The sequence below is a fragment of the Paenibacillus sp. FSL R7-0273 genome (assembly GCF_000758625.1).
Classification (GTDB): domain Bacteria; phylum Bacillota; class Bacilli; order Paenibacillales; family Paenibacillaceae; genus Paenibacillus_AQ.
The window spans coordinates 6,825,515-6,940,857 of sequence record NZ_CP009283.1 but is presented as its reverse complement, the minus strand read 5'-3'; the positions used below and the strand labels follow the sequence as shown (position 1 = coordinate 6,940,857).

General features: G+C 54.5%; 100 protein-coding genes and 1 riboswitch (2 of these 101 running past the window's edge). Of the genes, 86 read left to right on the top strand and 14 right to left on the bottom strand.

Features of this window, described 5'->3' with window-relative positions; translation table 11 throughout:
• Together R70723_RS29845 and R70723_RS29840 are read left to right on the top strand one after the other, a co-directional pair.
• Nucleotides 1-142 carry the final stretch of a hypothetical protein gene (locus R70723_RS29845; protein WP_039877725.1) on the top strand. 1,502 nt of this gene lie to the left of the window's left edge, so the window shows 142 of its 1,644 coding nt (coding positions 1,503-1,644); its start codon lies off the left edge, out of view; it ends in the stop codon at nucleotides 140-142.
• 251 nt (nucleotides 143-393) lie between these two features.
• Nucleotides 394-2,412, top strand: coding sequence for a putative bifunctional diguanylate cyclase/phosphodiesterase (locus R70723_RS29840; protein WP_039877724.1), 2,019 nt, complete (start codon nucleotides 394-396; stop codon nucleotides 2,410-2,412).
• A gap of 644 nt (nucleotides 2,413-3,056) precedes the next feature.
• Here R70723_RS29840 and R70723_RS29835 read toward each other — a convergent pair.
• Entirely contained in the window at nucleotides 3,057-4,751 is a 1,695-nt protein-coding gene (locus R70723_RS29835) for a methyl-accepting chemotaxis protein (protein ID WP_039877723.1), read from the bottom strand.
• 362 nt (nucleotides 4,752-5,113) lie between these two features.
• On the opposite strand from R70723_RS29835, the gene R70723_RS29830 reads away from it, so the two are divergent.
• Complete coding sequence (locus R70723_RS29830) at nucleotides 5,114-5,545, top strand: MarR family winged helix-turn-helix transcriptional regulator (protein ID WP_081957527.1); 432 nt, start codon at nucleotides 5,114-5,116, stop codon at nucleotides 5,543-5,545.
• Nucleotides 5,546-5,636: 91 nt separating this feature from the next.
• Here the strand turns inward: R70723_RS29830 and R70723_RS29825 are convergent, their stop codons facing one another.
• Nucleotides 5,637-7,508, bottom strand: a complete 1,872-nt coding sequence (locus tag R70723_RS29825; protein WP_039879456.1) for an LTA synthase family protein — start codon at nucleotides 7,506-7,508, stop codon at nucleotides 5,637-5,639.
• A 282-nt stretch (nucleotides 7,509-7,790) separates the two neighbouring features.
• Here R70723_RS29825 and R70723_RS29820 point away from each other — a divergent pair, with 282 nt between their 5' ends.
• Nucleotides 7,791-10,100: an ATP-dependent DNA helicase gene (locus R70723_RS29820; protein ID WP_039877722.1), complete on the top strand. Its 2,310-nt coding sequence runs from the start codon at nucleotides 7,791-7,793 to the stop codon at nucleotides 10,098-10,100.
• Nucleotides 10,101-10,423: 323 nt separating this feature from the next.
• Nucleotides 10,424-11,392: a Gfo/Idh/MocA family protein gene (locus R70723_RS29815; protein WP_039877721.1), complete on the top strand. Its 969-nt coding sequence runs from the start codon at nucleotides 10,424-10,426 to the stop codon at nucleotides 11,390-11,392.
• Between the two features lie 87 nt (nucleotides 11,393-11,479).
• Here R70723_RS29815 and R70723_RS29810 read toward each other — a convergent pair whose 3' ends face one another.
• Both R70723_RS29810 and R70723_RS29805 read right to left on the bottom strand, forming a co-directional pair.
• A complete protein-coding gene (locus R70723_RS29810) occupies nucleotides 11,480-12,163 on the bottom strand; it encodes a CidB/LrgB family autolysis modulator (RefSeq protein WP_081957526.1) in 684 nt (227 codons plus the stop codon).
• The gene (locus R70723_RS29805; RefSeq protein WP_039877720.1) at nucleotides 12,160-12,531 is read right to left on the bottom strand and encodes a CidA/LrgA family protein; all 372 of its coding nucleotides are present in this window, start codon (nucleotides 12,529-12,531) and stop codon (nucleotides 12,160-12,162) included. Before R70723_RS29805 ends, R70723_RS29810 begins: the two co-directional genes overlap by 4 nt.
• 110 nt (nucleotides 12,532-12,641) lie before the next feature.
• Here R70723_RS29805 and cidR point away from each other — a divergent pair, with 110 nt between their 5' ends.
• From cidR to R70723_RS29770, 7 genes are all read left to right on the top strand, one after another.
• Nucleotides 12,642-13,562 (top strand): cidABC operon transcriptional activator CidR, encoded by a 921-nt coding sequence (gene cidR, locus R70723_RS29800; RefSeq protein ID WP_179088047.1) that lies wholly within the window; start codon nucleotides 12,642-12,644, stop codon nucleotides 13,560-13,562.
• 112 nt (nucleotides 13,563-13,674) lie between these two features.
• Entirely contained in the window at nucleotides 13,675-13,956 is a 282-nt protein-coding gene (locus R70723_RS29795; protein ID WP_039877719.1) for an aspartyl-phosphate phosphatase Spo0E family protein, read from the top strand.
• A gap of 145 nt (nucleotides 13,957-14,101) precedes the next feature.
• Nucleotides 14,102-15,514 (top strand): hypothetical protein, encoded by a 1,413-nt coding sequence (locus R70723_RS29790; protein WP_047171266.1) that lies wholly within the window; start codon nucleotides 14,102-14,104, stop codon nucleotides 15,512-15,514.
• A gap of 253 nt (nucleotides 15,515-15,767) precedes the next feature.
• Nucleotides 15,768-16,220 carry a MarR family winged helix-turn-helix transcriptional regulator gene (locus R70723_RS29785; protein WP_047171265.1) on the top strand — a complete coding sequence of 151 codons (453 nt, stop codon included), beginning with the start codon at nucleotides 15,768-15,770 and terminating at the stop codon, nucleotides 16,218-16,220.
• Nucleotides 16,213-17,973, top strand: coding sequence for an ABC transporter ATP-binding protein (locus tag R70723_RS29780; protein WP_039877715.1), 1,761 nt, complete (start codon nucleotides 16,213-16,215; stop codon nucleotides 17,971-17,973). The genes R70723_RS29785 and R70723_RS29780 overlap by 8 nt, the downstream gene beginning before the upstream one ends.
• On the top strand, nucleotides 17,970-19,868 hold the full coding sequence (locus tag R70723_RS29775) for an ABC transporter ATP-binding protein (protein WP_039877713.1): 1,899 nt from the start codon (nucleotides 17,970-17,972) through the stop codon (nucleotides 19,866-19,868). Before R70723_RS29780 ends, R70723_RS29775 begins: the two co-directional genes overlap by 4 nt.
• A 210-nt stretch (nucleotides 19,869-20,078) precedes the next feature.
• A complete protein-coding gene (locus tag R70723_RS29770) occupies nucleotides 20,079-22,301 on the top strand; it encodes an MMPL family transporter (protein WP_039877711.1) in 2,223 nt (740 codons plus the stop codon).
• A gap of 104 nt (nucleotides 22,302-22,405) precedes the next feature.
• Here R70723_RS29770 and R70723_RS29765 read toward each other — a convergent pair whose 3' ends face one another.
• Nucleotides 22,406-23,971 (bottom strand): FAD-dependent oxidoreductase, encoded by a 1,566-nt coding sequence (locus R70723_RS29765; protein WP_039877709.1) that lies wholly within the window; start codon nucleotides 23,969-23,971, stop codon nucleotides 22,406-22,408.
• A 148-nt stretch (nucleotides 23,972-24,119) separates the two neighbouring features.
• On the opposite strand from R70723_RS29765, the gene R70723_RS29760 reads away from it, so the two are divergent.
• The 21 genes from R70723_RS29760 to R70723_RS29660 all read left to right on the top strand — a co-directional run bounded on the left by R70723_RS29760 (nucleotide 24,120) and on the right by R70723_RS29660 (nucleotide 49,212).
• Nucleotides 24,120-25,493 (top strand): spore germination protein, encoded by a 1,374-nt coding sequence (locus R70723_RS29760; protein ID WP_039877707.1) that lies wholly within the window; start codon nucleotides 24,120-24,122, stop codon nucleotides 25,491-25,493.
• Nucleotides 25,493-26,596 carry a GerAB/ArcD/ProY family transporter gene (locus tag R70723_RS29755; RefSeq protein WP_039877706.1) on the top strand — a complete coding sequence of 368 codons (1,104 nt, stop codon included), beginning with the start codon at nucleotides 25,493-25,495 and terminating at the stop codon, nucleotides 26,594-26,596. Before R70723_RS29760 ends, R70723_RS29755 begins: the two co-directional genes overlap by 1 nt.
• A complete protein-coding gene (locus R70723_RS29750) occupies nucleotides 26,593-27,687 on the top strand; it encodes a Ger(x)C family spore germination protein (RefSeq protein ID WP_039877705.1) in 1,095 nt (364 codons plus the stop codon). Before R70723_RS29755 ends, R70723_RS29750 begins: the two co-directional genes overlap by 4 nt.
• A 77-nt stretch (nucleotides 27,688-27,764) precedes the next feature.
• Entirely contained in the window at nucleotides 27,765-28,160 is a 396-nt protein-coding gene (locus R70723_RS29745) for a Fur family transcriptional regulator (protein ID WP_039877703.1), read from the top strand.
• Between the two features lie 240 nt (nucleotides 28,161-28,400).
• Nucleotides 28,401-30,389 (top strand): methyl-accepting chemotaxis protein, encoded by a 1,989-nt coding sequence (locus tag R70723_RS29740; protein WP_039877702.1) that lies wholly within the window; start codon nucleotides 28,401-28,403, stop codon nucleotides 30,387-30,389.
• Between the two features lie 96 nt (nucleotides 30,390-30,485).
• Nucleotides 30,486-31,298 carry a uroporphyrinogen-III synthase gene (locus tag R70723_RS29735; protein WP_039877701.1) on the top strand — a complete coding sequence of 271 codons (813 nt, stop codon included), beginning with the start codon at nucleotides 30,486-30,488 and terminating at the stop codon, nucleotides 31,296-31,298.
• Nucleotides 31,299-31,476: 178 nt separating this feature from the next.
• Nucleotides 31,477-32,109: a ThuA domain-containing protein gene (locus R70723_RS29730; RefSeq protein WP_039877700.1), complete on the top strand. Its 633-nt coding sequence runs from the start codon at nucleotides 31,477-31,479 to the stop codon at nucleotides 32,107-32,109.
• 106 nt (nucleotides 32,110-32,215) lie between these two features.
• Nucleotides 32,216-32,602, top strand: coding sequence for a phasin family protein (locus R70723_RS29725; RefSeq protein WP_144027075.1), 387 nt, complete (start codon nucleotides 32,216-32,218; stop codon nucleotides 32,600-32,602).
• A complete protein-coding gene (locus R70723_RS29720; protein WP_039877698.1) occupies nucleotides 32,603-34,279 on the top strand; it encodes an ABC1 kinase family protein in 1,677 nt (558 codons plus the stop codon).
• Nucleotides 34,280-34,746: 467 nt separating this feature from the next.
• The gene (locus R70723_RS31750; protein WP_052421515.1) at nucleotides 34,747-36,678 is read left to right on the top strand and encodes a DEAD/DEAH box helicase; all 1,932 of its coding nucleotides are present in this window, start codon (nucleotides 34,747-34,749) and stop codon (nucleotides 36,676-36,678) included.
• 65 nt (nucleotides 36,679-36,743) lie between these two features.
• On the top strand, nucleotides 36,744-36,992 hold the full coding sequence (locus tag R70723_RS33655) for a hypothetical protein (protein WP_156123857.1): 249 nt from the start codon (nucleotides 36,744-36,746) through the stop codon (nucleotides 36,990-36,992).
• Nucleotides 36,993-37,362: 370 nt separating this feature from the next.
• Nucleotides 37,363-38,328: a M15 family metallopeptidase gene (locus R70723_RS29705; RefSeq protein WP_039877694.1), complete on the top strand. Its 966-nt coding sequence runs from the start codon at nucleotides 37,363-37,365 to the stop codon at nucleotides 38,326-38,328.
• A gap of 102 nt (nucleotides 38,329-38,430) precedes the next feature.
• Complete coding sequence (locus R70723_RS29700) at nucleotides 38,431-38,769, top strand: DUF3243 domain-containing protein (protein ID WP_039877691.1); 339 nt, start codon at nucleotides 38,431-38,433, stop codon at nucleotides 38,767-38,769.
• Between the two features lie 190 nt (nucleotides 38,770-38,959).
• Nucleotides 38,960-39,436 (top strand): glutathione peroxidase, encoded by a 477-nt coding sequence (locus R70723_RS29695; protein ID WP_039877688.1) that lies wholly within the window; start codon nucleotides 38,960-38,962, stop codon nucleotides 39,434-39,436.
• 248 nt (nucleotides 39,437-39,684) lie between these two features.
• Complete coding sequence (locus tag R70723_RS29690) at nucleotides 39,685-41,319, top strand: formate--tetrahydrofolate ligase (RefSeq protein ID WP_039879448.1); 1,635 nt, start codon at nucleotides 39,685-39,687, stop codon at nucleotides 41,317-41,319.
• Nucleotides 41,320-41,696: 377 nt separating this feature from the next.
• A complete protein-coding gene (locus R70723_RS29685; protein ID WP_039877687.1) occupies nucleotides 41,697-43,061 on the top strand; it encodes an FAD-dependent oxidoreductase in 1,365 nt (454 codons plus the stop codon).
• A gap of 272 nt (nucleotides 43,062-43,333) precedes the next feature.
• Nucleotides 43,334-44,164 (top strand): formate/nitrite transporter family protein, encoded by an 831-nt coding sequence (locus R70723_RS29680; RefSeq protein ID WP_039877686.1) that lies wholly within the window; start codon nucleotides 43,334-43,336, stop codon nucleotides 44,162-44,164.
• A gap of 381 nt (nucleotides 44,165-44,545) precedes the next feature.
• The gene (locus R70723_RS29675) at nucleotides 44,546-46,639 is read left to right on the top strand and encodes a molybdopterin-containing oxidoreductase family protein (RefSeq protein ID WP_039877685.1); all 2,094 of its coding nucleotides are present in this window, start codon (nucleotides 44,546-44,548) and stop codon (nucleotides 46,637-46,639) included.
• A 142-nt stretch (nucleotides 46,640-46,781) separates the two neighbouring features.
• Nucleotides 46,782-47,996 (top strand): MFS transporter, encoded by a 1,215-nt coding sequence (locus tag R70723_RS29670; RefSeq protein ID WP_039877684.1) that lies wholly within the window; start codon nucleotides 46,782-46,784, stop codon nucleotides 47,994-47,996.
• A gap of 66 nt (nucleotides 47,997-48,062) precedes the next feature.
• The gene (locus tag R70723_RS29665) at nucleotides 48,063-48,593 is read left to right on the top strand and encodes a GNAT family N-acetyltransferase (protein WP_039877683.1); all 531 of its coding nucleotides are present in this window, start codon (nucleotides 48,063-48,065) and stop codon (nucleotides 48,591-48,593) included.
• Nucleotides 48,574-49,212, top strand: a complete 639-nt coding sequence (locus tag R70723_RS29660; protein WP_081957524.1) for an MOSC domain-containing protein — start codon at nucleotides 48,574-48,576, stop codon at nucleotides 49,210-49,212. Before R70723_RS29665 ends, R70723_RS29660 begins: the two co-directional genes overlap by 20 nt.
• A gap of 263 nt (nucleotides 49,213-49,475) precedes the next feature.
• On the opposite strand, the gene R70723_RS29655 is transcribed toward R70723_RS29660, so the two are convergent.
• Nucleotides 49,476-50,024: a GNAT family N-acetyltransferase gene (locus tag R70723_RS29655; protein ID WP_039877682.1), complete on the bottom strand. Its 549-nt coding sequence runs from the start codon at nucleotides 50,022-50,024 to the stop codon at nucleotides 49,476-49,478.
• A 39-nt stretch (nucleotides 50,025-50,063) separates the two neighbouring features.
• On the bottom strand, nucleotides 50,064-50,309 hold the full coding sequence (locus R70723_RS29650; protein WP_039877681.1) for a DUF2164 domain-containing protein: 246 nt from the start codon (nucleotides 50,307-50,309) through the stop codon (nucleotides 50,064-50,066).
• Between the two features lie 197 nt (nucleotides 50,310-50,506).
• Here R70723_RS29650 and R70723_RS29645 point away from each other — a divergent pair, with 197 nt between their 5' ends.
• A complete protein-coding gene (locus R70723_RS29645) occupies nucleotides 50,507-52,216 on the top strand; it encodes a glutamine--tRNA ligase/YqeY domain fusion protein (protein ID WP_076418395.1) in 1,710 nt (569 codons plus the stop codon).
• A gap of 678 nt (nucleotides 52,217-52,894) precedes the next feature.
• Here R70723_RS29645 and R70723_RS29640 read toward each other — a convergent pair.
• Together R70723_RS29640 and R70723_RS29635 are read right to left on the bottom strand one after the other, a co-directional pair.
• Nucleotides 52,895-53,575 carry a hypothetical protein gene (locus R70723_RS29640; protein ID WP_039877679.1) on the bottom strand — a complete coding sequence of 227 codons (681 nt, stop codon included), beginning with the start codon at nucleotides 53,573-53,575 and terminating at the stop codon, nucleotides 52,895-52,897.
• A 141-nt stretch (nucleotides 53,576-53,716) separates the two neighbouring features.
• The gene (locus tag R70723_RS29635; protein ID WP_305954257.1) at nucleotides 53,717-54,952 is read right to left on the bottom strand and encodes an MFS transporter; all 1,236 of its coding nucleotides are present in this window, start codon (nucleotides 54,950-54,952) and stop codon (nucleotides 53,717-53,719) included.
• Nucleotides 54,953-55,234: 282 nt separating this feature from the next.
• On the opposite strand from R70723_RS29635, the gene mobA reads away from it, so the two are divergent.
• From mobA to R70723_RS29615, 4 genes are all read left to right on the top strand, one after another.
• On the top strand, nucleotides 55,235-55,876 hold the full coding sequence (gene mobA / locus R70723_RS29630) for a molybdenum cofactor guanylyltransferase (protein WP_052421514.1): 642 nt from the start codon (nucleotides 55,235-55,237) through the stop codon (nucleotides 55,874-55,876).
• Between the two features lie 98 nt (nucleotides 55,877-55,974).
• Nucleotides 55,975-57,852, top strand: a complete 1,878-nt coding sequence (locus tag R70723_RS29625; protein WP_039877677.1) for an ABC transporter ATP-binding protein — start codon at nucleotides 55,975-55,977, stop codon at nucleotides 57,850-57,852.
• Nucleotides 57,782-58,459, top strand: a complete 678-nt coding sequence (locus tag R70723_RS29620; protein ID WP_039877676.1) for a response regulator transcription factor — start codon at nucleotides 57,782-57,784, stop codon at nucleotides 58,457-58,459. Before R70723_RS29625 ends, R70723_RS29620 begins: the two co-directional genes overlap by 71 nt.
• Complete coding sequence (locus tag R70723_RS29615; RefSeq protein ID WP_039877675.1) at nucleotides 58,460-59,524, top strand: sensor histidine kinase; 1,065 nt, start codon at nucleotides 58,460-58,462, stop codon at nucleotides 59,522-59,524.
• Between the two features lie 113 nt (nucleotides 59,525-59,637).
• On the opposite strand, the gene R70723_RS29610 is transcribed toward R70723_RS29615, so the two are convergent.
• Nucleotides 59,638-61,209, bottom strand: coding sequence for an aminotransferase-like domain-containing protein (locus tag R70723_RS29610; protein ID WP_081957522.1), 1,572 nt, complete (start codon nucleotides 61,207-61,209; stop codon nucleotides 59,638-59,640).
• A gap of 205 nt (nucleotides 61,210-61,414) precedes the next feature.
• Here R70723_RS29610 and R70723_RS29605 point away from each other — a divergent pair, with 205 nt between their 5' ends.
• A complete protein-coding gene (locus tag R70723_RS29605) occupies nucleotides 61,415-62,032 on the top strand; it encodes a LysE/ArgO family amino acid transporter (RefSeq protein WP_039877674.1) in 618 nt (205 codons plus the stop codon).
• A 54-nt stretch (nucleotides 62,033-62,086) separates the two neighbouring features.
• Here R70723_RS29605 and moaA read toward each other — a convergent pair whose 3' ends face one another.
• Nucleotides 62,087-63,088 carry a GTP 3',8-cyclase MoaA gene (moaA, locus tag R70723_RS29600; RefSeq protein WP_039877673.1) on the bottom strand — a complete coding sequence of 334 codons (1,002 nt, stop codon included), beginning with the start codon at nucleotides 63,086-63,088 and terminating at the stop codon, nucleotides 62,087-62,089.
• Between the two features lie 319 nt (nucleotides 63,089-63,407).
• On the opposite strand from moaA, the gene R70723_RS29595 reads away from it, so the two are divergent.
• Complete coding sequence (locus R70723_RS29595; RefSeq protein WP_039877671.1) at nucleotides 63,408-64,106, top strand: TorD/DmsD family molecular chaperone; 699 nt, start codon at nucleotides 63,408-63,410, stop codon at nucleotides 64,104-64,106.
• 162 nt (nucleotides 64,107-64,268) lie between these two features.
• Here R70723_RS29595 and R70723_RS29590 read toward each other — a convergent pair whose 3' ends face one another.
• Entirely contained in the window at nucleotides 64,269-67,412 is a 3,144-nt protein-coding gene (locus R70723_RS29590; RefSeq protein WP_039877669.1) for an efflux RND transporter permease subunit, read from the bottom strand.
• A gap of 3 nt (nucleotides 67,413-67,415) precedes the next feature.
• Nucleotides 67,416-68,348, bottom strand: a complete 933-nt coding sequence (locus tag R70723_RS29585) for a TetR/AcrR family transcriptional regulator (protein ID WP_047171261.1) — start codon at nucleotides 68,346-68,348, stop codon at nucleotides 67,416-67,418.
• Nucleotides 68,349-68,509: 161 nt separating this feature from the next.
• Here R70723_RS29585 and cls point away from each other — a divergent pair, with 161 nt between their 5' ends.
• Nucleotides 68,510-70,018, top strand: a complete 1,509-nt coding sequence (gene cls / locus R70723_RS29580) for a cardiolipin synthase (RefSeq protein WP_039877668.1) — start codon at nucleotides 68,510-68,512, stop codon at nucleotides 70,016-70,018.
• A 109-nt stretch (nucleotides 70,019-70,127) separates the two neighbouring features.
• Here the strand turns inward: cls and R70723_RS29575 are convergent, their stop codons facing one another.
• Nucleotides 70,128-71,654, bottom strand: a complete 1,527-nt coding sequence (locus R70723_RS29575) for a phospholipase D family protein (RefSeq protein WP_081957521.1) — start codon at nucleotides 71,652-71,654, stop codon at nucleotides 70,128-70,130.
• A gap of 269 nt (nucleotides 71,655-71,923) precedes the next feature.
• Here R70723_RS29575 and R70723_RS29570 point away from each other — a divergent pair, with 269 nt between their 5' ends.
• From R70723_RS29570 to R70723_RS29345, 45 genes are all read left to right on the top strand, one after another.
• Nucleotides 71,924-72,835 (top strand): MerR family transcriptional regulator, encoded by a 912-nt coding sequence (locus R70723_RS29570; protein WP_039877665.1) that lies wholly within the window; start codon nucleotides 71,924-71,926, stop codon nucleotides 72,833-72,835.
• Nucleotides 72,836-73,112: 277 nt separating this feature from the next.
• Complete coding sequence (locus R70723_RS29565; protein WP_039877663.1) at nucleotides 73,113-74,660, top strand: phytoene desaturase family protein; 1,548 nt, start codon at nucleotides 73,113-73,115, stop codon at nucleotides 74,658-74,660.
• Nucleotides 74,657-76,171 carry a phytoene desaturase family protein gene (locus R70723_RS29560; protein WP_039877662.1) on the top strand — a complete coding sequence of 505 codons (1,515 nt, stop codon included), beginning with the start codon at nucleotides 74,657-74,659 and terminating at the stop codon, nucleotides 76,169-76,171. The genes R70723_RS29565 and R70723_RS29560 overlap by 4 nt, the downstream gene beginning before the upstream one ends.
• On the top strand, nucleotides 76,168-77,046 hold the full coding sequence (locus R70723_RS29555; RefSeq protein WP_039877661.1) for a phytoene/squalene synthase family protein: 879 nt from the start codon (nucleotides 76,168-76,170) through the stop codon (nucleotides 77,044-77,046). The genes R70723_RS29560 and R70723_RS29555 overlap by 4 nt, the downstream gene beginning before the upstream one ends.
• Complete coding sequence (locus tag R70723_RS29550) at nucleotides 77,047-77,832, top strand: carotenoid biosynthesis protein (protein ID WP_039877659.1); 786 nt, start codon at nucleotides 77,047-77,049, stop codon at nucleotides 77,830-77,832.
• A complete protein-coding gene (locus R70723_RS29545) occupies nucleotides 77,801-78,535 on the top strand; it encodes a lysophospholipid acyltransferase family protein (RefSeq protein ID WP_039877658.1) in 735 nt (244 codons plus the stop codon). Before R70723_RS29550 ends, R70723_RS29545 begins: the two co-directional genes overlap by 32 nt.
• Nucleotides 78,532-79,749 carry a glycosyltransferase family 2 protein gene (locus tag R70723_RS29540; RefSeq protein WP_039877657.1) on the top strand — a complete coding sequence of 406 codons (1,218 nt, stop codon included), beginning with the start codon at nucleotides 78,532-78,534 and terminating at the stop codon, nucleotides 79,747-79,749. Before R70723_RS29545 ends, R70723_RS29540 begins: the two co-directional genes overlap by 4 nt.
• Entirely contained in the window at nucleotides 79,725-81,221 is a 1,497-nt protein-coding gene (locus tag R70723_RS29535) for a phytoene desaturase family protein (RefSeq protein WP_039877656.1), read from the top strand. The genes R70723_RS29540 and R70723_RS29535 overlap by 25 nt, the downstream gene beginning before the upstream one ends.
• Nucleotides 81,222-81,350: 129 nt before the next feature.
• Nucleotides 81,351-82,475: a type 2 isopentenyl-diphosphate Delta-isomerase gene (gene fni, locus R70723_RS29530; protein WP_081957520.1), complete on the top strand. Its 1,125-nt coding sequence runs from the start codon at nucleotides 81,351-81,353 to the stop codon at nucleotides 82,473-82,475.
• 33 nt (nucleotides 82,476-82,508) lie between these two features.
• A complete protein-coding gene (locus tag R70723_RS29525; protein WP_039877655.1) occupies nucleotides 82,509-82,979 on the top strand; it encodes a GNAT family N-acetyltransferase in 471 nt (156 codons plus the stop codon).
• A gap of 433 nt (nucleotides 82,980-83,412) precedes the next feature.
• Nucleotides 83,413-84,657, top strand: coding sequence for a S41 family peptidase (locus R70723_RS29520; protein WP_039877653.1), 1,245 nt, complete (start codon nucleotides 83,413-83,415; stop codon nucleotides 84,655-84,657).
• 232 nt (nucleotides 84,658-84,889) lie between these two features.
• Nucleotides 84,890-85,990 carry a redox-regulated ATPase YchF gene (gene ychF, locus R70723_RS29515; RefSeq protein WP_039877652.1) on the top strand — a complete coding sequence of 367 codons (1,101 nt, stop codon included), beginning with the start codon at nucleotides 84,890-84,892 and terminating at the stop codon, nucleotides 85,988-85,990.
• 291 nt (nucleotides 85,991-86,281) lie between these two features.
• Nucleotides 86,282-87,349, top strand: coding sequence for a peptide chain release factor 1 (gene prfA, locus R70723_RS29510; RefSeq protein WP_039879432.1), 1,068 nt, complete (start codon nucleotides 86,282-86,284; stop codon nucleotides 87,347-87,349).
• A gap of 25 nt (nucleotides 87,350-87,374) precedes the next feature.
• Nucleotides 87,375-88,274, top strand: a complete 900-nt coding sequence (gene prmC, locus R70723_RS29505; protein WP_144027078.1) for a peptide chain release factor N(5)-glutamine methyltransferase — start codon at nucleotides 87,375-87,377, stop codon at nucleotides 88,272-88,274.
• Nucleotides 88,275-88,519: 245 nt separating this feature from the next.
• Nucleotides 88,520-89,704, top strand: a complete 1,185-nt coding sequence (locus R70723_RS29495) for an FtsW/RodA/SpoVE family cell cycle protein (RefSeq protein WP_039877648.1) — start codon at nucleotides 88,520-88,522, stop codon at nucleotides 89,702-89,704.
• Nucleotides 89,705-89,923: 219 nt separating this feature from the next.
• Nucleotides 89,924-91,093: an FtsW/RodA/SpoVE family cell cycle protein gene (locus tag R70723_RS29490; protein WP_039877647.1), complete on the top strand. Its 1,170-nt coding sequence runs from the start codon at nucleotides 89,924-89,926 to the stop codon at nucleotides 91,091-91,093.
• Nucleotides 91,094-91,221: 128 nt separating this feature from the next.
• Complete coding sequence (gene spoIIR / locus R70723_RS29485; protein ID WP_039877644.1) at nucleotides 91,222-91,965, top strand: stage II sporulation protein R; 744 nt, start codon at nucleotides 91,222-91,224, stop codon at nucleotides 91,963-91,965.
• A gap of 222 nt (nucleotides 91,966-92,187) precedes the next feature.
• Nucleotides 92,188-92,754, top strand: a complete 567-nt coding sequence (locus R70723_RS29480; RefSeq protein ID WP_039877641.1) for a manganese efflux pump MntP — start codon at nucleotides 92,188-92,190, stop codon at nucleotides 92,752-92,754.
• Between the two features lie 51 nt (nucleotides 92,755-92,805).
• Complete coding sequence (locus tag R70723_RS29475; RefSeq protein ID WP_039877636.1) at nucleotides 92,806-93,393, top strand: low molecular weight protein arginine phosphatase; 588 nt, start codon at nucleotides 92,806-92,808, stop codon at nucleotides 93,391-93,393.
• Between the two features lie 50 nt (nucleotides 93,394-93,443).
• A riboswitch (ZMP/ZTP riboswitch) is annotated at nucleotides 93,444-93,526 on the top strand.
• Between the two features lie 74 nt (nucleotides 93,527-93,600).
• On the top strand, nucleotides 93,601-94,254 hold the full coding sequence (locus tag R70723_RS29470; RefSeq protein WP_081957519.1) for a TIGR01440 family protein: 654 nt from the start codon (nucleotides 93,601-93,603) through the stop codon (nucleotides 94,252-94,254).
• 86 nt (nucleotides 94,255-94,340) lie between these two features.
• The gene (glyA, locus tag R70723_RS29465; RefSeq protein ID WP_039877634.1) at nucleotides 94,341-95,591 is read left to right on the top strand and encodes a serine hydroxymethyltransferase; all 1,251 of its coding nucleotides are present in this window, start codon (nucleotides 94,341-94,343) and stop codon (nucleotides 95,589-95,591) included.
• A 33-nt stretch (nucleotides 95,592-95,624) separates the two neighbouring features.
• The gene (locus tag R70723_RS29460; RefSeq protein WP_144027073.1) at nucleotides 95,625-95,969 is read left to right on the top strand and encodes a hypothetical protein; all 345 of its coding nucleotides are present in this window, start codon (nucleotides 95,625-95,627) and stop codon (nucleotides 95,967-95,969) included.
• A gap of 62 nt (nucleotides 95,970-96,031) precedes the next feature.
• On the top strand, nucleotides 96,032-96,661 hold the full coding sequence (gene upp, locus R70723_RS29455; protein ID WP_039877631.1) for a uracil phosphoribosyltransferase: 630 nt from the start codon (nucleotides 96,032-96,034) through the stop codon (nucleotides 96,659-96,661).
• Between the two features lie 66 nt (nucleotides 96,662-96,727).
• Entirely contained in the window at nucleotides 96,728-97,897 is a 1,170-nt protein-coding gene (gene wecB, locus R70723_RS29450) for a non-hydrolyzing UDP-N-acetylglucosamine 2-epimerase (protein ID WP_039877629.1), read from the top strand.
• A 171-nt stretch (nucleotides 97,898-98,068) separates the two neighbouring features.
• The gene (locus R70723_RS29445; RefSeq protein WP_039877628.1) at nucleotides 98,069-98,302 is read left to right on the top strand and encodes a hypothetical protein; all 234 of its coding nucleotides are present in this window, start codon (nucleotides 98,069-98,071) and stop codon (nucleotides 98,300-98,302) included.
• Nucleotides 98,295-98,672, top strand: coding sequence for an ATP synthase subunit I (locus tag R70723_RS29440; protein ID WP_039877626.1), 378 nt, complete (start codon nucleotides 98,295-98,297; stop codon nucleotides 98,670-98,672). The genes R70723_RS29445 and R70723_RS29440 overlap by 8 nt, the downstream gene beginning before the upstream one ends.
• A 26-nt stretch (nucleotides 98,673-98,698) precedes the next feature.
• Nucleotides 98,699-99,466 (top strand): F0F1 ATP synthase subunit A, encoded by a 768-nt coding sequence (gene atpB, locus R70723_RS29435; protein ID WP_039877625.1) that lies wholly within the window; start codon nucleotides 98,699-98,701, stop codon nucleotides 99,464-99,466.
• Between the two features lie 106 nt (nucleotides 99,467-99,572).
• Complete coding sequence (gene atpE / locus R70723_RS29430) at nucleotides 99,573-99,785, top strand: F0F1 ATP synthase subunit C (protein ID WP_039877624.1); 213 nt, start codon at nucleotides 99,573-99,575, stop codon at nucleotides 99,783-99,785.
• A 97-nt stretch (nucleotides 99,786-99,882) separates the two neighbouring features.
• Nucleotides 99,883-100,371, top strand: coding sequence for a F0F1 ATP synthase subunit B (gene atpF / locus R70723_RS29425; protein ID WP_039877621.1), 489 nt, complete (start codon nucleotides 99,883-99,885; stop codon nucleotides 100,369-100,371).
• The gene (locus R70723_RS29420; RefSeq protein WP_039877620.1) at nucleotides 100,368-100,919 is read left to right on the top strand and encodes a F0F1 ATP synthase subunit delta; all 552 of its coding nucleotides are present in this window, start codon (nucleotides 100,368-100,370) and stop codon (nucleotides 100,917-100,919) included. The genes atpF and R70723_RS29420 overlap by 4 nt, the downstream gene beginning before the upstream one ends.
• 11 nt (nucleotides 100,920-100,930) lie before the next feature.
• Nucleotides 100,931-102,442, top strand: a complete 1,512-nt coding sequence (gene atpA / locus R70723_RS29415) for a F0F1 ATP synthase subunit alpha (RefSeq protein WP_039877619.1) — start codon at nucleotides 100,931-100,933, stop codon at nucleotides 102,440-102,442.
• Nucleotides 102,443-102,638: 196 nt separating this feature from the next.
• Nucleotides 102,639-103,508, top strand: a complete 870-nt coding sequence (gene atpG / locus R70723_RS29410; protein ID WP_039877618.1) for an ATP synthase F1 subunit gamma — start codon at nucleotides 102,639-102,641, stop codon at nucleotides 103,506-103,508.
• 85 nt (nucleotides 103,509-103,593) lie between these two features.
• The gene (gene atpD / locus R70723_RS29405) at nucleotides 103,594-104,991 is read left to right on the top strand and encodes a F0F1 ATP synthase subunit beta (protein WP_039877617.1); all 1,398 of its coding nucleotides are present in this window, start codon (nucleotides 103,594-103,596) and stop codon (nucleotides 104,989-104,991) included.
• 104 nt (nucleotides 104,992-105,095) lie between these two features.
• Nucleotides 105,096-105,512, top strand: coding sequence for a F0F1 ATP synthase subunit epsilon (locus R70723_RS29400; protein ID WP_039877616.1), 417 nt, complete (start codon nucleotides 105,096-105,098; stop codon nucleotides 105,510-105,512).
• A gap of 191 nt (nucleotides 105,513-105,703) precedes the next feature.
• Complete coding sequence (locus tag R70723_RS29395; RefSeq protein ID WP_179088044.1) at nucleotides 105,704-105,961, top strand: DUF1146 family protein; 258 nt, start codon at nucleotides 105,704-105,706, stop codon at nucleotides 105,959-105,961.
• A 199-nt stretch (nucleotides 105,962-106,160) separates the two neighbouring features.
• Nucleotides 106,161-107,513: a UDP-N-acetylglucosamine 1-carboxyvinyltransferase gene (gene murA / locus R70723_RS29390; RefSeq protein ID WP_039877615.1), complete on the top strand. Its 1,353-nt coding sequence runs from the start codon at nucleotides 106,161-106,163 to the stop codon at nucleotides 107,511-107,513.
• A 192-nt stretch (nucleotides 107,514-107,705) separates the two neighbouring features.
• Nucleotides 107,706-108,857: a stage II sporulation protein D gene (gene spoIID, locus R70723_RS29385; protein ID WP_039877614.1), complete on the top strand. Its 1,152-nt coding sequence runs from the start codon at nucleotides 107,706-107,708 to the stop codon at nucleotides 108,855-108,857.
• 60 nt (nucleotides 108,858-108,917) lie between these two features.
• Complete coding sequence (locus R70723_RS29380; protein ID WP_039877612.1) at nucleotides 108,918-109,658, top strand: stage II sporulation protein SpoIIQ; 741 nt, start codon at nucleotides 108,918-108,920, stop codon at nucleotides 109,656-109,658.
• 262 nt (nucleotides 109,659-109,920) lie between these two features.
• Nucleotides 109,921-110,208, top strand: coding sequence for a sporulation transcriptional regulator SpoIIID (gene spoIIID / locus R70723_RS29375; RefSeq protein WP_019915029.1), 288 nt, complete (start codon nucleotides 109,921-109,923; stop codon nucleotides 110,206-110,208).
• Between the two features lie 185 nt (nucleotides 110,209-110,393).
• Complete coding sequence (mreB, locus tag R70723_RS29370; RefSeq protein ID WP_039877610.1) at nucleotides 110,394-111,392, top strand: rod shape-determining protein MreB; 999 nt, start codon at nucleotides 110,394-110,396, stop codon at nucleotides 111,390-111,392.
• 49 nt (nucleotides 111,393-111,441) lie between these two features.
• On the top strand, nucleotides 111,442-112,317 hold the full coding sequence (locus tag R70723_RS29365) for a flagellar hook-basal body protein (RefSeq protein WP_039877608.1): 876 nt from the start codon (nucleotides 111,442-111,444) through the stop codon (nucleotides 112,315-112,317).
• 41 nt (nucleotides 112,318-112,358) lie between these two features.
• Complete coding sequence (locus R70723_RS29360; RefSeq protein WP_039877606.1) at nucleotides 112,359-113,180, top strand: flagellar hook-basal body protein; 822 nt, start codon at nucleotides 112,359-112,361, stop codon at nucleotides 113,178-113,180.
• 8 nt (nucleotides 113,181-113,188) lie between these two features.
• Nucleotides 113,189-113,419: a DNA-directed RNA polymerase subunit beta gene (locus tag R70723_RS29355; protein ID WP_039877604.1), complete on the top strand. Its 231-nt coding sequence runs from the start codon at nucleotides 113,189-113,191 to the stop codon at nucleotides 113,417-113,419.
• A gap of 359 nt (nucleotides 113,420-113,778) precedes the next feature.
• Nucleotides 113,779-114,201 carry a 3-hydroxyacyl-ACP dehydratase FabZ gene (gene fabZ / locus R70723_RS29350; protein WP_039877602.1) on the top strand — a complete coding sequence of 141 codons (423 nt, stop codon included), beginning with the start codon at nucleotides 113,779-113,781 and terminating at the stop codon, nucleotides 114,199-114,201.
• Nucleotides 114,202-114,249: 48 nt separating this feature from the next.
• A protein-coding gene (locus R70723_RS29345) for a phospho-sugar mutase (RefSeq protein WP_039877600.1) crosses the window boundary here: on the top strand, nucleotides 114,250-115,343 show its 5' portion. The gene runs 622 nt beyond the window's last position; 1,094 of the gene's 1,716 nt are visible here — the first part of the coding sequence; the start codon lies at nucleotides 114,250-114,252; the stop codon falls past the right edge of the window.

Genomic DNA, 115,343 nt, shown 5'->3' with positions numbered 1-115,343 from the left:
TATCCTGATGGGCTTTGCGGGGCTCCATTATGTAGTCAGTCTGATTCCTTATGGAATTTACATCTATGTTCCAGTTCTGGTAACGGTCAATTGGGTAGTCTGGCATAATTCGTTTCCCCGGGCAGAACGCCGGAAGGTGTAAATACCAGCTGTCCGCGCCGGCGCCGGCGGACAAATATGGACATTTTTTGCCGTCATCGAAAAAAGGGTACAAGTTCCAGGATTTACTTAGACAGCATAGCAAATACAAGGTAGAATACAGCTAAAGTTATTTCTCATAGCATTCTATAATCTTTATACACTCTTCCATTTATCTGATATTCGTAATTAGATTTTTGTACTTGAGAATGAGCTGCAGCGATAATGATAATATAACCGGTGAAGAGGTCAACTATGGATCAAATGGGAACCCACTATAATACTTGGATTGTTTTACTATCTTTTGCGGTTGCTGTCACAGCGGCTTACTCCGCACTTAACCTGATTTCACAGGTTCCCCAGTCCACCGGCAGAATTCGCCGCCTGTGGCTTATGTCAGCCGCCTGTGTGCTCGGCAGCGGAATGTGGGCGATGCATTTTGTCGGCATGATGGCCAGCCATTTCCCGTTTGAGGTCGGTTACCGTCCGGGCAGGGCGGTGTTATCCCTGTTAATCAGTATGCTGAGCAGCTTAGCGGCCCTATGGTTAGCCGCAGTGCCGCGCCAGAGGATGTGGCGGCTTATTCTGAGCGGGGGTATTCTCGGTACAGGAATTTCTGCCTTACATTATATCGGCATCTCTTCCATGGAGCTGGAGGGCCGCATGCATTTTGAACCTCTTGCCCAGGGAATCTCCATTCTGATCGCCCTGCTGGCCTCCTATATCGGTATCTTCCTGTTTCGCAGATTCCGGGAGCAGGAGTATTTCAGCAAGCGCTGGAAATTCAGTTCAGCATTATTTATCGGGTTTGCAGTTACTGGTATGCACTACATAAGCCTCAGAACAAGCCATATTCAGTATGACAGCCTGCTCGGTACTAGGCCTGTCGTGATGGAGACCGACGTGATACTGCTTACCGGAGTATCGCTTGTCACCCTGTTTATGCTGGCGATTTCCGGCGGGGCCGTGTTCCTGGACCGGCATGTGCTGGAGCGCATGGCTTATCATGATCCGCTGACAGAGCTGCCGAACCGCCATGGCCTGGAGCGTTATTTTAAGGATGAATTTTTCGGCTTAAATTCTGGTGCTGTATTCTTCGTAGACCTGGACCGCTTCAAATCAATCAATGATACGCTCGGCCACGATATTGGTGACCTGCTGCTGCAGGAGGTTGCTGACCGGCTGCGGGAATGCGTAGGCTCCAAAGGCAGGGTGTTCCGGCTTGGCGGGGACGAATTCCTGATTGCCCTGCCGGATTCCAGTATGGAGAATGCCCGGGAAGAGGCTCAGCATATTCTGCAGGAGCTTAAGAAATCGTACAATATTGAAGGCAATGAGCTGTATGTGACGGCCAGTGTAGGGATCAGCATGAGTCCGGTGCACGGGACGGACCGATCGGCACTGATGAAGGCTGCGGATACGGCGCTGTATACCTCCAAAGACTCCGGCAAGAACAAATTCAGCGTGTTTGACCAGGAGATGAACCGGTATCAGCTGCGCCGCATGTCGCTGGAGAAGGATCTGCGCAAGGCGCTGGCCGAATCCGAATTTATGGTCGTTTACCAGCCTAAATGGGATTCCCTGATGAATGTCACGGTAGGCCTCGAGGCGCTGCTGCGCTGGAAGCATCCTGAGCACGGCATCATCTCCCCGGCGGAGTTCATTCCGATTGCTGAAGAGACTGGCCTGATTGTTCCGATTACCTACTGGATGCTGCATGATGTCTGTGCCCAGAATATGCGCTGGCATCAGGACCAGATTGCGAACGTGCCTGTGTCCATTAATATGTCGGCCCGGATGTTCGAGAACGGCAGCCTGTATGAGGTGGTTGAAGAGGCGCTGTTAAGCTCAGGGCTGGAGGCGCATTTCCTGGAGCTGGAGATTACCGAATCGATTGCCATGAACAACATGGAGGAGACGGTGGCCCAGCTCTCCAAGCTCCGCGATATCGGAGTGCGCGTATCCCTGGATGATTTCGGAACCGGCTTCTCCTCACTGGGGAACCTGGATGAAATTCCGGTAAATACACTGAAGATCGACCAGGTCTTTATCCGCAAAAGCAAAATGCATTCCAAAAAGGCTATTATCAGCAATATCATCGCCATCGCCAGCAACCTTAACATGGAGGTAGTTGCCGAGGGTGTCGAAACACCGGAGCAGATTGAGCTGCTGCAGTCACTGGGCTGCCGTGTTATGCAGGGCTTCTACTATGGACGTCCAATGCCGGTTAATGAGCTTGGCCAGTGGTTTATTGAGAATACGGCTACGGCATAGACCGTTTGTGGTTGCGCGGCGATCTGCTTGAAGAGCGGGTTGCCGCGTAATTTTTTTGCTGAAAAGTATGTTTAAGTACATACTCCGCTTGCTATATGCATAGTCTGCTTTTTTTCCTGCGTTAGCGGAAAGCGTGCTGATGATTCACCGGTACTGCGATCCATCCAAATTTAGTTGGATTTTCGTCAGCTAATTCTTCCTTTACTCCCGCTGCCTGCGAATTAGTTGGAAAAGTGTTACTTAATTTTGCCGAAACAGCTCCAGAGCGATAAATGAGCCGAAAAAGATGACCTTTTTCCGTCTAATCACTGTGTAAGCGGGAAAAGATCGGATATAAGTAACAATAATCCAACTAAATATATTAAAGCCTCAGGTTTGCAAAAAGGGAGTGTGGCGGAAGGCGGGAGTGGTGCTTCAAAAAGCGTCAACGTCTGCAGAATCTCCTCTCACATCATCTAAAAGCAACCAAAAAAGCAGCCAAGTCCGTTTTTAGGACTTGCTGCTTTTTTCTATCCCCTCTTTAAAGGGGGATTCTTTATAGATGGACGTTGAGGCGGAAGCGGCCGGAAGTCCAAACATTCCCCGCAGCCGCGGCCTTGCCTCAACCCCCCTCCCGCCAGCATTGAAATTCCCTTTAACAAATCCTATATTTTAAAGTTCTCAACAAGTACCTGCAGCTTCTCCGCAAGCGAAGAAAGGAATGCTGCAGAGGCCTCGACCTCCTCCATAGCAGCCAGCTGCTCCTCGGAGGAGGCGGAGAGCATCTCTGCGCCTTCCGCGGTCTGGTTGGAGACGGAGACAATGCTCTGGATCGCGGCTACGAGATCCTCGGAGATCAGCGCCAGATCACGGACAGTCTCGGAGATCTGCTGGCTCTGGGAGGACATGTCCGAGACAGAGGCTTCAATCTCGGAGAAGGACTTGCCGGCAGCTGTAATCATAGCCTTGCCCTCTGTCATTTCCTCGGTCGAGCGTTGCATCGTCTCTCCGGCCTTGTCCATCTGATTGACTATGAGAGTGACCAGTCCGCCGATCTGGGCGGCTGATTTGGCTGAGCGCTCGGCCAGCTTACGTACGGAGCCGGCTACCACGGCAAAGCCCCGTCCTTCTTCCCCGGCACGTGCTGCTTCAATCGCAGCATTAAGGGACAGAAGATTGGTTTCTTCGGCAATGCTGGCAATCGTGCCGACAATATTCTCAATTTCCTTGGAATGGCTGCCCAGCGTCTCGATAATGCCGGACAAGTCGCTGATGCTGTCGCTGACAATCTGCATCTGTGAGGTGGTGGAGTCCATCGATTCACGCCCGCTGCGCGCTTTGAGGGCATTGCCGGCGGCTGTGTTCATGGCACTGTCGGCATTGCTGGCGATCTCGGTGATGAACCGTGACATTTCCTGCACGGACCGGTAGCTGCCTTCGAGATTGCGCAGCTGGGTATTGGCCCCGTCAGCAAGATCAATGGTCACATTGACGCTGTGTTCTCCCGCACGGTTCGTCTCCTGCGCACTGGCGGACAGCTCCTGTGAAGAAGAGGCAACCAGCATGGAGGTATCATTAACCTGGGTGATGAGATTGCGCAGGCTGGTGGTCATTTCGTTGAAATCCCGGGCCAGTGTACCGATTTCATCCTTGCTTTTGAACAGGATCGGCTCCTGGGTAAGATCGCCCCTGGCAACAGTGTTGACTGAGCCGGAGAGCCGGGTCAGCGGTCTTGTTGTACGGCGGATGAATAGGTATGCGGCAAGAATAGCGATAGCAAGAATAGATGCACCGATGATGAAGGGCTGGAGGATAATATCCTGTGTCCGTTCCTGAACGAGAACGCCGTCGAAATTGATAGCCATAAGGGCAACAACCGGTTTGGTGGGATCATGATCCTGATAGATAGGCCCATATCCAGTCTTGAGCGAGGTACCTTGATAGGTATAAACCTTGGAGTATGTAGAATGCTTCATGGTGGTGATCATATGTTTATCTTCCTCTGCAAAATAAAACGGGTCCCCGGCCTTGTAGCCTCTTTCCTTGAGGTTGGCGTCAGCCGCGAGGATTGTACCGTCGAGGGAGAGGATAAAAGCTTCTTTGAAAATCGGCTTATGGTCATTGATCCAGCCGATACGCTCTTCTATTGCAGCGAGCTTGCTGGTATCTCCTGCAGCAAGTGCCGAAATGTCTGCAGGAACGACGAGTCCGGTTGTTATATTGGCGCAGCCTACCAATTCAATACCCGCAGCTTCATCCAATTGCTTGTACGCGGCACGGTATCCGAAGAACCCGATGGATGATCCGACAAGAAGTAATACGATGAGCATCATCCAAGTTAATTTTGTTGCCAATTTCATTGTTTGCACCACCAGCCCTGACTCTATAAAGTTAAGTGATATTTGTTATCACTGCTACGATTATAGCGCAACAATGTTCGCACAGCATCAGCAGGAAATATAGTATTTTTGTGTCGGAAAATCTCGGTTTTTTACATATTTTCAGCTCAATCTGTTATTAATGCTTGTCAGGCGGAGCAAATCAGCTGTAACGGCTTCAGGGCCGGATAAAAGGGATAGGGAATTACCGGCTTCTGCCGTTATAAGTTGCAGGATTAACTGCCTTTGCAATGACTATAATCATGTCGCAATGATAAAAACATTGTATCCGTGCTGCTGATAATGGTAGTCTTGAAGCAGGACAAACGGAGTGGAGTGAAGAGATGGCGCAAAAAATCGATCCGTTGATAGAAGCCCTGGGATTATCGATGTGGAGAGTTCAGCGTAAAATAACATCGCAGATGTCTTTGCATAAGGAAATCGGCCTTACGGTGCCGCAATTTCATCTGTTGCATATCATTGCCCGTGAGAAAAAATCCCGGGTAATCCAGCTGGCGGACCAGCTCGATGTGAAGTCAAGCGCGGTAACCGTAATGCTGGACCGTCTGGAGCTGCTTGGCCTTACTGCCCGCGTACAGGATGAGAATGACCGCAGAGCCGTAACCGTAACGCTTACCGTAAAAGGGGAGGAGCTGCTCAAGGAAGCGCAGAACCGCTCGCTGGTTCTGCTGACCGAGCATCTGGCGATCCTGAAGCCGGAGGAGCTGGAGCGGTTCGCCGAGTACTACACGATGCTGGAGAAGCAGGAACGTTAGGCGGGTACATGTCGCAGCCGTATCTATTGAAATACAAAACAGCCAGGCTCCACTAAAGGAGTCTGGCTGTTTGTTGTTAACCTCTGCAGTATTATTCTGCCGCAGGCGCTTTATCCGGCAGCTGGGTCACATAGCTGTCCGACAGCTGGCGTAACCGGAGCGCACGGTTGTATTCGTCTTCCGTTCCGGCAGGGTTCTGTCCTCCGGCGGCCAGCCGGTACTGCGTGTTATCCTCGAAGCTGTTGCCGGGAATAAGCAGGGCGGAGCTGGAAATGAAGGAGCCGGTCGGCAAATAGTAACGCTGAGGCAGCAGATTGTAGGTCTGTGCGGTCAGATCCTGGCCGAAGTGAATATTGCCGTCCATCGATACCCCTAACAGGCTCGCTGCTGTAGGCATAATATCTACTTCTCCGCCGACCTGCTCAAGCGTCTGCGGCTCAAGGCTGCCTTCCTCGTGAATAATAAGCGGAATGTTCAGCATGTTGGCGTACTCATACTCATGTCCGTAGATTTCTTCCATCAGCTGCTTGTCATCATGGTCAAGTGAATAAATCGGCAGGCCCATATGGTCTCCGTATACCATGATCAGGCTATCTTCCCATACACCGCTTGCCTTGAGCTCATCAACAAACTGGCCGAAGGCATAGTCAGCATAATTCTGGGAACGGACATAGTCGCCGACAAAGGTGCCTTCATAACGCTCCGGCAGCTTCATCTGGTATTTCTCTTCCGGTATCGTGAACGGGTGATGGGCAGACATTGAAATGACCTGTGCATAGAACGGTTTGCTGTCCTGATCCATTTCTGTCAGCTTGTCGGCAGTTTTGCGGTAGAGCACTTCATCGGACGGGCCGAAGAAGAAGGTATCCTCATCCCCGAAAAACTTATGGTCATAATAGTTCTCGAAGCCGAGCGCCTTGTACAGCTCTCCGCGGTTCCAGAACTCCACATCATTAGTGTGGAAGGTCGCCGTCTGGTAGCCGCTGGCCTGCAGGAGGCGCGGAAGACTCGGGAGCTTTTTATCAACATAAGACATCGTTGCCGCACCCTTCGGCGGAATGTAGAAGGAGGAGTTGACTACGAATTCCGCATCTGAGGTATTTCCCTGGCCGACCATCTGGTAGAAGTTAGGGAAATACAGGCTGTCTTTCATCAGGCTGTTCAGGTTAGGCGTAATTTCCTTGCCGTCAAGGGTAAGCCCCAGCAGAAAGTTCTGGAACGATTCAAGCTGGATGATAATCAGGTTTTTGCCCTTGGCTGCTCCCTCAAACGGGGAGACTGCGGCAGGATCAATGCCTTTTACCTCATTGATGACATCCTGCGTAATTTCGCTGGCCTTGACGAGCTCCGGTTTGTCTTGAGCAAAGATCGCGTAGACCTCATAATTAAGGAGTCCCATTTCCTGCGCCTTCTTGATTTCGTTCATGCTGGCCTTATTAGGCAGGACATTGAACAGGCAGAGACCAAGCGATACAGCGAACAGCAGGCTGTAAGAGAATCTGGATTTGCCGCTGCGGCGGTTGATGTTTTCTTTTTTATAATTGCGGCCCTTCTTGTTGAAGAAGAAATAAATGCCAAAGATGATAATATCGGAAAAGATCAGCAGATAATAAGGGTCCATCAGTGAAAAGACGCTGTTGCGTACTGCGGTAACCTGGTTAACCTGCTCTGCCGCCTGGTAGGTGACAATAACCCCGTAATATTTAAAGTACATAATGGCTGCAAAAAAGATAGCCGTGACAAGCAGATTGACCAGCATATACAGTCCGAGCTTACGTTTTGAGGCAAAGGCCTCAATCAGGCAAAATAAGGCCCAGATAAAGGGGATTTCGGTAATCAGCGTTTTCCAGGACAGCAGATCCCCGAAGATAACACCCCAGGCCAGGAAACTTTTGAGGATGAAAATAAGCGTAAAAAACACGAATGGTTTGACTAACCACCGTTTAATAGTAAGGGATGACACAGCTTCGCCTTCTTTCTGAGAGATGAACCGCCGCTTCCCGGCTGGAAGGATACGGCGCTTGGACAAGAGAATTCCTATATTAATAGACCTTATTATGCAGCGCTGGATGATGAATGTCAAAAAACAGAAATGCCGTATAACCGTTTTTGAATGCGTAAAAAAGGATGGATTGCCGTAAGCCGGATAATATCCTATTCAAATGAGCGTATACGGGCTGAAAATCAGGAAAACAGCGGTTTGCGCCAAAAAGGGCGAGGGAAATGATGGAGGTGGGCTCTACAAATGCATTTTGCGGAAATTTCCATATCAGTAAGGTCATTGGTTGAATATGTATTCAGCAGCGGCAGCCTGGAGCCTGGATTCCGCAGCGGTGCGGCCATGGCCGAGGGGACACGTATTCATCAGCATATACAGAAGCAGTACAAGGAAAGTGACCGCAAGGAGGTCTATCTTAAGACAGAGCTCCGGCATGAGGGACTCCTGTTTATCATTGACGGACGCTGTGACGGTCTGCTGACCGGGGAGGACGGCGTTGTCACGGTAGAAGAAATCAAGTCTACGGGCGAGCTTTTGGAACCGGATTTTGCGGGTAAGGAGGTGCACTGGGCGCAGGCGCTCATGTATGCCTACATCATCTGTCTGGACCGGGAGCTTACGGATATTAGAGTAAAGCTGACCTATGTCCGGCGAGGAGGCAAGGCACAGCAGAGCCTGTACAGGAACGTGACGCTTGCGGAGCTGAGTGTATTTGCTGCAGAGACCGTTGCTGGTTACGCTCCCTATGCAGAGCTGCAGGCCCGTCACGCCGAAAAAAGAGACAGCAGCATCCGGACGCTGGCGTTTCCTTTTCCCGCTTACCGGAGCGGGCAGCGGCATTTTGCGGCGGCGGTGTACAAGTCGGTGGCAGAGGGGGTCAATCTGTTCGCTCAGGCACCGACCGGGATCGGGAAAACGATGTCCACGCTGTTTCCTGCGCTCAAGACATTGGGGGAAGGCAAGGCTGGCGGGCTCTTCTATCTGACAGCAAAGACCGTCAACCGGCTGGCGGCACAGGAGGCGATCGGGATGCTGCTTTCACAGGGGCTTCAGCTGCATGCAGTTACCCTTACAGCTAAAGATAAGGCCTGCTTCCGGGAAGAGGGGCTGTGCAGCAAAGAGAGCTGTCGCTACAGGGAAGGCTATTATGACAGGATCAACGGGGCTGTACTGGACATTCTGGAGCACGAGACGCTGATGACACAGGAGGTTATTGCCCGATACTCCAGGAAGCATGAGGTCTGCCCGTTTGAGTTCTCCCTGGATACGGCGTATGCCTGCGATGCAGTGATCTGCGACTATAACTATATTTATGACCCGCGGATCAGCCTCAAACGCCTGCCTGAGGAGCGGAAGCGGCGGACAGTGCTGCTGGTCGATGAGGCGCATAATCTGGTCGACCGCGGGAGGTCCATGTATTCGGCTGAGCTGACAAAGGCTCCTTTTCTTGCCCTGCAGCGTCAATATAAGGGTGTAAACAAGGCGCTCAGTGCTGCGGCGAAGGCAGTCAATGCCTTTTTTATCGCTTTGCGCAAAACCTGCAGTGAAGACGGAGAGGGGCAATGGAGTACCTATCCCGAGGAGCTGCCCGGCCTGCTTGAAGCCTTTACTCTGGAGGCAGAGGCTGAGCTGCTGTCGCCCGCTGTGCTGGTTCCTGCATACGGGGAGGACGAGGGCGAGGGGCTGCTGGATACCTTTTTTGCCGTTCAAAACATGCTGCGTACATTCAAAACCTATGATGAGCGTTATATCACTTACGCCGAAATCCGGCGGGGCGATGTATACCTGAAGCTGTTCAACCTGGATCCTTCGCATCTGCTGCAGCAGATGGCCAAAAACTTCCGCAGCCAGATTTTCTTCTCGGCGACCCTTACGCCGCTCTCTTATTACAGGGATATGACCGGAGCCGGGGAGGAGGATTATAGCCTTACTGTGCCCTCGCCATTCCATAAAGAGCAGTGGGAGGTATCGGTGCTTCCGGTGTCCACCAGATACCGGGAACGGGAGGCCTCACTGCGTCCGCTTTGTGATGCCCTGAAGGGGATGACAGGACGCAAGGGCAATTATCTGGTCTTCTTTCCGTCGTATGCTTATCTGCAGAGTGTCTATGAGCTGTTCACCGAAAAATATCCTGAGGTGCCTACGCTGGTGCAGAGCACCGGGATGAGCGAGCCGGAGCGGGAGGGCTTTCTGGCCTCCTTCCGTCCGGATAATCCGCAGACCCTGCTCGGCTTCGCCGTGCTGGGCGGGATTTTCTCGGAGGGGGTGGATCTGCCCGGTGACCGCCTGAACGGCGTAATGGTTGTAGGTGTCGGACTGCCGCAGGTCGGGCTTGAGCGCAATCTGCTGCGCAGCTATTTCCAGTCCGCAGGCAAGAACGGTTTCGATTACGCCTATGTTTATCCCGGCATGTGCAAGGTGCTGCAGGCGGGCGGCCGGCTGATCCGCAGCGAGAGCGACAACGGGGTCATTATCCTTGCCGACGACCGTTTTCTCCAGCAGCCCTACCGCCAGCTGCTCCCGGATGAGTGGCAGGACTACCTTCTCATCACGTAAGCGCTTATAATAATTAATAATTATAGAAACACACCTATAATAGACTGTTCCTTTTTGGCGGAAGTAAGGCGGAATAAAAATCGGCTATAGAGCCGGGCTTTTGAAATACAACTGAATTGGCGGCAGAAACGGAGGGGAAGTTTGGAACTGGAGGAGCGGAGCGTCCGCCTTTATGTTTTGGATTTCAACTGCAGACAGCAGTTTTAAAATCAGGAAATCCAAACATAACAGCGGCCGGAAGTCCAGACATTCCCTGTAGTTTCAGCTCTAGCCTATTCAATGGTTTTCTCAGCCCGCTATATAGCACCCACGGGAGGATAAAGATGACACTAAACATAGGAATTGTAGGCACCGGCTGGTTCTCCAAGGTTCATGCGGATTTGCTGGCGGGGATGGAGGATGTGAACCTGGCGGCCGTCTGCGGCAGCAGCAAGGCCAAAGGGGAAGAGATGGCCCGGCCGTACGGCGCTGAGGGCTATGGTGAAGTTACCGATATGCTCGATGCCCACAAGCTGGATGCGGTCTATATCTGTGTGCCGCCGCAATCGCACGGGGCCATTGAACGGGCGCTGATCAAGCGGGAGATTCCATTCTTCATCGAGAAGCCGCTCGGATCAAGCACAGAAATTCCGGCCAGCCTGCTGCAGGATATTAAAGAAAAGAACCTGCTGACCTCGGTCGGCTACCATTTCCGTTATCAGGAGAACATTCAGCGGCTGAAGGCTGCGCTTGCGGGGGATAAGGTCGGGATGATTGTCGGCCAGTGGATGGGCGGTATGCCGGGCGTAGCCTGGTGGCGCAATCAGGAGCAGTCCGGCGGACAGTTTACCGAGCAGACGACCCACATCGTTGACCTGCTGCGTTATCTGGCCGGAGAGGTGACTGAGGTATACGGGCTGTTCGGCAACCGGATTATGCATGAGAAGCATGACGGAGTGACTGTAGCCGATGTCGGAACGGTCTCACTGAAGCTTGCCAGCGGAGTGATTGCGAATATCTCCAATACCTGCGTGCTGCCGGACGGCGTAGGCTGCAGCGGCATCAGCTTCTATAATGACAACGGGCTGCTGGACTGGAATCCGGAGCGTCTGCTGGAATCACGCGGCGGAAGCAGTGAGGAATACGTCAACACAGGCAATCCTTATCTCACGGAGAGTGAAGCGTTCCTGCATGCCGTGCGGACCGGGGACCGTTCCCGGATTCTCAGCGATTACGAGGATGGCTACAAGACCCTTAAGGTGACCTGTGCAGCCTTTGAATCGGCGCAGAGCGGCTTGCCGGTTAAGCTGTAAGCACACACAAGTGTAAGCACACAAAAGAAAAAGGCCGGCAGTTCCCAAGGTAAGGGATTGCCGGCCTTTGGCCCAAGCAGGGTCGGCCTAGTGGAGGAAAACAGTGAGCAGCGCCGGCGCAAGGCCGATAGAGAACAGCGCAGCCAGTATCATGGAGATGCTTGAGATGGTGCCGGTCAGCGAGCTCAGCTCGAAGGCCTTGGAGGTGCCGGTACCGTGCGCCGCGGTTCCCAGCGATACACCGCGCGCAATTTCATTGTCAATGCGGAAGAGGCGCAGGACAGAAGGTCCCATCATTGTTCCCAGCACACCGGTCAGGATTACGAAGACAGCCGTGATGCTGGGAACGCCGCCGATGCTCTGGGAGATGCTCATGGCGATCGGAGTCGTTACCGACCGGGGCACAAGACTGGTAGCCAGCTCTCCGCTTAAATGCAGCCATTTGGCCAGCAGCATCGAGGAGAGCACCGCAATAACCGTTCCTGACAGCACGCCTGCCGCAATTTCGGCGGCGTGCTTTTTGAGCACCTTGAAGTTTTTATGGAGTGGGATTGCAAAGGCGATGGTTGCCGGCTGCAGCAGATCCGTCAGCCATTTGCCTCCCGCATTGTAGGATTCATACGGAATACCTGTCACTAGCAGTACGCCGATAATAATCAGCGGAGTAAGGATGAGCGGAGAAAAATACATTTTGCCGCTGGAAGCATAGACCCGTTTGGCCAGCAGATAGACCGTGAGCGTCAGTCCTAACAGAACCATTCCAGTGATCATGAGCCTCTACGCTCCTTTACTTTATAGATAGCACCTGTGAGCAGGCCTGAACCTGCCATTACGGCAAAGGTGCCGACCAGCACGACCGCCAGCACCTGAAGACCGTTCACCTCAAGCAGACTGGTATATTTCATCACTCCGACAGCGGAAGGAATAAAGAACAGCAGCAGCTCGGCAAGCAGCCATGAGGCACCGACCTCAACCCAGCTCAGGCGGACCGCTCCGGCCTCCAGCAGCAGAAATAATATAAGCATGCCGATGATGCTTCCCGGAATAGGCAGATGCAGCAGCGGCGTAAACGTATTAATCAGCATAGAGAAGATGGTAAGTCCGGCAACCTGCAGCAAGCCTGTAGCTAACTTTTTCATAAGGCTTCGCCCCTTTCATTGTATTGAAAGTTTACAACAATTACTTTCATAGGTAAAATGAATAGATTGAATAAATGACATTCCTTTTGTCTATGAATGAGGTGGAGAGTTTGGATATCAGACAATTGCAGTATTTTGTGCAGGCGGCACGGCTGAACAGCTTTACCAGAGCTGCTGAATCGCTGTTCATTACCCAGCCGACGATCAGCAAGATGATCCGCAATCTCGAAGAGGAGCTTGATGCCGACCTGTTCTACCGCGAAGGCAAAAGCATCAGGCTGACCGATGCGGGTGAGATCCTGCTGGCTAAGGCACAGAACATTGTCGAATCCTTCGCCAATCTGTCCAGCGAGCTGGACGGACTGCGCAAGCTCCAGCGCGGACATATCCGGATCGGCCTGCCGCCGATGGTGGGAGCGAGCTTTTTTCCGGCGGTTATCGGGGAGTTCCACCGGCGTTATCCTGATGTGACGATCCGGCTGCATGAGGACGGGGCCAAGAAGGTTGCCGATGATGTAGAGGCGGGACTGCTGGACATCGGGGCGGTTGTGCTGCCGGCGGATACAGCCAAGTTCCACTGCTTTACCTTTGTTGAAGAGAAGCTGGAGCTGCTTGTGCCGTCCGGGCACCGTCTGGCTGCTGCACAAAGCGTGGCCCTTCGGGAGCTGGAAGCAGAGGAGTTCGTGCTGTTCCGCGAGGATTTTGCCCTGCATGACCGGATCATAACCGAGTGTGTAAAAGCGGGATTTCAGCCAAACGTCGTCTATGAGAGCTCGCAGTGGGACCTGATCAGCCGGATGGTTGAGGCCGGAATGGGCATTGCACTGCTGCCGGAGACGATCTGCCGGGACATCGACCGCACGCGGACCTCTGTAATCTCCCTCTCTGACCCGGTGATTCCGTGGCAGCTGGGTATGATCTGGCGCAGAGACCGTTATTTGTCGTTTGCTGCGCGGGAATGGATCGCTTTTGCCATGAAGGTTCTCGGAGAGCTCTATCTTCCGCCGGATAAAAGTGATAAAATGAAATAAATGTAAATCTAGCTATGATATATCCGACATTTTTTTCTTTTTTTTCAAAATATGTTTTTTGGCATCATGCCTTATGATAGGAAAGAAGTTGATAGAGGGCAGGTGACTGATTATGAAGTATTACCACAGTTCCCATGAAGATCGAAGCGATTACCGAGAAGATGAGTTGTTTTTAACTATAGAGAGCCTAAGAAGTGAGCTGCTGGAGGTGGCGCAGGAACGCAGCCTCAGCGATCATACGGTGGTTGAGCTGAGCCAGCGTCTGGACGGCTATATTGTAATGGCCCAGAACAAAATGATGGAGAGCCTGAGAAGCCGTCAGACTGAGCCCGCACCCTACGGAGCCCTCACCAAAAGCAAACGGGTAAGAAGCAAGTCAGCACTGCAGCAATAATAGAACCGGCCGGCGTTCACATTGACCTGGTGCATCACCTGAGGTCCCGCATACAGCGGGGCCCTTTTGTTGTGCTTTCAATAATCAATACCTATAATGGAATTAACAAGAAGATTAATGACGGTTTACAAAAGGAGGGTGCCGGGTGGAGAACAATCTGATAACATTACGGTCTGCAATTGAGGAAAATCTGTCCCGCTGCGGGCACAACCTCGCTTCGTTTGCCAAGGTTTCGGGGCTCAACCGCGGCAGCCTGAGCGCTATTCTCCACGGTAATCCTCCTAAGCCGGTGTCTCTGGGGCAGCTGGACGCGTTAACCGCGGCCTTCGGCTATCCGGAAGGCTGGTTCTATCCGCTGTATATAGATGAATGCTTCAGTGAGGAACGAATCTCGCGGCGCAGGGTGGAGCCCTTTCTGATCCGCTGTGCGGCCGCCGGCCGCCAGCAGTGTGTGGACGATGTTATAAACCGGATTATGGAATATCCAAAGCCGCTGGACGTCATCTATTCGGTAGCAGAGAAATTGTTCGCCGGCGGGCTGATTCAGGAATCCAGGGCATTCTACAAAATCATCGTGGAGCATGAGCAGGACAGCTACTCTGAAAGAATGGCGGTCAGCCAATACCGGATTTTCAAGGCGCTGGGGATCATTGCAGATATGGAGGAAATGCTGCGCGCAATTATCGCCTTCGAGCCGTTCCGAGGACGGCTGCCTGAGCATCTGCAGCTTGAAGGGCTGCTTAAGCTGGCCAATGTCTGCTTTTCCCTGCACAGATGGGGCGATATGGAGAAATACAGCGATGAGCTTAGGATTCTATCAACCGGAATATACCGGGAGCAGCTGAGAAAAAAAACCGGCAGGCGCGCTGAAGAGCTTCAGCTGCTGCGGCCGCTAGTGCTGTATTATGCCCAGGGGCATCTTATGAAGGCTACCTCGCTCACTAAGCAGGGCAGGTATGAGGAGGCTATAGCCTTTACCGATCTGTATGCCGACCTCGGCTGGTTTGAAATGCTGGATGAGGAGGGGCTACGACTGGTTGATGCCTTCAAATCATATGCAACCGGCAACCGGTATACACTGGAGCTGCTTAAGGGAAATATAGATGTCCTGCCGGAGTATACCGCTTATCTGGCTGAGCATCCATCTGAGGTGCTGGCCGGCCTGGTCAGTATTCTGGAGGCTGCCAACCGTTTCGGCTTCTCTGCTGATCATGTGCTGGAGCGGTTTTCCAGGGAGATGGCCGGCTTTGACCAATTCAAGGATTATATTAATATTGAACGAATTTACCGGCTCGGCTATCAGCTGGCTGCCTATTATCTGGAACGCGGGCAGTTTCAGCCGGGTGTTACTTACATTCTGCAGTGCCTCAAGACAGCTGTCCAGCTGAACAGCGCCAGGGATATGATCGAATGCGTAGCCTTGTTCGAGGCGAACCGCGGAGAGGCATCCGGGCAGCAGCTGACAATGTATAATGAGCTCATTAGAAGCTTGGGGAAAAAACAGGAGCCTGTTGAAGCAGAGCGTCCGCTCTCCGGCATTGCCGTACGTTCCTTGTGACACGGCAATACAGATTATTTATCAGACTCCTCTGCCATACCGGGCAGGGGAGTTTTTGTGTCGCAGCTGCACAGAGCTGTTCGCAGTTCTGTAATACTTGTAAGCGGATTTGGGAATTGACAAAGGAGTAGGCGAAAAATATAATTAGGTAGCCTAATTAATATTGTATTTAATTATTAGTAAGCCTAACTAAAATGAGGAGGCGGAAACCATTGGGGTAAACAACGAAAATCCAGTCGCACAACGGCTGTTTATGGCCCTGCGGCAGCTGCGCAAAGCACATGTGCATCAGACGGTAGACGGCCATAAGCCGAGTGAACTGACTTTATTGATATGCCTCGCCAGGAAATCACGCTCTCCGGAGGAGGGGCTTAAGGTTTCCGAAATCAGCAGGCTCCTGGAAATCACGCCTCCTACGGTTACTCAGCTGATTAATAGCCTCGAGGCCAAAGACATGGTAGAGCGCCAGCCGGATCCTTCTGACCGCAGAGTAGTGCGTATCCGGCTGACGGAGCAGGGCAGGGTTGTGACCAGAAAAGCGCGGAGTCATATGGACGCTTCACTGGGTAAGCTGGTGGAATATTTGGGTGAAGAAGAGAGCAACCTTCTAGCAGACCTGCTGATGAAGGTACAGACATTCATCGAAGAGAATCCGCGGCCGGATTTGGACCTGTTACAAATGAACGGAGATGAGAAGATTGATTAAATTGTTAAAGGGACTGAGACCCTTTCGGTGGGGCGTAGCAGCGGTACTGATTCTGGTCTTTCTGCAATCCATGGGTGACCTGTACCTTCCAACCCTGATGTCTGACATTGTGGATAAGGGGATTGTGGAGGGAGACCGCTCCTATATCTGGAGAATCGGCGGTTACATGCTGCTGGTTGCCGGCGGCGGTGCGCTGTGTTCGGTAATTGCCAGTTATCTGTCGGCCAAGGTGGCTGCAGGCTTCGGCAGAAATACCCGTTCACGGATGTTTGAGCATGTGGAGAATTTTACACTGCATGAGTTTGATAAGCTGGGTACTGCCTCACTGATTACCCGCACTACTAACGATATTACACAGGTTCAGACTGTATTGACTATGATGCTGCGCATGATGGTCGGCGCTCCGATGATGATGATCGGGGGGATTATTATGGCGGTATCCGAGGATGCCAAGCTGTCCCTGATCTTTGTCATTGTCATTCCGGTGCTTGTTGGAGCGATTTTCCTGATCGGAATGAAGGGCCTGCCGCTGTTCAAAGCGATCCAGGTGAAGCTGGACAACCTGAACCGGGTGCTGCGTGAGCATCTGACCGGTATCCGGGTTATCCGTTCCTTTAACCGGATTGAGCATGAGAACAGACGCTTTACTGCAGCCAATAAGGATCTCACGGATACAGCGATTAAGGTTAACAAAATCATGGCCGGCCTGATGCCTATCATGATGCTGGTGATGAATTTCTCGATGATTGGTATTCTGTATTACGGCGGTATCCGGATCGGTGACGGCGACCTGCAGGTCGGCTCACTGATGGCCTTTATCCAATATGCAATGCAGATTATGTTCTCCCTGATTATGGTTTCCATGATGTTTGTACTGATTCCCCGGGCCTCCGCCTCGGCACTGCGGATCAATGAGGTGCTTGACATGAAGCCGGAAATTATTGATCCGACAGCCGGAGACCTTCTGGCTACGTCAGATGCCACCAAGCTGGATGGGCGCGACGGCCTGCGCGGCTATGTAGAGTTCGACAACGTCTCCTTCTCTTATCCGGGAGCGGAGCAGCCGGCGCTGTCCGGCATCAGCTTCAGCGCCCGGCCGGGTGAGATTACTGCTATTATCGGCGGTACCGGCTCAGGTAAATCCACGCTGCTCAGCATGATCCCGCGGTTCTATGATGTTATTGAAGGGGCTGTACGTGTAGACGGCGTGGATGTCCGTGAGATGACGCAGGAGGATCTGCGCAGCAAGATCGGCTATATTCCGCAAAAGGCTGTACTGTTCACCGGAACGATTAATGAGAATATCCGTTACGGAAAAGACGATGCAACCGATGAAGAGATCCTTCATGCAGCCAAGGTGGCCCAGGCTTATGATTTCGTATCGGCGATGCAGGAAGGCTTCGGCTCGCAGATTGCCCAGGGCGGCAGCAATGTCTCCGGCGGCCAGAAGCAGCGGCTGTCGATTGCCCGGGCTCTGGTCCGCAAGCCGGAAGTATACCTGTTCGATGACAGCTTCTCCGCACTTGACTTCAAGACAGATGCCAAGCTGCGCGCTGCCCTGAAGGAGGAGACCACGGAATCGACCGTACTGATCGTTGCACAGCGGGTCAGCACCGTTATGGACGCTGACCGGATTATTGTGCTGGATGAAGGCCGGGTGGCAGGCATCGGCAATCACCGCGAGCTGATGGAGAATAGCGAAGTGTACCGCGAGATTGTATCCTCGCAGTTGTCAGAGGAGGAAATAGCATGAGTGAAAGAAATCAGCAAGTGAAGCCTCCGGCGCGGCGCGGCGGCGGCTTCGGCCCTGGACACGGCGGCCCCGGCATGGGGATGCCTCCGGAGAAGGCCAAGGATTTCAAGGGCACGCTCCGCCGGCTGATCACGTACCTGCGTCCGCGCCAGGTGCAGCTGCTCATCGTCTTAATTACGGCTATAGCCAGTACCGTATTCAGCATCTTCAGCCCGAAGGTAATGGGGAAGGCGACCACCAAGCTGTTCGAGGGCGCCTACGGAATGCTGACGGGTGTGCCGGGTGCAGCCATTGATTTTGGTTATGTGAATAATATTCTGCTTATCCTCGGCGGATTGTACCTGTTCAGCTCTGTATTCAGCTACGTACAGCAGTATGTAATGGCCGGAGTAGCGCAAAAGGTTGTCTTTGATATGCGGGAGCAGGTTAACAGCAAGCTGGAGCGGCTGCCGCTTAAATATTTTGATTCGCGTACCCACGGGGAAATCCTCAGCCGGGCAACGAATGATGTGGATAACATCAGTACAACGCTCCAGCAGAGCTTGACGCAGCTGATCACGTCCATCGTGACGATTATCGGGGTTATCATCATGATGCTGACGATCAGCCCATGGCTGACCCTGATTACAATCATCACTCTGCCGCTGAGCTTCGTGGTTATTATGGCGATCACAAAGCGTTCCCAGGGGTACTTCATCGGCCAGCAGAAATCACTGGGCCAGCTGAACGGCCATGTTGAGGAAATGTATACCGGACACCGGATCGTCAAGGCTTTCGGCCGTGAGCAGCAGTCGCTCAGCGATTTCAACAAAATCAACGATGATCTGTACAACTCCGGCTGGCGTTCGCAGTTCATGTCCGGGATGATCATGCCGCTGATGATGTTCATCGGTAACCTTGGCTACGTGCTTGTCTGTGTAGTCGGCGGAATTTTTGTAACCCGCAAGGCAATTGAAGTAGGTGATATCCAGGCCTTTATCCAATATTCGCGCCAGTTCACAATGCCGATTACCCAGACAGCAAATATAGCCAACATCATTCAGTCGACGATTGCTTCAGCTGAGCGTGTCTTTGAGCTGCTCGACGAAGAGGAGGAAGTTCCCGAAACCGCAGTATCGCGTGCTAAGCCTGCCGCCGGCGCTGAAGAGGGTGCTGTTGAATTCCGTCATGTGAAGTTCGGCTACAAGCCGGATGCGATCCTGATTGAAGACATGAATATCAGCGTCGAGCCGGGACAGACGATTGCGATTGTCGGACCGACCGGCGCCGGTAAAACGACGCTGATTAACCTGCTGATGCGGTTCTATGAAATCAGCGGCGGCGAGATCGTCATTGACGGTGTGAACATAACCGAGATGAAGCGCAGCGAGCTGCGCAGCAAATTCGGGATGGTCCTGCAGGATACCTGGCTGTTCAACGGCACGATCCGTGATAATATCGCATACGGCAGAGAAGGTGCTACGGAGGCTGATGTCGTACGCGCAGCCAAGGCAGCTCATGCCGACCACTTCATCCGTACGCTGCCGCTTGGCTATGATACGATCCTGAATGAGGAGGCGTCGAATATTTCCCAGGGACAGAAGCAGCTGCTGACCATTGCCCGGGCCATTCTGGCTGATCCGTCCATTCTGATTCTGGATGAAGCGACCAGCAGCGTCGATACACGGACTGAAGTGCAGATCCAGAAGGCGATGAAGACGCTGATGACCGGCAGAACGAGCTTCGTGATTGCCCACCGGCTGTCGACGATCCGCGATGCCGATCTCATTCTGGTCATGAACCAGGGCAGTGTAATTGAAAAAGGCACTCACGTCGAGCTGCTGGAGCAGGGCGGCTTCTATGCCGACCTCTATAACAGCCAGTTCTCCGGCGATGACCTGCCTGATGCAGGCTAAATTACGCCTTATATAACTCTTTACCGGCACCGCTCCCCCATTTGTGGGGAGCGGTGTTTTTATTTGGCGGAGAGTGGCAAAGCTGAAGTTGAAATTCCATTTTCAAAAAAAGGATTTGCTTAAAATTTTCAGGGTATATATGATAAGGATGATAAAATGACCCGCGGCTCATTTTTAGGGGTGAAGCGGGCAAAGAAAGGATGAACAAGGATGTCGGGCTACGGGAAATGGGTGGCGGGACGCAAGACCAAATGGATCACTTTGCTGATCTGGATTGTGCTGGTAGGAGTGCTTACACTGCTATGGCCTTCCGTTAATTCACAGGTGGTGAACAATGCACAGAATCTGCCGGAGTCCTCGCAGTCGGTCCAGGCGGCGGCTGTTGCGGATCAGGAATTCCCGGGCGGCAGCGGTGTGCCTGCACTGCTGGTGTGGCACCGCGACGGGGGATTGTCCGAGGAGGATTTAGTACATATTATTGCCCTGTACGGCAAGCTGGAGCAGGAGCCGCTGCCCCATCAGAATTTTGTGCCTCCGCTGGGCCAGCTGCCTCCGCAGGCGCTGCAGGCTTCATTGTCGGAGGACCGCAGCACACTGGTTACTCCGGTGCTGTTCGACAAGTCAGCGGATAGTGATAAGCTGGGGGAAGGTATTACCGAGCTGAAGACGCTGGTCCGTGAGGAGACAGGCAGTGACCCGGCTGCAGCAGGTGTGGACAGCGGCGAACTGAGCCTGCGCGTATCCGGTCCGGTCGGGATTTCGATTGATGCGACAGGCTTGTTTGAGGATGCCGACGTGTCCTTGCTGATTGCAACCGTAATTCTGGTGCTCGTATTCCTGCTGCTGATCTACCGTTCGCCGATTCTGGCGCTGATTCCGCTGGTGGCTGTAGGCTTTGCTTACGGGGTAACAAGCCCGCTGCTCGGTTTGATGGCCCGGGAGGGCTGGATCACTGTAGATTCACAGGCGATCTCCATAATGACCGTGCTGCTGTTCGGTGCAGGAACCGATTATTGTCTGTTCCTGATTTCAAGATTCCGTCAGATGCTCAAGGTAGAGGAGAACAAAGGGCGGGCTCTGCTGAGCTCGATCAGCCACTCCTCCGGAGCGATTGCCATGAGCGGCTTTACCGTTGTGATGGCGCTGTTCGCCCTGCTGCTGGCCAAATACGGGGCGTATCACCGGTTCGCTATTCCGTTCAGCGTATCCATTCTGATTATGGGTATTGCCAGCCTGACGCTGGTGCCGGCGCTGCTGGCCATCTTCGGGCGGATGTCGTTCTTCCCGTTTGTGCCCCGTACCCCGCAGATGGAGGAGGAGCGGGCCAGAGCCAAGGGTAAGCCGGCTCCGAAGCCGAAGCCGCACAAGACCGGTCGCAAAGGAATTGGCGGCCTGGTGGTTTCCCGCCCCTGGACGATTGTAGCTGTAACGATTATCGGCCTGGGAATATTGGCTTCCTTCTCCACGAATGTTAAGTTTACGTATGATCTTCTCTCTTCCTTCCCTGAGGATATGGAATCCCGGCAAGGCTTTGATCTGATCGGCACGCAGTTCTCACCCGGAGAGCTGGCTCCGGCCAAGCTGATGATTGATACGAAGGGTCAGGTGAGCGGAGAGGATTTCAAAGTCATTCTCGGCGGACTGTCCTATGTCGATACCGTATCCGATCCGCAGCAGGGGGCCGTTAATCCGCAGATTATCGGCTTCGATCTGGAATTCAAGGATAATCCTTATTCCCTGGAGGCGATGAGCCATATTCCGGCCCTGCTGAATACAGTGGAGCAGGCGCTGGTAGAATCGGGCTTTGAAGAAGCGCAGGCCCAGGACAGCGTGTGGGTCAGCGGACAGACAGCCACCCAGTACGATACAAAAGTGCTGGGCGAGCGTGATACAGACCTCATTATCCCGGTCGTTATCGGCTTGATTACCCTGCTGCTGCTGGCCTACCTGCGCTCGGTGACGGCAACCGTCTATCTGGTGGGCACTGTTATTCTTTCGTTCTTCTCTGCACTCGGCCTGGGCTGGATTATTATTCATTATGTGCTGGGTGCAGATGCGATCCAGGGGGCTATTCCGCTGTATTCGTTCGTCTTCCTGGTTGCGCTGGGCGAGGATTATAACATCTTCATGATCTCAAGCATCTGGAAAAAGCGTAAGGTGATGCCGCTGAAGCAGGCGATTGCCGAAGGGGTGAATGAGACCAGCTCGGTCATCACCTCCGCGGGGCTGATTCTGGCTGGCACCTTCGCCGTGCTGGCCAGTCTGCCGATTCAGGTGCTGGTGCAGTTCGGTATCATCACTGCAATCGGGGTGCTGCTCGACACCTTCATCGTCCGGCCGTTTCTGGTACCGGCGATCACGATGCTCTGCGGCCGCTGGGCGTTCTGGCCCGGCAAGCATGAAGAGCCGCGTCCGGAAAAAGGCGTGCAATAATCCGGCAGATGCCTAACCAGGCAGACTGTCCGCCAAACTAAAAGACAGGGATGCCCCGGCCATAACGGCCTGAGGGCATCCCTGTCTTTGTATATGCGGCCTTATCAGGCCTCTGCTTCAAGCTTGGTCAGCGGTACGGTAGCCGGCCCTTCCAGCACATCACCTTCATAGGAGAACCGGGAGCCGTGGCAAGGACAGTCCCAGGAGCGTTCCGCGTTGTTCCACTCGCATTCACAGCCCATATGGGTACAGGTGCGGTCCACCAGATGCAGCTTGCCCTCAGGATCGCGGTAGGCGCCGGCCCGCTTGCCGTCATGGAAAACAACAGCCCCTTCATCGGCTCCGAGCTCACTTGTCTTCTTGCGGACAATCTCCACCTTACCGGCCACCAGCTCCTTGGCGACATTGGCGTTCTGTACAATGAAGTTCTTAATCGACGGGCGCGCCTTGAAACGGGACGGATCATACAGCCCGCTGTAGCGGTTCGCACGGCCCATAATCTGGTCTGTGATGATCTGTGCCGCCAGCGTGCCGTTCGTCATGCCCCATTTCCCGTAGCCGGTAGCGATATAAATCTCTTCATCCTCATCAGGCTTGCCGATATAAGGAACCTTGTCCAGCGTGATAAGATCCTGGGTCGACCAGCGGTACGGAATCTGCCTGCTTCCCAGCAGCCCGCCCGCGAACAGCTCCAGATTCTCGTAATGCCCGAACGTACAGATGCCTTGTCCGGTCTTATGATTCTCTCCGCCTACGATGACAAGGCTTTGCCCGTTCCATTCCACGGCACGCAGCGAGCGGGTAGGCTCTCCTGCACTCAGATACATTCCGCCGGCAAAATCCGTTTCCGGCTGGACCGCAAGACAATAGGAGCGCTCCGCATGCAGGCGTGAGAAATACAGCCCGCCGCCGTCATAGAACGGGAAATGAGAGGCGGAAACCGCATGCCGGCAGCGGATTTGATGTTCACTGCCTTCGGTGTACAGTGTAATCCGGTCTCCCTTGTCCACCTTTTCGCCGATCATGGTGTGCTCGTAGACCACACCGCCCTTATCCAGCACGAACTGCAGCATTCCCTTCAGATAATGCAGGGGATGAAAGCGGGCCTGCTCCGGCAGCCGGATGGCTCCGGCTACCATCAGGGGCAGCGGAATATGCTCCAGCCATTCTCCCGGTATCCCAAGCTTCTGATAGGCTTCGAACTCCTGCTCCAGCTGCTTCAGCGTCTTCTCATCGTCTTTGTCCGCATACAGGTAGGCATCCTCAGGATGCATGCCGCAGGAAAGCTCAAGCTCTTCGGCTGTGCGGATCATCCACTTCATCGCCTCGCTGTTCGACTGGTAGTAGGCCCAGGCCTGCTCCTCCCCGAAATTCTTCACCAGATCAGCATAGATCATCCCGTGCTGGGCCGTGATTTTGGCGCTGGTAAATCCGGTCGTTCCGCCAAGCACTTCACCGGCTTCCAGCAGGGTAACCTTATAGCCTTCCTTGCTAAGCAGATAAGCTGCTGTAATTCCGGTAATCCCCGCCCCCACAATGGCTACATCTGTAACATGATCTTCCGCAAGCCTCGGAAAAGCAGGCAGCTCCGTGGTGCCTCTCCACAGGGATTCCGGAAATTGGGGAAGACCATGTGAACCGTTATTCCGTGTCTGATTATCTGTACTCATCCTATGATCCCTCCATGTACAAGATTCATTTCATTTATTACCACACTCCCGCCAAAAGAAACCTGTACAGGCCCATGTGCATGAAAGAAGGAGCAATGTGTCAAAATAAGGTACTACTTCCGGAGAAATCCGGCTTGGGGAGGGATGAATGATGGCGGAACAGCAGAAAGCGGAGGAGATCTCCCTGCAGTGGATTAAGGGACAGCTGGAAAACTTCGCCGATCTGGAGGACAGGCTGCTGACAGCACCGGCGGGAACAGGAAGGCTGCTGTATGTCAAAAGCATCACCGATCCGCAGATCATTAACCGCAGCATAATCGCACCCTTTTACGAAATGAATGATCCGGCGGCCTATGCCGAATATCTGGCACACTATCCTGGCAGCGAGGCCGTAGATGAGGGCAAACAGGTGCTGGACCTGATGCTCGGCGGCTATGCCTGCGTGGAGGTGGAGCGGCGGCTGATTTACTTTGATGCCCTGAAGGCCGAGACCAGCAGTGTCAGTGAGACGGTAACGGAGAGCATTACCCAAGGACCCTCAGATGCGCTTACAGAGAATCTGGCCGTGAATCTGAATCTCATCCGCAGGCGCTACCAGTCAGCGGAGCTGAAGATGGAATCGATGCTGATCGGCAACATTTCCAGAACCAAGACAGCCATCCTGTACGATGACAGCCGGGTGAATCATCAGGTCCTGGATGAGCTGCGGGAGAGGCTGGGTACACTGCGGATAGATATTCTGCAGGCATCGGGCGAGCTGGAAAAATACATCAGCAGCGATAAAATACGCATTTTTCCAAAAACGATTGTAACGGAGCGGCCTGACCGTGTGGTTTTTAATCTGGCAGAGGGCAAAATTGCCATCCTGCTGGATACAACCGGCTTTGCGATTATTCTGCCGGTTATCTTCAATGATTTCTTTGTAGCAATGGATGACAAAATTCAGCTCCCCTTCGTCGGCCGGTTCCTGAAGCTCCTGCGCATTATGGGTGTAGCGATGACGCTGTGGCTGCCTGCGCTCTATGTGGCCTTCACTTCCTATAATCCGGAGATTATAAGGGTGCAGATTGCACTGCTGATTGCCGGAAGCCGGGCGACTGTGCCTTATCCTTCCTTTGTGGAAGTGCTTATCATGCTGATCATGATGGAATTTCTGACGGAGGCGAGCCTGCGGCTGCCGCGGGCAATCGGGCCGACGGCGACGACGGTCGGAGGTCTGATTCTGGGCCAGGCGGCAACGGCGGCGGGACTGGTCGGCAATATTATGATTATCCTGGTTTCGGTGGTCGCCATTTCTAATTTCATGATCCCCTTGAATATGATGAGCTTTTCGATCCGTGTCCTTAAATACCTGTTTGTGATGGCAGCCGCCGCAGTTGGGCTGGTTGGTGTCGTGGTGTGCCTGGTCGGGTTCACCATGTATCTGTGCAGCCAGCGCAGCTTCGGCCAGCCTTATTTCAAAATGTTCGTTCTGGACAGCCTGGGAGCTTCTCAGGGCAGTCAGAAGGGCGGCGGAAGCTGATGAATCAGAGCCGTTACGTGTATTGGCTTTTTTTGATGAACAGCCTGCTGAACATTCTGAACTTCGTCCCGCGGGAGCTGCTGGATGCCCGGTTCAAGGGGGCGCAGACCTCGATCCTTGTTGCAGCCGTTCTCGGGACCCTCTTTCTGTCTGCCTTTACCATCCTGATCGCAAAATTTCCGGGCAAAACCATTCAGGATATTCTCGAAACGGCCCTGCCTAAATGGCTGATTGTCCCGCTGATCCTAATGTTTGCTTCGCTCTGGTGTATTGCCGGGCTGATTACGATCCTGTCCTTTGTGGACATTACACTGCGCTTTGTCAGTCCGGATACCGGCCCGCTTCTCGTCATTCTGAGCTTTCTTATTCTGGTCTGCTTCTGTGCGCGTATGGACTCCTTATCCATTTTGTACGGGATGGAAATGATGCTGGCGATTATCCTGCCGCTTATTCTGTACGCCATTATCAAAGCGCTGGTCAATCCCGATTTCAGCTGGGATTCGGTGCAGCAGATTGTGACCTATTCAGCCCATGCGCCGGATATCAAAAGCATTGCCGCCGCCACCTTTTCCTTTAGCGGGTATTTCAATCTCGCCATTTTCAACCGGGTGCTGCCCAAGCTGAAAATGAAGCATAGCTGGGTTTTTGCGGTTAACGGGCTGGCTGTACTGCTGCTGACCTTTTATGTGCCCATCGGCTATTTCGGAACCATCGGTGTGGAGAGGCATGTCTATACCTGGTTTTCTACAGCAGACAGTATCCGGATCGACACCTTTTTAATAGAACGGATGCTGTTTGTTTTTTATTTTGCCTATTTAACGCTGTCCCTGGTCAGCGTAACGGTTCACTGGCATGTCGGCAAGGAGCTGCTTACCGGTCTGTTCGGCCGGCGTAAACGGGCAAAGGCCCGGACCAAGGTATGGCAGGAGCTGGCTGTTCTCGCTTTGTTCAGCGGAATTACCCTGGTCCTAATGCGGCTTGACCAATATCAGCTCAATCAGTTCGGCGTTGCGTTTCTGTATACCCGCTGGGTCGGAGAGCTGCTTATGATTATGCTGCTGCTCTATTGCTATGCGGCGGCTTACAGGAGGCGGAATACGTGAGAAAGCTGCTGCTGTACATAGGAATTGTGCTGTTGTGCCTTACAACAGGCTGCGAGTACAAGGATATTGACCGGCGGATCTTTGTAGTTGCCATCGGGATTGACCCCGGGGAGGAGGAGGCTTTCAAGGTCAGTCTGAAGCTGGCCATCCCGCAGGGCGAGGTAACCAAGATTGATGAGAAAATGCTGATTATTACGGAAGAATCAGACAGCATCTCCGAGGCGCTCCGGCTGATGAAATCAAAGGTTGAAAAGGAACTGGATTATGTACACTGCAAATCAATCATCATAGGGGAAGAAATGGCTGACAGGAATATCAGACATATCCTGGACTGGGCGGTCCGGCGCAGGGATATCCAGCTGATTCTTAACTTTGCCATCGGGCGTCCGGCAGCACTGGATGTACTTAAGGTCAAGCCCCCGTCCGAGCGGATTCCCTCAAACTCCCTGATTATGGCGATGAGCGGACAGGGTACGGAGTCGCCCTTTATCGCCAGCGTCTATTCCTACCAGCTGATGAGAGATATCTATGAGCAGGGCAAGGACCCGATCCTGCCAATTATAGAAGCAGAAGGTGAGACGCAGTTTCAGATAGACAAGGTAGCCCTCTTAGACAAAGAAAAGGTTCAGCTGGTGCTGAATCCGGAGGAGACCCGGCTGTTCAATCTGCTGACCCGCCCTGATCTGCGGACCAATTTTCCGGCCAGGGTGGAGGATAGCGATTTCCAGTACTATACAGAGAGCAGCAACACCAGCTACAAGATTAGAACATCCTCTATGGGAGCGCCGGTGATCCGCTACAAGATTAAGATTAGAGGCATTGTGGAGGAGAACAGCACCCAGGAGCTGATAACCCATAATCTGCTGGAAAAAATATCGGAGGCCGGCGGGAAGGAGCTGGAACAGTCGGTTATGGCACTGCTTGAAAAAATCAAGGAAAAGCGGCTTGATTCCTTCGGTTGGGGGCTTCGCTACGGGTCAGAGCACTGGAACAACGAAACGGAAGCAAAGGACTGGAAGGAGCTGTATCCTGACCTGAAGTTCGAGGTTGCTGCGGATGTGAGGATAAAATATTCCGGGCTGATCAAGTAAATAGACGGGCGGCGTGATTGACGCTGAAGGCAGCAGGATTTATACTTGATCTAAAAATAAGTAAAAGGATGATAACGATGAGAAACCTGAATTTAACCTCACAGCGGCAAGCCGTTTATGATATCGTCCGTAATTCGCATGACCATCCGACTGCTGCAGAGGTGATGAACCGGCTGGTGGGACAGGGACATAACCTGGCCTACGGCACGGTCTATAATTCGCTGCGCTATCTTGCCGATAAACAGATGATCCGTGAGCTGAAGCTGGGGGAGGCTGCCAGCAGGTATGATGCCAAGATGGATGACCACCAGCATATCCTGTGCGAGGTCTGCGGTGCCGTGGATGAAGTGATGACCCATGTGCCGCAGGAGTGGCTGAGCACCGTTGCCGCAGAGACGGGATATACCATTTCTCATGCCCACGTCGTTTTTGGCGGAGTGTGTCCGGCATGCAAGGGCAAAGCTGTGAATTAGGACCGGGGCTGCAGCAGAAGGCCGGCCGGTAAGCTGAATAGACCATAGACAGAGATATAACAAAAGACCGCTTTCATTTAGGCGGTCTTTTTGTTGCGCTTGTATAAATATTCTTAGATTTTCTAGGATAATAACAATATTTGCAGTCTGAAAAAAGGGTTTTTAGCAGCGGTATATAATTATATAACATGACTATTTTACTCATACTTAAGACCTAAACGAAAGAGAGCGTGAATCCCCTTGGGCCAACTATTCCGCATAAACATCCGCATGAAGCTCACTCTTACATACCTGCTTGTCCTTCTGGCCCCGAGCCTGATTATCGGCTGGCAGACCTACGAATCGGCCAGCGGCAAAGTGGAAGAGCAGCTGGTGACCAGTGCTGCTGAGAGTGTAGATGCGGCCAATGCCATTATCAATGCCAACATAGAGTCCAGAACAAAGGATATTCAATATTTTGCGGAGCAGCTGAATGCGGAGGCTGTCAACACCGAGGCAGCAGGGGCTCCAGCGGCTATAACAGCCCGGCTCAAGGAGTATGCGGCACTGCATCCGGAGGTGCTGGATATTTATGTAGGGACCAGCCGTGCAGCGGTACTGCATGCCTCTGAAGCTGAGCGGCCTGAGGGCTACGATCCGCGTAAAGAGAATTCCTATGTAAACGCCCTGAAGAACGGCAGCGGTACGGTTATTTCCCCTGCGTTTCAGACCGTAAACAATGAAACGGCGATCGCCATTTCGGCAGTGCTGGCCAGCGGCAACGGGGTAGTCGCCCTGGATCTGGACCTGTCGGCGCTGGCTCAGCTTACGGATATTAAAGTAGGCAAGCAGGGATACATATTCATTGTGGACAGCAGCAAAAAATTTCTGGTCCATCCTATAGAAAAGATCGGCCAGGAATCCTCCGAGCCGTTTGTGAAGAGGATGTTTGAGGCAGAGTCCGGCTCCTTCGACTATACCTATAAGGATTCGGCCAAAAAAATGACCTATATGCAGAACGAGCTGACCGGCTGGAGAATCGGCGGCGCGATAGATAAGAATGAAGTATCGGATGCAACCGCCGATATCCGCAGGACGGCTTTTCTGGTAATCGGCATTTCGGTGGTTCTGGCCCTTATTCTGATCTACTTCAACGTACAGTCCATTCTGCGGCCGCTCGGCAGGCTCCGTAAAGCTACGGCAGTCATAGCGCAGGGCGATCTCTCCGAGGATATCGGAGCCTTCCGCCGTGATGAGATCGGTATGCTTGCCGACAACTTCCGGACGATGGTTGCGAGTCTGCGCGGGATGATTATTAACGTGCAGGAGATGACGGACGATGTATCCTCCTCCGCCGAGGAGCTGGCTGCCGGGGCCGATCAGACCATGAAGGCGATTGAGCATGTGACTGTAGCCATCCAGGAGGTTGCCGCAGGTACAGAGCGTCAGGTGGACAGCATCGGAAAGGGTACTGAGAGCACAGCGGCTACCGCAAAAGAGGTTCAGCACATCTCCGGCTTCATGGAGCAGGTGTCGGCGATGATGGACAAGACGTCGCTCTCTGCTGCGGAAGGCAACGAGTCCGTTATCAGCGTAGTTGATAAAATCAACGGTATTCATGAGACGGTGGAGGAGCTGAGCGGTGTCATTGATAAGCTGAATGTGCGTACAGTGCAGATTCAGGGCATTGTCAGCGTCATCACCGGGATTTCGCGCCAGACCAATCTGCTTGCGCTGAACGCCTCTATTGAGGCTGCGCGGGCGGGAGAGCAGGGCCGGGGCTTTGCAGTCGTAGCCTCAGAGGTGCGCAAGCTTGCTGAAGAGTCGGAGAAATCGGCACGGATGATTTCAGAGCAGATCTCTTCAATTAATGAGGAGATGAAGCAGGCTACAGTAACGATGGAGGATGCCAGAAGCCGGGTGTCGGACGGTATTATGGCGGTCGATACCACCGGCCGTTCCTTTTCGCGGATCCGCAGGGCTGTCAAGGGGGCAGCGGAGAAGATCGAAGCTATGGGCAGTGCGGTACATGCCCTGTCCGCCGAAGCTGCCAGTATGGAGCGGGCAATCGGCGAAATCGGGGGCATCTCCAGGGAGGCGGCGGCCAATACCGAGACGATCTCTGCTGCAGCCCAGGAGCAGCTTGCAGCCGTGGAGGAGATTTCGTCCTCGACGGCCAATCTGAGCCATCTGGCCGAGGAGCTGCAAAGGCTTGTCAGCCGCTTCAGGCTGCATCCGGAGAACAGGTAATCATGAGGAGGGAGCTGCTTTTCGCTTTTCTTTTTAGACCCTTTGCAAGTATACTGGTAGACAACAATGGAGGGTTAACGAGGGGGAGTGATGTTTATGGCAGAGCAATTGAAAGGAATGACTGTTGCCCTTGCAGGGCCGCGTAAATCGGAGGAAATGGCCAAGCTGGTGACGAATATGGGCGGTATCCCGCTGCTCCGGCCGGCCCAGGGGACGGTGTTTCTGGATGATGAGGCACTGCGCCAGGGGCTGGATAGCTGGATCAAGCAGCCGCCCGGCTGGTCTGTTCTTACTACCGGCATGGGACTGGATGCCCTGTTTAACATGGCGGAGACCATGGGGAACGCCGGACGGTTTCTGGAAATTCTGGGCGCGGCGCCTATTGCGGCACGGGGCTATAAGACAGTCAATGCTCTCAAGAAGCGCGGGCTGGCTCCGGCAGTGCGTGATGATGATGGAAGCACCAGCGGCCTGATCCGCGGGCTGCAGGACCACGATCTGCAGGGAAAGGAAGTCGTACTGCAGCTGCACGGTGAATCTGCGCCCCGGCTGACCGCCTGGCTGGAAGGGGCAGGCGCGGCGGTCCGGGAGGTACAGCCCTACCGTCACACTCCCCCTGAGCCGGGCGCACTTGCGCTGCTGCTCGGTGAGATCCTTGAGGCAAAGGTGGATGCTGTAGCCTTCACCAGTGCACCGCAGTTCCGCTTCTTGTCAGAATACGCAAGGGAGAACGGGAAGCTTGAGCAGCTGCTGCTTGCGTTTGAGCAGGAGGTGCTGGCTGTTTCTGTAGGCAAGATTACCTCCCAGGCGCTGAAGGAGGAAGGCGTGGAGCGGATTGTAATGCCTGAGCATGAGCGGATGGGCAGTATGTTCGTTGAGCTGGGGCGTTATGCGGCTGCCCGCCGCTAGGGCAAGATGCTCCTGCCTGTTCCCGCTCCCGGTGAGCGGGAATTGTTTTTTGGCTGTTTAATCTGCGGTTTATATGAGATTTACGTTCCATGATCATGGACATCCCAGGCAGTTTTCCTTAGAATAGTAGCAACGTATATGACAAATTCTGCTGCAAGAATTATGAAGGAGGATCCCTATGGACAAGAGAAAATGCCTGCTCCTGGGCGACTACACCCATCCGCGTTTTCACCCTCTCCAGGGTGTGGACCAACAAATCGGCGAAATTCTGAACGATCTGCTGACCGTTCAGTGTTCAGAGAATAAAAAGCTGCTGCTCGGTGAGCATCTGGCCGGATATGATTTATGCATAGCTTATAACGAGCTGTGGAACGAGACGGTTTCCCCTCAGCAGACCGCAGGTCTGCTTAGTTACGTGAGCGGAGGGGGCGGACTGATCGTGCTGCATACCGGCATTTCACTGGCTAAGCGCTATGAGCTGGCAGGGCTGATCGGAGCCAGGTTCACAACCCATCCGCCGTATGCTCCGCTGAGCTTCAAAGTGCGGGAGCATGATATTACAGAGGGCATTGAGGATTTCCAGCTGGACGAGGAGCCTTACCGCTTTGAGTTCGATCCGTTTACGGAGAAGACAGTGCTGCTGGAATACGAGGCTGACGGAGAGACTTATCCGGCTGCCTGGTGCCACCGCTACGGGCAGGGACGGGTTGTCTTCCTGATGCCCGGCCATCATGAGCCGACGTTCCGCCATCCTGCCATCCGTGAGCTGATCCTGCAGTCAGCCACCTGGGCGGCGCGTATTCCAAGATAAACCTTACCGTGTGCTTCACATTTGCCCCTTGCCGCCTGGATTTTGTGAAATAGGCCGTCAAGGGGTATACTTTATCCATAACTGGAATCTTTGGGAGGAAAAAGCGATGAGTGATTTGTTCAAAAAAGCAATCTCATTAGGAGTAGGCCTCACCATTGTCAGCAAAGAAAAGGTCGAAAAGGCAGTAGATGAGCTGGTCAAACGCGGGGAGCTGGCTCCCTCGGAATCCAGAGCACTGGTGGACCGGCTTGTAGAGCGGGGAGAAGAAGAACGCAGCTCGTTCAAAACGGCCGTGCAGGAGCAGGTGCAGAAGGTGTTAAGGGACCTGAAGGTGCCTGTGAAGAGTGATATTGAAGAGCTTGAGGCGCGGATTGCTGTCCTGGAGCGGCGCGTAGCCGAGCTGGAAGGCGGTACCGCTGCAGCTCCCGCCTCAGATTCTGTCTCTGCCGCCGATGCCGGTGAAGACACTCTGACGGATACGCGTACGGATTAAATGGCAGTACGAATCAGACATGCCGGACGGTACCGGACCATTGCCATGGCGCTTATGCGTCATGGCTTCGGTTATATGGTGGAGGAGCTGGGCCTTTACCATCTGCTGTCCCTGCCGCGCCGGATGATGACGCATGAGACGCATGCCGCCCTTACGCTCGGGGAGCGTATCCGGCAGGTGCTTGAGGATCTGGGGCCGACCTTCGTGAAGCTGGGACAGCTTGCCAGCACCCGCTCGGACCTTCTGCCCGAGTCCATTATTGCCGAGCTGGTCAAGCTGCAGGACAGCGTGCCGCCGTTCCCGGCGGAGACTGCCCGCAGCATTGTGGAGCAGGAGCTGGACCAGCCGCTGCATGATATCTTCGAATCCTTTGAGAATACCCCTATCGCTGCGGCTTCGATCGGCCAGGTGCACCGCGCTGTGCTGCACGGCGGAGCGAGCGTGGCAGTTAAGATACAGCGTCCCGGTGTTACGCGCACGATGCACCGGGATCTTGAAATTCTGCAGGACCTGAGCATTCTGGCTGAGAAAAAGCTGGACTGGGCGAAGCAGTACGGCCTGGCCCGGATGACCGAGGAATTCTCGCGCTCTCTGCTGGCCGAGCTTGACTATGCCCAGGAGGGCCGAAATGCTGAGCGTATCGCTGCACAGCAGCCCGATCAGGCCAAAGCCAAGGTGGCCATTCCGGCTATATACTGGGACTTCAGCTCAGCCCGGGTCCTGACGATGGAATATGTCAGCGGCATTACGCTGAACCGCCGGGAGGAGCTGCTTGCGCGCGGGCTGAAGCTCAAGACTGTGGCGCAGCAGCTGGTCGAGATGATGCTGGACCAGATTTTTATCCACGGCTTCTTTCACGCCGACCCGCATCCCGGCAATGTGATGCTGCTGGAGAACGGCAAGCTCGCGCTGATCGATTTCGGGATGGTCGGGCGGCTCAGCGAAGAGATGAAGGACAGCCTGTCTGCGCTGGTTATCGCGCTGATGCGCAGAAATACCGACTCGATGGTACGGGCTATTCTGCGCCTGGGGGTTATTCCCGAGGATGCCGACCGTGCTGCCCTGCGCGATGACATGGACAGGCTGCGGGAGTCTTATTATGACATTCCGTTTAACCAGGTCAGCATCGGCAAGGCGCTGAATGATCTGTTCGGCATTGCGCGCAAGCACCGGCTGGTCATCCCGCCTGATCTGGCGATGCTCGGCAAGACAATGCTGACGCTGGAAGGCGTAGTGGCCAATATGGACCCGTCGTTCAGCATCGTGCAGATGGCAGAGCCCTTTGGCAGACAGTTGCTCAAGCAGCGGTTCAGCGGCAGCCGGGTGCAGCGCAAGCTGCTCGGCGGCATAGCCGACCTGGCCGAGAGCCTGGTCGAGCTGCCCTCGCAGGCCCGCCAGCTGTCGGCGCTGATCAGCAGCGGCAAGCTGAAGGTCGAGGTCGGCCTGCCGGAGCTGAAGAACCTGGAGCACAAATTCAGCCGGGTAGGCAACCGCCTGTCGTTCAGCATTGTGCTGCTGGCCTTCAGCATTATTATGGCCGGCCTGATCATCGGCACCTCCCTGCGCGGTGCCCCGTCGCTGCTGTGGGATTTTCCGACCGTTGAAATCGGCTCGGTCATCGCGCTGCTGATGGTGATCTGGCTGCTGCTGTCGATCTTTAAGTCGGGGCGGTTCTAGCCGGTACCATTATTATTTTCAAGCAATTTACACAAAGACGCCAAGATCAAGTACAATAAGAAGGATAACTTTCTAAAAATATAAGAATGATATGTTCTACGCTATTGATCATCCTTAAATTTAGCGCAGAAAAGGATACCGTCCTGTTCAGGACGGCCAAGCCGTTTCTACTTGGCTTACTGTTTCCGGAAGGCTGTAGCCGGACAGACTATTGTATAGAGTGTAATGGAACGCAAAAGGAGTGCCGTCATGAATGTCCGGTGGATCGCTGCTGCCCTAGAAACCGTACTTTGACCGCACTTTTGCAGGGCGAAAGGCGGCAAATGGGACGGAAGAACCCGGGTGGACGGGTTCTTCCGCTTTTGTATGCCTCCTTAATGAGGAAATTAAATCGTACATTACTCCGTAAATGGATGCCTATAAGTTATGTATATCTGTAAATCAAAGAATTTAGTGAGGTGGAGCCATTGTCAGGTTTCAAGGGTTTAGGTGTTTCTGAAGTATTAACCGATTTGTTAAAGGGACAAGGCATCGTCAAGCCGACGCCGGTCCAGGAAGAATCCATTCCGCCGCTGGTGCAGGGACTGGACGTTATTGCCAGAGCGAAGACGGGGACAGGGAAGACGCTGGCTTTTCTGCTGCCGATTATGGACAAGATCCGTGTGGAGGCACCGTATCCGCAGGCGCTGATCCTTGCTCCGACACGTGAGCTGGCGCTGCAGATTACCGAAGAGGCGCGCAAGCTGGCGCGTCATACCGGCGTGAAGATTCTGGCTGTCTACGGCGGGCAGGATGTTGAGAAGCAGCTGCGCAAGCTGGAGGGCGGACGGCACCTGATTATCGGTACTCCGGGCCGGCTGCTTGACCATCTGCGCCGCGAAACACTGGATCTGGGCGGCGTGAAAATGCTCGTGCTCGATGAGGCAGACCAGATGCTGCACATGGGCTTCCTGGAGGACGTGGAAACCATCATTACAGCGGTTCCTTACCGCCGCCAGACCATGCTGTTCTCGGCAACGATGCCGGACGCGATCAAGCGTCTGGCTGCGAATTACATGAAAGAGCCGCTGGATATCATTATCAAGAGCGGATCTTCCATTCCGCTGGAGAATATCCGCCAGCAGGTTGTAGAGGTCTCGGACCGCAATAAGGAAGAGGCGCTGCAGGCGCTGATTGAACGGGACCGTCCTTATCTGGCGATTATTTTCTGCCGGACCAAGCGCCGGGTGTCGAAGCTGAACGAAGCGCTGCAGGCTGCAGGCTATGACTGCGACGAGCTGCACGGCGACCTGTCCCAGGCCAAGCGTGAGGCGGTCATGAAGCGGTTCCGCGATGCGAAGCTGCAGCTGCTGGTTGCTACGGACGTTGCCGCCCGCGGACTCGACGTTGAAGGGGTTACCCATATCTTCAACTATGACCTGCCGTTGGATTCGGACAGCTATATCCACCGGATCGGCCGGACCGGCCGGGCCGGCGGCAAAGGCCTGGCGATCACCTTCGCCTCGCCGCGTGAATACAACCTGCTCGATCTGATCGAGCACGGCACCTCCCAGCGGCTGGACCGCCGCCGCTACGAGAAGGATGAATTCGGCGTCGGCGAATTCACCTCTGTGCAGGGCGGCTCCCCGCGGGGCGGCCGCCGCAGTGCGCCGGAGCCCGCCCGTGCCGGGCGCGGCGGGCGCAGCCAGGGACGCAGCGGCGGAGCGCCGCGTGCGGAAGCCGGTGCGCGCCAGGGCGGGCGCGCACGCGGTAAAGAGGCAGGCGGCTGGGACGCGCCTGCAGAGGGCCGCGGACGCAGCGAAGCGTCCGCGGGCAAGCGCAGCGCCTATGACGCAGCTGCGCGCAGAGGCGGGGACTCCGCCGGCCGCAGCGCGGCGAAGCCAAGACCGGGCGGCGGCTATGGCAGCTTCGACGCCCGCAGCAATGCGGCGGCTGCTGATTCTGCAGCCGGAGCGAACGCCGCCGGAAAGCGCGGCGGCAGAGGGGCCGCCGGTTCCAAGGGCGGCCCAAGCAGCGGCTACAGCACCAATGTATCCAGAGGTGCGGAAGCCGGGGGCTTCAGCTATGGCGCATCCAAGGGCGCCGGCTCCGGTGAGGGCTATAATCCGGGCGGGGCGAAAGCCAGCCCGAAACATAGAGCCAATGTGGCGCGCAGCAATGAAGCAGGCGCGTGGAGCGCATCGCCGCCGGCTAAGGGCGGCAGCTCACGCGGCGGAAGAAGCGCAGGCGGCGCATCCAAGGGCGGCGGCCAGGGCGGCAGCTACGGCAGCTACGGTACCGGCGGCGCCAAAGGCGGTAAGGGCGGCTCCGGCGCAGGCGGACGTAACAGCGGCGGCTCGCGCGGCGGACGCAACAGCGGCTCCGGCAGCTCACGCGGCGGCCGCGGCTCATCCAGATAAAGGTGCTTTAATGTATCGATGAATCCTGTTACCATAGGACGGCCTGCTTAACGGGGGCCGCTCCTGTGGTAACATTTTTTTTCGGCATTAAATCCGGCCAAACACACCCGGGCGCCGAATCAAAGGCAATTATGCCCTTGATTTCGCCCAAGCCCGGCCCAAGCGCCGAATCAAAGGCAATTATGCCCTTGATTTCGCCCAAAGCCGGCCAGTGCGCCGAATCAAAGGCCCTTCTGCCTTTGATTTCACCCAAAGCCGACCCGGGCACGGAATCAGAGGCACTTCTGCCTTTGATTCCGCCCAAATCCGGCTGACGAGCCTAATCAAAGGCACTTCTGCCCTTGATTTCGCCTAAAGCCGGCCGGAGCGCCGAATCAAGGGCCTTTCTGCCTTTGATTTCGCCCAAAGCCGGCCCGGGCGCGGAATCAGAGGCAATTATGCCCTTGATTCCGCCCTTAATTCCACCCCAAACCAGCCCAACCCCCGGCTCCCCCGAGGGGAGCCGTCACAATAGCTGCACTAAATTACTCCTATCCACTTCAGCCGGGGGGCATTCATTACATTAAATTTAACATTTTGAAACATTTTCGACGCAATGCTTGTCTATAATGAAAATTGTAAATAATGTTTCAACGTAAATCAGCAGGCTAAGTATCTAAAAAACAACTTGAGAGGAAGCAGCATATGTCCAGAACCGCCAAAGTCATTATTTTATTCGTAGCCGTTATCGCCATTGGCTGGGGAATCGGTAAATATACATCACCGTCGCCCTCGGCTTCGCAGGAAGAAGGGGCATCTGCCGGTACCGGCGACGGGGTCCTTGCTCCGCCGGTGGCTGACCCGGAGGCATCCGCTGGTCCGTCAGCCGTACCGGTTGCCACACCTGCAGCCACCGCAGCACCGCAGCAGACAGACTCCGGCACGGCGGATGAGCCGACCGCCGCACCAACAGACAAGCCGGAGCCGACTGCCCAGGCGACCGACAAGCCCGCAGCAACGGCTAAGCCGGCTGCAACGGCCAAGCCCTCCGGCGGGAGCGGTGCACCTGATGCCGAGTTTACCGCCGCCGAGCCGGACAGCGTAGCCGTGATGGTCAATAAGCAGTACAAGCTCCCTGACGGATACAAGCCGGCCGATCTGGTGTATCCGGAGGTGCCGTTTCTTTTCTCCGAGAAGATTGAGAAGCGGATGATGCGCAAGACGGCCGCCGCCGCGCTTGAGAAGATGTTTGCAGGCGCAAAGAGTGACGGTATCCATCTTGCCGGTGTGTCCGCCTACCGCTCTGAGAAGACGCAGACCACCCTGTTCAACAACTATGTAAAAAGAGACGGCATAGAAAAAGCCAACACCTACAGTGCGGTTCCCGGCCACAGCGAGCATCAGACAGGCCTTGCAATCGACATTTCCGGCAGCGACGGCAAATGTGCTGCAGAAAGCTGCTTTGGAGGGACGAAGGAAGCCGAGTGGCTGGCTGACCATGCTGCAGAATACGGCTTTATTATCCGCTATCCCGAAGGCAAGCAGGCGATAACCGGTTATAAATACGAGCCGTGGCATGTCCGTTATGTGGGTATTGAGCTGGCTGGAGAAATTGCAGAAAGAGACATTACCCTGGAGGAATATTACGACGCCATTCCGGTGTCGAACTAGCAGGCAGGCGGTCCCGGTAACGGGGCCGTTTTTTGGTTCACCCCTGAAACCGCTGGTTAAGTACTGGGAAACCATACTATATCAAGAGCGGAGGCGTTTAGAATGTCCGAGCATAATCATGTAGTCAGCAAGGACGGAAATGTGAGCTTGAACCGGGTAAGCGATGCCCTGGAACGGATTGAGCCGCAGCAGAAGGAGCAGATTCTGGAGGATTTCGGACATTTCCAGGATTATTTGAGTAAGCGTATTCAGCTGGCGCAGAAGATCGGGCTGGGTGAAGAGCAGCTGGCGGTGGCAGCGGAAAAAATAGCCGGTTATCTGGCCGACCACGAAGAGCCGCGCAACCGCGAGGAGAAGCTGCTGCAGGAGCTGTGGAAGGTAGGCAACAAGGAGGAGCGGCACCGGCTGGCGCATATGCTGGTCAAGCTTGCACGGCGGTAATACAATTGCCTGATCTATACCGCTGCTAGTGAATACAGCTGCTGATACTCCGGCCTTCAATCTGGCGATTTGCATATATAGCATTGTTTACAATCTCAAACAGCGGTAATGCACCTTTCATTTTTGTGTTTGCCCGGGTGAATAAGGTATGATGACATTGACCAATAGCAGCCGAAAGGATGATAAGCCAATGTCGATCTACAGTTTTGCCGCAGTTACACCTTCGGGTAAGGAAGTGCCGCTTAAGGATTATGAAGGCAAAGTGCTGCTGATAGCCAACACGGCCAGCAAGTGCGGGCTTACCCCGCAGTACGGGGACCTTCAGAGGCTGTATGAGCAATATGGGGACAAGGGGCTTGTGGTGCTTGGCTTTCCCTGCAACCAGTTTGCCGGCCAGGAGCCGGGAACGAGTGAAGAGGCTGAGGAATTCTGCCAGGTTAACTACGGCGTGACATTCCCCGTGTTCGCCAAAACCGATGTTAACGGGCCGGAGGCAAGCCCGCTGTTCCAGTACTTGAAGGAGCAGCAGCCGGGGACGGCCGACAGCAGCGATATCCAGTGGAATTTCACCAAGTTCCTGGTAGGCCGCGACGGCAGGGTAACAGCCCGGGTTGAGCCGAAGGAATCGCCGGAAACCATGAAGGAACTTATTGAGTCCCTGCTGTAACCCGAGCACAGCCGCATTTATAGAGCCATTTGAAAATTAGCCTTTCCGGATGCCGGCCGTTGCCGTTGACGGAAGGGCTTTTTGCTTTTGCAGCGGGCATGCTATGAAAATAATCCTTGACGCTTTTCACGGACAATGTATTCTTTGAAGAGGAAACATCATCGGCGTTAATACATATAGAGCAGCTTTCAGGATGGGATTACCGGCAAGCGGAGCAGGATAATACGGCAGGAGGGTTTTATACAGTTATGAGGTTAATTACAGAGGTAGCAGCGGCAGCAGGCATTGACGGGGAGCATCTGGAGTTGTACGGGAAATATAAAAGCAAGCTGGCTCCCTCCCTGTGGGAAGAGGTTAAGCATAAGCCGGACGGCAAGCTGGTGCTTGTTACCGCGGTCAATCCTACCCCCGCCGGAGAAGGCAAGACACTGACAACGATCGGGCTGTCACAGGCGCTGAATGCAGCGGGTATCAAGACGGTAGCAGCATTACGCGAGCCGTCGCTCGGGCCCTGCCTGGGCATGAAGGGCGGGGCAACAGGCGGCGGCAAGGCGCAGATTGTTCCGGCGGACGATATCAATCTGCATTTCACAGGTGATATTCATGCCGTAACCTCGGCACATAACCTGCTGTCCGCAATGATTGATAATCATATATTCCAGGGGAATGCCCTCGGGCTTGACCCCCAGCGCATTGTCTGGAAACGTGTTATGGATATGAATGACCGGAGCCTGCGGAATATTGTGACCGGACTCGGGGACGGCAACGGAACCGTGCGGGAGAGCGGCTTCCAGATCACGACCGCTTCCGAAATTATGGCGGTGCTATGCCTGTGCGAGGATCTTGCCGACTTGAAAAAACGGCTGAGCCGCATGCTGGTGGGCTACGATATGCTGGGCCAGCCGGTTACAGCCAAGGATATCGGGGCAGTCGAAGCAATGACCGCGCTGCTCAAGGAAGCGGTGAAGCCGAATCTTGTGCAGACGCTGGAGGGAACACCAGTTATTATCCACGGCGGACCCTTTGCTAATATTGCCCACGGCTGCAGCAGCGTAATCGGAACCCGCTATGCGCTTAAGCTGGGCGAGGTAGTAGTCACAGAGGCCGGCTTCGGGGCTGACCTCGGTGCAGAAAAGTTCATGGACATTAAATGCCGCCAGGCCGGACTGGCCCCTTCCGCAGCTGTACTCGTGGTAACCGTAAAATCGCTGAAGTACAATGGCGGCGTACGCAAGGAGGAGCTGTATGAAGGCAACCGTGCAGCACTGCTGTCAGGGCTGGCGAACATGGAGCGCCATATACAGAATCTCGGCAAATTCGGTGTTCCGGTACTGGTAGCGCTGAACCATTTTGAGGGCGATGCGCCGGATGAGGTGGATGCAGTGCTGGAGGCCTGCCGCCGTCTGGGTGTACCAGCTGCTGTTTCCAAGGTATGGGCTGAGGGCGGAGCGGGTGGGCTGGAGCTGGCCGGGGAGCTGAAAAAGCTGCTGGATCATACACCTGCGGGGACATTTGCTCCCCTCTATGAGGACCAGCTCGACATTCCGTCTAAAATCAATAAAATCGTTACCGAAATCTACCGGGGTACCGGAGTAGCCTTCTCACCGGCAGCCAAACGCAGCCTGGCGGTTATTGAGAAGCATGGTCTGCAGCACCTTCAGGTATGCATGGCCAAAACCCCGTATTCCTTCTCTGACCAGCCGAGGCTGCTGGGTGCGCCTGAAGGCTTTACGATGGGGGTGCGTGATATAACGCTGTCGCTTGGCGCCGGCTTTGCCGTAGTAATCACAGGCAATATAGTCACGATGCCGGGCCTTCCGGCCAGACCTGCTGCCGAAGGGCTGCTGGTCGATGAGGATGGCGTGCTGCACGGCCTGGAATAGCCCAGCCGGCTGTCCAAATGAAAAAAAATTAATGCGTTCCCTGTGCCCGGCGGCTTGCCGCTGTGGTATCAGGGATTTTTTTTGGGTAAAAATAAATAGGCGCCTATCGGATACAACCGGATTCCTTACACCGCTTCTTCCTGCTGCCAGGAGACATAAACTCCGCCTGCTTGGGCAAAATAACTTAACCGGAGCAGCGTACTGCTGCAGGTAACAAACCAGAAGGTAATCCAAATTGTGAACAATGTGAGAAAAATCACAATTATACTTGTAATGTGAGAAAAATCACAATATAATCAACGTATAAAGTGAAATTAATCACATACGCAAACAAAAAATAAATAAATATGCTTGCCAATTTGGAGGAGGAAGAAATCATGAAAGTAGCAGTCATTGGATGTACCCATGCCGGAACCGCCGCAATTGTTAATACCGCACAGCTTTACCCGGACGCCGAGATTACGGTGTACGAGCGCAATGATAATATCTCTTTCCTGTCGTGCGGCATTGCCCTATATGTAGGCGGAGTAGTTAAGGACCCGCAAGGCCTGTTCTATTCGTCACCGGAAAAGCTGGCAGAGCTCGGTGTTACCACCAAGATGCGCCATGAAGTTATTAATGTAAATACTGCCGCCAAAACACTGCGCGCCCGTAACCTGGCAACCGGTGAGGAATTTAATGATACGTATGACAAGCTGATTATGACTACCGGCTCCTGGCCGATTATACCTAAGCTTGAGGGAATGGAGCTGGACGGCATCCTGCTCTCCAAGAACTATAACCACTCGAACACCATTATTGAGCGTGCCGAGCAGGTAAAAAGAATTACTGTAGTCGGCGCAGGCTACATCGGGGTCGAGCTGGTTGAAGCCTTCCAGATGAACGGCAAGCAGGTAACCCTGATTGACGGAGAGGAGCGCATCCTCAGCAAATACCTGGACGAGGAATTCACAGCTCCGATTCAAAAATCGCTCGAGGACCACGGCATCAAGCTGGCTCTCGGTGAAAAGGTAAGCTCCTTTGCCGGTGAGAATGGTAAGGTAACCAAGGTTATTACCAGCAAAGGCGAGCATGAAACCGATCTGGTCATTCTCTGCATCGGCTTCCGTCCGAACACAGAGCTGCTTAAGGGCCAGGTGGATATGCTGCCGAATGGTGCGATTATGGTCAATGATTACATGCAGACCAGCCTGCCGGATGTATTCGCTGCCGGAGACAGCTGCTCGATCCATTACAATCCGACCGGACAGCATGCGTATATTCCTCTTGCGACCAATGCGGTCCGCATGGGTACTCTGGTTGCCCGCAATCTGGTGTCGAGCACCATTCCTTATATGGGCACACAGGGAACTTCAGGCATCAAAATTTACGAGGACAATATTGCCGGTACCGGCCTGACCGAAGAAGCAGCCAAGGCAGAAGGCATGGAGGTAGAGAGCGTAATGATTACCGACAACTACCGTCCGGAATTTATGCCGACTGTTGAGGAAGTGCAGCTGAAGGTAGTGTATGCCCGCGGCACACGCCGGATTCTCGGAGCGCAGATTATGTCCAAAATGGACCTGACCCAGTCGATCAATACGGTGTCGGTCTGCATCCAGAACCGGATGACGGTAGACCAGCTGGCCTTTATCGATTTCTTCTTCCAGCCGCATTATAATAAGCCGTGGAATTTCCTGAACACTGCCGGTCTGCAGGCCCTTCCCAAGACAGTAGAACGCAAAGAGACAGTGAACGTTTAACAATCATAGCGGAATCAGCACCGGAGCCGGAAGGGCTCCGGTTTTTTGCATTTCCGGCAATGTTTTTCGCGCTGTATACATAACTCTGGATGAACTGTTACTGTGTTTTTTTTAACATTCATCTCTTTTGTGCTGTGCTAAATTTGACATGTCAGTGAAAACTTTCACTAAGCGTTTCTTGTGGTGACATTTATCACGTAAATGTGATTGGGATCACGCTACAATGAGATAAAGGAACAAATTTTAAGTAATTTTCAAAGGGGATAGGAATCATGGCATACAACAAACCGCAACAGATTGCCGAGGTAACGGTGGAGAACGGAATCAAGAAGGTTCATAACCCGCTTGCAGCCGTACTTATTCTCGGTTTTCTGGGAGGGGCATTTATTTCACTCGGATTTTTACTTGATATTCGCGTTATCGCGAATGCTCCCGCAGAATGGGGCTCTATCGCGAACTTTATCGGGGCCGCTGTTTTCCCGGTCGGACTGATTATGGTGCTGCTGGCCGGCGGGGAGCTGCTGACCGGTAATATGATGGCTGTGCCGCTGGCTTTTATAGCGAAGAAGATTTCGTTCTGGGATGTCATTAAGAACCTGGTGCTGATTACGCTCAGCAACCTTGCAGGTGCCTTGTTTGTTGCTTATTTCTTCGGTCATGTGGTCGGTCTGACGGCTGAAGGAGTTTATCTGGAGAAGCTGATTGATATGGCGGAGCATAAGATCGACGTCACCTTCGTACAGGCTTTTGTTTCGGGGATCGGCTGTAACTGGCTGGTAGCCCTTGCGGTATGGCTCTCTTACGGAGCGGATAATTTCAGCGGCAAAATCCTCGGCATCTGGTTCCCGACTATGGCGTTTGTAGCCATCGGCTTCCAGCACGTTGTAGCTAACATGTTCCTGATCCCTGCTGCTATATTTGAAGGACACTTTACCTGGCTTGATTACTTCAACAACTTCGTTCCGGTCTGGCTGGGCAATCTTACCGGGGGCGCAGTCTTTGTAGCAGCGGCTTATTATATGACTTATCTGCGCAAAGCGCCGGCAGCCGTTCAGCCGGTAGAAGGTGTAGCGGCGGCTTCCAGCGTAAAGAAGCACGCCTAGAACCCGCACTAATATAACTGCTTCAACAGTAATGGTAAGAACCATAATAGACACTGCCAGAGTTACGCTCCTCCTGCTTATGCTGCAGACAGGGGGCGGAGCCTCCGGCAGTGTCTTTTTGTATCGGACGGTAATCTATCAATGGAAAATAACACAAAATTCGCCGTGCTGATCCGACTCGGGGGAACGAAATCGGATTATCACGGCGAATAAATAGGGAGTGTTTCATATGCTCTATTACCCGGACATACTATGATCGAATCAGCCTGAATCAAGTGATTTTCTTTACGCTGGGAAGCACCCGCTATACAATGGACAAATGAGCTTTCAGATTAAATAGAATGTCAGACCTCACTTGAATGAAAAAGGAGGGCATCAGCCTTGAAGCATAGCAAGGACGGTATTTTTCCGGCGGTTTGTCCGCTGGACTGCCCTGATACCTGCGGCCTGCTGCTCCATAAGCAGGACGGCCGGATTGTAAAGGTTGAGGGAAACCCTGCACATCCGGTAACCAAGGGAGCGATCTGCAACAAGGTGCGGAACATGGCCGGACGGGTGCACCATCCGGAGCGGCTGATGCACCCGCTGCGCCGCACCGGCCCGAAGGGCAGCGGGGCTTTTGAACAGATCAGCTGGGACGAGGCAATCGCCGAGATCGCCGGCCGTTATAAGCAGCTGTCTGCCGAACACGGGCCGGAGAGTATTCTGCCGTATTATTTCTATGGAAATATGGGCGTGCTTAGCGTAGGCGGGATGGACCGCCGCTTCTTTAACAGGCTTGGCGCAAGCCGCCTGGACGCCAAGATATGTAATGCAGCCGGAACAACCGGCTGGGCGTACACGATGGGCATGGACGGGGGAGCCAGTCCTGAGGATACGGTAAACGCTGATCTGATCATCGTCTGGGGCGGCAACATTGTCAGCACCAATATGCACCAGGTTGTTTTTGCGGAGCAGGCCCGCAAACGCGGCGCAAAGATTGTTGTCATTGATGTGCACCGCAACCGGACCGCCCAGTGGGGCGACTGGTTTCTGCCGCTGTATCCGGGCACGGATGCTGCACTGGCACTTGGCCTGATGCACATTCTGTTCCGCGACGGGCTGACGGATGAAGCTTTTCTGCAAAAGTATACTTTAGGACATGAAGAGCTGCGCCAGCAGGCGCTGGGCTATCCGCCGGAGCTGGTGTCAGAGATAACCGGTGTGCCTGCGGCGGACATCGAGCAGCTGGCGAAGCTGTACGGTGAAGCCAGAGTGCCGTATATCCACATCGGCAACGGGCTGCAGCATCATGACAACGGCGGGATGAACGTCCGCAGCATTGCCTGCCTGCCCGCGTTGGTCGGTGCCTGGCTGAAGCCGGGGGGCGGGGCAATCAGGTCCAACGGCGGCTATAGCTCTGTAAATTCGCAGGCGTTGGCCCGGCCCGGGCTGCGGAGCAATCCGGCGCGCAGCATTAATATGAACCGGATCGGAGAGGTGCTGGCTCAGCAGGAGCAGCCGGTTAAGAGCTTGTTCGTCTACGGCACGAATCCGCTGGTTGTGGCGCCGAGTGCCGATAAGGTAAAGGCGGGCTTTGCCCGGGAGGACCTGTTCACGGTCGTGCATGATCTGTTCATGACTGATACGGCGATGTATGCCGATATTGTGCTGCCGGCAGCCTCAACCTTTGAAAATACTGACCTGTACAGCTCGTATTGGCATCACTATATACAGCTGCAGGAGCCGGTGCTGGAGCGGCCGGGCGAGTGCAAGAGCAATGTGGAGCTTTTCTCGCTGCTGGGACAGGCTATGGGCTTTGAGCCTGAGATTTTCGGCCAGTCTGAAGAGGAAATGATTACTGAGGCGCTTAATTATCCGGACAACCCGTACTTGAACGGGGTAACACTGGAGCGGCTGAAGGCCGAGCGGTTCGTCAAGCTGGATATGACGCCGAAGGCGCATTTTCTGGAGACGCTGCCGACCCCTTCGGGCCGGATCGAGCTCTACTCCGCAGCCATGGAGGAAGCTGGCCTGCCGCCGCTGCCTGTCTATACGCCGCTTAAGGAGGGCTACGACGGAGTACGGCGTCCGGAGCAGGGGACAGCGTATCCGCTGATGTTCATCTCTCCGCCAAACCATAACTTCCTGAATTCCACCTTCGGCAATGTGGAGAAGCATCAGCGGATGGAAAAAGCACCGGTCCTGCAGATTCATCCTGTAGATGCAGCAGCCCGCGAAATTGCGGACGGTGATGAGATCACCGTGTACAACGGCAGAGGTGCAGTGGAAATCACAGCCATGGTGACGGATAAGATGCTGCCGGGCACCGTGATCAGCCAGGGGCTATGGTGGGGCAGCAAAGGAAAGCAGCAGCGGGTCAATGTACTTACGCCGGACCGGCTGAGTGATATGGACGGCGGGGCAACCTTTTTCTCCGCTACGGTAGAAGTGAAAAAGCGGGAAAAGGCACTAGCCGTGCCCGGATCTGTCTGATTATCAACGCAATACGGCACTGATAATTCTATACTGGAATAACGCGATAAAGCGGTAGTGTGAAAGCTTGCCCTTCACCCTGTTTTGGGATGATACTGGATGAATTGACGACATATAAGTAACAGGGGATGAAAGACAAGCTATGAAGTTTTTGCAGGACTATCCTAGGGAGATCAAAGTATTTCTGATTGCAAGCCTGGTTAATGCGACCGGCAGTGCACTCATGTGGCCACTGGTAACGATGTATGTATTTGAGGAGCTCGGACGCAGTATGCAGGATGCAGGGATCGTTATCGCGATCCAGTCCTTCGGAGGCATCGCCGGACAGCTGCTGGGCGGCTCGCTCTATCATAAGCTGGGGGTTAAACGCCTGATTGTCGGTGCGCTGGCTATGAATGCAATGGCCCTGTTCGCACTGCCTGTATCCAGCTCAAACTGGTATTTATTTATGGTCGTTATGGGACTTGTCGGCCTGTTTAATTCGATGGCCCAGCCTGCCATCCAGGCTTTTGTCGGCTTCCGTTTCGCTGAGCGGCGCGGTGAGCTGTTCAATATTATTTATGTAGCCAATAATATCGGAGTGGCGCTCGGCACGATACTCAGCGGATTTCTCGCGGATATCTCCTATATGCTGAGCTTTGTGATGAACGGGCTGACCTCAGCCATTTTTGCTGTGTTTTTCCTGGTGTATTTGCGTAAAATCACCAGCCATCCGGTGCAGGAGGTGCCGCACAAAGCCCGGACCCGGGAGCAGTCAGGCTGGAAGCTGGCGGGCAATACCCGGCTGTACCTCTATCTGTCGCTGGGAACCATGTTTCTGCTGGTCGGCAACTCTGTCTGGAATACGGGAGTTTCCCCGTTTATTATTTCGGAGGGCTGGTCCAAAAGCCTCTACAGCTTTCTCTGGACGCTTAACGGCATCCTGATCTTTGCCGCCCAGCCGGTGATAAGCCTGATTAAACGCTGGTTCGCCGGTACTTCCAATGCCCAGATGACGGCAAGCGCTGTATTTTACCTGAGCGGGTATGGGGTCATTCTGCTGATGCCGAGCTATCCGGGCCTTGTGCTGGCGATGGTTCTGGCGACGCTAGGTGAGATGCTGATCTCGCCGGCAACCCCGGCCTTTATTGCAGATACCGCCGGCCGTAACGCCCCGTTCTATATGGGACTCAGCGGCGGGATCGGGGCAGCCGGCAGAGTGATCGGCCCGGCCCTGATGGGCGGCCTGTTTGACCGGGGCGGGCTTGCGCCCACCGGATGGCTTGCCTGCGGCATGGCGGTGCTGGCAGTCGGATTTTTTGTGATCCATGCCTATGTTAACCGGCCAGCCCGTAATCTGGAGCAAAATGCGGTATAATGGATAAAGCTGGGCTCCGGCACAAGGAGCGGGAATTTAGAGCAAAAGGCAAGGGGTTGAGGAGCTATGCAGCAAATTAATGAAGGCTCGCTCACGATCCGGCCCTCGGAATTCAGGGATGTGCGTGAGCTGATCCTGCTTGATAATATGATCTGGACAGAAGATACAACACCGGGACCGTTAATGTGGCGTTCCCGTGAGGATTATCTGCTGCATGCACCGCCGGGCTCCCAGCTTGTGGCGCTGCAGAATGGTGAGCTGTGCGGCTATGTCGGCTTTGGCTGTCCCAGCGGCATGGAGAGCAACCGTCATGTCTGCGAGGTGAACATCGCGATCGATCCGCAGTTTCAGCGCCAGGGGATCGGCAGCAGGCTGATAGAAGCGATCAAACAGCATGCGGCAGCGCATGGCATCCGTAAGCTGCGGCTGCGTGTGCTGTCGAGCAATAAGCCGGCGCTTGCTTTTTACCGTAAATGCGGCTTTGAGGAAGAAGGCCGGCTGAAGGAAGAATTTTACCTGGGCGGGCAATATGTTGATGAGGTTTTTATGGGCTGTATGCTGAATGGAGGGAATCAGAATGGAAGTCATTTCGCTTAATGTAGGCAAGCCTGTAACGGTAGATTACCGCGGCAAGCCGCTGGAGACAGGGATTTACAAGCTGCCTGCGGAAGGGCCGGTACGGCTCCACGCTTTGGGCTTCGACGGTGACGGCCAGGCGGATCTCATCAATCACGGGGGTGTTAACCGGGCAGTCTGTGTCTACCCGATCGAGCATTATACGTTTTGGGAGGAGCACCTCGGCAAAAAGCTGGCGTATTCCGCCTTTGGTGAGAATATTACGGTAAGCGGGCTGCTGGAGACAGAGGTCTGTATCGGTGATGTGTACGAGATTGGTACAGCCCTGCTGCAGGTCAGCCAGCCGCGCTTCCCGTGCTTTAAGCTTTCGCAGAAGCACGGCGCAAATGACATGCCGGCCAAGGTGCTGTCCACCGGGTACAGCGGCTTTTATTTCCGCGTGCTGCGTGAAGGCGCGGTTGGTGCCGGCGACCCTGTTGTAAAGGTTGAGTCCGGTGAGGGAGATTATACAGTCCGGCGAGTGCTCAAGGCGATGGAGGTCGGACGGAAGGATAAGACAGATCTCAGGGAGCTGGCTGAGCTTGGCGCGCTGACCGATGAGATCCGCGATGACTTCAAGAAATGGCTGGAGCGGGCGTAGAGCCTGCGGGATTCCGTACATAGCCGGAATGCCGGCCAGCGCTAAGCCGCAGGAGGAAAGCAGAGCAGCTGCAGGCAGGTGAGGGAGAGGCAGCTTCCTGTGGAAGCTGCCGTGAAAGGCTGCAGCGCAGGCACTGTGCAGGAGAGACTGCGGCTTGCAGCGGCTGCTGCCTTGAAGCAGCAAAACAGCCTGGGTGGCTAAGCCCCCAGGCTGTTTCCTTGTGTATGCGGCGAAGTATGCTGTGCGCGGCATGCGCGCAAGCTTCAGCCGAGCAGCTTCCACTCACTGCGCAGCAGGCCGTAGACGGCATGGTTCACATAGCCGTGCGGCAGCTTCTCTGACTGGCGGAGCACACCCTCGAACACGAAGCCCAGCCGTTCGGGAATGGCCCGGCTTGGTTTGTTGCCGGTCGCACAGCGGATTTCGATCCGGTTCAGCTCCATTTCCAGCAGGGCATAATCGACAAACACCCTGCAGGCACTGGTCATATAGCCGTTGCCCTCGTAGCCTTCGCCCAGCCAGTAGCCGATGCCGGCTGAACGGCTCGGCCAGTCGATTTCGTGATACCCGATGATGCCGGCAAGCTCTCCGCGGACCCACAGTCCGGCGGTGAACCCGCCGTTTTCGCTGCCCTGCCTGACGGCATTTTTGATGAAGGCGGCAATATGCGCCTCTTCACTTACACCGTCTACCCAGGGCAGCCACTGCCGCAGCCGCAGCCGTGAGCGCTCGACCAGCGCGAACATCGGGCGTGCGTGCTCGGGCATCAGCAGCTTCAGCACAAGCTCATCATCAATGACATAGTTAAACATGCGGCTGCCTCCTCTTACGGCACGGGGCCGGTATGCTGCTTAACGCTTTTTCCATTCGAGGGCGTAAATATCCTCTTCCAGTGACTGCATGCGCTGTACAGCAAGGGTCCGGCAGTCGCTGAGCGCCCCGTTATAGATGGCCGGCCCGAGCTCCTTCAGGAAAAATTCCAGCAGATTGTCCGCTGCGAGATGGCCGATCGTTTCGCCGCGCTCCGCTTCAAAGTAGCTGCGGATGTTCTCGGTGATGAGATCGCGCTGCTCTTTGGGCAGCTTGATTGGCTTCATTGAAATGAGCCCCCTTTTTCAGCAAAATGATAATATAAAAGCGTTATGCTTCCCATGCTACTCTATCGCCCGGAGTGAAGTCAAAGTACCCCGGGAGAGCGCTCCGTTAGCCAATTCATTGATCATTCTCCGGTTAACGGGTATATTAATAGGAAACATGTTCATACAAGGACGCAGTAACATTACAGAACGAGAGGTTGATAGCTGTGGAGAACCGTGGAACCCCCTCCAATTTCATTAAGAATATTATTACCGAAGATTTGAGCTCAGGTAAAGTACAAGAAGTGGTCACCCGCTTTCCGCCGGAGCCGAACGGTTATTTACATATCGGACATGCCAAGGCGATCTGGATTAACTTTACACTGGCTGATGAATTCGGCGGCAAAACAAACCTGCGCTTCGACGACACCAATCCGCTAAAAGAGGATACGGAATATGTGAACTCCATCAAGGAGGATGTGAAGTGGCTCGGTTATGAGTGGGAGGAGCTGCGTTTTGCGTCCGACTATTTTAACGAGATGTATGAACGGGCCGAGCTGCTGATCCAAAAAGGCAAAGCCTATGTGGACGACCTGTCCGCCGATCAGATCCGTGAGCTGCGCGGCACACTGACTGAGCCCGGCAAAAACAGCCCGTACCGCGAGCGCAGCAGCGAAGAGAGTCTTGACCTGTTCCGGCGTATGCGTGCAGGTGAATTCAAGGACGGGGAAAAGGTGCTGCGTGCCAAGATTGACATGGCTTCGCCGAATATTAACCTGCGCGACCCGGTTATCTACCGGATTTCGCATACCCATCACCATAATACAGGCGATGCCTGGTGTATCTACCCGATGTATACCTTTGCCCATCCGCTGGAGGATGCTATTGAAGCCGTGACCCACTCCCTGTGCTCCCTGGAGTTCGAGGACCAGCGCCCGTTCTACGACTGGGTTATCGCTGAATGCGAGATGCCGGCTGCGCCGCATCAGTATGAGTTCGGCCGTCTTAATCTGGCCCAGACGGTGACCAGCAAGCGCAAGCTGAAGCTGCTGGTGGATGAAGGCCATGTCGACGGCTGGGATGATCCGCGTATGCCGACCATCTCCGGACTGCGCCGCCGCGGCTATACGCCGGAAGCGATCCGCAACTTTGTACATGAGACGGGGATCTCCAAAAGCCAGGGCCTCGTGGACCTGCAGATGCTGGAGCATTTTATCCGTGAGGATCTGAAGCTGACCGTGCCGCGGACCATGTCGGTGCTGCGGCCGCTGAAGGTCGTGATTACGAATTATCCGGAAGGCCAGACGGAGTATTTTGAGATTGAGAACAATGTGGAGAATCCGGAAATGGGCAACCGCCAGATTCCGTTCTCCCGTGAAATCTACATTGAACGCGATGACTTCATGGAAGTGCCGCCGAACAAATACTTCCGCCTCTTCCCTGGCAATGAGGTGCGCCTGAAGAACGCCTACTTCATCAAATGTAACGACTTCATTAAGGATGAGAACGGCGAAGTGGTGGAGCTGCATTGCACCTATGATCCGGAGACAAGAAGCGGCAGCGGCTTTACCGGCCGTAAAGTCAAAGGCACCCTGCACTGGGTCGATGCCAGTCAGGCTGTTCCGGCGGAGTTCCGCCTGTATGAGCCGCTGATCTCGGCTGAAGAGGCTGATGCCGAGGCTGAGGTTGAAGGCCTTGAGGTGTCTGCCGGCAAGCCGGAGCCAACCTTCCTTGATCAGCTCAACCCGAACTCACTGCAGATCCTGCAGGGCTTCGTCGAGCCGGGTCTGAAGGACAGCGTGCCGCAGGACAAGTTCCAGTTCTTCCGCCACGGCTACTTTAACGTGGACAGCAAATATTCGACCCCTGAACACCTCGTGTTCAACCTGGTCGTATCGCTGAAAAGCTCATTCCAGCCTGGCAAATAAGGCTGCATAATAATAGGCTGTCCCTGTTGTCTTGCGATGACGGGGACAGCCTTTTTGCGGCCTGTTTGTTTCCTGCTTCCGCATGGTGACAGCAGCCTTGCGGGCCGGCGGCCTGCTGCTGGTATGAATGAAAGGGAAAAATTCCACTAACGAGCTCGCTTTGCCATGCTGAGCGTAGGAATAGAGGGAAAACTCCCACTAACGAGCTCGCTTTGCCCTGCTGAGCACAGGGATAGAGGGAAAAATTCCACTAACGAGCTCGCTTTGCCATGCTGAGCGTAGGAATAGAGGGGAAAATCCCACTAACGAGCTCGCTTTGCCATGCTGAGCACAGGGATAGAGGGAAAAATCCCACTAATGAGCCCGCGTTGCCCTGCTGAGCGTAGGAATAGAGGGGAAAATCCCACTAACGAGCCTGCTTTGCCCTGCTGATCGCAGGAATAGAGGGAAAACTCCCACTAACGAGCCCGCTTTGCCATGCTGAAAGCAGGAATGAGCCCGCGTTGCCCTGCTGAGCGTAGGAATAGAGGGAAAAATCCCACTAACGAGCCTGCTTTGCCATGCTGAAAGCAGGAATAGAGGGGAAAAATCCCACTAACGAGCTCGCTTTGCCATGCTAAGCGTAGGAATAGAGGGAAAACTCCCACTAATGAGCCCATCTACCTAACCCGCTAACTACTACCATAAATCATTATCCAACATATTATGAATATACTCATATTTACGAATTCGGCTGCCACTTGAGCTCAGGACGGGCTTCAGCCTGCCTTTTTCGCACAATTGAGTAATATGCCTTTTGATCGTTTTTGGATCAGCCGCGAGACCATGTACTAAGTCAACAGGCCGGATGATTCCGTCCGAGCATGCTGCGAGCCGCAGGATTTCCCGCTCCAGTTTTGTATATTTGCTGAGCCCGTCTCCGGATTTTTGCAGCAGACACGGAAAAAATAAAGTTTTACATAACGATATAGTCAGCTCCGGTGAAGACTCCAGATCATCATACGGCACCGCGAGCACACGATACCCTGCAATCTGCAGATAAGTTTCCCTGTTCAGCTCCTGCCGGTATCTGGTCCGGTCGGTGTTCTGTACATGGGGGCCATAGCCCTTGATTTCGATCGCAAACTTAACCTGCCCCGGCTTCCAGACATAGTCAACAAAGTAAGGACGGCCGCGCCAATCGGAAACCTCATACTCTGGATGAAGATGTTTGAAATCCCCGAATAACGGCCACCACACCCGCTCTGCAAATAACTTCTCCCCATGCCCGTGCCCCCGCTCCAGACGATCCAGACGTTCGCCGGTTCTCCTCCGCTTATGGCGGTTCAGCCACTTCTCGTGCTCTTCAGCAAATCCCATTTATAAATCTCCCCCTGCATACAAAAATATAAAAAAAGTCCCGCACCCCAATAAGCTTGGAGTACGGGACGTTCTTCGTCCGTTTTATTCTGATTATAAAATCCGCTGGTTAACGGCGTCAATGACCGGGTGTGGCCAGCTTCAATTCTCCAGCTCCTCCAGCTCCTCCAGCTCCTCCTGGGCATTCGGACGGTAGCCGCCGCGGATGACGAACAGCGCCATCAGGCCGAAGCCGCACGTTCCAATAAAGGCGAGGAAGGCACCGGACTGGTACATGCTCTGCGCGCCCAGGTTCTGGTACAGCCAGCCTCCGAGCACGCCGCCCAGAATGCCGGCGATGCCGCTCCAGGTCAGCGTATACAGTGCCTGTCCCGAGGAACGGTATGCGGGGGGAACCAGCAGCATTGTCAGCTGGGTGCCGACATAGAAGAAGCCGCCGAAGGTGATGCAGTGCAGAATCTGGATCAGTGCCACCTGAACGGGGGCGGTTGCCTCGGCCATCAGTCCCCAGCGGAGCAGGAACAGCGCGCTTACCGCGGCCAGCAGGGCCAGAAGCACGGATATTTTGCGCTTCAGGAAGCGGTCGCACAGCACCAGCACGCCCATCTCCAGGATGGAGGAGAGGAAGACGGCGAGTCCGATCATGGTTTTGCTGCCGCCAAGCTCCGTTATATACAGCGATACAAAGGTGTTGTTCATCGTATTGGGGATGGACACCAGGATACCGAAGAAGATAAAGCACAGAAAGAACGGGTTATAAAAAATATGCCGGAAGCCCTTGAACGGCAGCGGCGCAATCCCGATGGAGTGACTCAGCCGCGGGAGCGCAACCAGGGCGAGCATCGCCATACCGAGCAGTACCGCAAACAAATAAGACAACACGGATACCCCAGCCCATTCAATAACCGGACCGGCCAAAATAGCCGTAAATGCCCAGCCCAGCGACCCCCACAGCCGGAAGGAGCTGAAGCGGTGTCCGGTATCCTCAATATAGCTGAGAATCATGGTGTTGCTCTGGGCGAACAGCGGGCCCTGAAAAAAGTAGAAAAAAAGGATGGAGATATAGATCGTTTCATATGTATAGGCCTGAAAAACAAGCTGCGACAGCACCAGTGTCCCGGTAAGCATTACAAGGACGATCCTGCGGATATTCTGATACTTGTCGGTCCAGATTCCCCAGAACGGATTGGCTACGATGGAGACCAGCGCGCCCACCGACATCAGGCTGCCGATTTCAAGCTTGTTCATGCCGACATCCTGCAGATAAAGCGGAAAAAAGCTGGTGAACAAAACGACTGTTCCGTATACAAAAAAGTTAAACCATTTTAGAGAGGCAAAAGTTGGCTGCTTATTGTTATTGTCCCGCAAATTGGGCACTCCTTTCCCGCCAGATGCCATGCCTTCCATGGAGGCACTGTGAAAATAGGCCCCGTATATCACTGTAACATTAGTTGAAAAGGGATACAAACCATGTTTTACAAAACGCAGCCTTAAAAAGAGTCTAGGCCGGCTTTTATAGCGACGCATGCACAGCAGGCTGTACTTGGGCTGATCGTTATGAAGCTTATGTACAGGCGTTTATTGTCCCGCGGCTCCGCTGTTTTCACATAGTAAAGTCTGATACGATGATCATATTATATCCCGCAACAGGAGGACATCATGACGCACTACTCAGGAATTATACTTACGGGCGGGGCTTCGCGCCGGATGGGCACGGATAAAGCGCTGCTGGAGCTTGGCGGCAGGCCGGTCATCGCCAGGCTGGCGGGCGAGCTGTCGCAGCTTGCAGAGTGCACAGTCATTGCCAGCGGTCCCCGGCAGCGCCGGGAGTACAGCAGCCTCGGGCTGCTGCAGGTGACGGATGTCTACCCGGGCTGCGGGCCGCTGGCCGGACTTCATGCGGCGCTCAGCCATACGCAGCACGATTGGAATCTGGTGGCAGCCTGTGATCTGCCGTTTGCTTCGGCGGAGTTTTTGCGTTATATGCTCACCGCCCATGCGGAGGCTCACATGGGTAGCGGCAACCCCGGACAGCCCGGCGGTGCGGATGTCGCAGTAGCAGTGTCCCGCGAAGGCCGGGTACAGCCGCTGCTCGGTCTGTATCACAAGCGGGTGCTTCCGGTGCTGGAAGCAGCGCTGGATGCCGGGAATTACAGGTTCATGGACTGTCTTAATAAGCTGGACGACGTGCTATATGTGCAGGAGTCAGGCTTTACACCGGCTGTACCCGCTGCGCCCTCCCCTGTGTTTAACATGAACACACCGGAGGATTACGCCGCAGCAACAGCAATGGTGCTGTAAACTGCTGCCGGACAGCTTTCCCGGAGCCTGTTTAAGTTCAGTTTAAATATCCGCTTTAAACTACAGAAGAATATTCCGCCAAGAAAAGAGGGATTCCCATGAATACAAATAGACCGCTCCGGAAGGAGCGGCAGGGTGCGGCCATGAGGCCGTTTCTGAAGCTGCTGCATCAGACCAAGCCCTCCTACGGGCTTCTTACAGTCGCCGTTCTGCTGAGTATGATCTCTACCCTGGTGGGCCTCGTCATCCCCATGTTCACCAAAAACCTGGTCGACGGCTTCTCCCTCGCCTCCATCAGCAGGCTGCAGATCGCCGGGATTGCCGGTGCGTTCATTGCCCAGACGATTGCCGGCGGCTTCTCCATTTACCTGCTGAATTACGTGGGACAAAAGACGGTAGCTGCGCTGCGTGACCGGCTGTGGCGCAAGTTCCTGGTGCTGCCCGTGTCCTATTTTAACGATAACCGCACAGGTGAAAGCGTCAGCCGGATGACTAATGACACCGGGATTCTCAAAACCCTTATTTCCGAGCATCTGGCCAGCCTGTTTACCGGTGTGATTTCCATTGTCGGCTCGATATCAGTGCTGCTGTATCTGAACTGGAAAATGACTCTGGTACTGTTCACGGTACTGCCCTTGTCCGCGCTCATTCTTGTGCCGCTGGGCCGGCAGATGTACAAAATATCCAAAGGAACTCAGGACGAAACCGCCTCTTTTACCGCTACACTAAGCGGTGTGCTGTCTGAAATCCGGCTGGTGAAAGCCTCCGGGGCAGAGGACAGGGAATATGAGGCCGGGCGTACCGGGATTATGAATCTGCTCGCTTTTGGCATACGTGAGGGTAAAATCAGTGCAATGATCAGTCCGCTCGTCTCCTTCGTGTTCATGATGCTGCTGGTGGTGATTATCGGCTACGGGGGTATGCAGGTTTCGTCGGGTGCGTTAACCGCTGGCGAGCTGGTCGCTTTTATCCTCTATCTGATTCAGATTGTTATGCCGCTAACCCAGCTTACGCAATTCTTCACTCAGATCCAGAAGGCCAAGGGCGCTTCGGAACGGATCATTGAAACGCTGGCCGCAGAAGAGGAGCAGTATGAAGGTGCCGAGGAAGCCGTTCAGGTGGCGGAGCCTATTACAATAGAAGATCTTAGCTTCGGATATAATACAGGCGGGCCGGTGCTGGACAAGGTCAGCTTTACGCTTCAGCCGGGCCAGGTAACAGCGGTTGTCGGTCCGAGCGGGGGCGGGAAAACGACGCTTTTCTCACTGTTGGAACGCTTCTATCAGCCTGATGCCGGTGTGATTAAGCTTGGTGCCAAGCCCGTAGCCGCGTTCTCGCTGCGCTCCTGGCGGAGGCTGATCGGCTATGTATCGCAGGAGAGTCCGCTGCTTGCGGGGACCATTGCCGACAATCTCGGCTACGGGCTGGACCGGGAGGTCACTGAAGCGGAAATGCGGCGTGCGGCGGAGATGGCTTATGCGGACAAGTTCATTGAAGAGCTGCCGGACGGGTATCAGACGGATGTCGGTGAACGCGGCGTGAAGCTGTCCGGCGGACAGCGCCAGCGGATTGCAATTGCCCGGGCGCTGCTGCGTGATCCGCAGATTCTGATGCTGGATGAAGCGACCGCAAGTCTGGACAGCCAGTCAGAGGCCGTGGTGCAGAGGGCGCTGTCTAACCTGATGAAGGGGCGGACGACGATTGTTATTGCCCACCGGCTGGCGACGGTCGTGAACGCGGACCAGATTGTTTTTATGGAAAAGGGCCGGATTACCGGCAAAGGCACACACGGGGAGCTGCTGCAGCATCATGAGCTGTACCGGGCGTTCGCGGAGCAGCAGCTGCAAATGAATGTACCTGAGCTGGAGGAAGTCCCGGCACAGGGAAAGGAGGGACCTTTCGAATATGGCCAGCATACTGGTGGCGGACGACGATCCGCACATCCGCGAATTGGTGGAAGTCTTTTTGAGGGCTGAAGGAATGGATGAGGTGTACAGTGCTTCCGATGGTGTGGAGGCACTGAAGCTGATGGAGGAAAACAGTGCAGATCTGGCGATTATCGATGTGATGATGCCCCGGATGGACGGCTGGGAGCTGTGCCGCGAGCTGCGCAGGAGCTACGATATCCCGATTCTGATGCTGACCGCCAAGGGAGAAACCGCGCAGATTGTTAAAGGGTTTGAGCTCGGTACAGACGACTATCTGGTGAAGCCGTTTGAGCCGCCGGTGCTGATTGCCAGGGTAAAAGCGCTGCTGAAGCGCTACCAGATTTCCGCCGCGCAAAGCGTCACGGTCGGCCGTCTGCGGATGAACCGCAAAACGTATGAGGTCTCCTCGGAACTCGGCGGGCTGACCCTGCCGCTCAAGGAATTCGAGCTGCTGTTCAAGCTTGCCAGCTATCCCGGCCAGACGCTGACGCGCGACCGGCTAATTGAGGAGATCTGGGGCTATGATTATGAGGGGAACGAGCGGACGCTGGATGTGCACGTAGGGCGGCTGCGCGAGCGGTTCCCCATGGAGCAGTATGCATTCCATATCCGCACCATCCGCGGACTGGGCTACCGCCTGGAGGTCGATAAGTAGATGGACAGAGGCAGGGCCAGGGATATTCTAAAGGCGGTTGCGGGCATCCTCGTGGTAATTATAGGCTTCTATCTCTCCTGGAACGGCGGGTACTTCGGGTTAAGGCTGCTCGAAAAGCATTTTAGCTGGTCGCTTACGCCGTATACCTCCCAGCTGCTGACAATGGTGCTGCAGTTTGTCATTCTGTTTCTGCTGGCTGGCACTTCCGCCCTGATCGGCCGCCTGCGGGGGGACGAACGGGCCTTTTATATTCCGATTATTACCGCCATGCGGCAAATCGCCCAAGGGAATTTCAAGGTGGAGATCGAAAACAGCCGGCGCTACGGTCAGTTCGGGAGCATAGTGGAGGGGATTAATGAGATGGCGAGTGAGCTGGGCCGGATGGAGATTATGCGCCAGGACTTCATCTCTAATGTGTCGCATGAAATCCAGTCGCCGCTCACCTCCATCCGCGGCTTTGCCCGTGCGATGCGGGATGAAGGAATCAGTGCAGAGACCAGACAGCACTACCTGGATATTATCGAGGCGGAGAGCAGCAGGCTGTCCGGACTCAGTGATAATCTGCTGAAGCTGTCAGCTCTGGAGGCGGGAAGCTTTCCGTTTGAGGCGAAGCCCTACCGGCTGGACAAACAGCTGCGCGAGATGATCCTGGCTGCCGAGCCGCAGTGGCTGGAGAAGGATATCGAAGTGGAGGCAGACCTGGAAGAGGCCATGGTCGTTGCCGTTCAGGATCTGATAAGCCAGGTGTGGACCAATCTGCTGCACAACAGCATCAAATTCACACCGCCGGGCGGCCGGATTTATGTCCGGCTGCGGCCGGTGGAGCAGGGAATGGAGATAGAGCTCCGGGACAGCGGGATCGGAATTGCGGAGGAGGAGCTGCCGCGGATATTTGAACGGTTCTACAAGGCGGATAAAGCACGCAGCGCCAGCGGGGGCGGAAGCGGGCTGGGGCTTTCGCTGGTGAAAAAAATCGTCGAGCTTCATGAAGGGAGCATCAATGTAACAAGCCGTCCCGGTGAGGGAACGGCTTTTGTGGTCCGGCTGCCGCAGCGGTCTTCATAAAAGCTGCCGTGTACAGCAGGCATGCAGGGAGCAGCAGCAGACAAATGTTAATTTGTCTGCTTCTGCTTTTTTTGTTCCGGTGTCCGGCTGAAATACCTGGGTCTGCTTCCGTATTAAGGCCATGCCTTGTGGGGTTCTTTTATCATTGCGGCTAACGCCGGCAGCCCGCTTTGCAGCTCGCCGGGAGATGCATAGGCGTAGGACAGGCGGAGATGCCGGCTGTCGCCCCGGTCATACAGATCGCCGGTGTTGAGCAGCAGCCCGGCCCGCCGGGCGGTCTCGAACAGCCTGCGCAGCGGCAGCGGGCGGTCCAGGGCCAGCCAGATGTAGAAGCCGCCGGCCGGAATGCTCCAGGAGGCGAGCCCGCTGAAGTGGGCGTCCAGGAGCTGCAGCATCAGCGCGCGCCGCTCACGCAGCTTGCTGCGCAGCAGCGTAAGATGCTCTTCGTGATAGTTGCCGTCCAGCCACCGGGCGGCGGCCATCTGGGACAGGGAGCTCGCACCGTAATCGGTCTGCATCTTGATGTCGGCGAGCCGGCGGATGACCGGCTCCGGGCCGACAATCCAGCCGATGCGCAGGCCCGGGCTGGCCGCTTTGGAGAGTGTGCCCAGATGCAGCACCCTGTCTTCGCGGTCCAGTGCCTTCAGCGGCAGCGGCGGAGGCGCATCCAGCCACAGCTCCTGGTATGCTCCGTCCTCCAGAATAGGCAGTCCAAGCCCGCCGGACACAGCCATCAGCTCCTGCCTCCGCACCTCATCCATGACCATTCCGGTTGGATTGTGGAAGCTTGGAATGGTATAGAGCATGGCTGCCCTGGTCCGCAGCACTTCGGCCGCAAGCTTGCTGACCACCATGCCGCTCTCATCCATCGGCAAGCCGCTGAACTTTATGCCTGCAGATTGGAAGGCGTGAATGGAGTAGAGGTAGGACGGCTTCTCCAGCAGGATTGTTGAGCTGCGCGGCAGCAGGCCGAGGGCAATCAGCTGCAGCCCCTGGAGCGCGCCGGAGGTGATCAGGATGGAGCCGGGATCAGCCTGAATCCCCTGCTTCAGCAGCTGGCGGCTGACTGCGCTGCGGAGCCCGGGATTTCCGAGCGGCTCCTCATAGGACAGCGGCGGCAGCGGGCGGGCGGCGAGCTCTGCCAGCACGCTGTTCATGGCTGCGCCGGGCAGCAGCTCAGGCGCGGGCTCACCGGTGCCGAGGCGGATCAGCCCGGGCTCGAATTCAAGCCGGTTAATCGCCTGCACAGCAGGCAGATTTGGGTAATGCGTGCCCTCCTCTAGGTAATTCCTCCAGCTGCCTGGGGTAGTGCTGCTGTTACCGCCGGCAGCGGCGGTAACCCGGGTTCCCCCGCCCCGCCTGCCTTCCAGCAGCCCCTGCCCGGCAAGGGTCCCTAGCGCTGTCGTTAACGTGCTGCGGTTCACGCCCAGCTGGCGGCAGAGCTCACGCTGCGGGGCCAGCTTCATGCCCGCAGGCCAAGACCCGCTGCTGATCCTTGCACTGAAGCAGGCGGAGATTTGCAGGTGCAGCGGCAGCGGAGACGCGGGATTGGGCCGCCAGTTCTCCTGTAAGTAAGCAGCAGGAGGCGCTGTCTCAGGCTGTGCGCCTGAGGGTGCGGAACTACTGTTATCCTGTGATGAAGCAGGTGCTTGCCGGACGCCCGGCCGGCTGAAATCGGAGTTCAAAGGACAGGCTCCTTTCTATTTTCTCTGCCAAGTATATCGATTGCATATCGCTCAGCTCTTGAGGACTCTTTTACCCGGAGTATATCATATTCTGCAGTTTGCTCTTAACTTGGCTGGCAGGCTGATTGAAATTTGGATGGTTACTGGGGGAGCGGAAGCGTGTACGATAAACGGGCATATGATTGGCGGAAAAGGGGAGTTAATAATGACTGAGGCAATAGTACATGGAATGATTCTGGCTTTGGGACTGATATTACCGTTAGGGGTGCAAAACATATTTGTGTTTAACCAGGGGGCCCTGCATTCACGGTTTCGCAGTGTGCTGCCCGTCGTTGTAACGGCTGCGCTGTGTGATACGCTGCTGATTGCGGCTGCGGTCGGCGGTGTGTCGCTGCTGCTGCTTACGCTGGAGTGGCTGACTCCCGCAGTCTACGGTGCGGGTGTGCTGTTCCTCCTGTACATGGGCTGGCAGATATGGTCGGCGGCTCCGGCATCGGGAGATGCGAGGCAGCTCTCAACCAGAGGACAGATCGGCTATGCGCTGTCCGTGTCACTCCTTAATCCGCATGCCCTGCTGGATACGGTCGGTGTTATCGGTACAGGCTCGCTCGGCTACGAAGGGGCTGAACGCTGGGGCTTCGCTGCGGCAACGGCCGCTGTATCCTGGCTGTGGTTCCTGGGTCTGGCAGCAGCCGGGAGGATACTCGGGCGGGCGGATACCTCAGGCAAGGCTACCCGGCTGCTGAACCGGGGGTCGGCACTGCTGATCTGGGCGATGGCTGTTTATATGGGGCTGCAGCTGTGGAGAAGTTTTCAGGCATAAAAGCGGGGTGTTCCAAACAGCCGTTACAGGCCCCCGGAACACCCCATCTGCTTGTCAGCCGCCGATCTGTGACATGCGCCGCGTGGTCGGGATATGGCTCTGGGCTTTTTTCTCCAGGGCCAGCGCCATCTCATGATTATGCGGCTTGTTGCCCAGCGCCCGGCGGAACAGGTCCTGAACGGCTGCCGGGTCCTGCACGAGCGGGCGCACATTGTATTCGTCCGCCCAGTACAGGCAGGCCTTGATATGGCCGTCAGCTGTCAGCCTCAGCCGGTTACAGTTGTCGCAGAAATGCTCGCTGACCGGATGGATCAGCCCGAAGGTTCCACGGGCTCCGGTAACACGCCGGTTCTGTGACGGGCCATTGCCGGAAGGAAGCTCGGCCTCCTCGGTTGACCAGCCGGCCGCAGTACAGGCTTCGATGACCGTTTCCAGCGGCAGGTAGGTCTGGCGCCAGGAATCACTTGCACTGCCGATCGGCATATATTCAATGAACCGTACGTTAAGCGGACTGTCCAAAGTGAGCGAGATGAAATCCTTGATCTCATCATCATTGATACCCTTCATCAGAACGACGTTCAGCTTGATCGGGGAGACGCCGGCCGCATGGGCGGCTTCAATTCCCTTCAGTACCCTGGAGACATCGCCGCCGCGCGTAATCATCGAGAAGCGGTCCTGCTTAAGTGAATCAAGGCTGATGTTGACCCGTGTCAGCCCCGCCTGCTTCAGCAGTGCGGCTTTGGCCGGGAGCATCAGGCCGTTGGTTGTCAGTGAAATATCCTCAATGCCGGGGATGGCGGCAAGCATGGCTACGAGCTGCTCCAGATCCTTGCGGACCAGCGGCTCTCCGCCGGTGAGTCTCACCTTGCTTAGTCCGAGCGGCGCGAGCGCCTCTACTACAGCGGTAATTTCTTCATAGCTCATAATCTCGTCCTGCGGCTGGAATTGCATTCCTTCCGCCGGCATACAATAAATGCAGCGCAGGTTGCAGCGGTCTGTAACCGAAATGCGGAGATAGTCATGTAATCGTCCAAAAGGGTCCGTCAGCGGTTCCATAGGCTCTTCCCTTCTTCATAATGCATTTTATATTAAATTTTAAAGAATACGATTGTCCCCGTCAACAAAAGGACAACCTAAATGATAGGCGAGGAAAGCATATAGACACAGCATAAATTTGACAGATGTGCGACAATTCATCCCAATGGTCATAGAATGCTCACCGAAAGCGCTTTACATGTTCGATATAATAAAGGTGCCTAGACAGAAGTCTTAAAATTTTAACTTTTGCGAAAGACACAGCTATGATACCGGAAGCGCAGCAGCTGACCGCTGCCTGGCAATACGCCCGGTAAAACCAATAGGGAGGTTTTGCAAAATGACGATACCCACTGTTCCAGCACTTGTTGTACCGGAGGTGTTTAGCCGCTGGCTGGATAGCCGCGGATTAATATATCAGATCATGGTTGATTTTTACGGCAGAAAGCCGACTCTTTCGCTGGTTGCCCAATGGAGGGCAAACCGGCAGATGATGAGTATTGCTGCAGAGATGACGGAGGGCGGACGGGAGCTGAAGCGCTACCTGTGCGGAAAGGACCCGTCAGAGCTTCCGGGGATCTGCGAGAAGGAAAAGGCCGAATATATGAGACTGCTGAACGACCGTACGGTAAGCCCGTTCGCTGCACGGGAAGCCATTCAGCTTGGCCGGGAGAAGGAATTCTGCAATGAGCTCTCCGAGCTGTATGCTTCCGCAGGTATTGTGTTTAAGAAATGCAGCGGAGAAGCAGATGATCATATTTCGATTGAACTGGAATTTATGGCCGTGATGCATGAGCGGATGCTGTTCAACAGCTTCTCTGTCCGCAGTGCAATGGAGCTGCTGGACATCCAGGAGCGCTTCCTGGAGGAGCATCTGCTGAAATGGATTCCGCAATTCTGCAGTCTGCTTAAGGAAGCAACCACCAGCCCGTTATACCTGGGCCTCAGCCGCATGCTGGAGGAATTCCTGCCCCAGGATCTGCAGATGCTGCGGGCCTGGAAGGCTTCGCTCGAGAGCAGTGCCTCAACAATGGCTTAGAATGGCGGGAATGCTATCCAAGCTATATTGAATTAAATATGCTTAACGCTGAAAAGGCGCCTTTCTGTTTAAGAAAGGCGCCTTTTGGGCTTTGTTGTATGAAGGGAACACGCTGTCAGTACACCAACTGAATAAGTGTAGTTCGTACAACTAAACCGCTGCTTACTCTTCTATTCGCTTCTTGCGGAATTTCATCAGGAACTCATAGACTACCGGCACGACTACCAGTGTCAGCAGGGTAGAGCTGATTAGACCGCCGATAACGGTCACGCCAAGCCCTTTGGAGATAATGCCGGCGCTGTTCTCAAGCCCGGTGACCAGCGGAAGCAGCGCGCCGATGGTGGCAAGCGCCGTCATCAGAATCGGGCGTAGGCGTGTGCCGCCGGCCTCAAGCAGGGCCTGCCGCGTAGTCATTCCTTCTTTTTCTTTATGGATGACACGGTCAATCAGTACGATCGCGTTGGTAACGACGATCCCGATCAGCATCAGCGCACCCATAAGCGCAGAGACGTTCAGTGTCTCACCGGCCAGCAGCAGGGCGACGAGGGCGCCAATGACTGTGAACGGCAGGGAGAACAGGATTGCGAACGGTGCCAGACCGCCGCCGAAGGTGACAACAAGCACGAAATATACAATGGCAACAGCGGCTGCCATGGCGATTCCAAGCTGGCCGAAGGTTTCGTTGATCTGCTCGGTCACACCGCCAAAGGAGACGGTGACTCCGTCAGGGAGTTCAAGGGCTTCAACCTTTTCCTTCACATTGTTGGAGGCGCTGTTTACGTCTGTGGCGATAATATCAGCAGTGACCTCAACACTCATCTTACCGTCAATCCGGGTGATTGAGTCGGGTGAGGTGCCCTTTTCGATGGTTGCAACCTGACTGACCGGTACCGTAAAGCCGAGCGGTGAGGTGAGCAGAGCGTCTTCCATCTCCTGAATGCTGCTGTAAGTTGTTGTATCAGCTTCAATGTAGACATTGTAGTTCTTTCCGTCCACAGCCACTTCCGTCAGCACCGGACGGGTATTAACCGGGCTGAGCTTCATGGCAAGCTGTCCGGCGGTCAGGCCCAGCGAGCTGAGCTTAGCCTGATCGGCAACGATGGTGTATTGCTCATACGATTCGGAGAGGCTGGTATCCCCGTCCTTGAAGTTTTTGGTATCGGCATTTACAATACCTGCTATTTCATCGGCTACCGGCTTCAGTTGCTCCAGCGTGTCGCCAAAGATATTTACGGTCAGCGTATTGCCGCCGAGACCGCCGCTGGCCATGCCGGACATGTCACCCCACACGCCATCCGGCACCTCGGCTGTCAGGCTGGCAATCAGATCTTCCTTAACCGTTTCAAAATCAGGGGTATCGCTGTCATAGGTAATGTAGAACAGGCCGGAGTTATTAGAGCCCATCCCCATGAACCCGCTGCCCCCGATCGAATACTGCAGGTTGGTCACATGATCCTGGCCGAGAATGAATGCTTCTGCCTTGAGACCCTGCTCCTGCACATCCTTAGCCGTCTGTCCGGCCTTAGGCGAGAAGGTCATGATTACACTCTTGTCCTCCTGGGAAGGCATGAAGCTGACCCCGATCGGCTTGATCAGGAGCAGGCTGCCTGCAAGCAGCAGAACTGCGGCTCCAAAGGTAATCAGCTTATGGGAGAGACACCAGTCCAGAATTTTCTGATAGCCGGCAGCCATTCTGCCCGGCTTTTCCTCGTGCACCTTTTTACCCTGCTTGAGCCCGCCCCGGAACAGGGAGTGCGCCAGCGCAGGTACCAGGGTGATGGCTACGATCAGCGATGCAATCAGCGAGAAGACCATGGTCAACGCGAAAGGCAGGAATAGCTCGCCTACCATCCCGCTGACAAAGGCAAGCGGCAGGAAGACGGCGATTGTAACGATTGTCGAAGACAGGATCGGCACGAACATTTCGCTTGTAGCCGCACTGATCAGCTCCCGGCCGCGCAGCTTCTCGCCGGACAGCGACAGGCGCCGGTAAATATTCTCGATAACGACGATGGAGTCATCGACTACCCGGCCAATGGCGACGGTCATTGCACCCAGCGTCATCATATTAAGGGTAATATCCATCTGGCGCAGGCACAGCACCGCGATAAGCAGCGACAGTGGAATCGAGATGATGGAAATGATGGTGGAGCGGATGTTCCGCAGGAACAGCAGAATGATTACGACGGCGAACAGGGCACCGAATAATGCCTTGGACAGCATAGTGTGCACAGAGTCCTCAATCGGCTTACCCTGATCGAGCAGTACAGTAAGGTCAAGCGACCCGTACTGCTGCTTCAGCTCCTCAGTCTTATCCTTTACGCTGTTTACAACCTCTACAGTGTTGGCGTCGTTAGCCTTCACAATCTGAATCCCGATCGATTCCTTGCCGTTCGTGCGGGAGATTGACTCCGACTTGCCGGTAACCTCAATAGCGGCGAGCTCTCCAAGCTTCACTGTAGGAAGCCCGGCAGCTGCGGCACCTGCATTAGCAGCATCAGCGCCTGCAGCACCTGTACCAGCTGCGTCACCTGCCCCGGCTGAACCGGCGGCTGCGGAAGGCACCAGCGGCACGGCCAGATTTTCAAGATCCTCCACGGTGCTGATGTTGCCGTCTACGACAACCGCCTTCTGCGATTGCTCCATTTCAAACAGCCCAAGCGGCACACGCAGGGATGAGGCCTGGACAATGCCTTTGACCGTGTCTTCGGTCAGGCCGTATTGCTTCAGCTTCTCCTGGTCAAACTTGAGGGAGACTTCCTTCACATACTGGCCGGCAACCGACACGGAGGCGACCCCCTCGATATCCTCGAGGGCCGGCCGGATGTCATTCTCGGCTATGCGGGTCAGCTCCTCAAGATCCGTCTCCCCGTTGTCGGCAAGGCTGAGCGAGATAACCGGCAGTGAGCTCAGGCTGAAGCGGGAAATCTGCGGCTTACGGGCATCGTCAGGCAGGACTACCTCATTCAGCGCCTCGCGTACAGCAGCGGTAGCGTTATCCAGATTCGTTCCGTAATCAAACTCGATCTGGATGCTGGAGGCATTCTCCAGCGATGAGGAGGTAATGGTCTTAACGCCGTCTACATTACGGAGCTTCTGCTCCAGCGGCTTGCTGACATCATTGACGACACCTTCCGGTGCCGCACCGGGATAAATTGTAGTAACGCTAAGGTAAGGGATGCTGATATTAGGCAGTGTCTCCTGCTTCATTGTCAGACCGCTGTACAGCCCGGCAAACACAATAATGATTGTCAGGAGCCAAATCGCAAATTTGTTTTTGAGTGAAAAATGAATCAGGCTTTTCATAAGTTACGTTCTGCTCCTCTCTTGGAAAAAACCGCATGAATTTGGAAGGTAAGGCGAAACTAGCTTTTGCAGTGCTTCGAGCTCCTCATGTACGGCAGGATAAGCCTGCAGGTTGGCGATCATTCCCCGGATAATGGCTTTGCGGGGCTCGGGCATTAAGAATTCACTCTCCAGGATGGCCAGTGATTCCAGGCCGTCTTCTGCAGCGGGCAGTCCGGAAGAAGGGGCGGTGCTAAGAGTGGCCCGCATCTCCTTGATAAGCTGCAGCGGACTGCGGCGCCGGCTGTCCTCATGGCCGCTTAGCCAGCTCTCCAGCACAGCTGCAGCAATCAGCGGCTCCTGCCGGCCGGCCAGCAGGCCAGCGGCAACGATGTCAAGCAGATCGACCAGCTGATCCGCCATGCGGGTGATGGATACCTGCGATTCCTGGCTGAAGATCAGCCGGATAAAGGCATGGATCATGCCATCCGCGAACAGGAACAGATCGCCTGTGTACGGGAGGATGGCCGGTCCGTAGAGGGTATTCAGCTTGTTCTGAAACCAGAGCACCAGCGGACCATTGGCCTTGCGGATCCATTCAGGCACCTCGTCTCCGCCTTTTCCGGCAACCTCCTGAAATTGCCGCTGCAAAAACTCGCGCAGCTCGTGTACATGCGTGAGTAGAATTTCAACCTGGTTACGCAGCTTTTCCCGCGGGCTGCTGCGGCTGTACTGTTCCTCCCGCTGCAGCGGATCATGGATCATCCTGAAGCAATGCATATAGATGCTGCGTTCCAGCTCCTCCTTGGATTTGAAGACCAGATAGAGGCTGCCCTTGGAAATCCCGCACAGCTCGGCAATTTCCTGCATCGAGGTCGAGGATGAGCCCTTTACCGCGAACAGCTGCATGGCTGTCTTGATAATCAGTTCCTGTCTGTTTGCATTTTTATCAGCCACAAGCCGTATAATCCCCTTTCTGACTAAGTGGTTCTACAATTGACTGAATGGTCAGAAAGATTATAGTATAGATTCCGGACCATTACAAATTGCGATTCTTCAGGTAATATATAGATGAGGAATTCAAGTTTCACAAGGTTGAACAAGAGAGTAGGTCGCCTATGAGAAGAGGATTGCAGGCGCTGGTTATTATTGCGGCCTTGCTGGCATTTTATTATTTCGGCTTCGGTATTTTTGGCAGCACCGCCGGTACAATTATCAGTATTTTCTCCACGCTGACTGTGATTTCCATCGGCCTTGGCATTTTTATGGAGAACCGCAATCCGTCGACGACGATGGCCTGGATTCTGCTGCTGGCGCTTATTCCCGTGCTTGGGCTGGTCTTTTATTTTCTGTTCGGGCAGAACGTATTTAAACGCCGCAAGTATGACAAAAAAGCGCAGCGCGACCTGATGGCCTATGAGCGCATTGAGAACGATGCCCTGCATACATACCAGGACTGGTCCATATTTGATCCTAACCGCCAGAAGCTGCTGGGGCTGTCGCAGAGGCTGGCACGGACGCCGGTTTCGTTCAGCTCGGAGACCCGGATTCTGACCAACGGGGAAGAGACGTTCGGGACGCTGCTGCTGGAGCTGCGGCAGGCGCAGCATCATATCCATATGGAGTACTACATTTTCCGGGCGGACCATATCGGGACGCGGATTCAGCAGATTCTGATCGAGAAGGCCCGGGCCGGTGTAGCTGTAAGATTTATGTACGATGCTGTGGGCAGTATGCAGCTCTCTAAGGCTTTCCTGAAGGAAATGACCGATGCGGGGGTGAGGGTGGCGGCTTACGGTAATTCCACCTCCTTTTTCTCCAGCCGGGTTAATTACCGCAATCACCGCAAAATCGTCGTAATCGACGGGGATGTGGGGTTTATGGGCGGACTGAACGTCGGGGATGAATACTTAAGCCGCAGTAAAACGTACGGCTTCTGGCGTGATACCCATATGCTGCTGCGGGGAGAGGCCGTGCGGACGATGCAGATTATTTTTCTGCAGGACTGGATGCATACAACAGGTGAGTCGATTATGGAGCAGGATTATCTTTCGCCGCAGCTGAGATTTACAAACGGGGACGGGGCTGTGCAGATTATTGCCAGCGGGCCGGACAATGAGCGCCGGGCGCTGAAGAACATCTTTTTCTCAATGATTACCTCTGCGGAAAAATCGGTGTGGATCGCCAGCCCCTACTTTATCCCGGATGAGGATATTCTGACCGCGCTGCGGGTAGCCGCCATGTCCGGGCTCGATGTGCGCCTTCTATTCCCGGCCAAGCCGGATAAATGGCTCCCGTTCCTGGCTTCGCATTCCTATTTTCCGGCTCTGCTGGAGTCCGGAGTGAAAATTTACGAATATGAAAAGGGCTTTATTCACTCCAAGCTGCTTATCATCGACGGAGAGGTCGCCACGATCGGTACAGCCAATATGGATATGCGCAGCTTCCACCTGAACTTTGAGGTGAATGCGCTGCTGCTGCAGACAGAGAGCGTGGCCCGCATTGTCGCTGATTTTGAGCGTGACCTGCTGTCCACCCGCCAGATTGTGCATGAGGCCTTTATGAACAAGCGGCTGCTGGAGCGGCTGCTGGAATCGGCCGCCCGTCTGATGTCGCCGCTGCTCTAAGCGGCCGGCAGAGCGCGTGAACCCAGGTAAGCACAGGCAAATACAAGAGCCGCCGGAAGAAGCGATTCAGGCTTCCCGGCGGTTTTTTTGTCCCTAATAATAAGCCTGCTCAAAAAGTGGTAAAGCCGAGCCGGGTCTGTATTCTATAGACAATATATTTCAGCCAGGTTACTCCGCTCTGGTATTCCTCAAGCGGCAGGCTGTATTCGGCGTCCTCGTTATTCCACAGCCGGCTGAAGTAGCCGGTCATCTCCGCATAGAGCGGCTGATCCTGCGGCACGGACACCCAAAGATTATTTTCCAGATTATAATCATCCAGATTGCGGGTTGTGAAGTTGGTTGAGCCGCCCAGCACGATAGAAGGGCCGGAGGCTTTGGCAATAAACAGCAGCTTGGAATGGTACTGCTCCTTGCCGGTATTATACCAGCGTATAGCAATCTTTCCGCCGGAGCGCTTGTTCAGGTTCATGGCTACAGGCCTGTTCGGGATGCCGATTTTGTCACGGCCGAAGGCGTTCTGATTCGGGTCCAGCAGCAGACGCACCTCTGCGCCCCGCTCCGCTGCCTCCAGCAGCCCGCTGATGACGGCATCATCGGCCAGATAGAACATGCCCATCCAGACGGTATCGCCGGCTCCGGCACTGTGTATGGCTTCCAGCGTGTATTTATAGACTTTACCTTCAGTCAGATAGCGGATGTCCAGCGGACCTTCTGCAGCCTGTGTGAATTCCGGCGTCCTGCCCAGCAGCGGGCCGGCACCGGAGAGGTCAGCCGCCGCCTGCTCGGTGCGCAGAATATCGGCAATCACCGGGCCCTGCACCTCCAGGGCAATATTGGAATGGTAGGCGCTCGGGTCATGCACATTGCCTGAAGAAATAAGGGCCGTGTTCTCGCTGACTACGACCTTGCGGTGGTTGGCTTTTACATTCAACAGCTTTAAATAGGAGCGCGCGGTAATATCAGGCCCGCCAGTGGCCATCAGATTGGGAATCCGGCCGTTGCCGGACTGCCCGAACCACTGGATGAAGGTGCGCCATACAGCGGAGTAGGCAGGCGTTGAATCACGCAGCTTGTCTGTATCGGTTATGACTACCTTGATGCCGGAGGCTTTCATCTCCTCCAGCAGGTGATTGGGGGCCGAGCTATAGTTGGTATTGACCTCATCGGTAATGAACACAATGTCCATGCCCGGATAGGCGGCTTTCTGGGCGATAAGCTTATTGGTAAGCTCACGGCTGACCGGAGGGAACTGCTGGTGTTTATGGGTATAATCATTGAACAGGAACAGATCAATAACAAGAAATTGCCGGGATTCCTCGATAATCTGCAGAATTCTCGGCAGAATCTGCTCCTCCCGTGCCCCGTCTGTGCTGCCGTCCTGATAAGTCAGATCATGCCAGAACTGAACGTCACTAACCTTATACACCGGGCTTTCGTAGGAAATGCCTGGCGGCAGGGGCTTGTGCGTCTGGTAGAGCATGACACCGGCCAGCCAAAAAATAAGCAGCAGGATCACTGCCGATCCTTTACGGCGGAGCGTCCATTTTTGCCTGGAGGAGGCAGTGGAAGGTGCGCTTATGGAATTGCTGAATTGATAAAGCCGTTCCGGTGTGCCGGGTTGCCTGCTTGAATTCATGGAAGGATCCTCCTGAGTCTGCTCCTGGTATTGTAACTACCTATTACCGCCCCGGAAGGACAAGTGAAGCAGCTGTATCCAAAAAGCCGGAACGTATATTTTTTGCCGGAGCACGGGGTTTTTATCCGCAGGCCCTTACAGCTCCGGCTGTTAGCTGCATCTGATGACATAATACGGGTACGACTGTATAATGAGTGTAAATGATTTGTATAAGGTTTGAATTTTTAAATATTATGTAACGGTTTACGGGAAAGAGAGTGGGGTGCAACGTGTACTCGATTAAACAGGTCGTCGAAATGCTGGATATACCGTCTGTCACATTGAGAGCCTGGGAAAACAGGTATCAGGCGGTTACACCTGAGCGGACGGAATCCGGCTACAGGCTGTACACCCAGGACAACATTGAAGATCTGCGCTGGCTGAAGGAGCAGACAGAGAAGCAGGGAATCAGTATTTCACATGCGGTCCGGCTGCTGAAGGCCCGTAAGGAGAATCCGGCGGCAGAAGGTCCGGCAGGGGGCGACGGGACATCCCGGGAAGCCTTCGCGAAGATGAGGCAGCAGATTTATACAGCGCTGCTCGAATTTCAGGGCGAGCGGGCGAATGCGCTGATTGATTTCGGCTTTTCCATGTACGGGTATGAGGCAATGTTCCATCAGGTGCTTGTACCGGTTCTGGTCAGGGTTGGCGATGCCTGGGAGGAAGGCACGGCGACAGTGGCACAGGAGCATTACATGACGCATATGGTCTCCAACCGCTTCTATCAGTTTTTCCATCTGTTCCCGGTGTATGCCCATTTGCCGAAAGTGCTGGCCTTTTGTCCGGAGGGGGAGCATCATCAGGTCGGCCTGCTGTTGTTCTCGCTTTTCCTGCGCAAAAACGGGGTCGAAGTGGTCTATCTGGGTGCCAATACGCCGGAGGCCGGCATTATAGCCATGCTGGAAACGCAGAGCCGGATCGGGGCTGTCTGCATGTCGGTTACTGACAAGGAGCTGCTGCCCTACTGTGAAGAGCTGATTGCACGCTTAAAAACGGTACGGACGGACATGCGGTTTATACTGGGAGGCAAGGCCTATGAAGAGACGGGCGTGTCTGTTCCGGAAGCTGCTGAAGTGATAGCGGGTCCTCCCGGACGCTGGCAGGAATGGTTTGATTTTTCATTTACGGCACTCAGGAAATAGCGCTGAACAAGAGCTTGCAAAAAAACCTTCTGAATCACCTGCGGGTGAAGCGGAAGGGTTTTTTGTGCATTTTTTGTCCGGAACAATGAAATTATTCTCCTTAATTTTAAATAATCCTGTTTTTTCCGGTAAACCGGGTTAGGGGTAGCTGTTTACAGGGGTAAATAAAGTATGTATGATATTTGTATCATCAATGTATAGTTTTTGTATAATGTTTGCGCAAATAGCGAGATGTATACGAAGAAATAAAAATCAAGTGAAATAGGGAGTGGGACTGATGACTGGAAAAAGCGCCGCAAAGGTTGCGGTGGTCGGTGCCGGCCCGGGAGGTCTGGCTGCCGCCATGCTTCTGGCCGCAAAGGGCTATGAGGTAGAGGTCTTTGAGAAGCAGGATACGGTCGGCGGAAGATCGGGCGAGCTGCGGCTGGGTGAATACCGTTTTGACCGCGGGGCCACCTTTCTGATGATGCCGCATCTGCTGGAGGAGCTGTTTACGATGGCGGGACGCTCCCTGCACAGCTATGTGTCCATGAAGGAGCTGAACCCGCTGTATTCCCTGCACTTCGGAGAGACCGTGTTCCGGCCGTCTACCGACCAGGAGCAGACCGCAGCGGAGATTGAACGGCTGTTTCCGGGGAACGGGGCCGGTTACCGCCGGTTTATGGCTGATGAGGACGATAAGTTTACCAGGGTTATGCCGCTGCTGCAGCGCCCCTTTCAGTCACCTGCAGATTACATAAAAAGAGATGTGCTGCACGCGCTGCCTAAGCTGCATGCGACCGATACGGTGTACAACCGGCTGTCGAAGTATTTTGACGATGAACGGCTGCGTTACGCCTTCACCTTTCAGGCCAAATACCTCGGGATGTCGCCCTGGGAATGTCCCGGCACGTTCACGATTCTGTCCTACCTGGAGCACCGTTACGGCCTGTATCATCCTGAAGGCGGTATTAATAAGGTGCTGGAGGCTATGGCGGATGTTATTAAGGAGCATGGCGGGCGGATCCATACTTCAAGTGGAGTGAAGCGGATACTGGTTAATAACCGTCAAGCCTCCGGCCTGCTGCTGGAGGACGGGGAAAAGGTGCACGCCGATTACGTTGTGCTCGGAGCTGACTTCGGGACAGCAGTAACCCAGCTGTTCGAGCCGGGTCTGCTCAAAAAATATACACCGGTCAAGATGGCGCGCAAGCGTTATTCCTGCTCTACCGCGATGCTGTATCTCGGGGTGGACGGCAGCATTGACCTGGGGCATCATTCTGTTCATTTCTCGGGCGATTACCGCCGTAATGTTGATGAAATTACACGGCAGGGCGTCCTGTCGGCTGACCCGTCCATTTATATACACAATCCTTCGGTTATTGACTCTACCCTGGCTCCGGCCGGCAAATCCTCCCTGTATGTGCTGATGCCTGTTCCCAATCTGCAGGCCGGTATTGACTGGCGGCAGGAGGGACCGGCTGTCCGGGCGCAGATGCTGGAGCGGCTGGAGCGTATCCCGCAGCTCGCCGGCCTGTCTTCCCGGGTGGAGGAGAGCAAATTCTTCTCGCCGCTGGACTGGAGGGACAATCTGGATGTCTATAACGGTGCAACCTTCAACCTGGCCCATAACCTTGGCCAGATGATGTATCTGCGTCCGCACAATACCTTCCAGGAGGTGTCCGGCATCTGGCTGGTCGGCGGCGGAACGCATCCGGGCAGCGGACTGCCGACGATCTTTGAGTCGGCGAAGATCAGCGCGCGCCTGCTTGAGGAGCATGACCAGGCTGCCCGCAGCCGGTCGGTTGCCGTAGCGGGCGCAGCGGGCAGCGGGGTGCCGCTGTGAGTCGCGTGGCTATCGTCGGCGGCGGCATCGGCGGGCTGACCGCGGCGCTGCTGCTAAGCCGCCAAGGGCAGCAGGTTGTTATCTATGAGCGTGCGGGCAAGGTCGGCGGGCGGGTCGCCTTTGAAGAGGAGGGGCCGTACCGGATTGACCAGGGGCCGACCATTGTTCTGCTGCCGGAGATGCTGAACGGCATTCTGGAGGAAGGCGGGCTTCCGCCAGGCAGCCTTGAGCTGCTGCGCTGCGATCCGCTCTGCCGGATTCACTTCCGGAGCGGGCGTGTGCTGACCAAGGTGGCGGGCCTGGAGGAGCAGGCAGCGGAGATTGAACGTGAATTTCCCGGAGAGGGCAGCGGCTTCCTCCGGTTTATGGGCGATATGGCCGGACTGTTCCCCCGGGGCAAGGCCTCCTTCCTGGAGCAGCCGTTCCACCGGCGGCGTGAGTTCTTCAGTCCGGCGAATCTGCGGCTGATGAGCCGTCTGCGTGCCTACCGCAGCCTGCGGTCGGCGGTCGGCAGCTATTTCCGCAGCGAGGAGCTGCGGGATGCCTTTTCCCTGCAGAGCCTGTATATCGGCGGAGCCCCGTTCCGCACCCCGGGCATATACACGATGCTGCCGTATGCGGAGAGCGCGTTCGGCATCTGGATGCTGAAGGGCGGCTACGGGAAGCTCCCGCAGATCCTCTCCCGCGAGCTGCTCAGCCGCGGGGTTGAGATTCATACCGGCACAGAGGTCGAGACCCTGACCGTTGAAGATGGACGGTGCACCGGACTTACAGCCGGCGGGGTTAAGCATTCATATGATGCTGTGCTCTACAACGGTGAGTTCCCGCAGCTGGAGGGGCTGCTGCCGGCTGAGCTGTTCGCCGGGAGTACAGACCCGGGAAACGGGGCAGTGAAGGTCAGCTCCGGTGCAAGAGGCCGGATCAAGCGCGGCCGGTATAAGCCCTCCTCAGGTTGTGTGCTGATCTATGCCGGCGCTGACCGGCGCTGGCCGGAATCGCAGACGCATCAGTTTTTCCTGCCTGACAGCCTGAATGACAACCTGCGTGAGTTGTTTGACCAGGACAGAGTTTCAGAGCTGCCCTCCTATTATGTATTTAATCCGGCGGCGCTTGACGACAGTGCGGCCCCGCCGGGGGAAAGTGCTCTTTACTTCCTGATTCCCGTGCCTGCTGATCCGGGGCTCGACTGGGAGGCCATTGCAGAGCCTTTGGCGCAGCGTGTCCTGGATGATGCGGAGCAGAGAGGCTTTCCGGGCCTGAAGGCCAGTCTGCGGTGGAAGACAATCCGTACCCCTGCGGATGCGCAGAAGGATGGCTTGTACGGCGGCGGCAGCTTCGGCATTGCTCCGGTGCTCAGCCAGCTGGGTGTATTCCGGCCACAGCCCCGGCCTTACCCGATTAAAGGTCTTTATGCTGCCGGCGCCTCCGTTCATCCCGGCGGCGGTGTGCCGATTGTTATGCAAGGAGCAAGGATGGCTGTCCATGAACTTATGAAGGAGATGAAACAATGATAAATGAGAGCATTATGCGTGACTGTGAGGAACTGATGAAGAAGGGCTCTACCTCCTTTCATAAGGCGTTTGCCGGGCTGCCTAGCCCGCGCCGGGAAGCGGTGCATGTCATCTACGCCTTCTGCCGGATTATTGACGACAGTGTGGATGAGCCCGAAAAGTCGCCATACACCATACATGAGCTGCGCCGGAACTTTAAGCGGCTTGATGAAGCGGAAGGCCACTTTATCTGGCCGGCGCTGCGCTGGCTGTTCGCCAGCTTCCCGAAGCTGACAAGGGAACCGTTCCTGCTGCAGATGCAGGGCCAGCTGGGGGATTTGACGTTCACCCATTACGAGACGATGGAAGAGCTGGAAAGCTACTGTTACCTGGTAGCCGGCACTGTCGGCGAGATGCTGCTTCCGGTTCTGCGCGATGATTCGGATGAGGGTGTGCAGGCGGCAGGCATTGCACTGGGTATCGGTATGCAGATTGTCAATATTATCCGCGATGTAGGCGAAGATCTGCGGCGGGGCAGGCGTTATGTACCGCTTGCGCTTATGCAGAAGCACGGATACACCCAGGAGGAGCTGGAGTCGGGGATCGTCGACCAGCGCTTCGTGAACGTGATCGAAGACCTCCGCCGGGAAGCGCTGGGCTGGTTCGAAAAGGGGCTCGCCCATGTGGAGACCTATCCGCCTGAGAGCGGTCTGGCGGTAGAGCTGGCGGCGGCATTTTATGCGGCTATCCTGGATTCGGTGGCTGAAGCCGGGTACGATGTATTCCGCAACAGGGCGTATGTCAGCGATGAAGCCAAGCTGCGGATGCTGGGCCGTACAGCGGCACGTTATGCCTCAAGACTGGGCGGCAGAACCGCGAAGGCTGCGGTACTGTAGATGATCAGGACGGTATTCTGGATCTGGTATGCAATCGGCGCACTGCTGCTTATCTTTTTCACTGTGCCGCAGGGCCTGCAGTTTTCAAATGGACTTTTCCTGGTGTTTTATGCTGTTTATGCCGGAGAGCTAATCGTCAAGGGATATGAACGCCCCTTTGTGGCCGACCGGTCAGTCATTTTTTCGGCGCAGCCTGATCCTGTCCGTTTCCTCCTTTCTGCTGTATTAATCTGGACCGGCGGAATGGCTGTGGAATGGTATGGCGTTCATACCGGTCATCTGTTCGGCAGTTACGGATACTCTGATATCCTCGGTCCGCTGCTGTACGGTGTGCCGGCCACTCTGGGCTTCGCCTGGATTGCAGTAGTCGGCAATGCCGTTCTGCTGGCCCGTGACTTCGGCCAGTCCGGCTGGCGGCTTATGGTGCTGCGGGCGGTGCAGGTCGGCTTCTGGACCGTTTTGCTGGACCTGGTGCTTGATCCTGTTGCCCATGCGCGGGGCTTCTGGAGCTGGGGGGACGGAGGCGGCTTCTACGGGGTACCGGTGAGCAACTTCATCGGCTGGCTGATTGCCGGCTCGCTGCTGTCGCTCCTTATCCCTCCTGTCCGCTTAACCGGAAGGGCAGTGCGGCGCGGCACCAGGCTATATCAGGCGGTAATTCTTATGTTCGGTCTTGTCGGCCTGCGTGAAGGGCTTCCGCTATGCATAATCATTGCCGGTATTGGGGCAGCTCTGGCAGAAGGGAGCCTGCGCTATGCTCGAAGCGGCCAAATCCCGAAGCTTTGATGCGCTGTTCAGCCGCTATAATACCCTTTATCTGCTGCACAGGCACTTCCGCTTTATCGGGTTATCAGGTGAGCTGCAGCCTGCTTCAGCCGGGGGCAGGCCAGTGCTGTACATCATGAATCACAGCTCCTGGTGGGACGGTCTGCTGGCCTATCATGCAGCCCGAAGGCTGACCCGCCGCAGGCAGTATTTCATGATGGAGGAGGCGCAGCTGCGCAAATTTCAATTTTTCCGCCGTTTGGGCGCTTATTCCATTAACCGCGAGGAGCCGGCGGATGTTCGTGCCTCGCTGCGGTATACAGCCAGGCTGCTTGGTGAAGGCGGCAGCGTATGGATGTATCCTGAGGGGGAGCTTCTGCCGCTTGAACACCGCCCGCTGCAGCTTAAGGAAGGGGCTGCAGTTGTGCTGCGCCTGTGTCCGGATGCGGCGGTTGTACCTGTGACCCTGTATCACGGCCTGTTCTTCCATCCCAAGCCGGAGGCCACTCTGCTGGCAGGTGAACCGTTGCTGCAGCCGTGGAAGGAGCTGGACAGAGGCGGTATTTCAGCGCTACTGTCCTCCTGCCTGCAGGAGCAGCTGGACCGGCACCGCCAGCTGATTCTGGAGCATAAGGGACATATGCCCTCCTGCTTCACACCGCTGATCAAAACCGGCGGATCGGTTCATGAACGATTTGACGCCTGGCGGAGGGGAAGCCGATGATTGCCGTACTGCAAGGAATTACATTTATGGTTCTGCTGCAGCTGGCGTTTGCCGTATGGAATGCGTCACGGCTCCCGGTGCTCGGTGCACCGCATAGCAAGGAAACGGCAGGTCTAAAGGAAGTAGATTACAGAAAGCTTCTGTCCGCTCCCTCAGCTGCAGACCCCGATAAAAATTTGGCGGAATCTGCGTCTTCACAGCGCCCCGCCTTATCCGTGCTGATTCCGGCGCGTGATGAGGCGGGGAATATAAGCGCCTGCCTGGAAACTGTGCTTGCCTGCAGCACAGCTGGACGCCAAACCGAGATTATCGTGCTGGATGACCGATCAGCCGACGGGACTGCAGAGCTTGCCGCAGCCGCCGGAGGCTCACGGACGAGGGTGCTTGCAGGTGCTGAGCTGCCGGAGGGCTGGGCAGGCAAATGCCATGCCTGCGCTCAGCTGGCAGAAGCAGCCGAAGGGGAATGGCTGCTCTTCCTGGATGCTGATATCCGCCTGCAGCCGCAGGCGCTTGAAGCAGCATTAACCTCAGCGGCGGCGCAGGGCAGCGGCCTGATTACCGGCTTTCCGCGGCAGCAGACCGGCTCCTGGCTGGAGCGCCTGGCCGTACCGCTGATGGTGTTCACCATCATCTGCCATCTGCCAATTCCGCTTGTCCGCCGCTCAAGGGATCCGCGGTTTGCGGCCGCCCACGGCGGCTTCATGCTTATCCACCGGGACAGCTACGTCCGCTGCGGCGGGCACAGCGCCATCCGCAGCCAGCTGGTGGATGATATGGCGCTGGCGAGGGCGGTCAAGCTGGCCGGTGATCCGGTGACCCTGGCCGATATTACAGGGCATACAGAAATGCGGATGTATCATAATGCCCCCGAGGTCTGGAAGGGCTACCGCAAAAATATTTACGCCGGCCTCGGACGCAAGCCGGTGCTGCTGCTGGGTGTACTCCTGTTCTATGCGCTTCTGTACATATTCCCGGTAATGGCTGCGCTTTGGGCGCTGATCACCGGGGAGGCGGCAGCTCTGCTCTGGGCGGCCGCCGCCGTGGCCGGAGGAGCCGCCGTAAAAAGAACGGCAGACCGGGCAGGCAGGCAGCCCTTCTGGTTCTGCCTGCTGCTGCCGGCAAGTATGATAAGCCTGATTGCCATTGCAGCCGCATCCTGGCGCGGCAGTGTATCCGGCCAGGGCTATGAATGGAAAGGGAGGCGTTACCGTTGAACAAGCAGGCGGTTATTATCGGTGCCGGCTTCGGCAGCCTGTCCTGTGCAGTCACGCTGGCGGCAAAGGGCTGGAAGGTGACCGTGCTGGAGCGGCAGGCACAGCCCGGCGGCAAGCTGCAGCGGGTTACGGAGCAAGGGTATACCTTTGACAGGGGCCCGAGCACTATAACCATGCCGCATGTATTCCGCTCGCTCTACGAGCTTGCCGGGGCTGAGATGGAGGAGTACGTCGAGCTGTATGAGCTGGAGCCGCGGACACGGAATATTTTTGCAGACGGGCATACGGTCGACTTATCAGGGGACACGGCATTTATGCGTGAACAGATTGCAGCCTACTCTCCTCATGACGCTGACCGCTACAGGGAATTCATGGCCGAAGCTGAACTGCTGTACAGGCTGAGTGAAAAGCAGTTCCTCAACCGGCTGCTGCTCTCCTGGAAAGATAAGCTGTCCCTGCCGCTGGTACGGGACCTGCTGAGGGTCCGGCCGTTTCTAACGCTGCAGTCACTGCTTCAGCGCTATTTCAGACATCCCAATACACTTGCGATGCTGGGGCGTTATGCCACCTACGTCGGATCCTCCCCTTACCAGTCTCCGGCTATCTTTGCGATGCTCGGTCATGTAGAGGCGAAGCTTGGCGTATACGGTGTTAAAGGCGGTACCTATAAGCTGGTGGAAGGGCTGGTAGCGCTGGCCCGGCGGCTTGGCGTCGAGATCGTTACCGGGACGGAGGTTACAGGCATTGCCACGGCCGGCGGGAAAGCCGAAGGGGTGGAGACCTCGCGCGGCTTCTATCCGGCGCAGACTGTCATTGCCGGCGGGGATGTGCTGAGCGTCAGCCGTATGCTGCTGCCGGAATCGGCCCGGCGGACGATGAGCGACCGCAGAATTGCGGGCTATGAACCTTCGCTGTCCGGTCTGGTGACGCTTGCCGGCGTGAGGCGAAAATATGAGCAGCTATCACATCATACGGTGTTTTTTCCGGAGCAATATGAGCCTGAGTTCACCGATATTTTTGGCAAAATACGCCCTCCGCAAAATCCGGCAGTGTATGTATGCTACTCCGGTTACTCTGAGCCCGGCATGGCCCCGGCGGACGGCAGCAATCTGTTTATTCTGGCCAACGCCCCCTATCTGGACAGCGGCTGCGACTGGGCCAGTGAGACGGAGGTATACGGGCAGCGGATTACTGAGACACTTAAAGGCTTCGGGCTCGCGGGGCTTGAGCAGGCAGAGGTGCTTCAGCGGTATACCCCGCAGAACCTCGCCGCCGACACCCTCGCCCACCGGGGAGCGATATATGGCATCTCCTCGAATTCGGTACGCCAGACCTTCTTCCGTCCGGCTAACCGTTCCAGGGATATTCAAGGGCTGTGGTATGTGGGCGGAACCACGCATCCCGGTGGAGGGACGCCGGTCGTATCCCTGTCCGGGAGGCTTGTAGGCGAGCATATTGCAGGCGGGGGCTAGCAGCTGCCTGCGTTTCTGTCATTTGCAGGGCAGCGATGCTATAATGAAGCGTGCTCTTGGCATGAGAGATGCCGGCCGGTCCGGCATTTTGCGGATATATACAAATTAGAAGCAAAGGGAGGGGACAGCATGGAACATTTGCCGTACAAGACTACACAATCCTCATCGGCTGAAGCAGGCGGGGACCCGCAGCTGCCAGGCGCTGCCGGGGGGAAGTCCCTGCTGCCTTCCTCCACAACAGGCGAACGCAAGCTGGAGCATGTGCGGCTCTGTCTGAATGAGGCGGTAGGCGGCAGCGGGATTACGACCGGGCTGGAGGATTACCGGTTTCTGCATAATGCGCTGCCTGAGCTGAATTTCGATGACCTCTCGCTGCGCACGGTCTTTCTGGGGCGTGAGCTGCAGACACCGCTGCTGATCAGCTCCATGACCGGAGGCAGCAAGGCGACAGGCGCGATTAATGCCAGGCTGGCTGAGGTTGCCGGACGGCGGGGCTGGGCGCTCGGCGTCGGCTCGGTCCGGGCGGCCGTTGAGCGTGCAGAGCTGGCTGAGACGTTCCGGGTGCGTGAGCTTGCGCCGGACATTCCAATCATCGCCAATATCGGGGCAGTTCAGCTATCCTACGGGTTCGGCGTGGAGGAGTGCCGACGGGCTGTTGAGATCGCCGGGGCTGACTGGCTTGTGCTGCATCTGAACGGGCTGCAGGAGGTGTTTCAGCCGGAGGGCAATACCGGCTTTGCTTCCCTGCTTACCCAAATCGAAAAGGTATGCCGGGCGCTGCCGGTACCGGTCGGCATCAAGGAGGTCGGCTGGGGCATCGACGGTGATACAGCGCTCAGGCTGTACAATGCCGGCGTAGCCTTCATCGACGTGGCCGGGGCAGGCGGCACCTCCTGGAGCCAGGTGGAGAAATTCCGCAGCACCGACCCTGTGCGGCGGGCCGCAGCAGAGGCCTTCGCCGACTGGGGCATTCCGACGGCCGACTCCATCCGCGGGGTGCGGGCCGCGGCTCCGGCCGGCGCGCTGATCGGCAGCGGCGGCCTGAAGCATGGCGTGGACGCCGCCAAAGCGCTCGCGCTCGGCGCCGATCTGGCCGGCTTCGGCCGCAGCCTGCTCGGGCCGGCAGTGGAATCCGAGGAGGCGCTCGACCGGGCGCTCGCCCAGGTGGAGCTGGAGCTGCGGATTGCCATGTTCGGCATCGGCGCAGCTGATTTGTCTGCACTGCGGGGAACGCCCCGCCTGCTCAAGCGTTAATAAAGACTGAAGTATAAAGGAAGTGCTGAACACATGATCAAGCTGGTCCGGATGGATGAACCGACCTTTCAATTTTTTCTGAAGCAGTCAACCCGCGATTACGCGGAGGACAAAATTAGAATCGGCGCCTGGGAGCAGGACAGCGCGATGCAGCTGTCGCAGGCCGAGATGAGCCGCTATCTGCCGCAGGGCCTGTACACCGAAGGTGCTTACTTATATTCTATTGTCGAGAACGACAGCCACGCCCAGGCCGGCTACATCTGGTTCAACGTGGTTGAGGGCCGCCAGGGCAAGGAGGCCTTTATCTATGACTTTTACATCTTCGAGCCGTTCCAGCGGAACGGATACGGGAGCATGGCGCTGACACTGCTGGACGAGGAGGCACGCTCCATGGACGTCACGCGGATCGGCCTGCATGTCTTCGGTGACAATGATCGTGCCTTTAAGCTGTACCAGAAGATGGGCTACGGGATTACGGATATTACGATGTCCAAGAAGCTGTAACGGAAGCTAAGCTAATATTGCAAAAGTATGGAAGGCTCCTTTGGGGTCTTTTTTGCTGTGCGGAAGCCTGGAGAGGAGCCCGGTACCTCTAACGGACAGGAAAGCCTTTATTTATCCGGAAAAGGACATTTCGTCAGGCTAACGGACCGTATTGTTCTTATTATCCTCCAGGCAGCTGTTGTTTAGGTAAATTTCAACATATAAGGCCGCTGGAGTCCGTTAGGGCAACGCTACCTGGAGTTTGGATGGTGATAAGCGCATTTGGGTCCGTTAAAGGCGGAAGTGTTACTAGAAAAAATAGGATTACCAGTATATCAGCAGAACTGCAGTGCTTGAATATCAGTTAATTTAATGTGATATAAATCCTTTATATAGTATAAATGGTAATTTACTATTTGATTAGTTTATATCAGAGACCAAATGAGGGATTGTATTGAGGAGCAAAATAACACTGCTGCTGGCAGCCGCCGTAATTCTCCTGAGTCTGGCAGGATGCAGCAGTCCGGGTTCTAAGCTGACGCAGGAGCAAAGAGCCGAAGATTTTGAATATATGTGGGCTATCATGGAGCAGAATTATCCGTTCTTTGAAGTGAACAGGCGGCTTACCGGAACCGACTGGCTGGCCAATAAAGAGAAGTATAAGAAACGGGTTATTGCGGCTGGGACAGACCTGGAGTTTTTGCGCAACATTGATGATGTGCTTAGGGAACTGCATAATAAACATACGATATTATACGGAAGTGGAACGTACGATTATTATCTTGATTCGCTGTATACTAGTCCGATAGCACAAGATCCCTGGTCCAAACTGCTATATCAGCCTGAAGTGCTGAAGCGATATGGCCGTTCTCCGAGTGCGGAGCCGCATAAACCGGCTAAGCCGACAGGAGCAGGCAATAAAAGCGCATTGAATTCAGCTACAGACAGCAGGGCGCAGGAGAATGTACTGCAGCGGATTATTGAAGCAGGACAAACAGCGTATCTGGCTATCCATAGTTTCTCTTCTGAACATTTAAGTCAAGACATCCCTGTAATCAGCAAATTTTTGGCGGAGGTTCAGGATTATAAGACGCTAATTCTGGATATCCGCGGAAATTTAGGCGGCAACTCTGCCTATTGGCAGGATGTACTTGTACCGCTTTTAATAACCGAACCTGTCCGCTATGATACGTATACGCTTTATAGAGGCGGGAGCTATGCCCAGCCTTTTCTGGAGGCACGCGGGCTTGCTACAGGTATGCGTCCAATTGCTGAGCTGGCGGAGGAACATCTGCCTCTATTGCCGCCTGAAAGCCTGACTATGTTTGAAACCTATCAGAAATTATCCATGCAGATTAATCCGCGCGGCCGGGGCTTTCAGGGGAAGCTGTATCTGCTGGTGGATCATGAGGTGTTCTCTGCTTCTGAAGGGCTGGCGGCTCTGGCCAAAAGCACCGGAATTGCTACACTTGCAGGTGAACGTACGGGAGGCGACGGGCTGGGGATCGATCCTGTTATCGCCGTCATGCCGAACAGCAAGGCTGTGTTCAGCTTTTCACTGGAGATGGGCCTGATGCCTGACGGAAGCTGCAACGAAGAAATGAAAACAGTGCCTGATATAGAGGTCGACCCTGACCGATCCAGGCCGCTTTTGGAGCAGCCGGCGATCCTGAAGATTCTGGAGCTGGAAAGGAATTAATTAGGGAATGTAGATGAAAAAGGCATACCCTCCATGAAAATCGTACACCGCCCCGTGCACATACCTTTGAAGCGGCTGATGCGGATTATGAGCGTGCCCCGCCTTTTTTCAGACACACCCCCCCGGACATCCGCTGTTGCTGGCGGTTTTGTTCTAATATATAATGGTTTAGATCACAGGTCGGTAATGATACGGTGGATCAATACAACCGAAAATAGGAGTTGTCATATAAATGGCTTTGAAAGCTGGTATCGTTGGATTGCCAAACGTTGGTAAATCTACATTGTTTAACGCAATTACACAAGCGGGTGCGGAATCCGCCAACTATCCTTTTTGCACCATTGACCCGAATGTCGGCGTCGTGGAAGTGCCGGACGAGCGTCTCGACAAGCTGACTGAGCTGGTGCAGCCGAACAAGACGGTTCCGACTGCCTTTGAATTTGTTGATATTGCCGGACTGGTGCGCGGTGCGAGCAAGGGCGAAGGCCTGGGCAACAAGTTCCTCGCCCACATCCGTGAAGTGGATGCGATCGTGCATGTTGTACGCTGCTTTGTGGATGAGAATGTAACCCACGTAGACGGCAAGGTTAATCCGATCAGCGACATTCAGACGATTAACCTGGAGCTGATTCTGGCTGACCTTGAGAGCGTGGAGAAGCGCATTGAGCGTTCCCGCAAAAACATCAAGGGCGGCGACAAGAAATACGCCCAGGAGGTTGAAGTGCTTGAGCGTGTGAAGGAAGCTTTGTACGAAGACAAACCAGCGCGCAGCCTGGAGCTGTCGGATGACGAGCGGCTGATCGTGCGCGATCTGCACCTGCTGACCCTGAAGCCGGTGCTGTACGCAGCTAACGTGGGCGAGGATGAAGTGGCAACTGCTGAGGAGAATCCGTACGTTAAGCAGGTCCGTGAATTTGCAGCTGCTGAGAATGCTGAAGTAGTGCCGATCAGTGCCAAGGTTGAGGCTGAAATTGCCGAGCTGGAAGGCGAAGACAAAGAAATGTTCCTCGAAGAGCTGGGCCTGCAGGAATCCGGTCTGAACCGCCTGATCAAAGCGGCTTACAAGCTGCTTGGACTGTACACTTACTTCACTGCCGGTGTACAGGAAGTCCGTGCGTGGACGATCCGCAAGGGAACCAAGGCGCCGGGCGCTGCCGGTGTTATTCATACCGACTTCGAACGCGGCTTTATCCGTGCCGAGGTTGTGGCATACAGCGACCTTCTGGCTGCAGGCTCCATGAACGGTGCCAAGGAACGCGGACAGCTGCGCCTGGAAGGTAAGGAATATCTGGTTCAGGACGGCGATGTAATGCATTTCCGTTTCAATGTGTAAGCTGAGCGGCTGTTAGCGCTTGAAGACTGAGAGGCCATTTTTGCGGCGGGTATCCGCTGGTGAAATGGCTTCTTTTTTTACAGGTGCTGCCGGATTAAATTACAATAGGCTCTGCATACTATAGGGCGGCCGGAAATTTATTTGCAAAGATATGCTTATTAAGCACGCTTCGCTGTAGCCAACCGGCAAGAACGATGCTATAATATAAAGTCGTATATCTATTGTTAATGTAATCTGCAATTTGAAGTGTTTGAGCGAAATATATTGAATCAGGAGAGGTGAATTCCCTTGTTGTTGGACCGATTGCAATCATTGGCGGACCGCTATGAGAAACTCAGTGAACTGCTTTGTGACCCGGATGTTGCAAACGACAGTAAGAAACTGAGGGACTATTCCAAAGAACAATCTGATCTGCAGCCTGCTTATGAGGCTTATGCTGAATATAAAAATGTAATGGAAGAGCTTGAAGCCGCTAAGATGATGCAGGCCGAGAAGCTTGATGATGAAATGAAGGAAATGGTCAAAATGGAGATCGAGGACCTGTCCTCGCGCCAGACCGAGCTTGAGGAGAAAATCCGCATTCTGCTGCTGCCTAAGGATCCGAATGACGACAAGAACGTAATCGTCGAAATCCGCGGCGCGGCCGGCGGGGATGAAGCGGCATTGTTCGCCTCTGACCTGTACCGGATGTACACCCGTTATGCCGATGCCCAAGGCTGGCGCGTTGAGCTGATGGATGTGAACTCGAATGACCTTGGCGGCTTCAAGGAAGTTATCTTCCTGATTAACGGCCGCGGTGCGTACAGCAAGATGAAATACGAGAGCGGCGCACACCGGGTACAACGTATTCCGGCCACAGAATCCGGCGGACGGATTCACACCTCCACTTCAACGGTAGCGGTAATGCCGGAAGCGGAAGATTTTGAAATTGAGATTCATGATAAAGACATCCGCGTTGATACGTTCTGCTCCAGCGGAGCAGGCGGACAGTCCGTTAATACGACTAAATCTGCTGTGCGCGTAACCCATATTCCTACCGGTATCGTAGCTACCTGTCAGGACGGCAAATCGCAGAACTCCAACAAAGAGAAGGCGCTGCAGGTACTGCGTGCCCGGATCTCCGATGTGAAACGGCAGGAAGAGGAAGCAAAGTATGCCGGGGAACGTAAGAGCAAGGTTGGTACTGGCGACCGCAGTGAGCGGATCCGCACTTACAATTTCCCGCAGAGCCGGGTAACCGATCACCGGATCGGCCTGACCCTGCACCGTCTGGAGCAGGTCATGAACGGGGAAATTACAGACATCATTTCGGCGCTGTCGATTGCTGAGCAGGCGGAATTGATGGAAAAAGGAGAATAATGCTTTGAAACACGGCTTATATGTCATGCCTCATGTGCAAAGCATCCGGGAAGCCTTTGCGGAGGCTTCTTCTTTTTTGGACAAAAGCGGGTGCAACGAGCCGCAGCGCAGCAGCCAGCTGCTGCTGGAGCATGTGCTGGGCGTAAGCGGAGCCGCTTATTATATGGCGCTGGCTGATCCTTTTCCGGCGGCGCTTAAGGATGCGTGGGAAGCCGCGGTCAGCAGGCGGGCGGCCGGTGAGCCGGTGCAGTATATCATCGGCGAGCAGGAGTTTTACGGACGGGCGTTCGAGGTGTCGCCGGACGTGCTGATCCCGCGGCCGGAGACGGAGCTGCTCGTCGAGGCCATCCTCAAGTACGGCGCGGAGCTGTGGCCGGACGGGCTCGTCCCGTCCGCCGGCGGCGCGCGCGGCGCAAGGCCGCTGGCCGCCGTCGACATCGGCGCCGGCAGCGGAGCCATCTCCGTCACGCTGGCGGCCGAAGCGCCGGCGTGGCGGGTCTCAGCCGGCGACATCTCGCCCGGCGCCCTGGCCGTGGCCGCGCGCAATGCCTTGCGGCATGGCGCGGCTGTGGACCTGCGGCTCGGCGATCTGCTCGAGCCGTTTGCGGGGATGGAGACGGATATCCTCGTCTCCAACCCGCCGTACATCCCCGGCGGTGACATCGCCGGGCTGCAGCGCGAGGTGCGCGACCATGAGCCGCGCACTGCACTGGACGGCGGCGGCGACGGGCTGGACCCGTACCGCCGCATGATGGAGCAGCTGCCTCTGCTGCCGGCAGCCCCGCGCCTGGTCGGCTTTGAGCTCGGCCAGGGACAGGTCGGCGAGGTGGCCGCGCTGCTGCGCGCGGCGGGCCACTGGACCGAGATCGTCACTGTCGACGATCTCGCGGGTATTCCCCGCCACGTGCTGGGCATCGCGCGCTAAGTGCCCCTGCGTGAGCTGCGCACAAAGCTCAGCGCCGGAATGATCCGGCCGGCAGCGATGCCGTATCACCAGCCGAGATGCCATTCCCGCCAGCAGGCGGGAGCTTTGCCTATCACCGCCGCGCTGTTAGACGAACAGCCGGCGGTGAAATTGTATTTTTGCTGCCCCTTCCTTTACAATATAATCAGCGGATTTCCGGGCAAGAAGAGATCCGGAAGCTCAAGTAACGAGTAAGGAGACAGAATATGCTTCAGAAGATCAAGAAGATTGACGGCGTTATCGTAGTTGTTCTATTAATGCTGATGGTTATCAGTATTTTCTCAATATACAGTGTAACCCATGGAAGAGACGGCCTGGACGGGATGCATATGAAGATGATCCGGTTTTATGTGCTGGGCCTGGTGGCCTTCCTGGGGCTGACCTTTCTTGATTACCGGCTGATAATCAAATATGCGCTATATATTTATATAACAGGGATCGGCATTCTGGTGCTGGTCAGCTTCATCGGCAAAACGCAGAACGGTGCGCAGGGCTGGCTGAGCATCGGCGGGCTGAGCCTGCAGCCGGCAGAGCTTTTTAAGCTGATTCTGATTCTGTTTCTGGCGGCGGTGCTCGTCCGCAAGAATAAGAACAAACTGCTGTTCTGGAAGGATATCGTACCGCTGACGCTGCTCACCCTGCTTCCCTTCGTGATTGTCATCAGCCAGAACGATCTTGGGAATGCCCTGTCCTATATTGTGATTCTGGCCGGTCTGCTGTGGATTGGTAACATCAAGTTTTCACATGCGCTTATAGCGGTGGCGATTGTTATTGGCGGAGCCATCGCCGGAATCATGAGCTATATCCACTATCATGATGAGCTGAAGACGTTTATGACAGATATCGGCCGCTCGCACTGGGTAGAACGGTTTGACCCTTGGCTGGTTCCCGAAAAAGCGACTGCCAAAGCCAGCTACCACACCAAAAATGCCAAGCTGGCGATTGCCTCGGGCGGTATGAGCGGGGAGGGCTATATGAACGGCAGCTCGGTGCAGACTGACCGTGTGCCGTACACCTATTCCGACTCCATCTTTGTGCAGATTGCCGAAGAGTTCGGATTTGTCGGCTCTGCGCTGCTGCTGCTGCTGTATTTCATCCTGATTCACCGGATGATTCTCATAGCGCTGGAGTCCAAGGACCGGGGGGGGCCGTTCCTGATTGTCGGGATTGTAGCGATGATTCTGTACCAGGTCTTTGAGAATATCGGCGCCTTCATCGGGCTTATGCCGCTCACCGGGATTACACTGCCGTTCATCAGCTTCGGGGGCACCTCACTTATGATTAATATGGCAAGCATCGGCCTTGCGATGAGCGTGCGCCTGCATGGACAGGAAGTGGAAGAAGACCTGCCGGCTCCTGCAGCCTATCCCGCTGCCGCGAAGCAGGGATGATAACTATAGATTCTGGCCTGAAGACTGCCGGACCTCAGACAATGGGGCCCCGGCAGTTTTTTTGTTCATCATAAAGCTTGTATTTATCTGTCATGCCTGCGGACATTTGAATTATTGCTCCAGGTTGATCTAATATGGATAATAGAAGTTTCTTCCTTTAGAAATCCTTTGTGGAATATATGGGAGCGGCTCATTGTGATGTAGAGAGGGGCTTGCCTGATGCTGCAGAGAATCAAAAAAATAGACGGGGTTATTGTTATCGTATTGCTCATGCTGATGGCAGTCAGCATTCTGGCGATATACAGTGTCACACACGGCCGGGCAGAGCAGGGAATGCATATTCAAATGATCCAATATTATGCGGCGGGCTTTTTTGTGTTTTTTGGATTGTCCTTATTCGATTACAGGCTTCTGGTCAGGTATGCGGTGTATATTTACATTGCAGGAATCGGAGTGCTCGTCATGGTCAGCCTGTTCGGGACCGTTAAGTATGGCGCCAGGGCCTGGCTGGAGATAGGCAATTTCAGCTTTCAGCCGGCAGAGCTGTTTAAGCTGATCCTGATCCTGGCGCTGGCTGCCGTGCTGGTCCGGCTGAACCGCAGCCAGCTGCGGTTCTGGCGGGATGTTATGCCCCTCAGCATGATTGCGCTGCTGCCGTTTGGCATTGTTATTGTCCAGAATGACATGGGTAACGCACTAAGCTTCGTGGTTATTCTGGTCGGTCTGCTATGGATTGGACGGATTAAGCTTTCCCATGCGCTGATCGGGCTGGCGGTTGCCGGCGGACTGCTGGGCGGCTTTGTCTACAGCTATATTAACTATCATGAGCAGACGACAAACTTCCTGAGTGCCACGGTCGGACGGGAGCATTTTATTAAACGCTTTGATCCCTGGCTCGTACCTGAGCGGGCCAGCAGTGATGACAGCTACCAGACACGGAATGCCAGAATCGCTATCGGTTCGGGCGGTCTTCTCGGAGAGGGCTATCTGAAGGGAAGCTCTGTCCAGTCGAACAAAATACCGGTGCTGTACTCGGATGCCATTTTTGCGCAGATTGCCGAGGAATTCGGTTTTATTGGCGCCGCTGTGCTGCTCCTGCTGTTTTTTATCCTGATTCACCGGATGATCCTGTTCGCACTGGAGTGTAAGGACCGGGCCGGGCCTTTTCTGATTATCGGGATCGTAGCGATGCTGCTATACCAGATTCTTGAGAATATCGGTGCATACATCGGCTTGATGCCGCTGACGGGCATTACCCTGCCGTTCATCAGCTACGGGGGGACCTCCGTTTTGATCAATATGGCTAGTATGGGAATTGCCATGAGTGTGCATCTGTATGGACAGGATGTGGAGGAGGAGCTGCCTGCAGTGCGTGCGCTGCATTTCTGAAAAGGATAACCCTCATAAAGCCGGTTTTGCTATCCGCAGGACTAAAATTTACTAGTTTAATAGGTTTGCAGTCTCTCTTTTCCGGACATACTGGGAGTATAAGAGATTCAGGGAGAGGGGCTGCGGATATGAAGTTATTTTCGCCGGAGAGACAGGAAGCCTTACGGGTTACTTTTAAGCATACTGCCATTTTATTTTCTTTTCTGATGGTGCTCATGATGGTTTGGGAAGGTCAAAAAAGCGATGCGGCTGTAGCGGGGTCTGCGATTCCGCAGCAGTCGATCCGCCTGCGCATACTGGCTAACTCGGATGGAACGGGAGACCAGCTGGTTAAACGCCAGATCCGTGATGCTATAGTGGAACAGATGAACAGCTGGGTGCCGGAGCTGGAGGACCCGCAGAGCCTTGAGCAGGCCCGCAGCCTGATCAGAAGCCGTCTGCCGGAATTGAATGAGCTGGTTGCCTCTGAGCTGGAGAAGCGGGGGATTGATTATGATTACAAGGTTGAGCTTGGGGTTGTGCCATTCCCGACCAAGCTGTACGGGGGGACGGTGTATCCTGCCGGAGAATATGAAGCAGTAAGAGTTACGCTGGGTGCGGGCAAAGGCCAAAACTGGTGGTGTGTGCTGTTTCCGCCGCTTTGCTTCATTGATGCCGGAACGGGTGATGCTGCTGCCAAGGGTACAGGGGTTGCTTCTGCGTCAGGGGCAGAGGACAGTGCGCAAATAAACGGGACGGATAAGGTTCAGACTGTCTCTGCTTCTGGTAACGCAGCAGCTTCCGGAACAGAGGGGGAGGCACCGGAAGTGCGGTTCTTTCTCTGGGATATGCTGCAGAATTTGTGGGACTGGATCAGCGGGCTGTGGGCTTAATCCGGAAGAACTGCCGCGAATGCGATGGACATAACATTTTATCGGAAAATAATATGTATTCAAGCGGCTCCGGCTTACGGGGCCGTTTTTGTGCTTCCGGCCTGATGTTAAAGGGCTTCTGCCGCAAGCTGACTGCAGTCATATCCCCGCCTGACCAGTCATGTTTGTCCTGCTGCCTGCATATCGTGGTTGTACAAGACATCAGACTTTGGGGGTATGGGCATGGCAGTGGTTTATGCTGGCTGGGGCCAGATCGTAACGGTGGCCATTATGGCAATTGCACTGGGAATGGATGCCTTTTCGCTCGGTGTAGGGATCGGGATGAGAGGAATCCGTCTGTTGCATGTGCTGCAGCTCAGCCTGCTGATTGCTTTTTTTCATGTGCTGATGCCGCTGCTGGGCTTGTTCACAGGCAGCTATGTGGGTCAGCTGCTGGGGCAGGTAACAACCTATGCCGCTGGCGGGCTGCTTGTCCTGCTGGGCGGGCATATGGTCTGGAACTCATTCCGCCAGGAGGAGAGTACCAGCCGGCCGATGGATCACCGCACGTTTTGGGGAATGCTGCTTATTTCGCTCAGCGTGAGTATAGATTCCTTTTCTGTCGGAGTATCCCTTGGCATGTTCGTGAATAGCATAGTCTTAACCGTACTGGCCTTTGGAGTCTGCGGAGGCTTCATGGCTATTACCGGGCTGCTGCTGGGAAGAAGGGTCAGCCGGGGGCTTGGTGATTATGGGGAAGCGCTGGGCGGAGCCATTCTTTTGGGGTTTGGCTTGCTGTTCATCTTTTGATACAATAACGGCATCAGAATTTTATTCTATTTCTTCATGGAGGTGGAAAGCATGCTGCATATTTTATTCGTCTGCACCGGCAATACTTGCCGCAGTCCCATGGCCGAAGGGCTGTTGCGGAAGCTCGCGAAGGAACGGGGCATCGAGCTGGAAGTGCGGTCTGCAGGCGTTTCAGCCATTTCCGGCACTTCCGTATCCAGGCACGCTGCAGCGATTCTGCTTGAGGAAGGCATTACTGACCGTATGAGCTCCACCCAGCTTAGCGCAGAGGCAGTGAACTGGGCGGACCTGGTGCTTACGCTGACCGGCGGCCATAAACGGCATCTGCTGCAGTATTTTCCTGAGGCCGTATCCAAAACGCATACGCTCAAGGAATACGTATATAACGAAGAGACTGTAAACAGCGATATCAGGGAGCTGGACAGCCTGTATGCGGAGGCCGAGCTGGCCATTGCACTGGGCCGGGAGCCGAAATCTGCCGATTTGCAGCGGATTATCGAAATCCGGCAGCGGATTCCAAGCTTTGATATCTCTGATCCGTTCGGCGGCTCGCGGGAGGATTATGAGCTTGCGGCTGCTGAAATCCGTACTGCGCTTCACAGTTTGCTCGACAAGCTGGAATCCTTACGGCGTTTGTAAAGATGGTTGATTTTTCACTGGCTATCCTTTAAGATGTAATAAATATTACCCGGTTCCGGTGTGACTGGCGACAAGTGTGGATGAAACCACGATGGAGCACTGGAATAAACGGCCGGTCGCCTGGGCAAAAGAGCACATCCGCAGCCACCTGCGGACTGCTCTTTTTTGTTTAAAATGGAAGAATGATGCTTGAGGGAGGCGTAAGCAATGGATGAGGTCATGAAGCAGGGCTCCCCGGAAGAACACGCAGCAGGCGCTGCAGGAGGGCGGGCGGAAGCTCCGGCGGGTGCGGAGCTTTCACTGGCGGCAGCAACCGCTGTAGTTGTGGGGGAGCTGGCGGAAGCCGGCAGGCTTGGCCCCGGCAAGATTCTTGTAGTCGGAGCCAGCACCAGCGAGGTTGCCGGCGTCCGGATTGGCACCGGCGGTGCCCTGGAAGTTGCACAGCAGCTCCTGCAGGGCATACGACAGGTTGCGGGCGAGCGGGGCTTTAGTGCTGTGTACCAGTGCTGTGAGCACTTGAACCGTGCTCTGGTGATGGAACGCCCGCTCCTGGAAGCGCTGGGGCTCAGAGAGGTTTCAGCTGTACCTGTTCCGGGAGCCGGCGGCTCGATGGCCGCCGCTGCTTACAGCCTGATGGCCGATCCGGTGCTTGCTGAAACGGTTGAAGCCCATGCGGGGATTGATATCGGCGAGACGCTGATCGGCATGCATATGCGCCGTGTGGCGGTGCCTTTCCGTCCGAGCCTGCGCTACATCGGTTCAGCCCGGGTTAATGCGGCTTTCACCCGGCCGCCGCTGATCGGCGGAGAGCGTGCGGTCTACCGCACGCAGGAGACCAGCGGTTCCCCGCAGTGCGATTAACCACAATTGCAATGTCGTGCATCAGCCAGCTTGAGGTTTTGTTTTAACACCACATAAAATTAAGAGTGTCAGGGAGGAAGTAAGAAATCATGGAACAATTGCGTAAGAGTGACCCGGCAGTACTGGAAGCAATGGGGCTGGAGCTGAGCCGTCAGCGTGCCAATATCGAGCTGATCGCTTCAGAGAATATCGTCAGTGAAGCTGTAATGGAAGCAATGGGTTCTGTGCTTACTAATAAATATGCCGAAGGCTACCCGGGCAAACGCTATTATGGCGGCTGTGAGGATGTTGACATCGTTGAGAACCTTGCCCGTGACCGTGCCAAGCAGCTGTTCGGGGCAGAGCACGCCAATGTTCAGCCGCACTCCGGCGCCCAGGCAAATATGGCGGTCTATCTGGCTGCGCTGAATCCCGGCGATACCGTGCTGGGTATGAATCTTGCCCACGGTGGACATCTGACACACGGAAGCCCGGTTAATGCCTCCGGTCTCCTCTATAATTTTGTAGCCTATGGTGTGCAGGAGGATACCTTCCTGATTGATTACGATGAAGTGCGCAAGGCTGCCTTCAAGCACCGTCCTAAGCTGATTGTTGCCGGAGCAAGCGCGTATCCGCGGACGATTGATTTTGAAGCCCTTGGTTCGATTGCAAATGATGTCGGTGCACTGTTTATGGTCGACATGGCGCATATTGCCGGTCTTGTTGCTGCCGGACTGCATCCGAGCCCTGTGCCTCACGCCCACTTTGTTACAACTACAACCCACAAAACGCTGCGCGGACCTCGCGGAGGGATGATTCTGTGCAGACAGCCATGGGCTGCTGCCATCGATAAGGCTGTGTTCCCTGGCTCCCAGGGCGGACCGCTGATGCATGTCATTGCTTCCAAAGCCGTATCCTTCGGTGAAGCGCTGCAGCCTTCCTTCAAGACCTATGCCGAGAATGTAGTGAAGAATGCCAAGGTGCTCGCGGAAACGCTGATCGGAGAAGGCATTAACATTGTTTCGGGCGGTACAGACAATCACCTGATGCTGCTTGATACCCGTAACCTGAACATTACCGGTAAGGATGCCGAGAAGGTACTTGATTCCATCGGTATTACTGTGAACAAAAACGCTATTCCGTTCGACCCGACCAGCCCGTTTGTAACAAGCGGTATCCGGATCGGTACTCCTGCGGTTACTTCCCGCGGAATGGACGAGCAGGCGATGACTGTTATCGGCCGCATTATCGCTCAGGTCCTTAAGAGCCCTAAGGATGAAACGGTGCTGGCTGAAGCGGCCCGCGAGGTGGCTGAGCTTACAGAGAAGTTCCCGATCTATCCTGGCCTGCAATATTAATATCCTGTCCGCTTCCTGTTATGGAGCGGAGCTGTGCCTCTGCAAGGACTGTTTTTTAAAGGTCTTTGCAGAGGCGTTTTTTATTCCGAGGGAGCAACGTTGCACAATGTTCACATTTTTTGCGTGAAAAATGTCGATAAATATCATGAAAAATCTATGAAAGTTCATGGAATTTTCATTAAAAACAGTGAAAAAAATGTGAATGGTATTAAAAATAATAAATGGCGTACACTAAAGCTCGATTTATATCCTGAAAGACGGAAAAACAATGAAAACCTCTCACTGAAAGTCACCGCCGGGATCCTGCAGTTTCATGCAGCTACTTTCCCTTCGGAGGTGAAATACACCTCCGGTGATGATATAATAGACAAGATTTAGCCACTGAGCGGCAAAAGCGCTTTCTGCGGCTGACAAGACTTACATTTACCGGAGGGACAGAAATGGGAAAATTGGTGATTTGCGATCATCCTTTGATTCAGCACAAACTGACATTTATCCGCGATGTGCGGACCAACACGAAAGAATTCAGAGAGCATGTAGATGAAGTGGCTACACTTATGGCCTATGAAATTACGCGGGATATCCCGCTGGAGACAATCACAGTACAGACACCTGTAGCAGAAACAGAGAGTAAAGTGATTTCGGGCAGAATGCTCGGACTGATTCCGATCCTCCGTGCCGGACTGGGCATGACTGAAGGCGTGCTCAAGCTGCTGCCTGCTGCTAAGGTAGGGCATGTCGGCTTGTTCCGTGATCCGGAAACGCTGCAGCCGGTTGAATATTACATTAAGCTTCCTACAGATGTGCAGGAGCGTGAACTGATTGTAATCGATCCGATGCTGGCTACAGGCGGCTCTGCAATTGCTGCTATTACCTCACTGAAGAACCGCGGCTGCACCCAGATCAAAATGATGAACCTGATTGCGGCTCCTGAGGGCGTTGCGGCTGTACAGGCGGCCCATCCTGATGTTGATATCTATGTAGCAGCGCTTGATGACCACCTCAATGACCATGGGTACATCGTACCTGGGCTTGGAGATGCGGGGGACCGTTTATACGGAACCAAATAGAGAGTAAGAGAGTATTACGGAGTAGCTGTGCAGACAGCTATCTATATAGAAGAAAGGGGTGGGGAAATGGCTAAGAAAATCAAGGTAATGACGATATTCGGAGTACGTCCGGAAGCGATTAAAATGGCGCCGCTCGTCCTGGAGCTGAACAAGCACCCTGAGCATATTGAATCTGTAGTCTGCGTAACCGCGCAGCACCGTGAGCTTTTGGATCAGGTGCTGGAGGTATTCAAAATTGTCCCTGATTATGATCTGGACGTTATGAAGGACCGGCAGACGCTTAACGAAATCTCCATCCGTGTTCTGGAGGGGCTTGAGCCTGTGCTTCGTGAAGCTAAGCCTGACCTGGTACTGGTTCATGGTGATACACTGACAACCTTCCTGGCCAGCTATGCCTCCTTCCTGCAGCAGATTCAGGTTGGGCACGTGGAGGCAGGACTTCGGACATGGAACAAGCTGTCTCCTTATCCGGAGGAAATGAACCGCCAGCTGACAGGTGTTTTGGCCGATCTGCACTTTGCTCCAACCGATTGGTCTGCAGGGAATTTGAGACACGAGAACAAGAAGGAGTCAAGTATCTATATCACAGGCAACACTGTAACCGATGTGTTTCAATATACCGTACAGCCGGATTACCGGCATCCTGTGCTTGAATTTGCGGCGGGAAAAAGACTTATTCTCATGACGGCGCACCGCAGGGAGTCCCAAGGCGAACCGCACCGTCATATTTTCCGTGCTGTCAAAAGAATCGCTGATGAGTTCGAAGATGTAGCCATCGTGTATCCTGTGCATCCGAGTCCTGCAGTTAAGGAGCCGGCACATGAGATCCTGGGCGGACACCCGAGAATTAAGCTGATTGATCCGCTGGATGTCGTTGACCTGCACAATTTTTATCCGCATACCCACCTGATTTTGACCGATTCCGGCGGCCTGCAGGAGGAAGCTCCTTCCTTTGGTGTTCCTGTGCTTGTGCTGCGTGATACGACCGAACGCCCGGAAGGGATCGAGGCCGGAACCTTGGAGCTTGTGGGGACGGACGAGGAGAAGGTGTATCAACGGACACATGCTCTTCTGACTGATCAGGCGCTGTACCAGTCGATGAGCCGGGCCGCCAACCCGTATGGAGACGGCAAAGCTTCTGAAAGAATTGTCAATGCGATTAAGCACCATTTCGGTGTAAATGCCGATCGTCCAGAAGAATTTCATAAAATGTTCACAAATGATGTTAAAGGCTAAAATTACTAATATACGAAAATGAAAATTCAGCATACAGTCAAACTGTACGGTTTGTATGGTTTTGAATAATTTTGCTGTGATTATTTTCATGTTTTCATGCGCTTTTGAGCAATTTTCGGTGAATTGACAAAGAGTCTGGATATTCAGTAAAATTAGTTGGGATTGTAGCCTATGAAAGAGCCGAAGCGTGAAGCCGGACTGGGGAAAACCGCTCTGGTGATTGCAAGTGCAGGCACTTTGCTTGCCGCTTACATTATTATAGGTATATTTGCAGCAAGGTGGCTTCTACGCTTGATTGACGGACCTGAAATCTGGGTTGCGATCGGCGCGATTTCCGGTATGGTTCTGGGAATTATCAACGTCGCCCTGTTAATCAAAAAAATTCTGGGGGAGCAAAATGGATAATATGACTCCCATGATCAATGCCGTAACAAGAATCACGTTTGTACTTATGGCAGGATTGCTGATGGGATATGCTCTTCATCATGAAACCCGTGCAGTCACACTGGGGATGACACTCGGTTTGCTTGCGGGTATAGTGAATTTCCGTTATCTGGCCGTAAAGGTGCGGCGAGTGGCTGAATCGGTTGCGAATAATGAGGGTAAGGCTTTCAGTCTCGGGTTCGTCACACGGATCAGCTTTGCCATTCTGGTCACTATGTTCTCGGTCAAGATCGAGCATTTCTCGCTTGAGGCTACTATTGCTGGAATCTTTATTCCCCAGCTTCTCTCTATTCCGGTAGGGATATATTTAAGTGTAAGGAACAAGATGTAAGATTAAAGGGAAAGGGGGATGATACCATGCATGAAATGCCAATTATCTATCTTGGCAGCATACCAATTGATTTATCTGCTGTTCTTACCCTGCTAATCAGCTCGGTAATCGTATTCGCTCTGGTTATGCTGTCTGTCCGCAACCTGTCTGTTGACAATCCGTCCAGGCTCCAGAATTTTATGGAATGGGTAGTGGAATTTGTACAGGGTCTGATCAGCAGCGCCATGGATTTGAAGAAAGGCAAGCCTTACATATCACTGGGATTGACGCTGATACTGTTTATCTTTGTCTCCAATCTCCTGGGTCTGCCTTTCTCCTTCATCACCGAGGCGCATGAGCCGGTATACGTTTTCGGCCATGTCATCGAAGCAACCAAGAATCTGACGCACGGCGAGCATGCTCATATCCTGTGGTATAAGTCGCCGACCGCAGACATCAACATTACAGCCGGGCTCGCGATTATCGTTTTCGTACTGATGAATTACCTGGGCATCAAGCAGAACGGCAAGCATTATTTCAAGCACTACATTGAGCCGTTTCCGATTTTCCTGCCGCTCAACATCATCGAAAACCTGGCTAAGCCGGTCGCACTGGCCATTCGTTTGTTCGCAAACATTTTTGCCGGTGAGGTTCTTATCACTGTAATTCTAAAGCTGGGATTCCTGAGTATTCCGTTCCTGGCAGTCTGGCAGGGCTTCAGTATTTTCGTCGGGGCGCTCCAGGCATTTATTTTCACCATTCTGACGATGGTGTACATCGCACAGATGACGATTCACGAAGAAGAAGCGCATTAATGAACTACTGCGGGGCTGGACGGCTCTTGCCGGGCAGTATCTGCGGGAGATTTTAATATCATTAAAAACACAAAAAATGAACCGAAATTAAAGGAGGATATTTTCAATGGAATTTTTGGCAGCAGCAATCGCGGTTGGTTTGGGCGCACTCGGCGCAGGTCTTGGTAACGGTATGATCGTCAGCAGAACGGTAGAATCCATCGCCCGTCAGCCGGAAGCACGTAACGCACTGCAGACTACAATGTTTATCGGTGTAGGTATCGTCGAAGTTATTCCTTTGGCGGCAACGGTTATCGCATTCTTGATCATGTTTTCTTAATAAACCGTTCCTACGGTTTGGCGGGGAGGGCTGGTGCCATCCGCGCCTTACTTTTGTATATATCCGCGCACCGCGGTAACGGAAAGGAGTGACCACAGTGACTATAATATGGACCAACATAGTATTTTCAATTGTCGCATTTGTAATCCTGTATATCCTGCTCAGTAAATTTGCATTCAGCAAACTGTTCGGAATCATGGAAAAACGCCGTGAGCTTGTAATGCAGCAGATGGATGAAGCAGCCAAGACCAGGGAGCAGGCGGTCGCTTACGTAGAAGAGCAGAAACAGGCTTTGCAAAAAGCGCGTGAAGAGGCTCAGCAGATCATCCAGCAATCGCAGGCTACCAGCCTTAACCAGGCTGATAAGCTGATCGATCAGGCTAAGGTTGAAGCTGCACGTCTTAAAAACGAAGCTGTCCGTGATATTGCTAACGAAAAGAACAAGGCAGTGGAAGCGCTGCGCAGCGAGCTCGGCTCTGCTTCTGTCCGCATTGCATCCAAGCTGCTTGAGAAAGAAGTTAAGGCCGATGGCGAACAGGAGCAGCTTGTTAACCAGTACCTCAAAGAGGTAGGAGGCCGGTCATGAGCGGCAGTGCGGTAGTTGCCAAGCGTTACGCCAAAGCCCTGTACAGCGCTGCGGTAGAGAAGGGCAATACGCTTGAGGTTGAAGAACAGCTTAAGACACTCGTCTCGGTGCTGCATTCCGATGAAGAAGTGAAACGGTTCATTCTTGCGCCGCGGATCTCTCAGTCCGATAAGCTGAAGGTGCTGCGCACTGTACTTCAGGATAAGCTCTCCGAAACGGTGCTTAACACGGTAGAACTGCTGGTGGAGCGGGGCAGAACCGATATGTTTGCTGATCTGCTGGACGCGTACGTGAAAATTGAAGGTGAAGCTCTGGGTATCGGTGATGCAACGGTGTACTCGACATATGCGCTGAGCCAGGAAGAACAGGATCATGTCGCACAGGAGTTCAGCCAGCTTACTAGCCGGAAGATCCGGGTTACGAATCTCGTTGACAAGAGCCTCCTTGGCGGACTAAAGGTTGTTATCGGCGATACGCTGTATGACGGCAGCCTGTCCGGCAAGCTTGCACGTCTCGAGAAATCTTTTAATGATAAGCATAGAAGATAGGGGTGAGGATATTGAGCATTAGACCTGAAGAGATCAGCAGTTTGATCAAAAGTCAAATTGAGCAATATAAAGCCGATATTGAAGTGGCCGAAATCGGCACCGTCATTCAAGTCGGCGACGGTATCGCCCGTGTCTACGGTCTGGAAAACGCAATGGCAGGGGAACTGCTGGAGTTCTCCAACGGAGTAGTGGGCATGGCGCTCAACCTTGAGGAAAGCAACGTCGGTGTTGTTATCCTGGGTGAATACAAGGAAATCCGCGAAGGCGACCAGGTAAAACGTACCGGTCAAATTATGCAGGTACCGGTGGGCGAAGCTCTGCTGGGCCGTGTTGTAAACGCACTGGGCCAGCCGCTGGACGGCAAGGGTCCGATTGTGACCAATGAATACCGTCCGGTAGAAAACAACGCTCCGGGCGTTATCGACCGTAAATCGGTGCATGAGCCAATGCAGACCGGTCTTAAAGCCATTGATGCAATGGTGCCGATCGGCCGCGGACAGCGCGAGCTGATTATCGGTGACCGTCAGACAGGTAAAACGGCAATCGCAATTGATGCCATTATTAACCAAAAGGGCAACGGCATGAAATGTATCTACGTTGCCATCGGCCAGAAGCAATCCACAGTAGCACAGGTAGTTGAAACGCTCCGCCGCCATGGCGCGCTGGAGTATACTATCATTGTAACTGCATCTGCTTCCGAGCCGTCTCCGCTGCTGTATATCGCTCCATACGCAGGCTGTGCAATGGGCGAATACTTCATGTACAAAGGCGAGCACGTCCTGGTTATCTATGATGACCTTTCGAAGCAAGCCTCCGCTTACCGCGAATTGTCCCTGCTGCTCCGCCGTCCACCAGGCCGCGAAGCGTTCCCGGGTGACGTATTCTACCTGCACTCCCGTCTGCTTGAGCGTGCAGCCAAGCTTAGTGATGAACTTGGCGGCGGATCATTAACCGCACTGCCATTTATCGAAACACAGGCTTCCGACGTATCGGCTTACATTCCTACGAACGTAATCTCGATTACTGACGGCCAGATCTTCCTTGAATCTGACCTGTTCAACTCCGGACAGCGTCCCGCTATTAACGTAGGTATCTCGGTATCACGCGTCGGCGGTTCTGCACAGATTAAAGCGATGAAGAAGGTTGCCGGCTCCCTCCGTCTGGATTTGGCCCAATACCGTGAGCTTCAGGCGTTCTCCCAGTTTGGCTCTGACCTTGATAAATCTACTCTGGCCCGCCTTAACCGCGGTGCCCGGATGATGGAGATTCTGAAGCAGGGTGTTAACCAGCCGCTGACTGTTGAACATCAGGTGCTGAGCTTGTATACCGCTGTTAAAGGTCATCTGGATGACATTCCTGTTAAAGATGTTAGACGCTTTGAAAAGGAATTCCTGGCCTTTGTTGACACTAACGGCGCTGCTATCGTTCAATCCATTACGGATACCAAGGATTTGACTGCAGATAACGAAGCTGCGCTCAAAGAAGCTATCGAGAAATTCAAACGCGGCTTTGCGACCAGCTAATCGTTAATACACATAGAATAACAGTCTGAACCGTAGCCCGGTGTATGCCGGGACTCCGGCAGACCCCTATGAGACAGCTTTGACCTGCGTCAAAGCTTAGCTAATGCTTACGAAGATAGCTTTGACTTCGTCAAAGCTTGGTTTATGCTTACGAAGATAGCTTTGACTTCGTCAAAGCTTTAAGGTGGTGAAAATCATGGCAAGAAGCATGCGTGATATTAAACGTCAAATCAAAAGCGTTCAAAACACCAGACAGATCACCAAGGCAATGGAGATGGTAGCTGCGTCGAAGCTGCGCAAGGCGCAGGAGAAGGCAGAGGCTGCCCGTCCTTACTCGGAGAAGCTGAAAGAGGTTGTATCGAACATTGCAGCTGCCACCCAGGATGTAACCCATCCGATGCTGGTGAGCCGTCCGGTGAAGAAGACCGCCTATCTGATCGTTACTTCCGACAGAGGTCTCGCCGGCGGGTACAATGCCAACATTCTGCGTAAGCTGACAATGCTGCTGGCAGAAAAGCATAAATCCAAGGATGAATACGCCCTGTTCGTAATCGGCCGCAAAGGCCGTGACTTCTTGCGCCGCCGTGAATATCCGATTGTGGAGGAAGTAACCGAGATGTCGGATTCACCTAAGTTCTCTGACATCAAGTCGATTGCGTATTCCGCAGTTAAGCAGTTTGAAACGGGTGTCTACGACGAGCTGTACATCTGCTACAACCGGTTTGTCAATGCCATCAGCCAGGTGCCGACGGTTGACCGTCTGCTTCCTATGGATGCTGTAGGCGACGCGCATCATAATGGACCAAGCGCAACCTACGAATATGAGCCTTCTCCTGAAGGCGTACTCGAAGTATTGCTGCCGAAATATGCGGAAACGCTGATTTACAGCGCGGTTCTGGATGGTAAAGCCAGTGAGCTGGGTGCGAAAATGACAGCTATGGGCAGTGCCACGAAGAACGCGTCCAAGATGATCGGCGAGCTTAGACTTACTTATAACCGTGCCCGTCAGGCGGCAATTACTCAGGAAATTACTGAGATTGTAGCCGGAGCGAACGCGCAGTCTTAAAGATCAGGAAACGGGGGCCTACGCTGCAGGTGAAGGCAGTCCGTTTCTTCTCAATGCAACAGCTTTCGAGGAGGGAAATAATAAGATGAACAAAGGACGCGTTGTAAGCATTATGGGTCCGGTTGTCGATATTGAATTTGAACGCGGCCAGCTGCCCGAGATTTTCAACGCTATCAAGATTGAAACCAGCTTGGTAAACGGCCGCAGCATTAATCTAACCCTTGAGGTATCCAATCACCTGGGTGATAATCTTGTCCGCTGTATTGCTATGTCGTCAACAGACGGCCTGGTGCGCGGGCTTGATGCTATTGACCAGGGCGGACCGATTTCCGTACCTGTCGGCGCGGCTACGCTTGGCCGTGTATTCAACGTACTGGGCAATCCTATTGATAACGGTGCTGATGTGGTTGCAGAACGCAACCCGATTCACCGTCTGGCACCAACCTTTGATGAGCTTTCAACCCAGGCAGAGATTCTGGAAACAGGCATCAAGGTTATCGACCTGCTGGCCCCTTATGCCAAAGGCGGTAAAATCGGCCTGTTCGGCGGTGCCGGCGTTGGTAAAACCGTAACCATCCAGGAACTGATCAACAACATCGCGCAGGAGCACGGCGGTATCTCCGTATTCGCCGGTGTTGGTGAACGTACCCGTGAAGGTAATGACCTTTATCATGAAATGACGGATTCCGGCGTTATCAAGAAAACGGCAATGGTATTCGGACAAATGAATGAGCCGCCGGGCGCACGTCTTCGTGTAGCTCTGACCGGTCTGACCATGGCGGAGTATTTCCGTGATGTGGAAGGCCGCGACACGCTGCTCTTTATCGATAACATATTCCGCTTCACCCAGGCAGGTTCCGAAGTATCCGCCCTGCTCGGCCGTATGCCTTCCGCGGTAGGCTACCAGCCTACGCTGGCTACAGAAATGGGCCAGCTGCAGGAGCGTATCACTTCCACCAAGAAGGGCTCTGTTACTTCGATCCAGGCGATCTATGTACCTGCGGATGACTATACTGACCCGGCTCCGGCTACTGCGTTTGCCCATCTGGATGCAACGACTAACCTTGAGCGTAAAATTTCCGAGAAGGGGATTTTCCCTGCGGTAGATCCGCTGGCTTCCAGCTCGCGTATCCTCGCACCGGAGATTGTCGGCGAAGAGCACTACAATGTGGCACAGGGCGTTAAGCAGCTGCTGCAGCGCTACACTGAGCTTCAGGACATCATTGCGATCCTGGGTATGGATGAGCTGAGTGAGGAAGACAAGGTTATCGTGGCCCGTGCCCGTAAAGTTGAACGCTTCCTGTCCCAGCCGTTCCACGTAGCTGAACAATTTACCGGATTCAAAGGCAAGTACGTGCCAATCAAGGAAACAGTGCGCAGCTTCAAGGAAATTCTGGATGGCAAGCACGATGATCTTCCGGAAGCAGCTTTCCTCTTTGTAGGTACAATTGAAGAAGCGGTTGAAAAAGCAAAAACGATGTAATTTTGGCAAGATCATGCTTTCGGGTAGCGAGCTTTACATCGTAAAGCTCAAGCCTATCCTTACGATGTGAGCTTAACGAAGTTAGGCTTTTAGGAGGAATGGAAGTGAATACCTTTCTGCTTGAAATTGTCACACCGGAGCATCTTGTTTTCTCCAAGCAGGTTACAAGCCTGACTGTCCGTGGAGCTAACGGGGAGCTGGGTATTTTGCCGGGACATATTCCGCTGGTGACTCCGCTTCAGGTTGCTCCGCTTACTGTCAAATCGGACGGTGTTACGACCACGATCGCTGTTCATGGCGGGTTCGTAGAGGTGCACAAGGATAAAGTGACTGTTTTGGCTGAAAGCGCCGAGCTGCCTAAGGACATCGACTTAGAGCGTGCGGAAGCGTCTAAAGAGCGTGCCCAGCGCCGTCTTCAGGCCCGCAGCAAACAGGATGAGATTGATCACCGCCGTGCGGAACTGGCGCTGCAGCGCGCCGTTACACGGATTAAGGTGTCGACTGGAAAAGGACAACAGTAGTAGATTAGCGGTCAAGCCCAGAGCTTGTCCGCTTTTTTTGAGTTGAACGGCTGCTTATTATGAAAATCTCGTAACAATCCCAGCTATCTGGGCATGTAATGTTTAAAACTTTGTAAAAGTACTGGATTCTTTTGACCTGCACAAGTATGATATAAGAGTCGATTTCCAAGTAACTTACACGGAGGGTTTCCATGGAACAATTGTTGGTTGAAGATTTGTCCAGTGCGATCGGTACCAGCGGTCTGGTGTCCATGATCGTTTCTTTACTCTGTGTAGTCTTATCTTGGTGGGCACTTCAGAACCTTAAGCTCGATCTGATCATAAGATATCCCAAGAGCCCGCAGGGCAGACTGCTGCATTTACTGCTGGCAATCGTCCTGGGCCACTTCGTGGCCGGCTTTCTGCTGGATTATCTGGGTTGGAGCGGGCAGATCCGCAACATGTTTTAATGGCAGGCGCTTTGGTTATATCTGTCATAGACCCAAGCGGCAAAAAAGGTGTCGAATAATAAGGTTTTATTATGTCAACACTGATGTTTAAGGAGCGTGCCCGCACATCGGGCGCACTGACGGAATATCCGATATTTTAACAGATGCATCTTACCTTCAAAATTAATTTCAGAAATAATGGACGCGGAGGGAAACCGAAATGAGCAAATTTATCGTCCGCGGTGGCAACAGATTGACCGGGAGCGTGAAAGTTAGCGGCGCAAAAAATTCCGTACTACCGATCATAGCCGCCTCTCTATTGGCAGAAGAAGGAGTCAGCGTTATTATCGACGCTCCTCCGCTTGACGATGTAATGACAATCAGTAAAGTGCTGGAATCTCTGGGTGCGGGTGTTACATACCAGAACGATATCATCGAGGTTGATGCAAGAAGCATCGCTTCCTGCGAAGCGCCTTATGAATGGGTGCGCAAAATGCGCGCATCTTTCCTAGTCATGGGCCCGCTGCTGTCCCGTATGGGTCATACCCGTATTTCACTGCCAGGCGGCTGTGCTATCGGTACAAGGCCGATTGACCAGCATCTCAAAGGCTTCGAAGCGCTTGGAGCCGAAATCAGCCTGGGTCAGGGCTACATTGAAGCCAAATCAAACGGGCGTCTGCGCGGGGCCAAGGTCTATCTGGATGTGGCCAGCGTAGGTGCAACTGAAAATATAATGATGGCTGCAGCGCTTGCTGAAGGCGTTACTGTAATTGAGAATGCTGCCAAGGAGCCGGAGATTGTCGATCTGGCTAATTATCTGAACGGGATGGGCGGCATCGTCCGCGGTGCGGGAACAGGCGTTATCCGCATTGAAGGCGTTGAGCGGCTGCATGGCGTAAAGCATCACGTCATCCCTGACCGGATCGAAGCAGGCACCTATATGGCTGCTGCTGCGATTACCGGCGGCGATGTGTACGTTGAGGGCGCCATTGCGGATCACCTGGGACCTGTTATCGCCAAAATGGAAGAAATGGGCGTTACTATTCTTCCTGATGAGAACGGCATCCGTGTTATCAGCGACAAGCCGCTTAAGGCGGTTGACCTGAAGACTCTCCCGTACCCTGGCTTCCCGACTGATATGCAGTCCCAGATGATGGCGCTGCTGCTCCGTTCGGAGGGTACCTCTGTCGTTACCGAGACGGTATTTGAGAACCGGTTCATGCATGTGGACGAATTCCATAACATGAACGCCGAGATCAAGATTGAAGGCCGTTCTGCTATCGTTACCGGCAATGCACAGCTTGTTGGTGCCAAGGTGTGCGCTACGGATCTGCGTGCAGGGGCTGCGCTTATTCTGGCGGGGCTTGTTGCCGAGGGCACTACAGAAGTAAGCGGAACCCATCATATTGACCGCGGTTATGTGAACCTGGCCGAGAAGCTGTCTGGACTTGGTGCAGACATCTGGCGGATTTCGATGCAAGAGCCGGCAGCCAAGGAAGAAGCGGTTAAACCGGAAGCATCCAGAAGTGATGATCTGAAGCCGCGCTTCCAGGTACAGCCTACCTGGGTATAATTATTGTTCTATTATAGAAGAAGACTGCTCCGCATTATGCGGGCAGTCTTTTTTTGCGTTCTTGAATGCTGTGTATGCCAGCGTTTCCCGAGATTCTCTTACTCTCAAAATTAACGCTCTAGCGTTCTAGCAGCTTCCGGAAATTCATATCTATAAGAATCACCAGTGCCTACGGAAGGAGCCATAGAAGAGATGAGAGAGTTCCGCTATCTGAAACGCAGAATGAAGTTCCGCCGCGCCGCGCAGCCGCGCGCTCCCCGGATCAGGCGGCTCGCCCCCGCCGCCTGGCTGGCAGCCCCGCTGCTCGCGGGGCTGCTGCTGCCGCTGGCTCTTGTCCCGCTGCGCGGGGGACATGAGCCAGCCCCGGAGGCCGTGCCCCAGGCCACGGCCTCGCCGGCGCCGCCGGCAGCGGCTGCTGCGGAGGCGCCGCAGCCGGAAGTGACCGTCTATTTGTCGCAGAGCGGACAAATAGAGGCCCTGCCGCTGGAGGACTACGTCAGCGGCGTGCTGGCGGCCGAGATGCCGGCAGACTTTGAGCTCGAAGCGCTCAAAGCGCAGGCCGTGGCCGCCCGGACCTTTATCGTCCGCCGTCTGCTGGCCGGCGACCACAGCGGGGTGCCCGTTCCTGAAGCCGATGTGAGCGATACGGTAAGCCATCAGGCTTACGTCTCGCAGGCGGTGCTGGAACGGGAATGGGAGCACGGCGGCAAGCGCGCCGAGCTGGCCAAACTGCGCCGCGCGGTCTTAGAAACGCGCGGAGTCATCATGACCTACAAAGGACAGCCGATTACGGCGTCCTTCTTCGCCTCCAGCGGAGGCTATACCGAAAATTCAGAAGACTACTGGAGTGTGGCCGTTCCTTATCTGCGGAGTGTCGCAAGCCCGTGGGAGCTTGACATTACACCGAATCTGGCGGTTACCGTCAGCTTCAGCAGCGCAGAGCTCCTGAGCAAGCTGGGGCTGGAAGGCAATGCACAGCATGCCTCCGCAGCGCTCCCTGCTGCCTCAGGAAAGGCGAAGCCGGTATCCTCCTCCTCATCAGCCCTGCCGGCTGTAGTGCTGTCTCTGACCGAGGGCCGCCGGGTCAAGGAGATCTCGATCGGCGGAACGGTATTTACCGGCCGGGAGGTACGTGAGAAGCTGGGGCTGCGCTCCAGCCAGTTTACCTGGAAGCGGCAGGGTGAGGAAGTGCTGATTACGACCTACGGTAACGGACATGGGGTAGGTATGAGCCAATGGGGTGCAAACGGTATGGCCAAGGAAGGAGGCACCGCCACCGGGATTCTCAAACACTACTATAGCGGAGTCCAGTTTACCCAAGTCTCAACTCTCCTGAAAAAATAACTTAAAAGATACGTATAAAAGCGAACCGCCCGGTAACACTGGTTACTGAGGTGATAAACTATGAATGAACAAGACAAAAACAAACAAAACCATGATGAATCTCTCAAAAACAAGCAGGGAGATTCAGGCGCAAAGCCTTCTTCATGGAACAGAGTTTTATCCAGACGCTGGGTATTTCCGGCAGTCTACACGGCGGCAGCGGCTCTTATCCTAACCTTGGTGTGGTTCTATCAGGATGCCGGCCAGAAGCCGCTGAATCCTGACACCGCCGCTGTAGTTTCCCAGAACGTCAGCGGTACCGGTAATGAAACCGGCACACCGGCTGATCCGGAAGCGCTCGAGGTTGTCGCATCGGCAGAAAGCCTGGCCTGGCCGGTAGCCAGTCCAAGCGAAGTTCAGGTGGTTAAGCCGTTCTACGATGAAAACGGCACGGAAGAGAATCATGTTGCCGCTATGGTGCAGTACGAGAACACTTTTGTTACGAATAACGGTATCGATATTGCCCGCGAGGATAATCAGACCTTTGATGTTAAGGCTGCACTCAGCGGTGAGGTTACCCGGGTCGAAGAGGTTGCTGTATTTGGCAAAGTGGTTGAGATTACCCATCCGGGCAATCTGAAGACCGTCTACCAGAGCCTTGGCGACATTAAAGTGAAGCAGGGCGATGAAGTGAAGCAGGGCGATACGCTGGCAACGGCAGGGCGCAGTGAAATCGAGAAGGATCTCGGCAATCATGTACACTTTGAAGTGTATGAGGATGGCAAGGTTGTAAATCCTTCCGATCTGCTGGCCCAGCGTTAAAAGATTGTACAAAAGACAGGGGGCAGCTGCCCCCTGTCTTTTCCCGTCTAATCCTGATTCTCCTCCGGCTTAGCCGGGGGGTAACTTTTAATGCTTATTTTCACAAGCGCAACTTTAGTCCTATTTTTGCAAATCAGGAGTCTAAATGCCTGTCCCGGAAATAAAATGGGCATTCCCGGGCTTGTCATGCCCTGAAAGCGCGAATATATAGGCCCGCCCCTCATATAATGTACCAAACTATCCACAGTTGGGAGGCGGGAGCGTGCACGATTACATCAAGGAACGGACGATTAAAATCGGACGCTGCATCGTGGAAACCAGGCATACGGTCCGGACTATAGCCAAGGAATTCGGCGTTTCAAAGAGCACGGTGCATAAAGATTTAACTGAGCGCTTGCCGGAGATCAATCCGGATTTAGCGGATCAGGTTAAGCACATTCTCGAATATCATAAGTCGATCCGGCATCTGCGGGGGGGAGAAGCCACCAAGATCAAGTACAAAAAAACAACAGGCAAAAAACGTGAGGTTGCTGTAGCCTCAAAGCCATGAATTTTTCAGTTATTTAAGGAATAATTAAGCTTTACTGCATTGTATACTCCCCCTAAAGTATGGTATTTTTAAATTTGGTACTATATAGGATGAACTTAAGAATGAGGCGCTAGTAGCATTCTTAAGTTCATGTTCCAAGACGGACTGTTCTTCATTTAAAATAACACTTTGGGGGCTCTTTTATTATGCTTAGCAAGGATATCGGAATCGATCTCGGCACTGCCAATGTGCTCATTCATGTAAAAGGGAGGGGAGTTGTTCTGGATGAACCCTCCGTGGTCACACTTGAAAGTGATACGAAACGGGTCCTTGCGGTAGGCGAACAGGCACGCCGGATGGTCGGGCGTACTCCCGGCAATATTACGACGATCCGTCCCCTGAGGGATGGTGTCATTGCCGATTTTGCCATTACGGAAATGATGCTGAAATATTTCATTGACCGTGTGGGCGGGCGTACCTGGTACTCCAAGCCCCGCATATTGATCTGTGCCCCCACCAATATAACCTCTGTTGAACAGAAATCAATCCGGGAAGCTGCCGAGCGGAGCGGGGCGAGAGATGTGTATATGGAGGAAGAGCCTAAAGCTGCTGCAATCGGGGCAGGAATGGATATTTATCAGCCTAGCGGAAATATGGTCGTCGATATCGGCGGCGGAACGACGGATGTAGCCGTTCTTTCTATGAACGACGTCGTCACCGCCTCCTCGATTAAAGTAGCGGGGGACAAGTTCGACGAAGCCATTTTAAGATATATCAAACAAAAATATAAGCTGCTCATCGGTGAACGCACTGCCGAGGATATTAAGGTTTCTATCGGCTCGGTCCGTCCGGGCGGAATGAAGGCGGAGATGGATATCAGAGGCCGGGATATGGTCAGCGGACTTCCCCAGACGCTTACGATCTCTTCGGGCGAGGTAAAGGAAGCGCTGTGGGATCCGGTTTCGATGATTGTAGCGGCAGCCAAATCCGTTTTGGAGCGCACACCGCCGGAGCTGTCGGCGGATATTATTGACCGGGGCGTTGTCCTGACCGGCGGCGGTGCGCTGCTTAACGGGCTGGACGAGCTGCTCTCGGAGCAACTGCATGTTCCTGTCTGGGTAGCCGAGGACCCGATGCACTGTGTGGTTAAGGGTACCGGAATCCTTTTGGACAATTTGGACAAAGGCGTTAAGAAAAAATTCTAAGCTGCCGATATAAGGGATAACAGCAGTACGAGGAAGGGGAAATGCCCTCATGATTAGAGGATTATATACGGCCGCTGCCGGTATGGTCACGCAGCAGCGCAGACATGATACGGCGACGCAGAACATTGCGAACCTGAATACTACGGGGTACAAGCAGGTCAATACCGTGACACATGCTTTTCCTGATGTATTGATTTCGGCAATGAGCGGCGGCACAACCAAGCAGGTCGGCCGCCTCAATACAGGGGTTTTTGCTGAACAGGCTGTTTCCCAATATTTGCAGGGTGATCTGATTGAGAGCGGCAAGACGTTTGATTTTGCGCTGTCAGCGGATCTGCAGGTTGAGGATCCCGCAACCGGAGGGAGTATTCTGTTTGACGGTTCGGGCAAATATGTAAGCGAAGACGGCGAGGTTACTTACCAGCCGCAGGCTTTTTTTACTGTGCAGGATAATGAAGGCAACAATTTATATACAAGAAACGGCAGCTTTACAGTAAATGCAGCGGGAGAAGTGCTCAGCTCCGGAGGATTCAGGGTGCTGGATGCTGCAGGAAATCCGCTTGTGCTGACAGAGCCAATGGATAATCTTGCGGTGGACGGGCAGGGCAATCTGCTGGACCCGGCCACAGGCCTTCCTTCCGGAACAAAGCTGGGCATCAGCGTCATTGCCAGACCACAGGAGCTTATCCGTGACGGTAACGGCGTGTTTCACGCGGATGATCCCGATGCTGCTGAAATCCGTTATGCGGCTGACGGCGACAATCTCCAGCTGCGCCAGGGCTTTATTGAAGGCTCCAATGTGGATGCTACCCAGGTGACGGTTGATATGAATGCTGCTTACCGGGCTTACGAGGCCAATCAGAAAGTAATTCAATTCTATGATACAAGCCTGCAGAAGGCTGTTAATGAAGTGGGCAGAGTCTAGGCGGGAACAAGGCAGACAAGCTTTTTAGGAGGGAATGACCTGTGAACAATTCGACGATCGGTGCTGCCGTATCCATGTCCAGCCTGCAGCAGCGTCTGGATATCATTGCGGACAATATCGCGAACATGAATACGAATGGCTACAAAAGCAAGGAAGGGTCTTTTGAAGATGTGCTGACCCGTGTCCAGCAGCAGTCCAGGGATTATGACCAGCCTGGCCGCAGTATGCCGCTCGGCTTCAATATGGGGTTCGGAGTCCGTGTAGCTTCGGTAACCAGTAACTGGGAGGAAGGTCCGCTGCAGGAAACCGGGAATCCGACAGATCTGGCGCTGCAGGGAAACGGGTTGTTCGGAGTGCAGGTTAACGGCAGTACTGCCTATACACGCCAGGGTGATTTCCACTTTACGCCTGATCCGGCAGACGCCCAGCAGATGATGCTGGTGGACAATACAGGCAATCCGGTACTGAACACAGAAGGCAATCCGCTCAGGGTGCCGGCAAATGTCAGTGCAGCGATCGATGAGAAAGGCCGGGTGCTGACCAAAACCGGTGAGAATGAGCCGGTACAGTTAGCGGGCACCCTTATGATTGTAGAGCCGCTGAGCAAGACGGCTTTGCAGGCTGTAGACGGTAACTTCTATGTGCTCCCTGAGGGAGTGACGGAGGAGCAGGCTTTTGTTCAGCGGCAGCCTGGTGAAGATACCGCCTTCGGCGTGCGTTCCGGGTATCTGGAGCAGTCCAATGTGGATTTAAGCAAGGAAATGACGGAGCTGATGCAGCTTCAGCGCACATACCAGCTGGCTGCCCGTGCGCTTTCCTCCAGTGACCAGATGCTTGGGCTGGCCAATAATATGCGCGGGTAGGTGAAGGAATGAGTGCTCAGAAGAAGCCAAAGCCGGAAGAGGACAAGAAGGAGCCGGTCAAACGCAGCGGCGTATCCAAATGGACCATTATCCAGTGGTTTCTGATTCCTCTTCTGCTGATTGCGGCGCTCGCCGGTGGGTTGGTTGCAGGCTACGTTGTTATCGGTAAAAGGGAATTCAGCGAGGTGCTCCAATGGAGTACATGGAAGCATGTCTATGATCTCGTCTTTGCACCATAATATAAGTGTTTTGGAACTCCCTTGTTGTACAGGGGAGTTTTCTTTTTTATACTGGAAAATGTATAATGAGTGGGGATTGCAGGACAACCGGAGCCTGGGCACCGGAGCCTGTTCGTGACCTTAGCCAAGGATCCCGGCAGATGCTTCCGGACAGGATCAAAAAGGGCCCTCTCCGCCATGCTGCCGCGTGCGGCGGAGAAAGCCCCTTATCTTAACCTCCACTGCTGCAGGTGGTGAAGGATAATTATAGTTTTTACCGGAGAAGTCCAACTTTATGCAGGCTTCGGCAAAGAATAAATTGTAGCCTGCTGAGGCGATTCCCGGCCAACGCGGTTTAATCCGAAAGGAGTATTGCTTAAATGCTGAATATCAATGAAATCCAGGAAATAATTCCCCACCGGCCCCCATTTCTGCTGGTGGACAAAATCACCGAAATTGAAATGGGCAAACGTGCTGTAGGGATCAAGAATGTAACTGTGAACGAGCCGTTTTTTGCGGGTCACTTTCCCGGATACCCGGTTATGCCGGGTGTACTGATCACGGAGGCGCTGGCACAGGTTGGCGCTGTAGCTATTCTCGGAGTTGAAGCAAACCGCGGAAAGATCGGTTTTCTGGCAGGGCTGGACGGCTTCCGTTTCCGCGGCCAGGTTGTACCGGGCGATACGCTTACCCTTGAAGTGGAAATCACAAGACTCAAAGGCAGTATCGGAAAAGGCCAGGCTACCGCTAAGGTTGACGGCAAGGTTGTGGCATCCGGCGAAATCATGTTCGCGCTTAGCTAATCCCAGTTATACTATCCTAAAACATAGATGGAGAAGGAGAGATTCATGATGACTCAATTAAGCCCGAAGGCCGCTGAAACATTAAGCCGCTGGCTGCAGGACCCTTCTGTTGATGAGAATACGAAGCAAGAGCTAAACCTTCTGGCGGATGACACGCAGGAACTGGAAGAGCGTTTTTACAGAGATCTGGAATTTGGTACAGGCGGTCTGCGCGGTGTTATCGGCGCCGGCAGCAACCGGATGAACCGTTACACTGTGGGCAGAGCCACCCAAGGCTTCGCTAACTATATTCTTGAGCAGTATAAGGGAGAGGGCAGACCCTCCGTCGTCATTGCCCATGATTCACGCCGGTTTTCGCCGGAGTTCACGCTGGAAGCAGCACTTGTGCTGGCCGGCAACGGGATTGAAGCGCATTTATTCCCTTCCCTGCGTTCTACGCCTCAGCTGAGCTTTGCCGTACGCCATTTGAAGGCTTCAGGAGGCGTAGTTATTACTGCAAGCCATAACCCTCCGGAGTATAACGGCTACAAGGTATACAATGCCGACGGCGGACAGCTTGTACCGGATGAAGCGGAAAAGGTGATTTCATACATATTGGAGGTTGATTCCTTCAATGGTGTCAAACGTCTTTCCCGTGAAGAAGCTGAAAGCCAAGGCTTGCTGCACTGGCTAGGAGAGCAGGAGGATGAAGCCTTTACGGATACAGTAGCTGCTGTCAGCGTTGCCCGCGAGGAAATTACGTCTGCGCTAGGCAAGGATTTCCGGATCGTCTATACTCCATTACACGGGACAGGCAACCTTCCGGTCCGCAGTGTATTGAACAAGATCGGCTTCACTGAGGTGCATGTGGTGCCTGAGCAGGAGCTGCCGGATTCCGAATTCTCTACTGTGAAATCCCCGAATCCCGAAGAGCGCGAGGCATTCACGCTAGCGATCAAGCTGGGTGAGGAGCTGAACGCCGATCTGCTGATCGGAACAGACCCGGATGCAGACCGCATGGGGGCCGTTGTCCGAGATAATGAAGGCAAATTTGTTGTCCTGTCCGGTAACCAGTCAGGTGCACTCATGATTCATTACTATCTGAACCGTCTGCAGGAGCAGGGCAAGCTGCCAAGCAACGGTGCGGTTGTCAAAACCATTGT

Coding starts and splice junctions, on each gene's coding strand:
- R70723_RS29565 (WP_039877663.1), top strand. CDS start 73,113: ATGACTGGAAAAAGCGCCGCAAAGGTTGCGGTGGTCGGTGCCGGCCCG.
- R70723_RS29395 (WP_179088044.1), top strand. CDS start 105,704: ATGGAACAATTGTTGGTTGAAGATTTGTCCAGTGCGATCGGTACCAGC.
- R70723_RS29555 (WP_039877661.1), top strand. CDS start 76,168: ATGATAAATGAGAGCATTATGCGTGACTGTGAGGAACTGATGAAGAAG.
- atpG (WP_039877618.1), top strand. CDS start 102,639: ATGGCAAGAAGCATGCGTGATATTAAACGTCAAATCAAAAGCGTTCAA.
- cls (WP_039877668.1), top strand. CDS start 68,510: ATGAGAAGAGGATTGCAGGCGCTGGTTATTATTGCGGCCTTGCTGGCA.
- ychF (WP_039877652.1), top strand. CDS start 84,890: ATGGCTTTGAAAGCTGGTATCGTTGGATTGCCAAACGTTGGTAAATCT.
- R70723_RS29755 (WP_039877706.1), top strand. CDS start 25,493: ATGAATCAGAGCCGTTACGTGTATTGGCTTTTTTTGATGAACAGCCTG.
- R70723_RS29660 (WP_081957524.1), top strand. CDS start 48,574: ATGGAAGTCATTTCGCTTAATGTAGGCAAGCCTGTAACGGTAGATTAC.
- R70723_RS29480 (WP_039877641.1), top strand. CDS start 92,188: ATGGCAGTGGTTTATGCTGGCTGGGGCCAGATCGTAACGGTGGCCATT.
- R70723_RS29525 (WP_039877655.1), top strand. CDS start 82,509: ATGATCAAGCTGGTCCGGATGGATGAACCGACCTTTCAATTTTTTCTG.
- R70723_RS29835 (WP_039877723.1), bottom strand. CDS start 4,751: ATGAAATTGGCAACAAAATTAACTTGGATGATGCTCATCGTATTACTT.
- R70723_RS29745 (WP_039877703.1), top strand. CDS start 27,765: ATGAGAAACCTGAATTTAACCTCACAGCGGCAAGCCGTTTATGATATC.
- R70723_RS29535 (WP_039877656.1), top strand. CDS start 79,725: ATGGAAAGGGAGGCGTTACCGTTGAACAAGCAGGCGGTTATTATCGGT.
- R70723_RS29680 (WP_039877686.1), top strand. CDS start 43,334: ATGGCATACAACAAACCGCAACAGATTGCCGAGGTAACGGTGGAGAAC.
- wecB (WP_039877629.1), top strand. CDS start 96,728: ATGGCTAAGAAAATCAAGGTAATGACGATATTCGGAGTACGTCCGGAA.
- R70723_RS29760 (WP_039877707.1), top strand. CDS start 24,120: ATGATGGCGGAACAGCAGAAAGCGGAGGAGATCTCCCTGCAGTGGATT.
- R70723_RS29595 (WP_039877671.1), top strand. CDS start 63,408: ATGACGATACCCACTGTTCCAGCACTTGTTGTACCGGAGGTGTTTAGC.
- spoIID (WP_039877614.1), top strand. CDS start 107,706: ATGAGAGAGTTCCGCTATCTGAAACGCAGAATGAAGTTCCGCCGCGCC.
- R70723_RS29365 (WP_039877608.1), top strand. CDS start 111,442: ATGATTAGAGGATTATATACGGCCGCTGCCGGTATGGTCACGCAGCAG.
- R70723_RS29785 (WP_047171265.1), top strand. CDS start 15,768: ATGGCCCTGCGGCAGCTGCGCAAAGCACATGTGCATCAGACGGTAGAC.
- R70723_RS29640 (WP_039877679.1), bottom strand. CDS start 53,575: ATGGGATTTGCTGAAGAGCACGAGAAGTGGCTGAACCGCCATAAGCGG.
- R70723_RS29725 (WP_144027075.1), top strand. CDS start 32,216: ATGAGTGATTTGTTCAAAAAAGCAATCTCATTAGGAGTAGGCCTCACC.
- R70723_RS29545 (WP_039877658.1), top strand. CDS start 77,801: ATGCTCGAAGCGGCCAAATCCCGAAGCTTTGATGCGCTGTTCAGCCGC.
- fabZ (WP_039877602.1), top strand. CDS start 113,779: ATGCTGAATATCAATGAAATCCAGGAAATAATTCCCCACCGGCCCCCA.
- R70723_RS29420 (WP_039877620.1), top strand. CDS start 100,368: ATGAGCGGCAGTGCGGTAGTTGCCAAGCGTTACGCCAAAGCCCTGTAC.
- mobA (WP_052421514.1), top strand. CDS start 55,235: ATGACGCACTACTCAGGAATTATACTTACGGGCGGGGCTTCGCGCCGG.
- R70723_RS29775 (WP_039877713.1), top strand. CDS start 17,970: ATGAGTGAAAGAAATCAGCAAGTGAAGCCTCCGGCGCGGCGCGGCGGC.
- R70723_RS29575 (WP_081957521.1), bottom strand. CDS start 71,654: ATGAATTCAAGCAGGCAACCCGGCACACCGGAACGGCTTTATCAATTC.
- R70723_RS29685 (WP_039877687.1), top strand. CDS start 41,697: ATGAAAGTAGCAGTCATTGGATGTACCCATGCCGGAACCGCCGCAATT.
- atpD (WP_039877617.1), top strand. CDS start 103,594: ATGAACAAAGGACGCGTTGTAAGCATTATGGGTCCGGTTGTCGATATT.
- R70723_RS29735 (WP_039877701.1), top strand. CDS start 30,486: ATGGCAGAGCAATTGAAAGGAATGACTGTTGCCCTTGCAGGGCCGCGT.
- R70723_RS29655 (WP_039877682.1), bottom strand. CDS start 50,024: ATGTTTAACTATGTCATTGATGATGAGCTTGTGCTGAAGCTGCTGATG.
- R70723_RS29665 (WP_039877683.1), top strand. CDS start 48,063: ATGCAGCAAATTAATGAAGGCTCGCTCACGATCCGGCCCTCGGAATTC.
- R70723_RS29615 (WP_039877675.1), top strand. CDS start 58,460: ATGGACAGAGGCAGGGCCAGGGATATTCTAAAGGCGGTTGCGGGCATC.
- mreB (WP_039877610.1), top strand. CDS start 110,394: ATGCTTAGCAAGGATATCGGAATCGATCTCGGCACTGCCAATGTGCTC.
- R70723_RS29550 (WP_039877659.1), top strand. CDS start 77,047: ATGATCAGGACGGTATTCTGGATCTGGTATGCAATCGGCGCACTGCTG.
- R70723_RS29830 (WP_081957527.1), top strand. CDS start 5,114: ATGGCGCAAAAAATCGATCCGTTGATAGAAGCCCTGGGATTATCGATG.
- spoIIR (WP_039877644.1), top strand. CDS start 91,222: ATGAAGTTATTTTCGCCGGAGAGACAGGAAGCCTTACGGGTTACTTTT.
- R70723_RS29700 (WP_039877691.1), top strand. CDS start 38,431: ATGTCCGAGCATAATCATGTAGTCAGCAAGGACGGAAATGTGAGCTTG.
- R70723_RS29445 (WP_039877628.1), top strand. CDS start 98,069: ATGAAAGAGCCGAAGCGTGAAGCCGGACTGGGGAAAACCGCTCTGGTG.
- R70723_RS29770 (WP_039877711.1), top strand. CDS start 20,079: ATGTCGGGCTACGGGAAATGGGTGGCGGGACGCAAGACCAAATGGATC.
- R70723_RS29810 (WP_081957526.1), bottom strand. CDS start 12,163: ATGATCACTGGAATGGTTCTGTTAGGACTGACGCTCACGGTCTATCTG.
- atpB (WP_039877625.1), top strand. CDS start 98,699: ATGCATGAAATGCCAATTATCTATCTTGGCAGCATACCAATTGATTTA.
- R70723_RS29490 (WP_039877647.1), top strand. CDS start 89,924: ATGCTGCAGAGAATCAAAAAAATAGACGGGGTTATTGTTATCGTATTG.
- R70723_RS29470 (WP_081957519.1), top strand. CDS start 93,601: ATGGATGAGGTCATGAAGCAGGGCTCCCCGGAAGAACACGCAGCAGGC.
- R70723_RS29540 (WP_039877657.1), top strand. CDS start 78,532: ATGATTGCCGTACTGCAAGGAATTACATTTATGGTTCTGCTGCAGCTG.
- R70723_RS29670 (WP_039877684.1), top strand. CDS start 46,782: ATGAAGTTTTTGCAGGACTATCCTAGGGAGATCAAAGTATTTCTGATT.
- R70723_RS29380 (WP_039877612.1), top strand. CDS start 108,918: ATGAATGAACAAGACAAAAACAAACAAAACCATGATGAATCTCTCAAA.
- R70723_RS29805 (WP_039877720.1), bottom strand. CDS start 12,531: ATGAAAAAGTTAGCTACAGGCTTGCTGCAGGTTGCCGGACTTACCATC.
- R70723_RS29690 (WP_039879448.1), top strand. CDS start 39,685: ATGAGGTTAATTACAGAGGTAGCAGCGGCAGCAGGCATTGACGGGGAG.
- fni (WP_081957520.1), top strand. CDS start 81,351: ATGGAACATTTGCCGTACAAGACTACACAATCCTCATCGGCTGAAGCA.
- R70723_RS29590 (WP_039877669.1), bottom strand. CDS start 67,412: ATGAAAAGCCTGATTCATTTTTCACTCAAAAACAAATTTGCGATTTGG.
- R70723_RS29620 (WP_039877676.1), top strand. CDS start 57,782: ATGGCCAGCATACTGGTGGCGGACGACGATCCGCACATCCGCGAATTG.
- R70723_RS29475 (WP_039877636.1), top strand. CDS start 92,806: ATGCTGCATATTTTATTCGTCTGCACCGGCAATACTTGCCGCAGTCCC.
- R70723_RS29815 (WP_039877721.1), top strand. CDS start 10,424: ATGACACTAAACATAGGAATTGTAGGCACCGGCTGGTTCTCCAAGGTT.
- moaA (WP_039877673.1), bottom strand. CDS start 63,088: ATGGAACCGCTGACGGACCCTTTTGGACGATTACATGACTATCTCCGC.
- R70723_RS29705 (WP_039877694.1), top strand. CDS start 37,363: ATGTCCAGAACCGCCAAAGTCATTATTTTATTCGTAGCCGTTATCGCC.
- R70723_RS29820 (WP_039877722.1), top strand. CDS start 7,791: ATGCATTTTGCGGAAATTTCCATATCAGTAAGGTCATTGGTTGAATAT.
- R70723_RS29625 (WP_039877677.1), top strand. CDS start 55,975: ATGAATACAAATAGACCGCTCCGGAAGGAGCGGCAGGGTGCGGCCATG.
- R70723_RS29355 (WP_039877604.1), top strand. CDS start 113,189: ATGAGTGCTCAGAAGAAGCCAAAGCCGGAAGAGGACAAGAAGGAGCCG.
- prmC (WP_144027078.1), top strand. CDS start 87,375: ATGCCTCATGTGCAAAGCATCCGGGAAGCCTTTGCGGAGGCTTCTTCT.
- atpE (WP_039877624.1), top strand. CDS start 99,573: ATGGAATTTTTGGCAGCAGCAATCGCGGTTGGTTTGGGCGCACTCGGC.
- R70723_RS29495 (WP_039877648.1), top strand. CDS start 88,520: ATGCTTCAGAAGATCAAGAAGATTGACGGCGTTATCGTAGTTGTTCTA.
- R70723_RS29695 (WP_039877688.1), top strand. CDS start 38,960: ATGTCGATCTACAGTTTTGCCGCAGTTACACCTTCGGGTAAGGAAGTG.
- R70723_RS29720 (WP_039877698.1), top strand. CDS start 32,603: ATGGCAGTACGAATCAGACATGCCGGACGGTACCGGACCATTGCCATG.
- murA (WP_039877615.1), top strand. CDS start 106,161: ATGAGCAAATTTATCGTCCGCGGTGGCAACAGATTGACCGGGAGCGTG.
- R70723_RS29765 (WP_039877709.1), bottom strand. CDS start 23,971: ATGAGTACAGATAATCAGACACGGAATAACGGTTCACATGGTCTTCCC.
- R70723_RS29440 (WP_039877626.1), top strand. CDS start 98,295: ATGGATAATATGACTCCCATGATCAATGCCGTAACAAGAATCACGTTT.
- R70723_RS29605 (WP_039877674.1), top strand. CDS start 61,415: ATGACTGAGGCAATAGTACATGGAATGATTCTGGCTTTGGGACTGATA.
- R70723_RS29650 (WP_039877681.1), bottom strand. CDS start 50,309: ATGAAGCCAATCAAGCTGCCCAAAGAGCAGCGCGATCTCATCACCGAG.
- R70723_RS29795 (WP_039877719.1), top strand. CDS start 13,675: ATGAAGTATTACCACAGTTCCCATGAAGATCGAAGCGATTACCGAGAA.
- upp (WP_039877631.1), top strand. CDS start 96,032: ATGGGAAAATTGGTGATTTGCGATCATCCTTTGATTCAGCACAAACTG.
- R70723_RS29840 (WP_039877724.1), top strand. CDS start 394: ATGGATCAAATGGGAACCCACTATAATACTTGGATTGTTTTACTATCT.
- R70723_RS29730 (WP_039877700.1), top strand. CDS start 31,477: ATGGACAAGAGAAAATGCCTGCTCCTGGGCGACTACACCCATCCGCGT.